104 protein-coding genes and 1 pseudogene (2 of these 105 running past the window's edge) are annotated in these 113034 nt (G+C 67.9%); 49 read left to right on the top strand and 56 right to left on the bottom strand.

From position 1 onward, the window contains the following. From ACH49X_RS21160 to ACH49X_RS21150, 3 genes are all read right to left on the bottom strand, one after another. On the bottom strand, positions 1–31 hold the start of the coding sequence (locus tag ACH49X_RS21160) for an acyl-CoA dehydrogenase family protein (protein ID WP_195081218.1). The gene continues 1118 nt to the left of window position 1, outside the view; the window shows 31 of its 1149 coding nt (coding positions 1–31); it begins with the start codon at positions 29–31; its stop codon lies off the left edge, out of view. A gap of 176 nt (positions 32–207) precedes the next feature. Beyond that, complete coding sequence (locus ACH49X_RS21155) at positions 208–825, bottom strand: haloacid dehalogenase-like hydrolase (protein ID WP_357206105.1); 618 nt, start codon at positions 823–825, stop codon at positions 208–210. Positions 826–1016: 191 nt separating this feature from the next. After that, positions 1017–1967 (bottom strand): Lrp/AsnC family transcriptional regulator, encoded by a 951-nt coding sequence (locus ACH49X_RS21150; RefSeq protein ID WP_357206102.1) that lies wholly within the window; start codon positions 1965–1967, stop codon positions 1017–1019. Between the two features lie 85 nt (positions 1968–2052). Between ACH49X_RS21150 and ACH49X_RS21145 the strand changes: the two genes are divergently transcribed. After that, positions 2053–2928 (top strand): VOC family protein, encoded by an 876-nt coding sequence (locus ACH49X_RS21145; protein ID WP_195081221.1) that lies wholly within the window; start codon positions 2053–2055, stop codon positions 2926–2928. Between the two features lies 1 nt (position 2929). Here the strand turns inward: ACH49X_RS21145 and ACH49X_RS21140 are convergent, their stop codons facing one another. Both ACH49X_RS21140 and ACH49X_RS21135 read right to left on the bottom strand, forming a co-directional pair. Further along, positions 2930–4348, bottom strand: coding sequence for an APC family permease (locus ACH49X_RS21140; RefSeq protein ID WP_195081222.1), 1419 nt, complete (start codon positions 4346–4348; stop codon positions 2930–2932). Between the two features lie 98 nt (positions 4349–4446). Beyond that, on the bottom strand, positions 4447–5592 hold the full coding sequence (locus tag ACH49X_RS21135; RefSeq protein ID WP_195081223.1) for an LLM class flavin-dependent oxidoreductase: 1146 nt from the start codon (positions 5590–5592) through the stop codon (positions 4447–4449). 328 nt (positions 5593–5920) lie between these two features. Between ACH49X_RS21135 and ACH49X_RS21130 the strand changes: the two genes are divergently transcribed. Further along, positions 5921–7426, top strand: coding sequence for an NAD(P)/FAD-dependent oxidoreductase (locus tag ACH49X_RS21130; RefSeq protein ID WP_195081224.1), 1506 nt, complete (start codon positions 5921–5923; stop codon positions 7424–7426). A gap of 231 nt (positions 7427–7657) precedes the next feature. Beyond that, positions 7658–8620, top strand: coding sequence for an ABC transporter substrate-binding protein (locus ACH49X_RS21125; protein ID WP_323124266.1), 963 nt, complete (start codon positions 7658–7660; stop codon positions 8618–8620). Here ACH49X_RS21125 and ACH49X_RS21120 read toward each other — a convergent pair. Together ACH49X_RS21120 and ACH49X_RS21115 are read right to left on the bottom strand one after the other, a co-directional pair. Further along, on the bottom strand, positions 8584–8949 hold the full coding sequence (locus tag ACH49X_RS21120) for a bifunctional 2-polyprenyl-6-hydroxyphenol methylase/3-demethylubiquinol 3-O-methyltransferase UbiG (RefSeq protein WP_195081226.1): 366 nt from the start codon (positions 8947–8949) through the stop codon (positions 8584–8586). The two genes, ACH49X_RS21125 and ACH49X_RS21120, sit on opposite strands and share 37 nt — an antisense overlap. A gap of 32 nt (positions 8950–8981) precedes the next feature. Then, complete coding sequence (locus ACH49X_RS21115; protein WP_195081227.1) at positions 8982–9638, bottom strand: hypothetical protein; 657 nt, start codon at positions 9636–9638, stop codon at positions 8982–8984. A gap of 18 nt (positions 9639–9656) precedes the next feature. Here ACH49X_RS21115 and ACH49X_RS21110 point away from each other — a divergent pair, with 18 nt between their 5' ends. Further along, positions 9657–9905, top strand: coding sequence for a hypothetical protein (locus ACH49X_RS21110; RefSeq protein ID WP_195081228.1), 249 nt, complete (start codon positions 9657–9659; stop codon positions 9903–9905). A 21-nt stretch (positions 9906–9926) separates the two neighbouring features. Here ACH49X_RS21110 and ACH49X_RS21105 read toward each other — a convergent pair whose 3' ends face one another. Next, positions 9927–12725, bottom strand: a complete 2799-nt coding sequence (locus ACH49X_RS21105) for a LuxR C-terminal-related transcriptional regulator (RefSeq protein ID WP_195081229.1) — start codon at positions 12723–12725, stop codon at positions 9927–9929. A 221-nt stretch (positions 12726–12946) separates the two neighbouring features. On the opposite strand from ACH49X_RS21105, the gene ACH49X_RS21100 reads away from it, so the two are divergent. Together ACH49X_RS21100 and ACH49X_RS21095 are read left to right on the top strand one after the other, a co-directional pair. Continuing rightward, on the top strand, positions 12947–13303 hold the full coding sequence (locus ACH49X_RS21100; protein ID WP_195081230.1) for a VOC family protein: 357 nt from the start codon (positions 12947–12949) through the stop codon (positions 13301–13303). Between the two features lie 53 nt (positions 13304–13356). Next, positions 13357–13830, top strand: coding sequence for a DUF1801 domain-containing protein (locus ACH49X_RS21095; RefSeq protein ID WP_357105051.1), 474 nt, complete (start codon positions 13357–13359; stop codon positions 13828–13830). A gap of 6 nt (positions 13831–13836) precedes the next feature. Here ACH49X_RS21095 and ACH49X_RS21090 read toward each other — a convergent pair whose 3' ends face one another. The 5 genes from ACH49X_RS21090 to ACH49X_RS21070 form a co-directional block, all read right to left on the bottom strand. After that, a complete protein-coding gene (locus ACH49X_RS21090) occupies positions 13837–15096 on the bottom strand; it encodes a dihydrolipoamide acetyltransferase family protein (protein WP_195081232.1) in 1260 nt (419 codons plus the stop codon). Positions 15097–15115: 19 nt separating this feature from the next. Further along, the gene (locus ACH49X_RS21085; RefSeq protein ID WP_323124265.1) at positions 15116–16099 is read right to left on the bottom strand and encodes an alpha-ketoacid dehydrogenase subunit beta; all 984 of its coding nucleotides are present in this window, start codon (positions 16097–16099) and stop codon (positions 15116–15118) included. A 19-nt stretch (positions 16100–16118) separates the two neighbouring features. Next, the gene (gene pdhA / locus ACH49X_RS21080) at positions 16119–17261 is read right to left on the bottom strand and encodes a pyruvate dehydrogenase (acetyl-transferring) E1 component subunit alpha (protein ID WP_195081234.1); all 1143 of its coding nucleotides are present in this window, start codon (positions 17259–17261) and stop codon (positions 16119–16121) included. Between the two features lie 10 nt (positions 17262–17271). Further along, a complete protein-coding gene (lpdA, locus tag ACH49X_RS21075; protein WP_195081235.1) occupies positions 17272–18723 on the bottom strand; it encodes a dihydrolipoyl dehydrogenase in 1452 nt (483 codons plus the stop codon). Between the two features lie 148 nt (positions 18724–18871). Further along, positions 18872–20068: a CdaR family transcriptional regulator gene (locus tag ACH49X_RS21070; protein ID WP_195081236.1), complete on the bottom strand. Its 1197-nt coding sequence runs from the start codon at positions 20066–20068 to the stop codon at positions 18872–18874. 272 nt (positions 20069–20340) lie between these two features. On the opposite strand from ACH49X_RS21070, the gene ACH49X_RS21065 reads away from it, so the two are divergent. The 8 genes from ACH49X_RS21065 (at position 20341) to ACH49X_RS21030 (ending at position 26017) form a co-directional block, all read left to right on the top strand. Continuing rightward, entirely contained in the window at positions 20341–20739 is a 399-nt protein-coding gene (locus ACH49X_RS21065) for a molybdopterin-binding protein (protein ID WP_195081237.1), read from the top strand. A gap of 11 nt (positions 20740–20750) precedes the next feature. Further along, positions 20751–21530 (top strand): molybdate ABC transporter substrate-binding protein, encoded by a 780-nt coding sequence (gene modA, locus ACH49X_RS21060; RefSeq protein ID WP_195081238.1) that lies wholly within the window; start codon positions 20751–20753, stop codon positions 21528–21530. After that, positions 21530–22339: a molybdate ABC transporter permease subunit gene (gene modB / locus ACH49X_RS21055; protein WP_357105072.1), complete on the top strand. Its 810-nt coding sequence runs from the start codon at positions 21530–21532 to the stop codon at positions 22337–22339. The genes modA and modB overlap by 1 nt, the downstream gene beginning before the upstream one ends. After that, complete coding sequence (locus ACH49X_RS21050) at positions 22336–23385, top strand: ABC transporter ATP-binding protein (RefSeq protein ID WP_195081240.1); 1050 nt, start codon at positions 22336–22338, stop codon at positions 23383–23385. Before modB ends, ACH49X_RS21050 begins: the two co-directional genes overlap by 4 nt. 69 nt (positions 23386–23454) lie before the next feature. Continuing rightward, entirely contained in the window at positions 23455–24273 is an 819-nt protein-coding gene (locus tag ACH49X_RS21045) for a class II glutamine amidotransferase (RefSeq protein ID WP_195081241.1), read from the top strand. 235 nt (positions 24274–24508) lie between these two features. Beyond that, positions 24509–25345, top strand: a complete 837-nt coding sequence (locus ACH49X_RS21040; protein WP_195081242.1) for a glutamate ABC transporter substrate-binding protein — start codon at positions 24509–24511, stop codon at positions 25343–25345. 99 nt (positions 25346–25444) lie between these two features. Continuing rightward, complete coding sequence (locus ACH49X_RS21035; RefSeq protein WP_195081424.1) at positions 25445–25663, top strand: DUF2945 domain-containing protein; 219 nt, start codon at positions 25445–25447, stop codon at positions 25661–25663. A 21-nt stretch (positions 25664–25684) separates the two neighbouring features. Then, positions 25685–26017 (top strand): DUF3140 domain-containing protein, encoded by a 333-nt coding sequence (locus tag ACH49X_RS21030; protein ID WP_195044781.1) that lies wholly within the window; start codon positions 25685–25687, stop codon positions 26015–26017. A gap of 89 nt (positions 26018–26106) precedes the next feature. On the opposite strand, the gene abc-f is transcribed toward ACH49X_RS21030, so the two are convergent. Then, positions 26107–27747, bottom strand: a complete 1641-nt coding sequence (abc-f, locus tag ACH49X_RS21025; protein ID WP_357206094.1) for a ribosomal protection-like ABC-F family protein — start codon at positions 27745–27747, stop codon at positions 26107–26109. A 217-nt stretch (positions 27748–27964) separates the two neighbouring features. Further along, complete coding sequence (locus ACH49X_RS21020) at positions 27965–28582, bottom strand: TetR/AcrR family transcriptional regulator (protein WP_195081244.1); 618 nt, start codon at positions 28580–28582, stop codon at positions 27965–27967. A gap of 138 nt (positions 28583–28720) precedes the next feature. Here ACH49X_RS21020 and ACH49X_RS21015 point away from each other — a divergent pair, with 138 nt between their 5' ends. Next, the gene (locus tag ACH49X_RS21015; protein ID WP_357206091.1) at positions 28721–29713 is read left to right on the top strand and encodes a Rieske 2Fe-2S domain-containing protein; all 993 of its coding nucleotides are present in this window, start codon (positions 28721–28723) and stop codon (positions 29711–29713) included. After that, positions 29710–30795, top strand: coding sequence for a dihydrodipicolinate reductase (locus tag ACH49X_RS21010; RefSeq protein ID WP_357206089.1), 1086 nt, complete (start codon positions 29710–29712; stop codon positions 30793–30795). The genes ACH49X_RS21015 and ACH49X_RS21010 overlap by 4 nt, the downstream gene beginning before the upstream one ends. A 33-nt stretch (positions 30796–30828) precedes the next feature. Here ACH49X_RS21010 and ACH49X_RS21005 read toward each other — a convergent pair whose 3' ends face one another. Next, positions 30829–31608 carry an enoyl-CoA hydratase-related protein gene (locus ACH49X_RS21005; RefSeq protein ID WP_357206086.1) on the bottom strand — a complete coding sequence of 260 codons (780 nt, stop codon included), beginning with the start codon at positions 31606–31608 and terminating at the stop codon, positions 30829–30831. A 213-nt stretch (positions 31609–31821) separates the two neighbouring features. On the opposite strand from ACH49X_RS21005, the gene ACH49X_RS21000 reads away from it, so the two are divergent. Continuing rightward, positions 31822–33387, top strand: a complete 1566-nt coding sequence (locus ACH49X_RS21000; protein ID WP_357206083.1) for an esterase-like activity of phytase family protein — start codon at positions 31822–31824, stop codon at positions 33385–33387. Positions 33388–33403: 16 nt separating this feature from the next. On the opposite strand, the gene ACH49X_RS20995 is transcribed toward ACH49X_RS21000, so the two are convergent. The 3 genes from ACH49X_RS20995 to ACH49X_RS20985 all read right to left on the bottom strand — a co-directional run bounded on the left by ACH49X_RS20995 (position 33404) and on the right by ACH49X_RS20985 (position 36123). Further along, the gene (locus tag ACH49X_RS20995) at positions 33404–34549 is read right to left on the bottom strand and encodes a DUF6596 domain-containing protein (protein ID WP_357206081.1); all 1146 of its coding nucleotides are present in this window, start codon (positions 34547–34549) and stop codon (positions 33404–33406) included. Next, positions 34546–34950 (bottom strand): YciI family protein, encoded by a 405-nt coding sequence (locus ACH49X_RS20990; RefSeq protein ID WP_195081249.1) that lies wholly within the window; start codon positions 34948–34950, stop codon positions 34546–34548. The genes ACH49X_RS20995 and ACH49X_RS20990 overlap by 4 nt, the downstream gene beginning before the upstream one ends. Before the next feature lie 174 nt (positions 34951–35124). Next, positions 35125–36123: a nitronate monooxygenase family protein gene (locus ACH49X_RS20985; RefSeq protein ID WP_357206077.1), complete on the bottom strand. Its 999-nt coding sequence runs from the start codon at positions 36121–36123 to the stop codon at positions 35125–35127. A gap of 242 nt (positions 36124–36365) precedes the next feature. Here ACH49X_RS20985 and ACH49X_RS20980 point away from each other — a divergent pair, with 242 nt between their 5' ends. Further along, positions 36366–36926, top strand: a complete 561-nt coding sequence (locus ACH49X_RS20980) for a helix-turn-helix transcriptional regulator (RefSeq protein ID WP_357206074.1) — start codon at positions 36366–36368, stop codon at positions 36924–36926. Between the two features lie 72 nt (positions 36927–36998). On the opposite strand, the gene ACH49X_RS20975 is transcribed toward ACH49X_RS20980, so the two are convergent. Further along, positions 36999–37340, bottom strand: coding sequence for a DUF3140 domain-containing protein (locus ACH49X_RS20975; protein ID WP_195081252.1), 342 nt, complete (start codon positions 37338–37340; stop codon positions 36999–37001). Between the two features lie 135 nt (positions 37341–37475). On the opposite strand from ACH49X_RS20975, the gene ACH49X_RS20970 reads away from it, so the two are divergent. Together ACH49X_RS20970 and ACH49X_RS20965 are read left to right on the top strand one after the other, a co-directional pair. Continuing rightward, positions 37476–38564: a Vms1/Ankzf1 family peptidyl-tRNA hydrolase gene (locus ACH49X_RS20970; protein ID WP_195081253.1), complete on the top strand. Its 1089-nt coding sequence runs from the start codon at positions 37476–37478 to the stop codon at positions 38562–38564. A gap of 462 nt (positions 38565–39026) precedes the next feature. After that, entirely contained in the window at positions 39027–40292 is a 1266-nt protein-coding gene (locus tag ACH49X_RS20965) for a lipase family protein (RefSeq protein WP_397070559.1), read from the top strand. Positions 40293–40343: 51 nt separating this feature from the next. Here ACH49X_RS20965 and ACH49X_RS20960 read toward each other — a convergent pair whose 3' ends face one another. Together ACH49X_RS20960 and ACH49X_RS20955 are read right to left on the bottom strand one after the other, a co-directional pair. Next, complete coding sequence (locus ACH49X_RS20960; protein ID WP_357206071.1) at positions 40344–40871, bottom strand: protein kinase; 528 nt, start codon at positions 40869–40871, stop codon at positions 40344–40346. Between the two features lie 131 nt (positions 40872–41002). Then, positions 41003–41449: a CBS domain-containing protein gene (locus tag ACH49X_RS20955; RefSeq protein ID WP_195081255.1), complete on the bottom strand. Its 447-nt coding sequence runs from the start codon at positions 41447–41449 to the stop codon at positions 41003–41005. 306 nt (positions 41450–41755) lie between these two features. Here ACH49X_RS20955 and ACH49X_RS20950 point away from each other — a divergent pair, with 306 nt between their 5' ends. The 5 genes from ACH49X_RS20950 (at position 41756) to ACH49X_RS20930 (ending at position 47945) form a co-directional block, all read left to right on the top strand. Next, a complete protein-coding gene (locus ACH49X_RS20950) occupies positions 41756–42061 on the top strand; it encodes a hypothetical protein (protein WP_195081256.1) in 306 nt (101 codons plus the stop codon). Positions 42062–42391: 330 nt separating this feature from the next. Further along, positions 42392–43795, top strand: a complete 1404-nt coding sequence (locus ACH49X_RS20945; RefSeq protein ID WP_397070555.1) for a hypothetical protein — start codon at positions 42392–42394, stop codon at positions 43793–43795. Between the two features lie 56 nt (positions 43796–43851). Next, the gene (locus tag ACH49X_RS20940) at positions 43852–45093 is read left to right on the top strand and encodes a MoxR family ATPase (protein WP_195081258.1); all 1242 of its coding nucleotides are present in this window, start codon (positions 43852–43854) and stop codon (positions 45091–45093) included. Continuing rightward, a complete protein-coding gene (locus ACH49X_RS20935; protein ID WP_357206068.1) occupies positions 45090–46328 on the top strand; it encodes a VWA-like domain-containing protein in 1239 nt (412 codons plus the stop codon). Before ACH49X_RS20940 ends, ACH49X_RS20935 begins: the two co-directional genes overlap by 4 nt. A 132-nt stretch (positions 46329–46460) precedes the next feature. Continuing rightward, entirely contained in the window at positions 46461–47945 is a 1485-nt protein-coding gene (locus ACH49X_RS20930) for a glyceraldehyde-3-phosphate dehydrogenase (protein ID WP_195081260.1), read from the top strand. Between the two features lie 36 nt (positions 47946–47981). On the opposite strand, the gene ACH49X_RS20925 is transcribed toward ACH49X_RS20930, so the two are convergent. Then, positions 47982–48326 carry a hypothetical protein gene (locus ACH49X_RS20925; RefSeq protein WP_195081261.1) on the bottom strand — a complete coding sequence of 115 codons (345 nt, stop codon included), beginning with the start codon at positions 48324–48326 and terminating at the stop codon, positions 47982–47984. Positions 48327–48391: 65 nt separating this feature from the next. Next, positions 48392–48658, bottom strand: coding sequence for a hypothetical protein (locus ACH49X_RS20920; protein WP_195081262.1), 267 nt, complete (start codon positions 48656–48658; stop codon positions 48392–48394). A gap of 66 nt (positions 48659–48724) precedes the next feature. On the opposite strand from ACH49X_RS20920, the gene ACH49X_RS20915 reads away from it, so the two are divergent. The 4 genes from ACH49X_RS20915 to ACH49X_RS20900 all read left to right on the top strand — a co-directional run bounded on the left by ACH49X_RS20915 (position 48725) and on the right by ACH49X_RS20900 (position 51903). Beyond that, entirely contained in the window at positions 48725–48850 is a 126-nt protein-coding gene (locus tag ACH49X_RS20915; protein WP_357206065.1) for an Rv1535 domain-containing protein, read from the top strand. Between the two features lie 376 nt (positions 48851–49226). After that, on the top strand, positions 49227–49868 hold the full coding sequence (locus ACH49X_RS20910; protein ID WP_357206062.1) for a hypothetical protein: 642 nt from the start codon (positions 49227–49229) through the stop codon (positions 49866–49868). Positions 49869–50071: 203 nt separating this feature from the next. Then, entirely contained in the window at positions 50072–50488 is a 417-nt protein-coding gene (locus tag ACH49X_RS20905; protein WP_357206059.1) for a VOC family protein, read from the top strand. A gap of 314 nt (positions 50489–50802) precedes the next feature. Continuing rightward, positions 50803–51903 carry a glutamate--cysteine ligase gene (locus tag ACH49X_RS20900; RefSeq protein ID WP_357206056.1) on the top strand — a complete coding sequence of 367 codons (1101 nt, stop codon included), beginning with the start codon at positions 50803–50805 and terminating at the stop codon, positions 51901–51903. Positions 51904–51954: 51 nt separating this feature from the next. Here ACH49X_RS20900 and ACH49X_RS20895 read toward each other — a convergent pair whose 3' ends face one another. Then, entirely contained in the window at positions 51955–52785 is an 831-nt protein-coding gene (locus ACH49X_RS20895) for an LLM class F420-dependent oxidoreductase (protein ID WP_195081266.1), read from the bottom strand. Between the two features lie 156 nt (positions 52786–52941). Here ACH49X_RS20895 and ACH49X_RS20890 point away from each other — a divergent pair, with 156 nt between their 5' ends. Beyond that, complete coding sequence (locus tag ACH49X_RS20890) at positions 52942–53787, top strand: helix-turn-helix transcriptional regulator (RefSeq protein WP_195081267.1); 846 nt, start codon at positions 52942–52944, stop codon at positions 53785–53787. Positions 53788–53864: 77 nt separating this feature from the next. Further along, a complete protein-coding gene (locus ACH49X_RS20885) occupies positions 53865–54629 on the top strand; it encodes a glucose 1-dehydrogenase (protein WP_195081268.1) in 765 nt (254 codons plus the stop codon). Between the two features lie 28 nt (positions 54630–54657). On the opposite strand, the gene sigJ is transcribed toward ACH49X_RS20885, so the two are convergent. Continuing rightward, on the bottom strand, positions 54658–55542 hold the full coding sequence (gene sigJ, locus ACH49X_RS20880; RefSeq protein WP_357105113.1) for an RNA polymerase sigma factor SigJ: 885 nt from the start codon (positions 55540–55542) through the stop codon (positions 54658–54660). 134 nt (positions 55543–55676) lie between these two features. On the opposite strand from sigJ, the gene ACH49X_RS20875 reads away from it, so the two are divergent. Beyond that, positions 55677–56261, top strand: coding sequence for an NAD(P)H-dependent oxidoreductase (locus ACH49X_RS20875; protein WP_357105116.1), 585 nt, complete (start codon positions 55677–55679; stop codon positions 56259–56261). Between the two features lie 10 nt (positions 56262–56271). Beyond that, positions 56272–56730 (top strand): nuclear transport factor 2 family protein, encoded by a 459-nt coding sequence (locus tag ACH49X_RS20870; protein WP_195081271.1) that lies wholly within the window; start codon positions 56272–56274, stop codon positions 56728–56730. Positions 56731–56809: 79 nt separating this feature from the next. On the opposite strand, the gene ACH49X_RS20865 is transcribed toward ACH49X_RS20870, so the two are convergent. Next, entirely contained in the window at positions 56810–57172 is a 363-nt protein-coding gene (locus tag ACH49X_RS20865; RefSeq protein ID WP_195081272.1) for an OmpA family protein, read from the bottom strand. A 100-nt stretch (positions 57173–57272) separates the two neighbouring features. On the opposite strand from ACH49X_RS20865, the gene ACH49X_RS20860 reads away from it, so the two are divergent. After that, a complete protein-coding gene (locus ACH49X_RS20860) occupies positions 57273–57437 on the top strand; it encodes a hypothetical protein (RefSeq protein WP_195081273.1) in 165 nt (54 codons plus the stop codon). Positions 57438–57639: 202 nt separating this feature from the next. Further along, positions 57640–58518, top strand: a complete 879-nt coding sequence (locus ACH49X_RS20855) for a hypothetical protein (protein ID WP_195081274.1) — start codon at positions 57640–57642, stop codon at positions 58516–58518. 45 nt (positions 58519–58563) lie between these two features. Here the strand turns inward: ACH49X_RS20855 and ACH49X_RS20850 are convergent, their stop codons facing one another. From ACH49X_RS20850 to ACH49X_RS20840, 3 genes are read right to left on the bottom strand one after another with little or no spacing between them, the layout of a single operon-like run. Beyond that, the gene (locus ACH49X_RS20850) at positions 58564–60213 is read right to left on the bottom strand and encodes an MFS transporter (RefSeq protein WP_195081275.1); all 1650 of its coding nucleotides are present in this window, start codon (positions 60211–60213) and stop codon (positions 58564–58566) included. Between the two features lie 2 nt (positions 60214–60215). Then, positions 60216–61655: a DUF2252 domain-containing protein gene (locus ACH49X_RS20845; protein WP_195081276.1), complete on the bottom strand. Its 1440-nt coding sequence runs from the start codon at positions 61653–61655 to the stop codon at positions 60216–60218. Positions 61656–61704: 49 nt separating this feature from the next. Continuing rightward, positions 61705–62241, bottom strand: coding sequence for a hypothetical protein (locus ACH49X_RS20840; protein WP_195081277.1), 537 nt, complete (start codon positions 62239–62241; stop codon positions 61705–61707). Between the two features lie 332 nt (positions 62242–62573). Here ACH49X_RS20840 and ACH49X_RS20835 point away from each other — a divergent pair, with 332 nt between their 5' ends. Together ACH49X_RS20835 and ACH49X_RS20830 are read left to right on the top strand one after the other, a co-directional pair. Then, a complete protein-coding gene (locus ACH49X_RS20835; RefSeq protein WP_195081278.1) occupies positions 62574–64418 on the top strand; it encodes a glycoside hydrolase family 15 protein in 1845 nt (614 codons plus the stop codon). A 13-nt stretch (positions 64419–64431) separates the two neighbouring features. Continuing rightward, on the top strand, positions 64432–65808 hold the full coding sequence (locus tag ACH49X_RS20830) for an MFS transporter (protein WP_195081279.1): 1377 nt from the start codon (positions 64432–64434) through the stop codon (positions 65806–65808). 9 nt (positions 65809–65817) lie between these two features. Here ACH49X_RS20830 and ACH49X_RS20825 read toward each other — a convergent pair whose 3' ends face one another. Both ACH49X_RS20825 and ACH49X_RS20820 read right to left on the bottom strand, forming a co-directional pair. After that, on the bottom strand, positions 65818–66108 hold the full coding sequence (locus tag ACH49X_RS20825) for an SHOCT domain-containing protein (RefSeq protein WP_195081280.1): 291 nt from the start codon (positions 66106–66108) through the stop codon (positions 65818–65820). Between the two features lie 42 nt (positions 66109–66150). Further along, positions 66151–66603 (bottom strand): DUF6325 family protein, encoded by a 453-nt coding sequence (locus tag ACH49X_RS20820; RefSeq protein ID WP_195081427.1) that lies wholly within the window; start codon positions 66601–66603, stop codon positions 66151–66153. 551 nt (positions 66604–67154) lie between these two features. Between ACH49X_RS20820 and ACH49X_RS20815 the strand changes: the two genes are divergently transcribed. Then, positions 67155–68549, top strand: a complete 1395-nt coding sequence (locus ACH49X_RS20815; protein WP_195081281.1) for a hypothetical protein — start codon at positions 67155–67157, stop codon at positions 68547–68549. 105 nt (positions 68550–68654) lie between these two features. Here ACH49X_RS20815 and ACH49X_RS20810 read toward each other — a convergent pair whose 3' ends face one another. The 5 genes from ACH49X_RS20810 to ACH49X_RS20790 form a co-directional block, all read right to left on the bottom strand. After that, positions 68655–69059 (bottom strand): hypothetical protein, encoded by a 405-nt coding sequence (locus ACH49X_RS20810; protein WP_195081282.1) that lies wholly within the window; start codon positions 69057–69059, stop codon positions 68655–68657. Positions 69060–69113: 54 nt separating this feature from the next. Beyond that, positions 69114–70130, bottom strand: a complete 1017-nt coding sequence (locus tag ACH49X_RS20805) for a hypothetical protein (RefSeq protein ID WP_195081283.1) — start codon at positions 70128–70130, stop codon at positions 69114–69116. Further along, positions 70127–71455 (bottom strand): Dyp-type peroxidase, encoded by a 1329-nt coding sequence (locus ACH49X_RS20800; protein ID WP_195081284.1) that lies wholly within the window; start codon positions 71453–71455, stop codon positions 70127–70129. Before ACH49X_RS20800 ends, ACH49X_RS20805 begins: the two co-directional genes overlap by 4 nt. A 16-nt stretch (positions 71456–71471) precedes the next feature. After that, on the bottom strand, positions 71472–72032 hold the full coding sequence (locus ACH49X_RS20795) for a hypothetical protein (RefSeq protein WP_195081285.1): 561 nt from the start codon (positions 72030–72032) through the stop codon (positions 71472–71474). A 388-nt stretch (positions 72033–72420) separates the two neighbouring features. Further along, a complete protein-coding gene (locus ACH49X_RS20790; protein ID WP_195081286.1) occupies positions 72421–73047 on the bottom strand; it encodes an HD domain-containing protein in 627 nt (208 codons plus the stop codon). A gap of 157 nt (positions 73048–73204) precedes the next feature. On the opposite strand from ACH49X_RS20790, the gene ACH49X_RS20785 reads away from it, so the two are divergent. Then, positions 73205–74125, top strand: a complete 921-nt coding sequence (locus ACH49X_RS20785; protein ID WP_357206052.1) for an NADP-dependent oxidoreductase — start codon at positions 73205–73207, stop codon at positions 74123–74125. Between the two features lie 76 nt (positions 74126–74201). On the opposite strand, the gene ACH49X_RS20780 is transcribed toward ACH49X_RS20785, so the two are convergent. The 4 genes from ACH49X_RS20780 to ACH49X_RS20765 all read right to left on the bottom strand — a co-directional run bounded on the left by ACH49X_RS20780 (position 74202) and on the right by ACH49X_RS20765 (position 78259). After that, on the bottom strand, positions 74202–75257 hold the full coding sequence (locus ACH49X_RS20780; RefSeq protein WP_195081288.1) for a hydrolase: 1056 nt from the start codon (positions 75255–75257) through the stop codon (positions 74202–74204). A gap of 263 nt (positions 75258–75520) precedes the next feature. Further along, positions 75521–76324: an LLM class flavin-dependent oxidoreductase gene (locus ACH49X_RS20775; protein ID WP_195081289.1), complete on the bottom strand. Its 804-nt coding sequence runs from the start codon at positions 76322–76324 to the stop codon at positions 75521–75523. A 412-nt stretch (positions 76325–76736) separates the two neighbouring features. Then, a complete protein-coding gene (locus ACH49X_RS20770; RefSeq protein ID WP_195081290.1) occupies positions 76737–77468 on the bottom strand; it encodes a dienelactone hydrolase family protein in 732 nt (243 codons plus the stop codon). A 239-nt stretch (positions 77469–77707) separates the two neighbouring features. After that, positions 77708–78259 (bottom strand): dihydrofolate reductase family protein, encoded by a 552-nt coding sequence (locus ACH49X_RS20765; RefSeq protein ID WP_195081291.1) that lies wholly within the window; start codon positions 78257–78259, stop codon positions 77708–77710. Positions 78260–78460: 201 nt separating this feature from the next. Between ACH49X_RS20765 and ACH49X_RS20760 the strand changes: the two are divergent. Next, positions 78461–78698 (top strand): annotated as a pseudogene (locus tag ACH49X_RS20760) (carboxyl transferase domain-containing protein); the annotation flags it as partial. Positions 78699–78785: 87 nt separating this feature from the next. On the opposite strand, the gene ACH49X_RS20755 reads toward ACH49X_RS20760, so the two are convergent. Beyond that, entirely contained in the window at positions 78786–79850 is a 1065-nt protein-coding gene (locus ACH49X_RS20755) for a universal stress protein (protein WP_357206050.1), read from the bottom strand. Positions 79851–80152: 302 nt separating this feature from the next. On the opposite strand from ACH49X_RS20755, the gene ACH49X_RS20750 reads away from it, so the two are divergent. Next, entirely contained in the window at positions 80153–81100 is a 948-nt protein-coding gene (locus ACH49X_RS20750) for an Acg family FMN-binding oxidoreductase (protein WP_323124261.1), read from the top strand. A gap of 58 nt (positions 81101–81158) precedes the next feature. After that, complete coding sequence (locus ACH49X_RS20745) at positions 81159–82058, top strand: universal stress protein (RefSeq protein ID WP_357206047.1); 900 nt, start codon at positions 81159–81161, stop codon at positions 82056–82058. Here ACH49X_RS20745 and ppsA read toward each other — a convergent pair. From ppsA to ACH49X_RS20720, 5 genes are all read right to left on the bottom strand, one after another. After that, positions 82049–84373, bottom strand: a complete 2325-nt coding sequence (gene ppsA, locus ACH49X_RS20740) for a phosphoenolpyruvate synthase (protein WP_195081295.1) — start codon at positions 84371–84373, stop codon at positions 82049–82051. The genes ACH49X_RS20745 and ppsA overlap by 10 nt on opposite strands. 134 nt (positions 84374–84507) lie before the next feature. Then, positions 84508–85062, bottom strand: coding sequence for a flavodoxin domain-containing protein (locus tag ACH49X_RS20735; RefSeq protein WP_195081296.1), 555 nt, complete (start codon positions 85060–85062; stop codon positions 84508–84510). A 68-nt stretch (positions 85063–85130) separates the two neighbouring features. Next, positions 85131–87851 carry a cation-transporting P-type ATPase gene (locus tag ACH49X_RS20730; protein WP_195081297.1) on the bottom strand — a complete coding sequence of 907 codons (2721 nt, stop codon included), beginning with the start codon at positions 87849–87851 and terminating at the stop codon, positions 85131–85133. A 69-nt stretch (positions 87852–87920) separates the two neighbouring features. Continuing rightward, positions 87921–89405: a wax ester/triacylglycerol synthase domain-containing protein gene (locus ACH49X_RS20725; RefSeq protein ID WP_397070537.1), complete on the bottom strand. Its 1485-nt coding sequence runs from the start codon at positions 89403–89405 to the stop codon at positions 87921–87923. Between the two features lie 142 nt (positions 89406–89547). Continuing rightward, entirely contained in the window at positions 89548–91068 is a 1521-nt protein-coding gene (locus tag ACH49X_RS20720) for an AAA family ATPase (RefSeq protein WP_195081298.1), read from the bottom strand. Between the two features lie 303 nt (positions 91069–91371). On the opposite strand from ACH49X_RS20720, the gene ACH49X_RS20715 reads away from it, so the two are divergent. The 4 genes from ACH49X_RS20715 to ACH49X_RS20700 all read left to right on the top strand — a co-directional run bounded on the left by ACH49X_RS20715 (position 91372) and on the right by ACH49X_RS20700 (position 97426). Further along, a complete protein-coding gene (locus tag ACH49X_RS20715; protein ID WP_323124260.1) occupies positions 91372–93735 on the top strand; it encodes a heavy metal translocating P-type ATPase in 2364 nt (787 codons plus the stop codon). 162 nt (positions 93736–93897) lie between these two features. Continuing rightward, positions 93898–94899 (top strand): 1-phosphofructokinase family hexose kinase, encoded by a 1002-nt coding sequence (locus tag ACH49X_RS20710; protein WP_195081299.1) that lies wholly within the window; start codon positions 93898–93900, stop codon positions 94897–94899. Beyond that, the gene (locus ACH49X_RS20705) at positions 94896–95810 is read left to right on the top strand and encodes an ATP-binding cassette domain-containing protein (RefSeq protein ID WP_195081300.1); all 915 of its coding nucleotides are present in this window, start codon (positions 94896–94898) and stop codon (positions 95808–95810) included. The genes ACH49X_RS20710 and ACH49X_RS20705 overlap by 4 nt, the downstream gene beginning before the upstream one ends. Further along, entirely contained in the window at positions 95807–97426 is a 1620-nt protein-coding gene (locus ACH49X_RS20700; RefSeq protein ID WP_323124259.1) for an ABC transporter permease, read from the top strand. The genes ACH49X_RS20705 and ACH49X_RS20700 overlap by 4 nt, the downstream gene beginning before the upstream one ends. Before the next feature lie 178 nt (positions 97427–97604). Here the strand turns inward: ACH49X_RS20700 and ACH49X_RS20695 are convergent, their stop codons facing one another. Continuing rightward, positions 97605–98594 (bottom strand): Acg family FMN-binding oxidoreductase, encoded by a 990-nt coding sequence (locus tag ACH49X_RS20695; RefSeq protein WP_357105159.1) that lies wholly within the window; start codon positions 98592–98594, stop codon positions 97605–97607. An 88-nt stretch (positions 98595–98682) separates the two neighbouring features. Between ACH49X_RS20695 and otsB the strand changes: the two genes are divergently transcribed. After that, positions 98683–102720 (top strand): trehalose-phosphatase, encoded by a 4038-nt coding sequence (gene otsB, locus ACH49X_RS20690; protein ID WP_397070532.1) that lies wholly within the window; start codon positions 98683–98685, stop codon positions 102718–102720. 46 nt (positions 102721–102766) lie between these two features. On the opposite strand, the gene ACH49X_RS20685 is transcribed toward otsB, so the two are convergent. After that, complete coding sequence (locus ACH49X_RS20685) at positions 102767–103291, bottom strand: flavodoxin domain-containing protein (protein WP_195081303.1); 525 nt, start codon at positions 103289–103291, stop codon at positions 102767–102769. Positions 103292–103682: 391 nt separating this feature from the next. Between ACH49X_RS20685 and ACH49X_RS20680 the strand changes: the two genes are divergently transcribed. After that, positions 103683–104585, top strand: a complete 903-nt coding sequence (locus ACH49X_RS20680) for a universal stress protein (RefSeq protein ID WP_195081304.1) — start codon at positions 103683–103685, stop codon at positions 104583–104585. A 59-nt stretch (positions 104586–104644) separates the two neighbouring features. Here ACH49X_RS20680 and ACH49X_RS20675 read toward each other — a convergent pair whose 3' ends face one another. From ACH49X_RS20675 to ACH49X_RS20650, 6 genes are read right to left on the bottom strand one after another with little or no spacing between them, the layout of a single operon-like run. Beyond that, entirely contained in the window at positions 104645–105127 is a 483-nt protein-coding gene (locus ACH49X_RS20675; RefSeq protein WP_195081305.1) for a hydrogenase maturation protease, read from the bottom strand. Further along, positions 105124–106413, bottom strand: coding sequence for a Ni/Fe hydrogenase subunit alpha (locus ACH49X_RS20670; protein ID WP_195081306.1), 1290 nt, complete (start codon positions 106411–106413; stop codon positions 105124–105126). The genes ACH49X_RS20675 and ACH49X_RS20670 overlap by 4 nt, the downstream gene beginning before the upstream one ends. Next, complete coding sequence (locus ACH49X_RS20665) at positions 106400–107173, bottom strand: oxidoreductase (protein WP_357105167.1); 774 nt, start codon at positions 107171–107173, stop codon at positions 106400–106402. Before ACH49X_RS20665 ends, ACH49X_RS20670 begins: the two co-directional genes overlap by 14 nt. Beyond that, the gene (locus ACH49X_RS20660; RefSeq protein ID WP_195081308.1) at positions 107170–108024 is read right to left on the bottom strand and encodes an FAD/NAD(P)-binding protein; all 855 of its coding nucleotides are present in this window, start codon (positions 108022–108024) and stop codon (positions 107170–107172) included. Before ACH49X_RS20660 ends, ACH49X_RS20665 begins: the two co-directional genes overlap by 4 nt. Next, complete coding sequence (locus ACH49X_RS20655) at positions 108021–108530, bottom strand: Crp/Fnr family transcriptional regulator (RefSeq protein WP_195081309.1); 510 nt, start codon at positions 108528–108530, stop codon at positions 108021–108023. Before ACH49X_RS20655 ends, ACH49X_RS20660 begins: the two co-directional genes overlap by 4 nt. After that, a complete protein-coding gene (locus ACH49X_RS20650) occupies positions 108517–109644 on the bottom strand; it encodes a 4Fe-4S dicluster domain-containing protein (RefSeq protein ID WP_195081310.1) in 1128 nt (375 codons plus the stop codon). Before ACH49X_RS20650 ends, ACH49X_RS20655 begins: the two co-directional genes overlap by 14 nt. A 206-nt stretch (positions 109645–109850) precedes the next feature. On the opposite strand from ACH49X_RS20650, the gene ACH49X_RS20645 reads away from it, so the two are divergent. Further along, on the top strand, positions 109851–111689 hold the full coding sequence (locus tag ACH49X_RS20645) for a long-chain fatty acid--CoA ligase (protein WP_195081311.1): 1839 nt from the start codon (positions 109851–109853) through the stop codon (positions 111687–111689). Here ACH49X_RS20645 and ACH49X_RS20640 read toward each other — a convergent pair. Further along, on the bottom strand, positions 111680–113034 hold the 3' portion of the coding sequence (locus tag ACH49X_RS20640) for a SulP family inorganic anion transporter (RefSeq protein WP_357206040.1). Its footprint extends 289 nt past the window's final position; the window shows 1355 of its 1644 coding nt (coding positions 290–1644); its start codon lies off the right edge, out of view; it ends in the stop codon at positions 111680–111682. The genes ACH49X_RS20645 and ACH49X_RS20640 overlap by 10 nt on opposite strands.

The raw sequence follows: 113034 nt of genomic DNA, 5'->3' as shown, positions 1-113034 counted from the left end.
CCGTCTGCTCGCCGGACAGTTCGAGGTTCATGCGCAGTAGGCTAGCGACCGGTAAACTAACGGTGCAAGTTTTTGGCACGAAGCGGCGATCCACCGCGGCACCACTGAGGTGGACTTGTCGGTGCGCCGGGCGAGGTTGTTTCGAGAAAGGGAGTTCGGCACCGGCCGGGGGCGGTCCCGACAAGCCGACGTCGCGACCGGAGCGGCCTAAGCGGTGACCGCGCCGAACTCTGTCGCCAGCCAGGCGGGGAATTCGGTGAGATCGGCCAGCACCACGTCCGCGCCCGCCGCGCGCAGTTCGTCCGTCGTGCACGGCCCGGTGCTGACGCCGACCGCGAAGACGTCCGCGGCGCGTGCGCCGTTCATGTCGCCGACGTGATCGCCGACGAACAAACTCGCGCCCTGTTCGCGCAGCGTCGCCGCCTTGCCCGCCGACCACAGGTCACCCGCGAGATGGTCGACGCGCCAACCGAGTTCGGCGATGTGCAGCTGCGCGAGCGGGGCGTGCTTGCCGGTGACCACGAGCACTCGGCCGTTGCGGGCCTCGACGGCCGCCAGCGCGGCCTGTGCGCCCGGCATCGGGGGGATGCTCGAGACAATCGTCGGATACAGCGCGCGATAGCGAGTCACCAGCGCCGGAACGAGATCCTCCGGCGCGCCCGCCTCGACGAGCAGGGTGGCCAGCGGCGGGCCGAGCCGATCGGCGAAGGTCGTCCCGCACAGCGGCAGATCGAATTCGACGCCGAGCAGGTCGATGGCGCGCGCGACGCCCGGCCGCGAGTCGATCAGCGTCATGTCCAAGTCGAAGCCCACGGTCCAGGTCACCTGACCGACCCTAACCGCCCGTGCCGCGGCGTGCCGGTGCGGCTGTTGTGATTCACAACTCCGCCGCGCGAGTGGCGGGATCGTCCGAACTGTGGGTGTGGCCGTCGTGATCCACGTGGAACCGCCGATGCACTCGGTGCCGGGTAAGAGACTGTGCCGCTGGCAAATTCAGCAGCGAATGCAAGCCGGCGTCAGGTGTATCGCGGCGGCGCGGCGCGCTTGGCGTATCCGCTGACCGGGCTGATCTCCATCCGGTCGATCCCGCTCAGCGCCCCGATCCGCTCCGTCGTGTAGCGGAACAGGTCGTCGGCATCACGACAGACGACGCACACCAGCAGATTGTGCGGTCCGGTGATGACGCCGACGAACGCCGCCTCCGGATCGGCCGCCAGCGTGGTCGCGACGGCGAGCAGGTGGGCGGGGGAAACCATGAGCCACAGCAGGCTCTGCACGGTGAACCCGAACAGCGCGGGATCGATCTCGACGTCGAAACCGAGCACCCGGGCGTGGCGCAGTTCCTCCACTCGCCGCCGCACGGCGGATTCCGACCGACCGACGGCTCGCGCCAGCCGTGGATACGCTGCCCGTCCATCGGCGGCAAGCGCGAGAAGCAGCCGCCGATCCAGTTCGCTCGGCGCCACGGTCGCGGCCGGACCGGTGTGGGGTGTGCCGAGCGCCGCGCTCTGTTCGGCGGACAGCGCCGACATCCGTCCCCGCCAGCGTCGTCGCATGACGTGCCGCAGCACACGCTGGGCGTCCACCGCGCCGACGGCCGGATGGCGGGCCAGTTCGGGCAGGGGAGCGTCGCCGGGCACGCGGAACAGGCACGTCAGCTCGGTGCCGCCGCCGATGACGGTCACCCAGGCGGTATCGGCGCGGCGCGCCAGCGCGCGGGCCATGGCCGCGGTGGCATCCGGTCGGACGCGAAGACGGACCAGCCACTCGCTGTGGCCCACCCGGCCGGTGTCGGCGACCCCGGTCACCCGCAAACCGCCCGTGTCCAGCAGCCGCCGGTAGCGGCGGGCCAGCGTGCGCTCCGAGACGTCCAGCACCGGGGCGAGCCTGCTGAACGGCGCACGGCCGTCGAGCTGCAACGCGTGCAGCAGGCCTCGGTCGACGCCGTCCAAAGTGACCGAATCCACCACGTCAGCGTAGGTCAGTGCCGGAATCCGGCGAATCGTCCGTGCTGACGGGCGGCGCGGCGGGTGCCGCACGAGCATCGTCGGCATGCAGAAACCGATCGACGCCATCCACCACACCGGAATCCTGACCCGCGATCTGGACGGCTTGGAACGCCGCTACCTCGACCTCGGATTCACGCTGAGTCCCCGCTCGCGGCATCTGCTGAGCGCGCGACCCGGTGAACCGCCGACGCCGGGATGCACGGCCAACCGGTGCGCGCTGTTCGGCGGCTCCTACCTCGAGCTGCTCGGCATAGTGGACGAGTCCGCACCGGACCCCTGGCATACCAAGGCGATGGCCGACGAATACGAAGGTTTTCGTCTGCTCAACCTCGAGACCGGTGACGCCGAGTCGGCGCGGCGGCAACTCCTGGCCGCGGGCCTGCGCGCCACCGGTGTGCTCGACCTGGAGCGCGACGTCGAGACCGAGGACGGCGTGCGCACGGTCCGCGCGCGGGCGGTGCACGTGGACCCGAGTTCGACACCGGAGGCGCTGCTCGGCGTCGCCCAGCATCTCACCCGCGGCTACGTGCACCAGCCGCGCTACCTGTCGCACCCGAACGGCGCCGTTGCCATCGCCGCCGTGCTGATCGTCGTGGCCGATGCCGACTTCGACGCGGTCGTCGAACGCTACTCCCGCATTCTCGACGTCGCCGCCGTGCACAAGGCACCGCTGACCGTGCTGGAGATGGGCTCGGGCCGGCTGGAACTGGTGCGCGCGTCGCAGGTCGCCGCTGTGTTGCCGGGCGAACCGGCACCCGCACCGTCGTACCTGGCCGCCATGACCATCGCCGTGCGCGATCTCGCCGTCGCCCGCGAGGTCATCCGGAACGCGAATGTGCCGGTTCGTGAGACGGACGAGGGTTTCCACGTCTCCGCGCGCGACGCCTACGGCGCCGGACTGTTCTTCGTCGCGGGGTGAGTCAGGGGCCGGTCGGCGGAGCGCTGGGCGCGGTCTCGGCGAGGGTGGAGCGCTTGCGTCCGTATCCGAGGTAGACCGCGATGCCGACCAGGACCCACACACCGAATCGCACCCAGGTCAGGGCATCCAGCGTGGTCGCGAGCAGCACGCAGCCGATCAGCGCCAGCAGCGGAACCACGGGCACCAGCGGGGTGCGGAACGGGCGTTCGCGCTCGGGTTCGACCCTGCGCAGCACCAGCACGCCCACGCACACCACTGCGAACGCCGACAGCGCGCCGATGTTCACCAGTTCGACCACGATGTCGATCGGCAGCAGGCCCGCGATCGCCGCGCCGAGCGCTCCCAGCAGCAGCGTCAGGCGCACCGGGGTCGACCGTTTGCCCGTGGTCGCGAGGGAGTAGGGCAGCAGCCGGTCGCGGCACATCGCGAACATCAACCGCACCTGCGCGTACACGATCAGCAGCAGGCCCTTCGTCAGCGCGATGATCGAGGCGATCACGATGACGTCGCCGATCCAGCCGATGCGCACCGCCCCGAACGCGGTGGCGATCGGCGCGCTGTTGTTCAGTGTGGCGAACGGCACCATGCCGGTGAGCACGGCGCTGACCAGCGCGTAGAGCACGGTGGCGATGAGCACCGTGCCGATGATGGCGAACGGCACGTCGCGGCGCGGGTTGCGGGCCTCCTCCGCCGAGGCGGCGACCACGTCGAAACCGAGGAAGGCGAAGAACGCGATGGCGGCGCCGCCGATGATCCCGCCGACCCCGAACGGCGCGAACGGTGTCCAGTTGTCCACGCTCACGTGCGGGGCGCCGACGGCGATCACCAGCACCAGAACGCCGATGGTCACCGCGACCAGCGCCTTGGTGATGCGCGCGGTGAACGACACCTCCCCGACCAGCACCGCGACGACGGCGGCGACGATCAGCAAGGCGGGCAGGTTCACCACGCCGCCTTCGGCGGGTCCCGCGACGAGGGCATGCGGGATGGTGATGCCCAAGAGCGAGTCGAGTGCGGACACAGTGGTCGCGGACCAGCCGATCGCCACCGCGGCGCCGGCGATGACGAATTCCAGCAGCAGGTTCCAGCCCACCAGGAACGCCGGCGCTTCGCCGAGGGTCGCGTAGGTGTAGGTGTAGGCGCTGCCGGAGACCGGGACCATCGCCGCGAGTTCGCTGTAGCACAACGCCACCAGCACGCACACCGTTCCGGCCAGGGCGAACGACAGCACGATGGAGGGCCCGGCCTTCTCCGCGGCCGCAACACCGGTGATGACGAAGATTCCCGCGCCGACGATGGTGCCGACGCCCATGGCGGTGAGATCGAGCCTGCCGAGTCTGCGCGCCAGCGTGGGCGCGCCCGCCTCGGTCGCGGTGTCGGGCAGGCGGCGGCGCCAGCGCCGGGCTGAAGCGGTGGTCATGACTCCCTCGGAATGGTCCATCGGTCGCGGCCGGTGTGCCGGACCGATAGACCATTCTCGCCGCGTCGCAGCGCGTGGGAATAACTGGGGTGTTGCTCTCAGCTGCTGGATGACGTCGCGAAGGGCGTCGAGGCGGCCACGCGGGTGGTGCGGTTGGGATGGCGCCACAGGCCCTTGCGCTCCAGGATCGGCAGCACGCCCTCGCCGAACCAGTACGCCTCTTCCAGGTGCGGATAGCCGGAGAGGATGAAGTGGGTGATGCCGAGGCGCGCGTATTCGGCCAGCCGTTCGGCGACTTCGGCGTGCGAGCCGACCAGCGCGGTGCCCGCGCCGCCGCGGACCAGGCCCACGCCCGCCCAGAGGTTCGGCGCGATCTCCAGCCGATCGGTGCTGCCGCCGTGTAGTTCCAGCATGCGCCGCTGGCCTTCGGATTCGCTGCGCGCCAGATTGGCCTGCACCCGTTCGATGTCGGCGGGATCGATGCCGGCCAGCAGGCGGTCGGCCTCGGCCCAGGCCTGCTCGGAGGTGTCGCGGCTGATCACGTGAACGCGCAGGCCGTAGTCGAGGACGCGGCCGTGGTCCACCGCCAGACGCCGGATCCATTCCAGCTTCCTGCTCACCGCCAGCAGCGGCTCGCCCCAGGTCAGGTAGGTGTCGCTGTAGCGGGCCGCGACCGGGCCCGCCGGTTCGGAGGAACCGCCGAAGAACACCGGCGGCACCGGGTCCGGCCGGTTGCTCAGCAGAGCCCGATCGACCCGGATGTGTTCGCCCTCGAAGGTCACCGGCTCGGTGGAGTTCCACAGTTCGCGCACCACGTGCAGGAATTCGCCGGTGCGTGCGTAGCGCTGGGTCTTGTCCAGGAAGTCGCCGTAGGCCTGCTGCTCGTGCGGCTCGCCCCCGGTCACCACGTTGAGCAGCAACCTGCCCTTGGAGTGCCGCTGGAAAGTGGCCGCCATCTGCGCGGCGAGCGTCGGGCTGATCAGGCCGGGACGGAAGGCCACCAGGAACTTCAGCGTCTCGGTGGTCTCCACCATCATCGCGGTGGTCAGCCACGCGTCCTCGCACCACGCGCCGGTGGGGGTGAGTACGGCCTCGAAACCGTTGTCCTCGGCGGCGGCGCCGATCTGGTTCAGGTACCGCAGGCTGGCCGGTCGGTCGCCGGACATGAAGGTGCCGTGCCCGCCCGCGATCAGGCCGCGGGAATCGCCGTAGGTGGGGAGAAACCAGTGGAACGACAGACTCATACGAGCCAACTCCCTTCCGGGGACCGCGCCCGAGCCACCGTGGTGACCAGCGCGCACGCGAAGCCACCCGAACCGGCGCCGTAGCCATCACGGGCCCGCGGCGCCTCGGGTAGCGGGACAGATCGGGCGGTGCGCCTTGTGGGCGCGCCGCAGTGATCCATGCTGGGCGCTGGACCGGCCGAGGTCACGATTTGGAACCAGGCCGGTTTTTATTCCGGTGCCGATCCGTGTCACCATTCGGACTAGACGTAACCACGAATAACACGTAATCTGGCCTCAGCACGCACCCTCAGGTGTGCGAGGCGGACCGGACGAAACGAGTACCTCAATGACGCGGCATGTCGACGTAGTGATCATCGGCGCTGGGCTGTCCGGAATCGGCATGGCCTGCCATCTCACCAAAGAGCGGACCGGACGCAGTTACGCGATCCTGGAACGCAGAAGCGCCATCGGCGGCACCTGGGACCTGTTCCGTTACCCCGGCATCCGCTCCGATTCCGACATGTACACCTTCGGTTACGGCTTCCGGCCGTGGAACGGCACCAAGGTCCTCGCCGACGGCCCGCACATCCGCCAGTACATCGAGGAGACGGCGGCCGAGTACGGCGTCACCGAGCACATCCGCTTCGGCCGGAAGGTCACCACGGCCCGCTGGTCCAGCGAAAAGGCCACCTGGACGGTGGAGGCGCTCGACGAGCGGACCGGCGAGACCGAGATCTACACCAGCGACTTCCTCGTCGGCTGCACCGGCTACTACGACTACGACAACGGCTACCGGCCCGAGTTCCCCGGTGAGGAGGACTTCGGGGGCCAGATCGTGCACCCTCAGCACTGGCCCGAAGACCTCGACTACTCCGGCAAGCGTGTGGTGGTGATCGGCTCCGGCGCCACCGCGATCACGTTGATCCCGGCCATGAGCGACGCGGCGGCGCACGTCACCATGCTGCAACGCTCGCCGACCTACATCACCGCGCTGCCCGCCGACGACCCGGTGGCGGTGGGGATGAAAGCCGCCAAGGTGCCCGAGAAGCTCGCCTACCGAATCGGCCGGGCGCGCAACATCGCTCTGCAGCGCGCGAGCTTCCAACTGTCGCGCACCAACCCGGAGGCGGCCAAGAAACTGCTGCTGGCCGCCGTGCGAATGCAGGTCGGCCCCGGCATCGACATGCGGCATTTCACGCCGAACTACAACCCGTGGGACCAGCGGCTGTGCGTGGTGCCCAACGGTGACCTGTTCAAAGTGCTGCGCAGCGGCAAAGCCTCGATCGTCACCGACCGCATCGAGACCTTCACCCAGAACGGCATCCGCCTGGTCTCGGGTGAGGAACTGCCCGCCGACCTGGTCATCAGCGCCACCGGTCTGAGTGTGCAGATGCTCGGCGGCATGACACTGGAGATCGACGGCGAACCGGTGGTCACCCGCGAGCGAGTGGTCTACAAGGGCGCCATGCTCGACGGCGTGCCGAACGCGATGATGGTGCTCGGCTACACCAACGCGTCTTGGACGCTGAAAGCCGACCTGGCGGCCGAATACTTCTGCCGGGTGCTCAACCACATGAAGAGGAACGGTTTCACCCGGGTCGAGGCAGTCGCCACCGACCGCGACCGGGGCGCCGACTCGGTGATGGGCGGGGCGCTGACCTCCGGCTATATCCAGCGCGGTGACGCGGTGATGCCGCGCCAGGGCACCAACGGCCCGTGGCAGGTGATCAACAACTACTTCCGCGACCGCAAGCTGCTGCGCAAGGGCGCGCTCGAAGACGGGGTGCTGACCTTCAGCCGTGCCGAGAAGTCCGCCGTCACACGGCCGCTGGAAGGCACGCGCAGCGCCTGAGCGCCGCTGTGCGCCGCACCGCGGCGGGCACGACGAGGTGCCCGCCGCGGTTTCCCGGTCGGCGTCCTTTTGGAATCTCCCCGAAGACAACTATGGACATGAAATAGCGAATGCTCAACGATCGCTGCACTGCGACGCGATGGCGCGTCGGCGGATGTATCGAGGGAGAGTATGAGCGTGATAGCGCGCGGCAGATTTCTGATAGGCGCGATAGTCGCCACAACTGTGGCAATGCTTTCGACCGCGTGCGGTGGTGGTGAAGTCCGCACTTCCGGCGGCGTGCCGGTCTTGCGGTATCAAGGCTGGGCTTCGCAAGTCGTCATTCCCGAGCTCGCGGAGGATCTCGGCTTCTTCGACGGCAAAGTGAAGCTCGAATGGCAGGGCAATACCATCAGCGGCCCGCAGGACATCCAATCGGCGGCGACCGGGCAGGTCGACTTCGGTGGCGCGTTCGGGGGCGCGGTCGCCAAACTGGCGCAGGGCGGCGCGCCGATCACCGCGGTGGTGAATTACTACGGCTCCGATGAGAAGACGTTCACCGGATTCTATGTGCCCGACAACAGTCCGATCAGGACTCCGAAAGATCTGCTGGACAAGAAGATCGGCGTGAATACGCTGGGTGGTCAGTCCGAGGCGGATATCCACACCGCGCTGAAGAAGGCCGGATTCACCGAACAGCAGATCAAGTCGGTGCAGCTGGTCGTGCTGCCCCCGCCGAACACCGAGGACGCCGTGCGGCGCGGCCAGGTCGACGTCGCAGCGCTGAGCGGACAGTTCCAGCAGCGTGCGATCGCCAACGGCGGCCTGCGTCCGGTATTCACCGACTACGAAGAATTCGGCCCGTTCAACGGCGGCCAGTATGTATTCCGCAACGACTTCATCGCCAAGAATCCCGACAGTGTCCGGGCATTCGTCGACGGGGTCGCCAAGGCCATCGAGTGGCAGAAGACCACCCCTCGTGACCAGGTCGTCGCGAAGTTCACCGAAATCATCCAGAAGCGGAAGCGTTCGGGCGAGGACGCTGCGTCGGTGAAGTACTGGCTTTCGGTCGGGGTTCCCGCCGTCAACGGCGCGATCGTCGACGCCGACTTCCTGCGCTGGGAGGATTGGCTGCGCGATACCGGCGCGATCACCGGTTCGTTCGAGCCGTCGAAGTTCTACACCAACAAGTACAACTCGCAGGCTCCGAAGTAACCCGGCACCGCCGTCGCGGCGACGGCGAGGTCGAAGGCCGCCGTCGGCAACGGCACCACCTCCGCTCCCGCGACGCGCGCATCGGCATCCGGGCACCGCAGGCGCAGGCGCTCGGCCGGCGAGCGGCCGGGTTCCACGGCCGTGACCGAGGCTCCTGCCCGCAGCATCGGTTCGGTCGCCAGTCCGGTTCCTGCGCCGAGTTCCAGCACCCGCACGCCCCGACGCAGCAATCCGCGCTCGGTCGACCGCGACCACAGCGCGTCCGGGTAAGGCGGTCCGGCGCGGTCGTAGATCTCGGCGTGCGTTTCGAAGTGCAGCGGGTCGGCCATTGGAGCCAGCCTGGTGCGGTCCGATCCCGTGCTCAGGAATCCGCGGGATCCGGTGTGCGGACGGCGATTTCGCCACTCAGCGCGTAGTCGCCGGACAGTCGCAGCCCGTCTCCGCTCCAGAAGCGGCCCGGGTCGTACCAGTCGGGGCTGCGGTGCTGCGGCAACAGTCCCATCGCCTGGTAGGTCGCGGCGACGATTTCGGCGCAGTACGCGTTCTCCAGCTCACGGGTGGTCGATCGATTCGCCTTCCGGCGGGGGAGTCGGGCACGCCCACGCAGCCAGCGCCGTGCCAAGCCCGCGGTGGAGGGAAACGGAGTGCCGTCGAGCCGTGCGATGGCGCGCAGCGCGCCGTCCTCCATCTCCCGGGTCGCGGGCGGGTTCAACTGGCGCAACCACGCCTGCTGACCGTAGCGGTGCGCCCACACCAGCACGGCATCGCGCAGGTTGTGCAACTGGGCGCCGCGGTGCGCGGTGCCCGACCACATATCGGGCAGGGAGCGTCCCAGCTCCGCGTGCCAGATCAGCGCGGGCAGGTCATCGATCACGACGGACATGCCGACATGGTTCACCGGACTGTTCGTCGTCATGCGGATCACCCGGTCGGCCGTGGAATGGCCACGGAAAAGCCAGATGTCACCCGTCCTGGTGATCTCGACCGCCCGGTCGAGATCGATGCCCGTCCCCGTCATGGTCGTAGCCTATGCGGTATGAGGTGGTGGAAGGCAGTGGGATTGGCGGGTGTGGCCGGTGTGGTTGCGACCGGTGTCGTGGTGGTGCGCGCCGAGCGCCGCCGCCGTGCCTACACCCCCGACCAGGTACGCGAACAACTGCATGCCCGATTCGCCGAGGCGGCATCGGCGGTCGACGAAACCGGCGATGCGCGGCCGCAACCTGTGCCGGGTCTCGGCGAGCGTGTCCGGCGATTGTTCCTTCGCTGGTCACGACGGGAGAAGTAAGCGAGGCCCGTGCCCGGCGGTTCACCAGCTGATCGGGGCCATCGGTGTGAGGCCGAGTTCGGCGAGGGCGGCCGCGCCGCGGGCAGCGTGCTCGCCACCGGCCAGCACGGCGGTCCGCGCGGACTGGTAACGGCATCCGGCGGCGTCGAACGCGGCCGCCGTGGCGAGCAGCCGCGTTCGGTCACCGGCGTGCAGTGCCGCGGCTCGTTCCACGATGGCGCCCGCGATGGGGTTGCCGGCGACGATGGTCCTGGCCTCGGCTACGCGGTCGCCCGCATCGGGCGCCCCGGCGAGCACGGCGGCTTCGGCCCGCAACGCCACGTACCAGTGCAGCCAGATCCACGTGACCCATCTCCACACCTCGCCCGGATCGGAGGACATCCGATCCAGCGCCTCGCGCACCTGCCCGTGGTGGATCATGGCGAGTGCGTCGAAGACCGCGCCGTAGCCGTGCGTATGCCCCGGCGGCGTGCCGAGCCTGGTTATGACAGCGTCCCATTCGGCCCGAGCGTCGTGGTCGCCGCGTAAGTCGTGGATCATCGCCACACCCGCGACCGCCGGGCCGAGAAGCGACTGGACGGGGCTGCCGGCCCGATGCCACGACTCGAGGAACCGGATGCTGTTGGCGCGTATCTCCTCGACATTGCCAGCCAGCGCGTCGGTCACCAGCAGCCAGCTCGTCGCACGATGCCCGACCTCGGCGAGCAGCGGATGGTCAGCGAGTCGCTGCGCCCAACGCCGAGCGCCCCGCAGATCACCCGCGCCGAGTTCGGCTTCGGCGGCCTCGCCGAGCGCGTCGATCAGTTCATGGGCGCCGTCCGGAGAATGCGGGGTGGACCTCAGCAGCGCCATGCGGCCGCGCGCGACGGCGGCCGCGGCGAAAGTGTCACCGGCCAAGCTGTGCGCGCCCGCGAGCGTGTCGAGCGCCGCGGATCGGGCCAGCGGGTCACCTGTGCGTTCGGCGAGTTCGACCGCGCGTTGAGCGCACGCGATGGTCTCCGGTACGACGTTGCCGGATGACGACTGGGCGGTGAGCGCATCGGTGAGCGCTCGTCCGGCGTCGGCCAGCGCCACGGCGGCCTGGGCGGCCGGATCATCATCGGCGAGCCGCCGTGCCTCGGTGATGAGCGTGCTCGCCTCCTCCGGCGACAGAGGACGGACGAACTTGCTCGCGAACCGGTACGCGTTGGCGGCGGCGGTCGCCAGATCGCGGGCGGCGCAGGCGGAGTCGCCGGACTCCAGCGCGGCGTCGGCGGCCGCGCGGGTCAGGCGGTGCATATCGTCCCCTCGCATCTGGCATCCGGCCGCCGCGGCGGCGTGGCGCAGCATCGAAGCGGCGGCGGCCGAGTCCTCCGCGAGTGCGGCCGCCTGTTCGTAGCGCATCTGGGATTCGCCGATCAGATTGCGGGTGAAGCACAATTGCGCCAGGTGCTGCGCCGAGCGGAAGGCTTCCACGCGCTGGGCGGGCTGGTCGGCCGCCCATGCCAGCGCGGCGCGGAGATCATCGGCCATCGCGTCGAACCGTGCCCGCCAATCCGCTCCCACCACCGACAGTTCGGCGGCCTCGGCCAGGCACCAGCGCAGGTGCCCGGCCCGGATGTCGGCCAGCTCCCCGGCCTGCGCCAACTGCTCCATGCCGTACTGACGGATGGTTTCCAGGGCCCGGTAACCGGTCCCGCCCGGACGGGGCGTCACCGCCAGCAGACTCTGCTCGGCGAGCCGGGCCAATCCGTCCGCGACGACGGCTTTCTCCGACGCCGCGACCTGCGCCGCCGCCTCGACGGTGAACGAACCCATGAACACCGACACCCGGCGCAGGAGTACTCGATCCTCCGGCTCCAGCAGGGCGTGACTCCAGTCCAGCGCCGCGCGCACCGATCGGTGCCGGTCCTCGGCGCGCGGGCCCCCGGCCAGCATGCGCAGCTGATCGGAGAGCCCGGCTTCGAGACCATCCAACCCGAGCGTGGTCCAGCGGGCGGCGGCCAGCTCGATCGCCAGCGCCACGCCGTCGAGTCGCGCGCAGAAGGCGGCGACCTGGTCGCGAAGCGCGTGATTCGGCGGCCAGCCGCCGGCCGCGGCGCGGTCCATGAACAACGCGACCGCGTCGGAGTCGCCGTCGCCCGCCAACGACATCGGAGCGACCGTGTAGACCCGTTCGAACGGCACCATCAGCCGGGCCCGGCTGGTCGCCAGCACCGTCAATCGCGGGCACGTCGCGAGCAGCCGCTCGATGAACGGGGCCACCCCGTCCCGCACGTGCTCGCAGTTGTCCAGCACCAGCAGGACGTGCCGGTCGGCCAGCGCGGCGGGCACCGACTCGTCCATGCCGCGGCCGGGCTGTTCGCCGAGGCCGAGGGCGAGGGCGACCGTACCGGCGACCACGCGGGTATCCGCGGCCGCGACCGGTACCAGGTCGACGAACCAGACCCCGTCGGAGTATTCGGCGGCCATGTCCGCGGCGACGGCCAGCGCGAGCCGGGTCTTGCCGACTCCGCCGGGGCCGACCGCGGTCACCTGCCGGTGCGCGCGGATCATCTCGGTCAGCTCGGCGCGCTCCCGGCCACGGCCGATGAAGGAGGTCAGCGGCGTCGGCAGCACCGGCGCCGGGTGCGGCCGGTCGGCGGGAGCGGAATCGGACGCGCGCTGGGCCAGCGCGCGGCGATCGGGCACGTCCAGCTTGCGCAGCAGCGAGGAGACATGGCTTTCCACGGTGCGCACGGAGATGAACAGTCGCGCCCCGATTTCCGCGTTGCTGAGATGGTCCCCTACCAGCGCCAGCACCTCGGCTTCCCGAGCCGAGATCTCCACTGTCGCCGCCATGGCGGCAATTCTGCCCTATCGCGTCATCTTCGAACTCTGCGGTCTGTTTCCGTGGTGGTGGGTGCCGCGGCCGTGGGCGGTCCGTGCGCGATCAGTGGACGGTTCCGTGGTCACCACGGATGTGGGTTGCCTGTGCCGGGAGAGAAGCTGTGAACACGTCCGGTTCGCCCGACAGAACGGGCACCACGAGGACGACCAGACCGACGAATTCAGGAGTGATCATGACCAGCTCTTCCACCCAGGGCATCAAGACCGTGCTGCATCCGGTGTCCGATCTGGCGGCGGCCAAGGCGCTGTTCACCGCCCTGCTCGGCACCGAGCCGCAGACCGACTCGCCCTACTACGTCGGTTTCGAGGCCGAGGGGCAGCACATCGGGCTGGTGCCGAACGGCGGACCGCAGGGCATGACCGCGCCGGTGGCGTACTGGCACGTGCCGGACATCGAGGCGAAGCTGGCGGAACTGACCGCCGCGGGCGCCACCGTGGCCGAGTCGGCGCACGACGTCGGCGGCGGCCGCCTGGTGGCCACCGTCACCGACACCGACGGCCACGTCCTCGGGTTGATCCAGGACCGATGAGCAGCGTGACCAGCATCCAATCCACCCCCTCCGAAACGAAAGAGACCAGACTCATGACTACGCGGAAGTCCGCCACCCGCACCGGCGCCGAGACGAAGACCGCGGTGAAGTTCACCGACGAGGAACGCGCCGCGATGAAAGAGCACGCCCAGGAGCTGAAGACGGCCGCGCGCCGGGGTTCGCGCGCGACGAAGGCGGACGGGGAGCAGGACGTGCTCGCCAAGATCGCCGGGATGGCCGAATCCGATCGCGTCATGGCCGAGCGGTTGCACGCCGTCGTCCGAGCCAGCGCTCCGGAACTGTCGCCCAAGCTGTGGTACGGCATGCCCGCCTACGCCAAGGACGGCAAGGTCGTGTGCTTCTTCCAAAGCGCGGAGAAGTTCAAGTCGCGGTACGCGACCTTCGGTTTCAACGACCTCGCCGACCTCGACGACGGCGCCATGTGGCCGACGTACTTCGCGCTCACGAAGGTGACTGCCGTCGAGGAGGCGAGGATCGGTGAACTGGTGCGCAAGGCGGTGGGCTGAGCGCCCTCAGGTCACGATCCGAAGCGGATGTTCCAGCAGGTCTTTCAGCTCTTGCAGGAACCGCGCGGCCACGGCTCCGTCGATGGCGCGGTGGTCGGCGGACATGGTGACCCGCAGTATCTTGCGGGTCACCACCTGGCCGTCGTCCAGCCGCAGCTCGTCGGTGGCCGCGCCGACGGCGAGGATGGCGGCCTCCGGCGGATTGATGACGGCGGTGAAGTGCTCGATGCCGAACATGCCCAGGTTGGAGATGGTGAAAGTGCCGCCGCTCATCTCGTCGCTGCGCAGTTTGCGCTCGCGGGCGCGTTCGGCTTTGTCGCGACTGTCTGCGGCGATCTCCGACACGCTCTTGCGATCGGCGTCGCGCAGCACGGGGACGAGAAGGCCTGCCGGTGTCGCGACCGCCATGCCGAGATGGATTCCGCGGTGGCGCAACAGTTTGTCACCCGCGAAGGAGACATTGACCGAAGGGTTGCTCCGCAGCGTCACCGCGACGGCCTTCAACAGCAGGTCGTTCACGCTGACCTTCCCGCCTGCCTGCGCGAGCGTGGCGTTGACCTGTGCGCGGAAGCCGAACAGTTCGGTCACATCGATCGCGGTGGTGAGATAGATGTGCGGCGCCTGCTGTTTGCTCTCGGTGAGCCGCGTGGCCGAGACCCGCTGAATGGTGGTCAGCGGAAGTTCCTCGTAGTCGCCTGGGGCCGGAGCCGGGGGCTCGGGCGAGGCGGCGGCTTCCCCCGGCTGTTCGAGTTCGCCTGTGCGTTGGGCGGATTCGACATCCTGCCGGATGACTCGTCCACCCGGGCCGGTGCCTGTGACGGTGGTGATGTCCACGCCGAGTTCATCGGCGATCTTGCGCGCCAGCGGCGACGCCTTCTTTCGCTCCGCCGTTGCCGGAGCGTCGGCGGTGGATTCGGGCACCACGCGGTTCGAGGCCGGCCCGGAGCCCTTCTCCGCAGCAGCTTGCTCGCCGGAGGCGGTCGCGGCCGGCGCGGGTGCGCTACCACCGGAGCCGCTCGCGGTGGTGCCGCTGCCGTCGCCGATGAGGCCGATCGGCGTGCCGATCGGCACCCGCGCGCCCTCCGCGGCGAGGATCTGCTCGAGGACGCCGCTGTCGTAGGCCTCGAGCTCCATCAGGGCTTTGTCTGTTTCGATTTCGGCGAGGATTTCGCCTCGCTCGACCGGATCGCCCACCTGCTTGAGCCAGGAGACGACGACGCCTTCCTCCATGGTGTCGGAGAGGCGGGGCATGGTGATTTCGGGCATGGATGCGTCCTCTGGTGTCTCAGCGTCGCTTGCCGACCGCCGCGAGGGTTTCCAGCGCGGCGGTGTACAGCGAGTCGGCCGACGGCAGGGCGAGCCGTTCGAGCGGCTTGGCGTAGGGGAGTGGCACCTCGGCCATGGCCACCCGGCGCACCGGGGCGTCCAGGTAGTCGAAGGCGCCGTCGGAGATGGAGGCCGCGACCTCGGCGCCGATGCCGTAGGTGAGCCAGTCGTCCTCGCCGATCACGGCGCAGCCGGTCTTGCGGACGGACGCGACGAGGGTGGCGCGGTCGAGCGGACGAAGGCTGCGCAGGTCGATGACCTCGGCCGAGAATCCGTCGGCGGCGAGTCGTTCGGCGACCTCGGTGCAGATCGTGGCCATGCGGGAGTAGCCGATGAGCGTGATGTCGGAGCCGGTTCTGGTGACCGCGGCCTTGCCGATCTCGGCGCTCGGAAGGTTTTCCGGCACTTCGCCTTTGGTGTTGTACAGCGACAGGTTCTCCAGGAACAGCACCGGATCGTCATCCTCGATGGCGGCTTTCAGCAGCGCCCGCGCGTCGGCCGGAGTGCTCGGCGCGACCACCTTCAAGCCCGGCACGAACGCGTAGTACAACTCCACGTTCTGCGAATGCGTCGCCCCCAGTTGCTGCCCGCCGCCGCCCGGAGTGCGGATGACCATGGGCACGCTGGTCTGCCCGCCGAACATGCCGTAGATCTTCGCGGCGTGATTGACGATCTGGTCCAGCGCCAGCAGCGAGAAGTTGATCGTCATGATCTCGACGACCGGGCGCAGTCCGAGCATGGCGGCGCCGATGGCCGCGCCGACGAAACCCTCCTCGGCGATCGGAGTGTCGCGCACCCGCTTCTCGCCGAATTCGGCCAGCAGTCCCGCGGTGATCTTGTAGGAGCCTTCGAAGACGCCGATCTCCTCCCCGATGAGGAAGACGTCGTCGTCGCGCCGCATCTCCTCCCGGAGGGTCTCGCGCAGCGCTTCGCGATAGGTCATGACAGCCACGGTGATGTCCTTAGGTGGTGAACAGCGGGTCGGCGGGCAGGCGGCGCGAATCGCCCGCCACGGGTGTCGCGTAGTTGTAGTCGAACAGGCTCGACGGCTCCGGATGGGGACTCGCGTCGGCGAATTCGACCGCCGCGGCGACCGCGGCCGTCACGTCCGCTTCGAGTTCGGCCACGGACCGATCGTCCAGCACACCGGCGGCGAGCAGTGCGTCGCGCCAGCGCACGATGGGATCGTTGCTCCTGGCGATCGCGACGGCGTCTTCGGTGCGGTATTTCGCCGGGTCGACCACGGAGTGGCCTTTGAGGCGGTGACTGACCGCTTCCAGCAGCGCGGGCTTCTTCTCGCGCCGGGCCGTTTCGATCAGCTCACCGGCCACATCGCGGACGGCGAGCACATCGGTGCCGTCGACACGCTCCCCGCGCATGCGATAGGCGGCGGCGCGCTTCCACAGATCCGGTTCGGCGCAGGAGCGTTCGACCGTGGTGCCCATCCCGGTCTGGTTGTTGATCACCAGGAACACCACCGGCAGATCCCACAGCGCCGCGATGTTCAGCGCCTCGTGGAACGCGCCGATGTTGGTCGTGCCCTCACCCATCTGGCACACCACCACGTCGTCCTCGCCGCGGTAGTCGATGGCCAGCGCCGCGCCGACGGCCAGCGGAACCTGGCCGCCGACAATGGCGTAACCGCCCAGCATGCGGGTCGCGGTGTCGTACATGTGCATGGAACCGCCCCAGCCCTTGGACGTTCCGGTGGCGCGGCCGTACAGCTCCGCCATGACCCGGCCGGGCTCGATGCCCTTGGCCAGCGCGTAACCGTGCTCGCGGTAGTTGGTGAACAGATAGTCGGTCGGGCGCATGGCCGCGCCGAGCCCGACCACGGTGGCTTCCTCACCCAGGTTGAGATGGCAGTAGCCGCCGATCTTCGCCTGCTGGTAGCTCTGCGCGGTGCGCTCCTCGAATCGGCGTACGAACAGCATGTCGCGGAACAGCCCGCGCAGGCTGTCCGAATCCTCCGCGGCGATGCGCGCGTCCACCGGAGCGGCGTCGTTCCGCGTCCGCGCGGGTACGGCGTGGTCGCCGGCGACCGGGGCGGAGGCGCGTGCGGCCGTCTTGCGGCTCGGTTTACGGGATGCGGTGCTGGTGGTCACGGCAGGCTCCTCAACGCTTCCGGGGCGGGATGTGCACGGGCAGGCCGAGTCCGGCCATGGCCGCCTCCATGCCGATCTCGCCGAGGGTGGGGTGGGCGTGGATGGTGTCGGCGAGTTCGTCGAGGGTCGCCTCCAGGGAGATGGCCAACGCGCCTTCGGTGATCAGGTCGCTGGCCGACGGGCCGATGATGTGCACCCCGAGCACTTCGCGATGACGCTGTCCGGCGACGATCTTCACGAAGCCCTCGGTTTCGCCGAAGGTCTTGGCCCGGCCCAGCGCCGCGAACGGGAACCGCGCGGTGACGACGTCGTGGCCCGCGGCGCGTGCCTTCGCCTCGGTGAGCCCGACGCTGGCGATCTCCGGGTGGGTGAAGGTGGCGGCCGGGATCGCGGAGTAGTCCAGGTGCGCCGAGTGACCGGCGATCACGTCCGCGGCGGTGAGTCCCTGATGGGAGGCGACGTGCGCGAGCAGGGCGCGCCCGGTGACATCACCGATGGCGTAGACGTGTTCTACGCCGGTGCGCAGCTGCTGGTCGACGGGGATGAAGCCGCGGGGGTCGGTGTCGATGCCCACGCGGTCCAAGCCCAGGTCGGCGGTGTTGGGACGGCGTCCGACGCCGACCAGCACCACGTCCGCGTCGAGGTCACCGGCGTGTTCGCCAGCGACGGTGACCCGCAGCGCGTCGGTCCGCGCGATGGCCTCGACGGTGCAGCCGGTGAGCACGGTGATGCCGCGCTTGGTGAACGACCGTTGCAGGGCGGCGCCGACGTCGGCGTCCTCCAGCGGCACCAGGGTGTCCTGTAGTTCGACGATGGTCACCCGGCTGCCGAAACTCGCGAACAGGCTGGCCCATTCCGCGCCGACCGCGCTGCCGCCGATGACGACCAGGCGTTCGGGCACCTCGGTCAGCCCGAACGCGCCGTCGGAGGTGATGACGCCCGGCAGGTCCGCGCCCGGAATCGCCAGCCGCGCCGGCACCGATCCGGTCGCGATGATCACATCGCTCGCGGTGATGGTCCGGGTGGCGGTGGCTGTGGGAGCGGCGGCGTAGCGGGGGCCGCCGGGGAAGATCGGCGACTGTCCCGCCTCGAAGACCTCGACGCTGGTCGGTCCGGTGAAACGGGCGTGTCCCTCGATCACCGTCACACCGTTCGCGGCGAGCAGGCTCGCCACACCGTCGGTGAGTTGCTTGACGATGCCGTCCTTGCGCTCACGCACCGCGGCGAAGTCATAGCGCACGTTGTCGGCGTAGACGCCGAAATCGGCTGCGGCCGCGACGGTCTGGAAGATCTCGGCGGACCGCAGCATCGCCTTGGTCGGAATGCAGCCCCAATTGAGGCACACGCCGCCGGGGCGCTCCTTCTCCACCAAGCCGACGCGCAAGCCGCGCTGGGCCGCGCGGATGGCGGCGACGTACCCGCCGGGGCCGCCGCCGACCACCAGTAGATCGAAATCCGGCACTCGTGGTGCTCCTCGTCCTCGATGATTCGATCCGCCTCCGGTTGTGGGGCGGATCATCGCTATCGAGTGTTGCCGTGGCGGAGTGCACAAACAATCACCACGAAGCCCAGTAGTGCACTCGCCCAATTGGGCGCAGCGCCCAACCTGCTCAGGCTCTCTCCGGTATCCGGACGAGGTCGAGGGCGGTCAGGGCCAGCGACAGTTCCACATAGCTGCGCTGGCCTTCGAGCGGACGCCCGAGCAGGGTCGAGACCCGGTGCAGGCGGTTGATGACGGTATTGCGGTGACAGTGCAACCGGCTCGCGGCGTGGGCCGCCGAGCAGTCGTGCGCCAACCATGCCGCGAGCGTGTCCAGCAACGTCACGCGCTCGGCGGCGGGCAGGGCGAGCACCGGACCGAGGGTGTGCGCGACGAGCATGTCGGTCAAATCGGTCGAACGCATCAGCAGCGCGTGTCGGAAGCGCTCGTGCAGCGGCACGAGCCCCGTCGCGTCGTCGGGCAAGGTCTGCAGGGTGAGCAGCGCCCAGCCGTGCGCGGTGCCGATCCGCGCCAAGCCGCCGACCGCGGGTGAGGCGCCCGCTCGGCCGCGCACGTGCGGTTCGATCCGGCGCAACACCGCGGCGACGTCGTGGCGCTCGACCGCTATCAACCCCACCGTCGAGTCGACGCGATCGTGCCACACCGATCGAATGCCGACCGCGGCCAAAGCGGCCTCCGTGCCGGTGTGCATCGCCTCGCCCGCGCCGCAGGCGACGACGACGAGATAGTCACTACCGGCAGGAAGGTTCAGCTCCCGGGCGGCGCGCGCGGCGAAGGTGGTGTCGTTCGCCCGGCCCGCGAGCAGGTCCTCGATCAGGGCGTGCCGACGGCGCTCGTCGCTGCGCAACTGCTCCAGTTCGGTATTGCGGTATGAGGTCACCAGCGCCGTGGACAGCCCATCGATCACGGCCCACAACGCGGTGCCCGCCGCGCGGATCTCGCCGGGAGCGAGGTCGTCCGCCTGGTCGAGCAGGGCTTCCCACACGATCCGTCCGCCGAGCCGGAAGGTGCGCAGCATGGCCTCCAGCGGCACACCCTGTTCGGCGCGGCGGCGGCCGATCGACGCGGCGACGTCGTCGTCGAGCGCGGTCGTCGGAGCGCCCAGCAGGTCGAGGATCCGGGTCACGTATCGGCGGCAGCCATCGACCAGATCCGCGCGGGCGACCCGCGAGTAGTCGGTCCATTCGGGGTTGTCGGTGAAGATCTCCGCGATCAGCCGATCGGTCAGGGCCGGGATCTCCGCGCGGCAGGCGGCCACCAGCGCCCGCGTGCAGGCGTCCGGAGTCGCCTTCTTCGATGTCGGCATGTCGCTCGGGGTCCTTCTGGTCGGCCGTTGCGCCACGACTTCGCGAGCGGTGGCGTACCACGACGGTATAGCCAGCGGAATGCCGCACCGGCGGCGACGCTCGGTCGGCCATCTACACGGCGGACGCCGTCGCACCGCGAAGCCGTACATCGACCACGCCGTCCGGTTATGACGGCGACCCCGTGCCGAGGCGAGGGTCGGGCGCCGGAGTAGTCGACCTCGCGGAGTGGATCGATTATCTATACCGCGTATGCGGCAATAAACTGTCACTCGTGTCGAATCTACGGATCAGTGAAGCAGCCGCGTTGCTGGGTGTCAGCGACGACACGGTGCGTCGATGGATCGACCAACGCCGTCTGACCGCGATTCAGCTGGACAACGGCCGCAAGGGCGTCAGCGGCCGTGAGCTCGCCGAGTTCCTGCGGGCCAACGCCGAGGCGCCGGAGCCCGGTGTGACGGTCGCGGCGTCGGCCCGCAACCGGATGCGCGGAATCGTGACCCGGGTGGTGAAGGACACCGTGATGGCGCAGGTGGAGATGCAGGCCGGACCGTTCCGGCTGGTGTCGCTGCTGAGCCGGGAATCGGTGGACGAGCTCGGTTTGGAGGTCGGCAGCGTCGCTGTCGCGTCGGTGAAGTCCACGCACGTCGTCGTGGAAATACCGGAAAGTTGACGAGGTCGAGGATGATTCGCAATCTGGGTGTCGCCACCACGGCCGTGCTGGCTGTCGTGAGCGCGACCGGCTGTGGTTCGGACGACGCGACCGAACACACCGGCGCGGGGCACGTCTCGGGCAGGGTGACCGTGTTCGCCGCCGCGTCGCTGACCGAGACATTCACCGAACTCGGCAAACAGTTCGAGGCCGCGCACCCGGGCGTCGAGGTGATCTACAGCTTCGGCGCGAGTTCCGCGCTCGCCGAGCAGATCAATCAGGGCGCACCGGCCGACGTGTTCGCCTCCGCCGCGCCGAAGAACATGCAGCAGGTCCGGGACAAGGGTGAGGTCACCGCCGCGCCGGTCACCTTCGCGCGTAACCGGCTCGAGATCGCGGTGCCGAAGGGCAATCCGGGCCACATCACCGGCCTGGCCGATTTCGGCAGGACCGAGCCGAAGCTCGCACTGTGCGCGGAGCAGGTGCCCTGCGGCGCGGCAGCGCAGACGGTGTTGGAGACCGCGGGCATCACACCGCGACCCGATACCCGCGAGCAGGACGTGAAAGCGGTGCTGACCAAGGTCACGCTCGGTGAAGTCGACGCGGCGCTGGTCTACCGCACCGACGTCGAGGCCGCGGGCGGCAAGGTCGATGGCATCGACTTCCCCGAGTCCGGCAAGGCGGTCAACGACTACCCGATCGCGCCGCTGGCGCACGCGCCGAACGCGGCGGCCGCCGCGGCGTTCGTCGACTTCGTGACATCGGAGCAGGCCAGGCCGGTCTTCGCCGCGGCGGGATTCGACACCCCGTGATGGCGCCTTCGCGGCGGCGTGCGGTGCTGGGGCGGCGGCCGGTCGCGCTGATGCTGCCCGCGGCCTGCGGCCTGGCATTCCTGGTCGTACCGCTCATCGGGCTGCTGGCGCGCGCGCCGTGGTCGGCCATGCCGGCTCGGTTGTTCAGCGTCGAAGTCGGCCAGGCGCTGCGGCTCTCGCTGTGGTGTGCGAGCGCGGCCACGGTGATCTGCGTGGTCTTGGGCATCCCGCTGGCCTGGGTGCTCGCGCGCGCCGAACTGCCAGGGCGCGGGCTGATCCGGGCCTTGGTCACGGTGCCGCTGGTGTTGCCGCCCGTGGTGGGCGGTGTCGCACTGCTGCTGGTGCTGGGACGGCGCGGCCTGCTCGGGCGGTATCTCTACGAATGGTTCGGCGTCTCCCTGCCGTTCACCACCGCCGGGGTGATCGTGGCCGAAGCCTTCGTGGCCATGCCTTTCCTGGTGATCTCCGTCGAAGGAGCCCTGCGGGCGGCCGATCCGCGTTTCGAGGAGGCGGCCGCCACGCTCGGCGCCACTCGCTGGTACGCCTTTCGCCGGGTCACGCTGCCGTCGGTGCTGCCGGGAGTGGTCGCGGGCGCGGTGCTGTGCTGGGCCCGCGCGCTCGGTGAGTTCGGCGCCACCATCACCTTCGCCGGCAACTTCCCCGGCCGCACCACCACCATGCCGCTGGCGGTCTATCTCGCGCTGGAGACCGATCCGGACGCGGCGATCGTGCTCAGCCTCGTGCTGCTGGCCGTCTCGGTCGCCGTCCTCGTGGCGTTGCGCGAACGATGGATCAAGGGGGCGGTATGAGCTTGGCGGCCGACCTGCGGATCGTTCGCGGGCAATTCGCGCTCGAGCTACCCCTTGTCGCCGCGCCGGGCGAAGTGATCGCTCTGCTCGGGCCGAACGGGGCGGGCAAGACCACCGCTCTGCGAGCATTGGCGGGGCTGATCGCGCTCACCGGCGGGCACATCCGGCTGGACGGAACCACGTGGGATGCGCCGCCGGCGGCGTTCGTGCCCGCCGAACGCCGCCGGGTGGGCGTCGTGTTCCAGGACTATCTGTTGTTCGGGCACCTGTCGGCGCTGGAGAACGTGGCCTTCGGGCTGCGCGCCCGCGGCTGCGGGCGCACCGCCGCGCGGGCGCGGGCCGACGAATGGCTCGAACGGGTCGGACTGGCCGATTACGCGCATCGCAAACCCCGGGCGCTGTCGGGCGGGCAGGCGCAACGGGTGGCCCTGGCCCGCGCGCTGGCCACCGAACCACAGCTGCTGCTGCTCGACGAGCCGCTCGCGGCGCTGGACGCGGGCACCAAGCTCCAAGTGCGCTCGGACCTCGCCCACCACCTGCGCGACTACCCCGGCCACACCGTCCTGGTCACCCACGACCCCCTCGACGCGATGGTCCTCGCCGACCGGCTGGTCATCCTCGAGGACGGCGCGATCGTCCAGCAAGGACCGCCCGCGCAGGTCGCCGCACGCCCGCGCTCCGACTACGTGGCCACTCTGATGGGCCTCAATCTCTACCGTGGCACCGCGCGCGGTACGACTGTCGACCTGGACGGCGGCGGCGTCATCACCATCGCCGAACCCGCGCACGGACGGGTGCATGTGGCCTTCAGCCCGAACGCGGTGGGCCTGCATCCCGAACAACCCGTCGGCAGCCCCCGCAACAGCTGGCCGGTCACGATCACCGGCATCGAGCAACACGCGCACGTCACCCGGATCCGTCTGGACGGGGTCCCACCCGTGCTCGCCGACATCACCCCGGCCACCGTCGCCGAGTTGCGCCTGCGTCCGGGTCAGCGGCTGTGGGCCGCGGTGAAGGCGACGGAAACCCGTTCGTACCCGGCGTGACGCACCGGCTGCGGCGATGCGGTAGCTGAATACCGCCCGGTCTGCTTCAATCGAGGGATGTGCAGGTGGATGGCTTATTCGGGTGAGCCGATCTGGGCCGAGGACCTCTTGTTCCGGCCGGTGCATTCGTTGATCGACCAGAGCTTGCACTCTCAGCTCGGTGCGACGACCACGAACGGTGACGGCTTCGGGATCGGCTGGTATGGCGCGGGCCCGCGTCCGGCGGTGTTCAAGAGCGTCGAACCGGCCTGGAACGACCGTAACCTGCGGGAGATCGCGGCGGAGGTGCAGACGTCGCTGTTCTTCGCGCACGTGCGGGCGTCGACCGGCAGCGAGGTGCAGCGCAGCAACTGTCATCCGTTCCGGCACGGGCACTGGTTGTGGATGCACAACGGAGCGCTGCGCGGGTTCCGGCAGTGCAAGCGCGATTTGGCGACGGCGGTCGATCCCTTGTTGTTCGCCGACATCGAGGGCTCCACGGATTCGGAGTTGTTCTTCTTCCTGGCCCTGACCTTCGGGCTCGTCGACGATCCGTTCGGCGCGGTCGCCCGTGCGGTCGGCTTCATCGAGGACGTCGGCCGCGCACACGAGGTCGAGGCTCCGGTGCAGATGACCGTCGCGACCACCGACGGCGAGTCCATGTGGTTCTTCCGGTACTCCACCGAACGGCGGTCGCGATCGCTGTTCTATTCCAACGATGTGGCGAAAGTGCGTGCCTTGCACCCGGAAGTGCAAGCGCTCCGCACGCTGGGGGCGGACGCCCGATTCGTGGTCTCCGAGCCGCTGCGCGATCTGCCCGGAGCGTGGAACGAAGTCGAGGAATCGTCGGCTGGTGTGGTGCGTCTCGGCCACGATGAAACGCGCCCCTTCGCACCGATCGCCCCCTGAGCGGTTCGCTCCTCGCCCCGATCGCCCCGTCAGCCCTTCGCGGCCGCTGCCTGCGCACCCGCGTGAGCTCACGGGCCCGCGCGACCGATAGGCCGGCGGCCATTCGGCTCTCCTACGGGCGGAACACCCTTTCCACTGGCGGGAGGACGGTGGAGCCGGGCGCTCGGAGTTTCCGGGAAAGATGACGTGTCGTCGGTGCCAGCCTGACAGCTCGCCGTGAAAGGAGCCGAATTCGATGAGCATCAACCGTACACTTCGCCTCGGTATCGGAGCGATCGCCGTCGCCTTGGTCGCCACCGCCTGCGGTGGTGGCAGTGAAGCCGCGACCACAGCCGATCATGTGCGGGACGGCAAGCTGACCATCGGCATCAAATTCGATCAGCCGGGCCTCGGGTTTCGCGAAGCGGACGGCTCCTACCAAGGGTATGACGTCGAGATCGCCAAGTATGTGGCGAGCAAGCTCGGTGTACGGCCCGACGGCATCACCTTCAAGGAAGCGCCGACCGCTCAGCGGGAGAAGATGATCATGGACGGCGAGGTGGACTTCGTCGTCGCCACCTACTCGATCACCGACGAGCGCAAGCAGAAAGTGGATTTCGCCGGACCGTACTTCGTGGCCGGGCAGGCGCTGCTGGTGAAGAACGAGACCACCGATATCACCGGTGTCGAGTCGCTGAACGGCAACAAGAAGCTCTGCTCGGTCAAGGGCTCCACGCCGGCGCAATACGTCAAGGACCATCACGCCAAAGACGTTCAGCTGGTGGAACTCGACAACTACTCGCAGTGCATCGAAGCGTTGCGGCGCGGTTCGGTCGACGTGGTGACCACCGACGACATCATCCTGGCCGGTTTCGCGGGGCAGGCGTCCGGCGAACTGAAGCTGGTCGGCAACACGTTCACCACCGAGAAGTACGGCATCGGCCTGAAGAAGGGCGATCAGGAGACCCGCACCAAGCTCAATGACGCGATCGAGCAGATGATCGCCGACGGTTCCTGGCAGAAGGCGTTCGAGCAAACGATCGGACCGCTGCGCGACTCGACGTTGACGCCGCCTGCTGTCGAACGGTACTGATCCGGGCCAGCACTAGACGGGCTATCCAGCTATCAGTTTCCCCGGCCGTAACCCGGGTACAACAACCTCGTTGAATACGTGGATGTTAAGGGATACGGCATGGGTAAGCAATCTTTCCGCAAAGGTGACGAAGTCGAATGGAACAGCCACGGCAGTACCGCTGAGGGCACGGTCGAAGAAGTGATCACGTCCGATACCGAGGCGGCCGGACGGACCGTACGGGCCTCCGAAGAGCAGCCGCAGTATCGAGTCCGCAGCGCGAAAAGCGGTCGTGATGCGGTGCACAAGCCCGGCGCGCTGCGTCCGAACGACGATTGACATGGAATTCGGAGCCGCACCATGACGACGACGGACGACGAAGATACGCGCACGCAATTCGACCAGATCGTCAACATGACGCCGGCGGAGCTGCGCCGGTGGCTCGACACCGACGAATCGAAGTCGGTGGGGCAGAAACCGGAAGGCGGTGGCGAGTCGACCGGGCACGCCAGCGGTCGGCGCATCGTGGACATCCTCGAGAAAAAGGAACCGTCCGGCGACGATTACGCGCACATGCGCAAAGTGATCGGATATGCGCATCGCCATCTCGAGCAGCGACCTTCGGGGGACATCGAGAACAGTAGATGGCGTTATTCGCTGATGAACTGGGGCCATGATCCGATGAAAAGCTGACGCGGCAAAATCCTCGCCGCGTCCGCCGCTTCGCCGGGGGAGAGTTCGCAGCCGCCTGCGCCGACAGGCGGCTGCTCCCCCTACCCCGTTCAGACGACCGGCCCTGGTGCGCCGACCTCGTGCAGCCTGCCTTCGGACAGGCGCAGCCAGCGCCGCACCCCGACCTCGGCGAGGAAGCGTTCGTCGTGGCTGACCACCACGAAGGCGCCGCGGTAGGCGTTCAGCGCGCTCTCGAGCTGGCCGACGCTGATCAAGTCGAGGTTGTTGGTCGGTTCGTCGAGCAGCAACAGTTGCGGCGCCGGTTCGGCGAACAGGACGCACGCCAGGGTGGCGCGCAATCGTTCGCCACCGGAGAGCACCCCGACCGGCAGATCGACTCGTGAGCCGCGAAACAGGAACCGCGCCAGGAGATTCCTGCGCCGCGACTCGGGCATGTTCTTCGCGAACACGGCCAGGTTCTCCGCGACGGTGCGGTCGGGGTCGAGCAGGTCCAGCCGCTGCGACAGATATGCGACGCGGCCCTCGGCGCGGGTGATCTGCCCGCGCTGCGCGGCCAGATCACCGTGGATGACGCGCAGCAGAGTCGATTTCCCCACGCCGTTCGGCCCGGTCACCGCGATCCTTTCGGGGCCGCGGATGATCAGATCGACGCCGGTGAGAATGGGCTGCTTCTCGTACTCGTACTCGAAGTCGATGCGCTCGCCGACGAAAACCATACGCCCAGAGGGGACTTCGGTGTCGGGCAATTCCACCACTATTCGCTGCTCCTCGCGCAGCGCGCGTTCGGCCTGGTCGAGCCGATTCTTCGCCGCTCCCACGCGCGCCAGGTGCGTCTCGTTCGCTTTCCCGGCCGACTCCTGGGCGTTGCGTTTCATGGTTCCCGCGAAGATCTTCGGCAATCCGGCGTTGCCCAGGTTGCGCGTGGCGTTGCTCGCGCGACGCGCGGCCCGCTCCCGCGCCTGCTGCAACTCCCTCTTCTCGCGCTCGAGCTCCTGCTCGGCGTTGCGGATGTTCTTCTCGGCGACCTCGCGCTCGGCGCGCACAGCGGCTTCGTACTCGGTGAAATTGCCACCGTGGAATCGGATCTCGCCGCGATCGAGTTCGGCGATGCGGTCCATGCGGTCGAGCAGCGCGCGATCATGGCTGACCAGCAGCAGGCAGCCGTTCCAGTCAGCGAGCAGATCGTAGAGCCGGTGGCGGGCCTCCGAGTCGAGGTTGTTGGTCGGTTCGTCGAGTAACAGCACCTCCGGCCGTCGCAACAGTTGCGCTGCGAGCCCCAGTGAGACGACCTGCCCACCGCTGAGCGTGTGCAGACGTCGGTCGGGGGACAGGTGGCCGAGGCCGAGGCGTGCCAACTGGGCGCGGGTGCGCTCCTTGATGTCCCAGTCGGAACCGATGGTGGCGAAATGTTCCTCGCTGGTATCGCCGGACTCCACGGCGTCGAGCGCGGCGAGGATCGGCGCGATCCCCAGGACTTCGGCAACGGTCAGATCGCCGGTCAACGGGAGATGCTGGGGGAGGTAGCCGAGGGCTCCCCGGACCGAAACGCCCCCACCCCTGGGCCGAAGATCACCGGCGATGAGACGGAGCAAGGTGCTCTTCCCGGCGCCGTTCGGGGCCACCAGCCCGGTCCGTCCGCCGGGCACGCCGAAGGACAGTCCATCGAAGACCGGAGTGTCATCCGGCCAGGAGAACGACAGGTCGGAACAAATGATGTACGCAGCGGACATGGCTACCTCGAAGTCGGGTGGATGCGCGGGATCGATACCGCGCGAGGAAGGATGGTGAAAAACGACGACATGGCCACGACGGCGGCGCTTCGAGCGCGCTACCGGTGGCCGTCAGACTCGGGACCTATCCCGAGATGTCGAGTTCACCTGCCATGTTCGACTTCCTCGTTCCGATCGCTGTCCGTCGACCATAGCAGCCGTGTGGCCGACCGGGCGGTCAGGCTTCGAGGTAGGCGACGATTCCGCCGATCAGCGCGTCGAGCGCGTCGTCGAGATTGCCGTAGGTGCCAAGGGTGCGTTCGGAGGTGATGCCGCGCATGGCCGCAGGGATGAGCGCGGCCACCTGCCGCACCTTGACCGGGTCGAGTTCGAGGTCGGCGAAAGCTTTCTCGCACGCGGTGTCCCAGTGCGGTTTCCAGGACGCCAGTTCGGCGGCGGTCAGCGGGTAGTCGCGTTCGAGTTCGGCGTGCTCGCGGGGGAGCGCGGCGCGCAGCGTTTCGATGGCAAGCGATTCGGGCTTGCGCAGCCCTACGGCCATCGCCATGATCATGGCGGTCACCCGTTCGCGCAGCGTCCCGTCCGGTTTGATCCCGGCGGGCAGGTCGCCGCGTTTGTCGGCGGTGTGGCGCAGGACCGCGGCCCACAGACCGTCGATGTCGCCGAACTGGTACTTGACCACGCTCCAGGTCGCGCCGATGTCGCGAGCGATCCGGTTACCGGACACCGCGGCGGGGTCGCCCGTGGCCAGCGATGCGATCGCCGCCTCGAGCATGCTTTCCCGGGAACGAACCCCGCGTTTGTTGGCGCGTCGCCCGCTTACCGCCGCTTCCGTCACGAGAACCGAGTCTATCGGGCCCTGATCAGGGCCTTCCAGTTTCGTAGAAGCCTCTTGAATTCTTTCGCAGAGGGTTCTACGCTCAAGGCGCCGCGGGAAGGCTCAGGAGCCGAGCCCTCGGGAGCTTGGAGGATCGAGATGGCAAAACCACCGCTGTCGATGCAGCCGACGGGTTGGTTCCAAGTGGCCTGGTGCGGCGAGATCGAGGTCGGCGCGGTGCACAAGATGAAGTACTTCGGGCGCGAGATGGTCGCCTGGCGTTCGTCATCCGGCCGGGTGGCGGTCTTCGACGCCTATTGCGAGCACCTCGGCGCTCACCTCGGCTACGGCGGTCATGTGGTGGGCGAGCATCTGGTGTGCCCGTTCCACGGCTGGGAGTGGAACGGGGAAGGGCGCAACGTCTGCATCCCGTACGAGAGCCATCCGAACAAGGGCCGCCGGATTCGCAGCTATCCGGTGGTGGAGCGGAACGAAGCGGTGTGGATATGGCACGACATCGATGGACGGGACCCCTATTTCGAAATCCCGGACGTGTTCGAGGCCTTCGGTGACGGCAAGACCGCCGCCGACTACTACCCGCCGGTGCCCGCGGCCACGCTCTACCGGCCCGGTCTGCAACTGCATCCCCAGTACGTCATGGAGAACGGCGTCGATTTCGCGCATTTCAAGTTCGTGCACAAGACACCGTTCATCCCGGAATTCACCCGTCACGACTTCTCCGGCCCCGTGTCGTATGTCGACTTCACCATCGCTTTCGACGAGAACGTGGCTGCAGACCAGGTCAACAGCGGGGTCGAATCGATCAACGCGGGACTGGGCTGCTCGATCACCAAGAGCTGGGGCATGGTCGACAACCGCACGATGCCCGCGGTGACGCCCGTGGACGAATACACCTCCGACGTCCGCTTCACCGTGTGGATCGGACGAAAGGCCGGGGACGACGGCCCCGAGATCACCCGGTACGGAAAAACGATGGCAGGCTTCGTCATCCAGCAGTTCGAGGCCGACGTCGATATCTGGGCGCACCAGCGCTATTCGGATCCGCCCGCGTTGTCGCGCAAGGAATTCGCCGGGTTCAAGGCGTTGCGTGAGTGGGCGTCGCAGTTCTATCCCGAAAGGCCCATGTCATGAGCACCTCCGACAAGATCCGGGTATTCCAGGTCGCGACCGGCAACCTCGGTACCGAGATGATCGGCCGGATCCGCAACCACCCCGATCTCGAACTCGTGGGACTGCACTGCTATTCGCCGGACAAGATCGGCCGCGACGCGGGCGAGATCGTCGGCATCGGACCGATCGGGGTGATCGCCACGGGCTCGGTCGAGCAGATCATCGCCGCGAAACCGGACGTGCTCACCTTTCACGGGGTATTTCCGGACGAGGACCTCTACGAGAAGGTTCTCGAGGCGGGAATCGACGTCGTGACCACCGCGGACTGGATCACCGGATTCCACCGCGACACCAACCATCCCCATCCTTCCGGCCGTGAGGTCAGCGCGGTCATCCAAGCCGCCTGCGAGCGCGGTGGCTCGACCTTCTACGGCACCGGCATGAATCCCGGCCTGTGCCAGATACTCGGCATCGTGCACAGCGCCGACGTCGCCGACATCGAGAACATCACCGTCACGGAATCGGTCGATGTCTCCTGCCATCATTCCGTCGACACGTGGAAAGCCGTCGGCTACGGCCGCCAGGTCGATGACCCGACCGTCCCGGACTCGCTCTACAAGTACACCGCGGTGTTCGCCGACTCGGTCTATCTCATGGCCGACGCCTTCGACCTCGAACTCGACGAGGTGCGCTTCGGTTACGAACTCGGCGCGTGCACGAACGATGTCGACCTGGGTTGGTACTTCCTGCCCGAGGGTTCGCTCGGCGCCAGCTACATCAAGTACCAAGGATTGGTCGACGGCGTACCGCGCGTGGAAAGCCACCTCGAATGGCAGATGACGCCGCACACCGATCCGGCTTGGAAAATCAAGGGCTGCTACATCACTCAGATCACCGGTGATCCGAACATCTACAGCAAACACATGATCATTCCGCGCGCGGGCACCGATCTGTCCGACCCCGAGAGCTTCGCCTCGATCGGCATGACCGTCACCGGCCTGCCCGCCCTCAATGCGATCAGATCCGTCGTCGCCGCCCGACCCGGCATCATCACCAGCGCGGATCTGCCCCTGCGCGGGTTCGCCGGACGTTTCAAGCGCTGAACGGCCCGCCTCTGACGGGGCCGGGGAACGGCGCTAATCCCGCCATACAGGTGGACGCTTCGCCAGGAAGGCCGCCATCCCTTCGCGGGCGGCGGGAAGTTGAGCGGCGGCGGCCATGACTTCGAGAGCGAGGGTGTAGGCATCCGCTTCGGGACGGTCGAGTTGGCGGTAGAGAGTGCGTTTGCCCAGCGCTTTGCTGGCCCGGCTGCCCCTGGTCGCGCGGGCCAGCAACTCGTCGACGGCGGTGTCCAGTTCGGCGTCCGGCACCGCTCGGTTGATCAGGCCCCACTGTTCGGCGGTGCGGGCATCGATCGGGTCGCCGGTGAGGGCGAGTTCCATCAGCCGTTTGCGGCCGACGGCGCGGGCCACCGGCACCGCGGGCGTGTGGCAGAACCAGCCGCCTTTGCCGCCGGGGAGCGCGAAACCGGCCGATTCGGCGGCGACGGCCAGATCGCACGAGGCCACCAACTGGCAGCCCGCGGCCGTGGCCAGGCCTTGCACCCGGGCGATCACCACCTGCGGCACCGACTGGATGGCCGACATGAGTTCGGTGCACAGCACGAGCAGTTCCCGGACGCCGAGCAGGTCGCGAGCGGCGACGTCGGCGAAGTCGTGCCCCGCGGAGAACACCGGGCCGTTCGCTCCGAGCACTATCCCCGTGGCGTCGGTCTCGCCTGCGGCCCGGAACGCGGCGAGCAACTCGCCCAGATGTTCGCCCGACAGCGCGTTGCGCTGCCGCGGCCGGTTCATGGTGATGCGCACCGTGTCGCCGTCGCGCGCGACCAGCACATGCCGATACTCCAAGGCGGTCATATCTCCACCGTAGGTCTCCACGGGCGACGACACGACACTTCGAAGCGCCGAGCGCCCTACTCCGGTGACGGCTCAGCGCATGCTCCGGTGTCGCGATATCCACGCTCGTCAGCGTTGGTAACACCGCAGAATGATCGGATGATTGTGGGGAACGACGGCTCACGTTCAGCTCGACGCCACCTGGTGGCCGGGCTCGGACGGTACGCATCGCTGGTGAGAACACACCGCAGTACCCGAAGCGCACTCGTCATGGCCGCCGTGTGCGCGACCGCCGCGCTGCCGGCTTGCTCGCCGTCGAGCCCGGCGGATTTCACCGCCGCCAAGGATCAACCCTTGGTGATCTCGCTGGATGATCTACTGGCCGCGACCGGGGGCAGCGCCGCGGTGGCGGTCGCCGATCCACGGCACGGCACGATCAGCCGCCGCGCCGATGGCGCGGTGGTGTACACACCGGCGGCCGGATACACCGGGTCCGACAGCATCACGGTGACCACCACCGACGCCGTGAAGCTGTTCACCACCGACATCCCGCCGCTCGGTGACTTCGGCGGAGTGAGCGTGCAAGGCAGCGGCTACGGATCGGCGTTCACGCCGGTGCCGGGATCGGCCGACGAGTTCTACGGTCTCACCGACCGTGGTCCGAACATAGACGGCAAGGGCAAGAACGAGAAAATCACGCCCATACCGGCTTTCACGCCCGCCATCGCCAAATTCAAGATGGTCGGCAGCACGGCGGTGCTGGACAGAACCATTCCCCTGAAGAGTTCGACAGGCCAGCCGTTCAACGGCTTGATCGACACCTCCGCGAGCACGGGGGAGACCATGCGTGGCCTCGACGGCGCCGTCCTTCCTCCCACCGATCACGGCATCGACAGCGAGGGCCTGGCCGCGCTGGCCGACGGCACCTTCTGGGTGTCCGACGAGTACGGGCCGTTCCTCGTGCACTTCGACGCCGACGGCACCGAGCTCGAGCGGCTGGCGCCGGGGCGCGGTCTGCCCGAAGAACTTTCGCTGCGCACCCCGAACCAGGGCATGGAGGGTCTCACCATCACACCGGACGGCAGGACACTGGTCGGCATCGTGCAGAGCGCGCTGAGCGAGCCGGGTGTCGTCTCGGCGCGTGAGGTGCCCATGACCCGGATCGTCACCGTGGATCTGAAGACCAGGGACGTCAAGGAATTCGTGTATCCGCTGGATGAGCCGAAACAGAAGCTGGCGGTCTCCGAGATCACGGCGCTGACCGACACCACCTTCCTGGTCGACGAGCGCGACGGCGACAAACCGCCCAAGGCGAACAAGAAGCTGTGGACGATCGACATCGCCGGTGCCACCGATGTCGGACCGCAGGCGAAGGTACAAGGCGCGCAATATGATCCGCAGCTGGGCCTGCTGGTCGATGGCAAGCCGCTGGAACTCCTCGTCGGCGCGGTGCCGACCGCCGACGGCGTGGCCACACTGCGGAAGGCGGGCATCACCCCCGTCGCCAAGACGTCCGCCCTGGATCTCGGCGGCCTGCTGGACGGCCTGAACGCCGCGGGCGAGTTCTTCGGCCACGACAAGATCGAGGGCGTCGCCACCCGTGACGGCGGCAAGACCCTCTACATCGCCGCCGACAGCGACTTCGGCATCGAGGCCGCCACCGGCGACCGGCCGCCGTTCGGGCTCCAAGCCAAGCTCCTGGCCGACGGCGCGCAGGACTCGGGTGAGGTGCTGATGGTCGACACCACCGAGCTGCCCGCCGAGACGCTTACGAGGACCGTCACGATCAGCGTGCAGTAGGGTCCCCGCGGTGCACTCACGGCCGCAGCAGCTGGCGCACTCGCGCGGCTTCCCTGGTGAGGTGGTCGCGCTCGGGCACACTGGTGGCGACGCGAGACGCCTCGGCATACAGCTCGGCGGCGCGCTCCAGATCGCCCGCGCGTTCGTGCAGGTACGCCGTCACCGCGGCGTACCTGGGCAAGTCGGGACGCACTCCGGCCAACGCCGCCAGGCCTGCCCGCGGGCCGTCGGCCTCGCCGACCGCTACCGCGCGGTTGAGCCGCACGACCGGGCTGCCGGTGCGGCGCAGCAGCTCGTCGTACCACTCGACGATCTGTACCCAGTCCGTCTCGGCGGCGCAGCGCGCGTCCGCGTGCAGGGCGGCGATCGCGGCCTGCGCCTGGTATTCACCCAGCCGGTCGCGGGCCAGTGCGGCCTGCAGGATCTCCACGCCCTCGACGATCAGGCGCGTGTCCCACAGACCGCGGTCCTGCTCGGCGAGCGGCACCAGGCGACCGCCGGGGCCGGTGCGTGACGCGCGCCGCGCATGGTGCAGCAGCATCAGCGCCAGCAGGCCGGCGACCTCGGGTTCGTCGGTAAGAGCGACGAGCTGGCGGGCCAGGCGGATCGCCTCGGCCGCCAAGTCCACATCCCCGCCGTACCCCTCGTTGAAGACGAGGTAGAGCACGCGCAGCACCGTGCCGAGATCACCCGGCTGGTCCAGCGGCAGCCCTGCGATCCGCCGCTTGGCCCGGCTGATCCGCTGCGCCATCGTGGCCTCGGGGACCAGGTAGGCCTCGGCGATCTGGCGGGTGGTCAGCCCACCGACCGCACGCAGCGTCAACGCGACGGCCGCCGCCCGCGGCAGCGCCGGGTGCGCGCACAGGAAGAACAGCCGCAGCGTGTCGTCCGTGGCCTGCGCCGGACCGGCGGGCGGCTCGGCGTCCGCGGCGAGTTCCCGCCCCCGCCGCGCCGCCTCTGCGCGGGCGGCGTCGAGGAACTTCCGCCACGACACCGCGACCAGCCACGCCCGCGGATCGCGCGGCGGATCGTCCTGCCAGGTCTCCAACGCCCGGACCAGAGCCTCCTGCACGGCGTCCTCGGCCGACGCGAAGTCCGCGCCACGCCGGACGAGGATACCGATCACCGCGGGCACGAGCTCTCGCAGCAGCGCCTCGTTCACTCGGTCGCCAAGGGCGTCGCTGTGAGAAACGGCCGCACCTCCAGCCACTCGTGGATCGGCTTGCCGCCCGCGCCGGGGGCAGCGGACAGCTCTCCGGCCAGCTCGACCGCACGCTCCCAGGACTCGACGTCGATGATCATCCACCCGGCGATGAGGTCCTTGGTCTCGGCGAACGGGCCGTCGGTCACCGGCGGCCGCCCCTCGCCGTCGTGACGCACCCACGCACCCTCCGGCGTCAGTGCCTGCTCGCCGACGAACTCTCCCGTCTCCACCAAGCGGGCGACGAAGTCGCGCATGTACTGCACGTGCGCGTCGAACTCCTCCGGCGTCCACTTGTCCATCGGCACGTCGTTGACCGAAGCCGGGGCGCCGCGGTAGTGCTTCAGCAGCAGGTACTTCATGGTCGTCCTCCTTGTTCGTCGCGCGGCCCTCATGGCTGCTCGCATCCCTGGGACGGAGCCGGCGCCGCGTTCTCGACAACCGTTGTCGTGACGACCATCACATCATCATGGCTCGCGCTGCCCGACGGCCGTGCGCCGTCGGGCACAACGTGCCGGTTGCGTCTCTCGCCCGGATCAAGCCGGCTGCACGGCAGCGGCGGGCATGCGAGTCTTGCGGGCCAGATCCTGGCGCGCTTCGTCGTACTGCGCTTTCAAACGGGCCACCAGATCCGCGACGGTGAGTTCTTCTGTGATCGCGCCGATGCCCTGCCCGGCGCCCCAGATGTCCCGCCATACTTTGGCGCTCACATTGCCGCCGGAGCCGAAGTTCATGACCGACGGATCGGAGTGGGGGAGGTTGTCCGGGTCCAGACCGGCGGCGACGATGCTGCCGCGCAGGTAGTTGCCATGGACCCCGGTGAACAAGTTGCTGTACACGATGTCCTTGGCGCTGGAGTCGACGATCATCTGCTTGTACTCCGCCGCCGCGACCGCCTCGGCGGTCGACAGGAATGCCGAACCGACGTAGGCGAAGTCGGCGCCCGCGGCTTGGGCGGCGAGGATGGAACGGCCGTGGGCGATCGCGCCGGACAACAGCACCGGCCCGTCGAACCACGCACGGATTTCCTGAACGAGCGCGAACGGCGACTGGGTCCCGGCGTGGCCGCCGGCGCCCGCGGCCACGGCGATGATGCCGTCGGCGCCCTTCTCGACTGCCTTGCGAGCGAATTCGTTGCTGATCACGTCGTGCAGGACGATCCCGCCGTAGGAGTGGACGGCGTCGTTGATCTCCGGGCGTGCGCCCAGCGAGGTGATCACGATGGGCACGCGGTGCCGCACGATCACGTCCATGTCGTGTTCGAGGCGGTCATTGGTCCGGTGGACGATCTGATTGACGGCGAACGGCGCGACGGTCGCGTCGGGGTTGGCTGCCGCATACGAGGCGTTCTCCTCGGTGATGCGGGCCAGCCAGTCCTCCAGCAGTGCCGCCGGACGGGCGTTGAGCGCCGGGAAGGATCCGATGACCCCCGCCCGGCACTGAGCGATCACCAGCTCCGGTGCGGAGGAGATGAACATCGGTGAGGCCACGACGGGCAGCGTCAGGCGACCGGAGAGAGCGGCGGGTAGGGCCATGATGGGGTCCTTCGAGAGTTCGGAAGGGTTGTCTCGCGGCGATTCGGGCCGAATGGCGCTGCGCTACGACGAAGCTATCGACGCCACCGCCTTACTGCAATAAGTTGCATAAACATGTGTCGCCCATCACTGTGAAGGTCATCGGGTCCAGGGGCCGTGCTACGCGGCGCTGTCTTCCAGACCGCGCTGTGCCCTTCGCTCGCAGGTACGTGGAATCAGGCGGCGCTCTCTACCATGGGGCGGTGGCATTACAGTTCGCGATCCTGACCGCGTTGACCGAACGGGCCTCGACCGGCATCGAGCTCGCTCGGCGCTTCGACCGCGCGTTCGGTTACTTCTGGTCGGCCACCCACCAGCAGATCTATCGCGAATTGGATCGCCTCAGCGGCGGCGGCTTGGTCGCCGAGGTTTCGCCGCAGTCGCCAGGGCGTGGTCAGCCGAGGCGCTTCTCGATCACACCGGCGGGCACTGCCGCGCTGCACCGTTGGGTGAGTGAGGTCGACGAGCCGCCACAGCAGCGCGAGACATTGCTGATCAGGTTGCGCGCCGCGGCCGCCACCGGGGACTTCGAAGGTGTCCGCGCGGTGGTCACGCACCATCTCGACGTGCACGAAAGGACGTTGGCGACCTACCGGGAGATCGAAGAACGTGATTTCTCGGCCATCGGCGACGACGCCGATGCGATGCGGCATCTGGTTCTGAAGGCCGGCCTGGGCACCGAACGCGCCTGGGCGGACTGGTGTCGCGAGGTCATCGAGGCCCTCGACGCCATGCATACGCCCAGCGAATCGCGGTCGACCTGAGCCCGGCGACCCTCACGGTGCCGAGTCGACCGGCGGCCGAGTTCCCTGCCGGCCAGGCCCCGGCGCCGCAACTCACGACGGCTGGAGTGGATCGTGTCCCAGTGACATCAGGTGTCGGCGCCAGTCGTCTTCACCCGCGCGCGGCTCGCGCTCCGCGTCCTCGCCCCGCACCGCGGTGATCTCGTCGACGGCTCGGCGCATCACCGCGATGTCGTCGGCATTCAGGTCGGTACGGCGTTTACCGAGAACCGCCAAGATGTCCCGGCCGATCGCCGGTCCCGCGCGATCGGGTTCCGTTTCGCTGCCGATGCCTGCTCCTTCGGTGCGCAGCCAATCGCGCAACTGCCGGGACGACATATTGACCAGGCGGTGGAATTCCTCCCACAGCTCGTCGTCGACGTCGGTTTCGGCCACGGCTCTCACCTCCTTGTCGATGGTTCGACTACCCGGGCCGGACCCGGCGAAACCGCCGTGCGCAAGCAGTACCGAGCGCGTTCGCGAGCGCGGATTCGTCGACGCAGAGCCGGGTAGTCGCAGGACGTGTACGGCATGAAACTCAGAGAAATAGCGCAACGGCGAGGACCGTTCGTCTCGCTCTGCATCGACGCCTCGCACAACACCGAAGACGCCGAGAATCAGAGAGCGCTACGGTGGCGCTCGATCCGCGAGCGACTGGCCGCCCAATACGTTCCGGAGAAGACGCTGGAGCTGCTCGACGACGCGATAAGCGAGGTGCCGGGGCACGGGCGTGCCGGGCGCGTGCTGATCGCCGATTCGGACAGCCTGCTGGTCGATCATGTGCTCCCGGAGCCGCCCGCACGCGAAATCGTGCGGGTGTCGGCGCTTCCCTATCTACTGCCGCTGATCGAGCAGCAGTCCCGTGCGGTGCCGCATGTGATCGCGGTGGTCGATCGTGTCGGCTGCGACCTGTACGGCGTCGACGAGGACGAGAATCTGATCGAGATGACCGCCGAAGGCACCGCCCATCCGGTGCACAAGATCCGTCACGGCGGAGGGTGGGCGCATCTGTCGATGCGTCGCCGCGTCGAGGAGATGATCCGGCGGAACGTCGAGGAGGTCGCCACGGCGGTCCGTGATCTCGCGGATCGGGTCGGCGCGCGGATCATCGTGCTGGTCGGTGAGGTCGGCGCTCGCTCCGCGCTGGCCAGAGCGCTCGAGTCGCCGCCAACCGCTCGGGTCGTCGAGGTCGACGCAGGGGCTCGCGCCGCGGGTGTGGATACCGCCGCGCTCGAAGCGCAGGTCGAGCAGGCGGTGCTGACGCAGGCACGGCAGCAGCAGGGGCAGGTCGTCGAGCAATTGAACACCGCGCGCGGCAGGGCCGACGGCCTGGCCGTCGAGGGGCTGCCCGAGACGGTCTCGGCGCTGCTGGCGGCGAATGCCGATACCTTGCTGATCGATGCCAAGACAGTGGGGGACCGATCCGTCGAACTGGATCCGCAATTGCTTCGCGGCATCACCGCGGCGGGATGGATCGAGGACGATGCGACGTCGTCGCGCGCCTACCGCGCGGACGAAGCGCTGCCGGTGGTCACCTTGCTGCAGGGCGGCTCGATCGTGCCCGTCGAAGGTGCTGTCGTACCCCGGGAAGGGGTCGCCACCCTTTTGCGCCACCGCTAGCGCATGTCCAGCAATCGAACACAGGAGAAAGAATCATGGAACGAGGAAGTAGCAAGCACGGTCCCGTGCACGATGACGCGCTGGCCCACGACTTGGAGGGCACATTACGCGGCAATCGTTCCAGCCGGGCAGAAGAATGGCATGACCCAGAGCCCCCGGCCGACGATGACACCCTCATCAACGAACAGGTGCAGCGAACCGAACATCCATAGAGCTCAGCGGACCCGAACCATCGACGCTGCGATACTCGAGCGGTACGGTCTCGACCGGCCACCGGCAGGGCCGAGGCACCGAACTCGGAGCAGCCGTCCACTGGTGTAGCCAGAGCCTTCGACCACGGACACGGCCCGATCGGCGACGTGGTCGAAGGCGTTTCAGCTCCCCGTCCGGCGTGTCGCCGAAGGTTTGCCAGCCGTGGCGGATTTGAATGTGAAGCTGGCTGGTCGACAAACGCCGCGAACTGTGGAGGTCGAGATCGTGATCCGGCGGTTCCCCCTGCCCGGCGGCAGGCGCAGCGGTCCGGCGCTGGTCCGCAGCGCGATCGGCGGTGTGGCACTCGGGCTGCTGCTGGCGACGACGGCAACCGCGCAACCGCTGTATCCGCGGCCCGACCCGGACCCGTTTTATGCGGCTCCGGCGGATCTCGCGGCATATGAACCAGGGGAGGTGCTCGGTGTGCGGGCACTGCCGCCGCTGGCGACCTTCCCCGGATCCACTGTCACGTTGGTCAAATTCCGGTCCACCAACTCCCATGGGGCGCCGATCGCGGCGACGACGACCCTCCTCACCCCTTTCGGCAGTCGGCCCGGCGGGCCGCTGCTGTCGTATCAGCACTTCATCAATGCGCTCGGCACCGACTGCGCGATATCGCACCAGCTCTACGGCGGCGATCCGAGCCTGGCGGTGACCACGCCGATCCTGAACCTGGCACTGGCGCGGGGCTGGAGTGTCGCACTGCCGGATCACCTCGGGCCGCAGTTCGCGCTCGGGGCCGCGCGGTTGGGCGGCCGGATCGTCCTGGACGGCATCCGTGCGGTGAAGCGCCTGCCCGCACTCGCCGCGGAGAACGGACCGGCGGTGCTGGCCGGCTACTCCGGCGGTGGCCTGGCCACCGCATGGGCGGCCGCATTGCAGCCGACCTACGCACCGGAGCTGGAACTCGCGGGCGCGGCCATCGGCGGCGCCCCGATGAATCTGGTGACGATGGCCGAGGCGCTGGGCATGGACAAGCATCCTTCGTTCGGGTTGGCCATGGCCGCGGCGATCGGTCTGGAGCGGGAGTACCCGGACCGGCTTCCGATCAGTTCGTATCTCAACCCGCGTGGTCTCGCGGTCGCTCGAGACATGGCCGACAGCTGCAGCAGCGAGATCCTCACCGAGGGGGTCGACGGCAGCGCTCGGGAATACCTCACCGACACCTCGATCGTGGACAGCCGCAGCGCCCGGTCGGTGGTGGAGGAGAACAGCCTCGAACTCTACGGTGGGGTGCCGCGGACCCCGATTCTCGAATGGCATTCGCCGGACGACCGGCAGATCCCGATCGGTGCCATCGACAACACGGTCCGCCGCTGGTGTGCGGCGGGGGTGCGGATCCAGACGCACCTGGTGAGCTCGGTGGCGCTGCCGTCCGCACTCGAGCACGTGGCCCCCGCGGTACTGGGCGCGCCAGCGGTGTCGCTGTGGCTCGACGCCCGAGTTCGTGGAGAGCCCGCTCCTACCACCTGCTGAAGTGGAAAACGTTGTGTCGCAGCAATAACCGCTGGTCGTGCCGACAATCAGTCACGACCGCCGCCGGAACCGGTGGAACACGGAAAACCCGGAGCTGCGGATCGCGATGATCTCCGGAGCCGAGGAGGGATGGGTCTGCTGGTCGGCACCGGCGCGTGCGACGGCCGGCCGCCCACCGCCGGAGCCGACGCACCGCATTTCGACCAGAGCCGCCGCGACCTGGGTGATCACGGCGACCGCCGCCTCCGGCTCCATGGCGCCGTCGCGGTTGAGCAGGGTCCTCGCGTCGGCGCCGTCGATCAAGCGCATGTCGAGGTAGAGGTGGCGTTCGATTTCGCCGTAGCCGTGGATCGGGACCACATGCGGTTCGCGCAGTTGAGCGGTGTCGTGGGCTTCGCGTCGGAAGCGCTCCCGGAAGTTGGGATCGACGGCGCACCGTTCGGGCAGCAACTTGACTGCCACGATGCGGTCGGTGGCGGTGTCGTAGGCCCGCCATACCTGGCCCATGCCGCCCTCACCGATCAGTTCGTGCAACCGGTAGCGACCGAACGCATGCCGTTCACCGACCACCTCCCGCACGGATGAATCGCGTTCGCTATGGAGGATCAGAATCGTGAATAGGTCGCATATCGATGATATCGGCCCGACTTTCCTACTGCATCACCACCTTGGCCGCATAATCCCCATCCATTCCGGTGATTCCGTTCAGCTCAGACTTTCTCGGTGGCGGGCAGATGGGCCGCGCAGACCGCCTCCACGAATTCGCCGACGGTGCTGTCGGACAGATTTCGCGCCAGATCGGCCTCGGTGATGATGCCGACCAGCATGCCCTTGTCGGTGACCGGGAGCCGACGGATCCGCTGTTGCTCCATGAGCAGCAGCACGTCGTGCACGTCGGTGTCGATATCGACGGTGTGCAGTCGGTCGGCGCCCTGTGCCAATTCGCCGGCGGTGGTGGATTTCGGATTCGCGCCGATGCCGACCACCTTCACGACGATGTCGCGATCGGTGACGATGCCGACGGGACGGCATTCGCCATCGCAGATCGGCAATGCGCCGATGTCGAGTTGCCGCATCCGCTGGGCGGCTGTTTCCATGGTGTCTCGGACATTGATGTGCTGTACGTCGGGCCGCATGATCGTCCGCGCGGTCGTCATGATGCGTCTCCCTTCCACTACGGCGACGTGCTCGCTACTCCGATCATCATTCGACGGCGGCGGAGGGATCGACAGGGCAGAAGGTCATCTGCGTGCCCGGCTTCCGCCAGCATCGGCGGCCGGATATCCGGATGGTCACAGCGACCGGATTTCGCCCCGGGTCGTGGCGGCTCCGGCGTAGCGTCCTTCTCGCAGTGTGCACGTTCTCTCCTGAGCAACCACGCAGTTTCTGCTCGCTACCACCCGGGCTGTCGTCCGGGACGGTTACGAATCCAGACCGCACGGAACCAGGACAAGGAGATCGTCATGAGAGCCACACGCCTCGTTCGTCTCGGGCTTCCCCCGTTCTTCGCCGCCGCGGCGGCACTGTTGTTCTGTCCGCCGACCGCATCCGCGCAGGAGATGTGGAACTACAACTGTTCGTCCCATTCGCCGGTGTGGGAGGGCAGGGTGACCGCTATGGAGTGCACGCCGTCCAACGGCGCACCGGCGAGCGGAGAGATCACGCAGCCGTTCCTCGTGAACGGCGGCGAGGTCGTGAGCTGCTCATCCGGCTGGGCTCACCTGCCCGACGTGATGGGCAAGGAATGCGGACCCGCGCCGATGCGATAGCCGATCGGCTACGCCGACCGGTGGGCCTTGCCGAATCCGGCAAGGCCCCTTCGCTTCCTGTCTTCTTCGGGAACAACGTCATCGAGCAGGCGGCATTCCACGGCGCGCCGGCCGACAGCGTGGCCGATGTCGCCACCCGTCCGGGCCGAAAGTGATTGTGCTCGAATGGCAGTCGTGGGCCGACTTGTCGCATCCGCATCCGGATCAGCTGGAAGCGACGGGGCGGCAGCCGAATTGCGTCGGCTGGCCGGGGCCGATGCGGGGCGCTATGATCGACGCGATGACGACTCCTTCTGTTCGAAGATTGGGGGTTCCATTCGCGCAAGGTGAGTGCTGATGCTCACTCACATCGCGAATGGGGACGACTCCCGCCTTTCCTTCTGGCTGCGTGTGCGTGAATTCGCCGTGCCGCCTACCATGATCGAGACTGCTACCGCCCGCCGTCGTGTGGGGGACTGGGCGGGCGCGTGCGCCGCGGCAGGCTTCGATATCGATTTCAGTTTGCGGTCGGTGACGCGTAGTCACGGACACGCACTCGCGGCTCGAATCCGAGCCGATCTCCGGCATTTGGCTCCTGACCTGTTGCGCTGGCATATGCCGAGGGTCGCTCCCGATGGGTTGTTGCGACCGGGTCTGACCATCGCCTTGGCTCGGTACGACGCGGAGCCGGACCTGTGCGGCGGCGCACCCCCGATGCACCTTGTCGCACGGACGGCCCCGGCTTGGGCGGATGCCGGTCAGCGGATCAGCCTCGCGCTGTGGGACGGATCCGCTGCCGGGGCCGGCCTGCATCCGCATCCTCGTCCCGATCGGCGTTTCCGCCTGGATCTCCATCGTCACCTGTGGGATGCGCGCAGGGTCGATGAGCTGGGATTACGGTCCGGGGCCGCGCAACCGGCGAATGACCGTCCGGTCCTCGATCCCGAACTGCTCGCCACGGTGCCGCAGGTCAGGCGCTGCGCCGTAGACCGATGGGCGGCCGAGGCGGAGATTCTGCACCAGGCCGAGGGACGGCGCGGCGGTGCTTTCGTCGTGCGGTTCGGAGCCCGGCAACGGTTGGTTCTGTACCTGGACGCGGACGACGGCGCCGTGCCGCCCACGGTGCGGATCGCGGCGGAATACCCGCTCGGCGGCGTCTCGGCACTGCCCGTCCTGCCCGACGCGGCGACCTGGGTGCTGCCCGATCTGGAGCTGATCCGTACCGGCGCGATAGCGGCCGATCGGCTGCATCCGCTGGTCGCCCCGGCGCTGGTACCCGACTACTCGCCGAGCGACGCGCCGCGCCTGCCCGACCGGGCAGATACACCGCGCCTGGTGCGGTGCAGGGGAGAACAGCACCGGATCGGGCTGGTCGACGGGGTCTTGTCCGCGCTCGACCACGACCAGGCCGAGATCCGGCGGGAGGAACTGCTGGTCGCTCTGACCGGCACTCCGTTGCCTTGCCTGCGGGCTATCGACGAGGCGCACCGTCATCCGGATTGTCTCGCCGGTGTCCGGGAGCGGTTGGACCATGGCGACACCGCCGGTGCGCTGGCCATCGTGGGAGGACTGCTCGGTCCCGACGCGATACTGCGCGACGGTGCTCTGCGCGATGAACTCGAAACGTCCGCGCGACGGCGCATCACCTACGGCCTGTTCAAGTCCGGCCTGTCCGAACTCGGAATCGGCCGCATCCCACCGATGCGCCGCCCACGCGATCGTCGCGCGCACCCGCGCAACGCGACTTCGCACTGACCGGGCGATCCTCGCCCCACTTCCACTCGACTCCGCCAACCTCGAGGTGATCACGCATGCTTACTGCTGTCCGCACGTCCGCCGATCCGGTCCGCCCCACCCAACTCGATGTCGCCGACGAGTTACTGACTCTGCTGCGCGAGGTGACCACCGAACCGCGCCCCGACCCCCAACTGGAGGCTTTGGCGCTGGCCGTGGCCGCCGACCTACCGGTTCTGCTGTGGGGTGAACCGGGAATCGGGAAAACCGCCGCCCTGACCCAGCTCGCCGCCGATCTGGACCTTCCGCTGACCACGGTGATCGCGAGTGTGCACGAGCCATCGGACTTCTCGGGCCTGCCCATCATCGGAGACGACCCCGCGGAACACGGCGTCCCGATGGCTCCGCCGGACTGGGCCGTACGACTCGTCCGGGCCGGTCGCGGACTGCTGTTCCTGGACGAGTTGTCCACCGCACCGCCCGCGGTGCAGGCCGCCCTGCTCCGTCTGGTCCTGGAGCGGCGGATCGGCACCCTGCGACTGCCGCCCGATGTGCGCATCGTGGCCGCGGCCAACCCGCGCTCATCGGCGGCCGACGGCTGGGAGCTGAGCCCGCCGCTGGCGAACCGGTTCGTGCATCTGCAATGGACCCACGATCACGACGTCGTGGTCCGCGGCCTCGGCGGGACCTGGCCGCACGCGACGCTGCCACGGCTGGCTGCCGAAAAGCTCGGCGAGGCCGTGGCTTTCGCACGCCGTGCGGTGTGCGGGCTGCTCGCGGCCCGTCCCGCTCTCGTGCATCAGCTGCCCAGCACCGAAACGCGCCGGGGCGGTGCGTGGCCGTCGCCTCGAAGCTGGGAGATGACACTGCGGCTGATCGCCTTCGCCACCGCGGCCGATTCCTCCCGTGACGTGCTTTCCCTGCTGGTCCGGGGCGCTGTGGGCGACGGGCCCGGTTTCGAACTGCTGGCGGCCCTCGACCGGATGGACCTCCCCGACCCGGAGGCACTGCTCGCCGATCCGGCGGGCGCTGTCTTGCCCGAGCGTGGGGATCTGCGCCAGGCCGTGCTCGACGGCGTGGTGGCGGCAGTCCGCAAACGCCCGGAGAAGTCCCGCTGGGATGCGGCATGGGCGCTTCTGGTCAAGGCGTCGGAAACCGGAGCCCCCGATCTGATCGTCGTTCCGGCAACCACTCTCGCCACGCTGCGCCGGGATGAGTGGGACGTGCCCGCTGCGATCGAGCGACTCGCCGCAGTGGCATCGGTGTCCCAGGAAGCGGATCGGGCAGCGGGCCGTGTCGCCGCGAAGGCGGGCCGATGACCGCGAACGCGCCCGGTGCGCTGGACCGCGACAAACTCTTCGCCGCCCGCTTGCAGGCCGCCAGGGTCCGGCCCTATCTTGCGACCGCTTTGTTCGCCCTGCACGTCGTGGAGTCGCGCCGAGTACCGACCATGGGCGTCGACCGGCACTGGCGATGCTACGTTTCGCCCGCGTTCGTCGACCGTATTTCGGTGGAGGACCTGGCTTCGGTGTGGGTGCACGAGGTGTCGCATCTGCTGCGCGACCACCATGGCCGCAGCGACCGATTCGCCCGGCGACACGACCTGACCCGCCCGGCGGAACGACTGCGGATGAACATCGCAGCCGACTGCGAGATCAACGACGACGCGTTCGGCGACGGTCTGGCCAGGCCGGGCGACGCTGTCACACCGGCGTCGTTGGGGTTGCCCGAAGGGGAGCTCATGGAGGACTACCTGCGCATGTTCCGTCTCGGACCGCATACGGACGGCATAGCCTGGCTCGACTGCGGCAGCGGCGCGGACGGATCGGAACGCGAGTGGGAGCTGGGACCGGACGGTGCGGACGGCCTCAGCGAACAGGAACGAGACGCCGTCCGGTTCAGGGTGGCGCAAGGCATCATCGGCCGTCCGGGAAACGCGTCCGAAGGCTGGCGGCGCTGGGCGGAAGAGGCCTTCCACCCACCGCAACCATGGCGGGATCTGCTGGGAGCGGTTATCCGTTCAGCGGTCGGTGGCGCCGGAGCGGGGGAGGACTACACCTATGGCCGGCCGGCACGGCGCTCGGCTGGGGTACCGGGCGTGGTGCTGCCGAGTCTGCGGCGAACACCGCCTCGGGTCTCGGTGCTCATCGACACCTCGGGGTCGGTCAGCGACACCGAGCTGGGCAGCGCGCTGCTCGAAGTGGCCGCCATCGCCCGTGCCGTGGGCGGGCGCCGCGACCTGGTCACCGTGCTGTCGTGCGACGCGGCGGCGAGGATCGTCCATCCGCTGTGCCGTGCCGAGCGCATACCGCTGGTCGGCGGCGGTGGTACCGACCTGCGCACCGGCATTGCCACGGCAGTGCGGACCCATCCCCACCCCGACGTCCTCGTGGTCTTGACCGACGGCCAGACGCCATGGCCGTCCAGACGGCCACCGTGCCGGACGGTGGTGGGCCTGTTCCGTCGGCAGCACGCCGGTTCCTGGCGTGAACACGATCCCGACTACATTCCGGAGGCGCCGCCCGGCTGGGCCCGATTGGTCGATATCGGGTAGGCGCCCGCCGCTGGGAGCGCGCGATCGGCGACTCCACCTGGCGACCTCACCGCCAGGGATCCGGCCTCGGTGATATCGCGGCCCTCATTAGCATCAATGCACGACTAAATCGAGGAATCCGAGGAACCCACGTTGAGCACCGAACAACTTGACCGCTGGAACGCCCAGGAAGCCGCCGCCGAGGCGATGATTCCCATCATCGGCACGTTGTATCGGCGAAAGGGCGTGACGATCCTGCTGCACAGCCGGTCGCTGGTGAACAAGTCGGTGATCAGCATCCTGCGCACGCACCGGTTCGCGAGGCAGATCGCAGGCGAAGAGTTGTCGGTGGACGAGACCCTTCCGTTCCTGCAAGTGCTCGGTGAACTCGACCTGGGGCCGTGCAAGATCGACCTCGGCCAGTTGGTCATGACCTATCGTGCCGACGATCACGGACTTTCGATCCGCGAGTTCACCGAAGCGGTGCTGGCCGAGGTGACCAACGGCAACAAGGCTCAGTCACCCGGACCGAGGGATGTCGTGCTCTATGGCTTCGGGCGCATCGGTCGCCTCGTCGCTCGCCTGCTCATCGAGAAGGCCGGATCCGGCAACGGGCTCAACCTGCGTGCCGTGGTGGTGCGCAAAGGAGGCGACGACGATCTGAGCAAGCGTGCGTCGTTGCTGCGCAGGGATTCGGTCCACGGCCACTTCAACGGCACGATCAAGGTCGACACCGGCAATGACACGATCACCGCGAACGGGAACACGATCAAATTCATCTACAGCGATGATCCGACGACCATCGATTACACCGCCTACGGCATAACGAACGCGATCCTGATCGACAACACCGGCAGGTGGCGCGATCGCGACGGGCTGTCGCAGCATCTGCGCCCTGGCATCGCGAAGGTCGTGCTCACCGCGCCAGGCAAGGGCGATATCCCGAACATCGTGCACGGCGTCAACCATCGCAGCCTGGATCTTTCCCAGCGGATCTTCTCGTGTGCCTCCTGCACGACCAACGCGATCGTCCCGCCGCTCAAGGCGATGGACGACGAGTACGGCATCATCCGCGGGCATGTGGAGACGGTGCACTCGTTCACCAACGACCAGAACCTCCTGGACAACTTCCACAAGGCGGATCGTCGCGGTCGTTCCGCGCCGTTCAATCTCGTGCTCACCGAAACGGGCGCCGCGTCCGCGGTCGCGAAGGCCATGCCGGATTTCAAGGCCAAGATCACCGGCAACTCGATTCGCGTTCCCACCCCGGACGTGTCCGTCGCGATCCTGAACCTGCAGCTGCGGCGGGAGACGACCAAGAGCGAAGTGCTCGCCTACCTGCGCGGGGTTTCGCTGGCCGGGCCGTTGAGCCGCAACCTCGACTACACCGCCGCCACCGACGTGGTTTCCAGCGACTTCATCGGATCGCGCGCCGCGTCGATCATCGATGCCAATGCCACGATCGTCGAGGGTGACACCGCGATTCTCTATGTCTGGTACGACAACGAGTTCGGCTACTCGTGCCAGGTGGTGCGGACCGTGCAGTACATCTCGGGCATCGAGTATCCGACCTACCCTCAGGTCGGCGCACGGCTGGACGGCGCCGCCGACGACCACGTGCTGACCGCGACCACCTGACGCGCGGACCTTCCACCTGCTCGCGTTCCGGCGCCGTTACGCGGGCAGGTGGCCGTAGCCGACGATGTTGATGAAGTAGTGGCCGGGAATCAACTGGTTCATCGCGTGCCACTGTCCCGCCGGATCGCGCTGGTAGTAGCTCACCGGCAGCGAACCGACGTCATAACAGACGATGTCGGCGGTGCCGAACGGGCTCCAATAGGTGCTCGCACCTGCGCGAGCGGGTTCGAGCGGCGTCGTGAACAGGTGACCGCACGGGGTGATGCTCGGTTCGTAGATCGAAGGTGCGGCGGCGGCGGTCGGCGCGAGGCCGGCCACACAGACACCGCTCAATCCCGCGCACACCGCCGCGGCCAATGCACCAGGGACAAGCCGCCCCATATCGGTTCTCCTCACATGTCCGATCGACAGCAGTGAGCACACGATAGCGGCCGAAGCGGTGGGTTCTAGACCTCTTCGAGAGCCTCACCGATCTGGTGCGCGACGCGATTGTGCTGATCCTGCGCCAGCCAGTGACCGGCCGCGAGGACCACCGCGACGGGCCATTCGATGATCTCCGCGGCAGCCAGCGCGCCGAGTGCGCCGTAGTACGCCAACTGCTCGGGCCGCGGGATACGGATCCGGCCGACGACCGGCAGGTCCATCGCGAAACCCTGCGCAGCCAGCACCTGATCGACGGCATTCCGGTGGCCGGTGGATGATTTTTCGGCCATTTGTTGCCTCCCGGTAATGGTCTGTTCGAGAAGTCGACGCCTGGCATCCGCACGGTGTCCTATGTGATGACGACTGATCGACGTGGCGGCTCCGATCCGCTGACCGGCGCACTGACACAGGTGCTGGCCGTGCCATTGCGGGAGCTGTACGCGATGCTGTGGCGCTTACGGGTCATCGAAATCGTCGACTGATCATTCGTTGTCGGCCGTCCGCGGCAGCGCCCATCGACAGCCCCGGCTACCGTCGCGTCGGCCGTGCGGGCGCTGATGTCCTACCTGGTGAAATCGTCATAGTCGCTCCGTCGCGTTCATCCTTCGGATACCCGGGAGCCAGCCAAAGTTTACCTCTGGGCAGGAGCCGAGGCGCGAGGACAGCTCCACATTCCCGACTTGCCCCGACGATGGTGTGCGACTGCCTTCGCGCACTCGCCCCCGCGCGGCAGGCGCCCGAGAGTCCGATGTCGCCGCCGGGCGCATTTCCGCCCGCCCACGACCTTGGCGTGACATTTTCGCGACCATTTCGTAATGTGTCGGTGACCTATCCCCGACAGTAATCGGTATCGACATCATGTCTGGCCAACACCGCAAACGAGCCGCAGGCCGAAAGTTCACCGTTTTGGCTGCGTGTGGCGTCGTGGCGGCCTTGGCCGTCGTGCTGTGCGCGGCGATGGGAACTGCCCCGGAGGCTCGGCATGCCGCCGTCGATTCGCCTTCGTCCGCGGTCGAAACCGATCCGGCGCCGACTACCGTGCCGTCGACGGCACAGCAAGCGCCGGCAGTGGCCGCGGCCGGGCAATCATTCCCGTCGGCCAAGGCTGCCCAGCAGCATCCGCCCCCGCCGCCGCCCCCCGTCCCGTGTTCGACGGAACTCGCCGGCGCACGGCCGCACGTGGCGCAGGTGGGCAACCTGCTCAAGAAGACATTCGCCGTCGCCGATGTCGGCGGCGCCGTCGGCCGTGGCGACGGCGATCACGGCGCGGGCTTGGCGCTCGATTTCATGACGCCCGATCCGGCGCGCGGCGACGCGATCGCCGAATTCGTACTCGCCAATCAGCAGCGTTTCGGGGTGACCTACGTGATCTGGCGGCAGCGCTACAACGACGGCAGCGGTTGGTCCTACCTGGAAGACCGCGGAAGCCCGACCGCCAATCACTACGACCATGTGCATGTGTCGTTCGATCAAGCCGCCCACGGTGAGGTCACCTGCTGATCCGAGATCGTCGCGGACCGAACGGAGATCCGGGTCCATCGGTTCGAATCGGCCCGCCTCCTCGCGGCGATGATGTCGCGGCGGGCGCGCCGGTGCCGAGCACGTGGACCGGCCCGAGCGCTGAAACGCTCCCAGCCGTCGCCTCGCCACCGGGCGGTCGGGTCGTCCGAGCGGCGTCCTGTGATCGTGACAGGATCTCGACCATGCCGATTTCGACCAGTTCGTTCGACCATGTCCGCCTGACAGTGACCGACATCGACAGATCCCGCGCGTTCTACGACGCCGTGTTCGGATGGCCGATCGCTTGGGAGTGTCCCGCGGACGCGGACGAAGCCACCCGCGCGCGATTCGGGTTCCTCTTCGGCGGAGTGATCTGCCAGATGGGTGACGCGCTGCTCGGACTCCGCCCGGTCGCCAGCGATCAGTTCGACGAAGATCGAGTGGGGCTCGACCACCTCGCCTTCGCCCTCGCCACTCGGGAGGATCTCGATGCGGCGGCTGCCGTGCTCGATGAACTCGGCATCGCGCACGCGGGGGTGAAAGACCTCGGTCCGATGTACATTCTGGAATTCCGCGATCCGGACAACATCGCGCTGGAATTGGTCGTACGCAAGCAGTAATCGTCCCCTTTCGTCGCGCAGGCGCGGCACCGTGGCCTGCCTCGCCGAAGACACCGGAACTGTTTGGGCTCGTATGCCGGGGGTACAGCCCGAACACCTTCTGTTCGCGCCGTCGATGCGCAGGTCGGACACTGCTCGCCGGAGCCGGAAGTTCGCCCCGTGGACCGTGTCGGCGCGCGAGCTGGTGAATGCGGGCTCGACATCGAGTCCGAAGGGGTTGTGGTGAAGGAGGACCGGTGTGGACGTGAGAATGCTTGGGGCAGCGGATGAATGCCCGATCGATGACCGAGAGTCGAAGGGCGTGACGCACAGCCATGGATAGCGTACCGACTGTCGGTGTCGAAGAGGAATTCCTGCTGACCGATCCCGAAACCGGCGCTCCCGCACCGAACAACATCCGGGTCGCCGAAGCGGCGAAGAAGGCGGATGTCGACCTGCAACTGGAGCTGACCAGCTGTCAGGTGGAAACCAGCAGCGCGGTGCACACCGATATCGGAGACCTGCTCACGGAATTACGCACAGTGCGCAGGACCGTCGCCGAATGCGCGGCCGACAACGACACTCGACTGCTCGCTGTCGCCGTGCCACCGACCGTTCCCGAGGGCTTCCCGGTCACCGATACGCCTCGATATGGGCGGATAGGGGAAACCTTCGGCATGATCGCTCATGAGCAAGGATTGTGCGGATGCCACGTGCACGTCGGAGTGCCCGACCGCGACACCGCGATTTTGGTCGGCAATTACGTGCGTCCGTGGTTGCCGGTGTTCCTGGCATTGACCGCCAATTCCGCGATCTACCGTGGCAGCGAGACCGGCTACGCGAGTTGGCGCAGCATTCTTTGGCGGCGCTGGCCGAGCGCGGGACCACCGCCGTACTTTCCTTCCGTCGACGACTACGACGCGATCGTCGCCATGATGCTCGCCAGCGGCAGCATATTGGACAACAAGATGGTGTACTGGGACATCCGGCCCTCGGAATCGTTTCCCACCGTGGAGATCCGGGTCAGCGACGTGCCTGCCACCGCGGAGGAAGCCGCGCTGCTCGCCGCTTTGATCCGGGCCACCGTTGCCACGGGTCTGCGCTCGATCGAGCGGGGTGAGCCAGCGCCACCCGTCCCTGCCGAAGTGCTCCGCGCCGCCTATTGGAACGCCGCGCAGTCGGGCTTGGACGGCGACGGGCTCGATCCGGTCGAAGGGCGCGTGGTCCCGCACCGGGCCCTGTTGGACAAACTCGTCGATCACAACGAGCAGGCCCTGCGCGACTTCGGCGACCATACCTTCGTCACCGAGACGATCGCGGCGCTGGACGAGCGTGGAAACGGCGCCCGACGCCAGCTCCGTGCGATGCGCGCCCGCCGCGAAATCGGTGATGTCATCGCCGAACTGGCGCGCGCCACCCTCGAGGGATGCGCCTGAACCTCGTCGACTCCTGACGGTGCGGCCGACCGGCCGCACCGTCATGGCGATTCACTCGGCTGCGGTGAGCAGCGGCGCGAGCTGGCGCAGCGAGCCGAGATAGTCCGCACCCAATGCCTGCAGCGCGACGTGGTCGGCGCCCGCGTTCAGATGCTCGACCAGTTGCCCGGTGACCTCCACGGGCGTGCCGTGCACCGCGAGCACGTCGATGAGCCGGTCACTGCCCGGTTTGGCCACATCGTCCTCGGAGAAGCCGAGACGCCGCAGATTCGACACGTAATTGCGCAGGCCGAGGTACATGTCCACCATCTGCCTGCCGACTTCGCGCGCCCGCTGCGGATCGTCGTCGAGCACGAGCTTCTGCTCCGCGACCAGCAGCGCGGAGCCGAGGATCCGGCGCGCCCGGGCGGTGTGCTCCGGTGGGGCCAGATACGGCAGCGCGCCCGCGGTGCGCTCCCGGGAGAGTTCGAGCACCTTGGGCCCGAGGGCGGCCAGCGCCATCCGCTGTTTCGGCACCCCGGCCGCGTCGAGCTCGTCGAGGTATTCCACCAGCGCGTCGTACGGTTTCCGGTACGGCTTGTTGGCCTCCGGATGCCCGACGCCGACACCGAGCAGGAAGCGGCCGGGGAAGCGCTGTTCGATCCGGTGGAACGATTCGGCGACCGTCTTCGCCGGCGCCGTCCAGATGTTCACGATGCTGGTGGCGACGATCAGCGTCTCCGTCGCCTCGAGCAGCGACTCGACCACCGGCAGATCAGCGGGCGGCGAACCGCCGAGCCACAGCGCGCTGTAGCCGAGTCCCTCGAGTTCGGCGGCCTCCGCGGGGGTGAATCCCCGGTAGCCGCGCCATACTCCGTACCGTCCGAGACCGTCGATCGCCATAAACGTCTGAACCTCCCGTTCGTTTGGTCATGACGGTATCCCGCTGCGCGCCCCGCCTCGCACAGGCGCGGATGCGGGCGAGGATTTCGTCAGGGAAACGATAACGGTGCGGTGCACCGGCGCCTACGACCCGCGGTGCCCTTGTTACCGTGGCTCATGACCAGCGAAGCCGTGCCGCGCCGCCGCGAGTTGCTACGTGACTTCTTGCGCGCCAGGCGAGCGAGGGTGCGGCCGGAGGATGCCGGTATTCCGGCGACGGGCCGTCGGCGCACGCCTGGATTGCGACGGGAAGAGGTCGCCGTGCTGGCCGGGGTCGGAGTGTCCTGGTACACCTGGCTCGAGCAGGGGCGCGACATCACCGTCTCCGACGAGGTGCTCGACGCGATCGCCCGGGTCCTGATGCTGAGCGAACCGGAACGCATTCATCTGTACCTGTTGGCGGGACTCAATCCGCCTCCTCTGGACTGCGCCCCGGTCACAGCCGTCACGCCGGAAGTGCGGCAATTGGTCGACGCTTGGGACGGGCGGCCCGCGGTGCTGCGCGACCGCTACTGGAATGTGCTGACGTACAACGACGCCGCGCGGGTGGTGTTCGGCTACGGCGAGGGGGAACACAATTGCCTGCTGACCTATTTCACCAATCCGCGCTATCGAGCCATGGACGAACTGTGGGCGGCGAACGCACCCGCCGTCGTTGCCGCCTACCGGGCGAGCGCGGCCATTTGTCCCGGTGACGCCGATTTCCGCAGGGTGGTCGACAAGCTCCGTACGGTGAGCCCGGAATTCGCCGAACTCTGGCAGCGGCAGGAAGTCGGAGTTCCCGCGCAGGCGGTGAACGCGCTGCGTCATCCCGACCTGGGTGACTTGTTCTTCGACGCGACGACGCTGACGGTCGCGGACCATCCCGCGTGGCAACTGGTGCTGTACAACCCGCGGCCGGGCACCGACACCGGCGAGCGCCTGGAACGGCTGCACCGTCACCGCGTCACCTCGCCCGCCTGACGGTCGCAAGGTGGTGGTCCCACACCCACCATAAACGCGCACTGTTCGCCCCGGGGCCGTGTCGGCACGCTGAACCCATGACGCACGACAGCTCCCGATACAACGGCAAGATCGCACTCATCACCGGCGGCACCAGCGGCATGGGCTCGGCCACCGCGCACCGGCTCATCGCCGAAGGAGCGCAGGTGATCGTCACCGGGCGCGACAAGGCCCGGCTCGACGCCGCGGTCGGTGAACTCGGGGATCGGGCGCTCGGAATCGCCGGTGACGCAACCGATCTCACCGACCTCGACGCCTTGGTGACGACCATCCGCGACCGGTTCGGCCGATTGGACGTGGTGTTCGCGAACGCGGGCATCGGCGCGTTCCAGACCATCGAGGAGGTCACCGAAGCCGAGTTCTATCGTGTTCTCGACGCCAACCTCAAGGCCGCGTTCTTCACCGTCCAGAAGACGCTGCCCCTCCTGCCGGACGGTGCGGCGATCGTCATCAACGCGTCCTTCGCCTCGTATCGCGGCGCACCGGCCGCCGCGCTCTATACCGCGAGCAAAGCCGCGGTGCAGAGCCTGGCCCGAACCTTCGCCGCCGAACTCACCACCCGGCGCATCCGCGTCAACTCCGTGAGCCCCGGGTACATCGACACCCCGGCCTTCCGAGCCGAAGCGTCGGCCGGGATCGAGTCCGCGATCGCGACCACGGTTGCCGCAGGCCGGGTCGGAACCCCGCAGGAGGTAGCGGCGGCGGTCGCCTTCCTCGCGTCGGACGAAGCGTCCTACATCAACGGGCAGGACATCCTCGTCGACGGCGGACTGATCTCGGTCGTTCCGGCAGCGATGCTGTAGCCGAGCTCGTACCTCGCCGTCCGCCGTTTCAGCCCACGGTCCATGCCTGCAGTTTCTCCGGATTCCGGATCGCCCAGATGTGCGTGATCCTGCCGTCGGCGATGTCGAAGGCGTAGACCGAGACGATGGCGTCGTCGAGCAGTGCGACCAGGCCGGGCTGGCCGTTCACCGTGCGCTCCAGCAGGGTCACCGCGGGGCCCCTGGCAGCGATTTCCATCCAGACGTGGGCGATCTGCTCGGCGCCGTCGATCGGGTCGAGGAAGGCCGGTGCCAGGCCGCCGCTGTCGGCTCTCGCGGTCGCTTGCGGATCGAGCAGGCCGATCAGAGCCCCGATATCCCGGGCCTCCCAAGCGCGTTTGAAATCCCGGACCACCTCGCTTCGTTCGGTGTTCGACGGGTTCCGCGAGGTATCGATGCGGCGGCGGGCGCTGGAGGCGAGCTGGCGGCAAGCCGCGGGCGTGCGCCCGACGATCTCGGCGATCTCGGCGAAGGAGTAACGGAAGACGTCGTGCAGAACGAACGCCACCCGCTCGGCCGGGGTCATGGACTCCAGCACGACGAGAAACGCCATGCTGATCGACTCGTCGAGGGTGACCCGGTCGGCGGGATCGGCGGGACCGTCGAGCCACTCGGACCGGCCCGGCACCGGCTCCGGAATCCATTCGCCCACATAACTTTCCCGCCTGGCCCGGGCCGAGCCGAGCAGATCGAGGCAGATCCGGCTGGCCACTGTCGTCAACCAGGCGCCGGGCGCCGCCACCTCCCGCCGCTGCCGCTCGGACTGCGCGTACCAGCGCGCATAGGTCTCCTGCACCACGTCCTCGGCCTCGGCCAGGGAGCCGAGCAGCCGGTAGGCGAGATTGATCAGCTGGCGTCGTTCACTGATCACCGCAGGCAGGTGCGGGTCGGTCATGCTCGGCTCCTTCGGTCTGTGGGTCACTTACGGAATCGACGAATCCGCTACCTGATTTGTGAGGCGGCCTGACATTCCGGACGGCTGTGTCGTCGGTAGGTCGTGACACTGTCAGCAGACCAGGAGTTCGGACAATGACCAGAATCGGCATCATCCTCGGCAGTACCCGGCCCAACCGCAACGGCTCGCAGGTCGCCCGGTGGGTCCTGGAGGCGGCGTCGCAGCGCGACGACGCCGAGTTCGAATTGATCGATCTGCGCGACCACCCGCTACCGCATCTGGACGAGCCGGTGGCGCCGATGTTCGGTCCGTCGGTCAACGCGCATACCCGCGCCTGGGCCGAACGGATCGCCCCGTTCGACGGCTTCGTGGTGGTGACCCCGGAGTACAACGGCGGAGTCCCCGGCGTGTTGAAGAACGCCCTCGACCACCTGTTCGCGGAGTGGGGTGACAAGGCGGTCGGATTCGTCTCCTACGGCGTCAACGGCGGCGCCCGCGCGGTGGTGCAGTTGCGGACGGTCTGCAGCACGCTGGGCATGGCCGTCGTCGGCTATCAGGTCGCGATCTCGGTGCTCACCGATTTCGAGAACCACACCACCTTCACACCGCGTGAACACCATGCCGCCGCCCTGGACAAAACGCTGGATCAGATCATCTCCTGGAGCGCTGCGCTCGCACCGCTTCGCGCGGACGCCGAAACCACTCTCGCCCATTCCTGAGGAGGCGATCATGACCGGGAACAATGACATCCAGTCACGCGCTGAGCTGGATGAAGTCGAGTTGCGCCGAACAATCGACAAGGCGGTCGAAGGCCTGCGGGTCAAGGACCTCGATGCCCTGAAGCGGCTGTACACGCCCGATGTCGTGTCCTTCGATGTCGAGCCGCCGCTCCAGCATGTCGGGATAGCGGCGAAACTGGAGAATTGGGCGAAAGTGTTCCAGTTCTTCGAGAAGGTGACCTATGAGGTTCGCGACCTGACGTTCACCGTGGGCGGGGATGTGGCCTTCGGGCACGCCTTCGCTCGTCTCAGCGGCACGCTGAAGAACGGAGCGGAAACGAGCGGTATGTGGGTCCGGGTGACCTACGGAATGCGGAAGATCGACGACGCCTGGCTGATCGCTCACGACCAAGTCTCGGTGCCGCTGGACATCTCCAGCGGCAAAGGCGTGGTCGACCTCGAGCCCTGACGGGTTCGGCTGCGCACACGGGTGGTTGTGGAACGGTTTCGGCCACGACCACCCGTTTCCGGGGTCGTAGCTCCACGTCCTATTCGGCGACCACCGTGATCTGCGCCTGGTCGACCTGAACATCCGGCGCCGTCGGGTTGGCCTCGGCTCGAACAGCGACGCGCGCCCGATCGATCCCTTCGGCCTCGAGTTCGGCCGCGATATTGTCGCCCCGGGCCTTCGCCAGAGATCTGGCGGCCACGATGTCGGCGTCGCGGGCGTATGTCGTGATTTGTATTTTCGTCTCGTTCCCTTTCAGCGGGATCGCGACCGCTTTGATGGTGGCGACATCACCGGGGCCGAGATCGGAGCTGCCGCTGTCGAAGGTGATCGGCACGGCGGCGATTGCCGCGTTGATCACGTCCTGGATCTTCTGCTGTGCGGTATTCAGGGCCGAGCCCACGACAGAGGACGCCGTCGCCCCCAAGGTCCGCGAACCGTGCGTCCGCTGATCCGTCGGTGTCGCCGGATTCGATCCGTCGTCCGACCCGCACCCTGCGGTGATGATCGAAACCACCGCGGCCATCGCGATTCCACTGACGCTTTTTTTGGATCTCATCGGCCTACTCCTGTATGCGCTGGAGAATTCCGTTCGCGTCCTTCGACGCCTGGACATCGGCGCTTCCGCAGGGCCGGACTCCGGTCCGGCCGGGCACGTCGATCGGTGACGCCTCGCACAGTGATCCTGGCACAGGTGGGGCATTCGCAACGTGGTTTCGGTGTCCCGGCCGAAATGAAGTCGGTTCGGCCACTGGAATCGATCAAGTAGACGTGGTCGCGGGGAACTGGGCGTAGCGTTCGATTCGTCTCCACCGAGACGAGTTCGCACGACAATTCCTGACGGAACGAGCAAAAAGGACAGTGAGCGCGGTGCGGTCCGTGAAGTTGTCGGTGGCATTGGCTCGCGAAGTATCTCTCGCGCGCACCCAGGTCGCGACCGGCTGGCTGCGCGGAACGCCATTTGGACGGACGCTGCGCCGTGTGATGGACGGTCTCGCCGAAATCCAGCTCGTGGACCGGTCGCTGGCCCTGGCCGCGCAGATCTTCACCTCGGTCTTGCCGGTGATGATCGCCGCATCCGTCTTCAGTGGCTGGCATGCGCCTGCGGAGACGATCAACGACCAGTTCGGCTTCGACTCCGCAGCGGTGTCCGCCGACGGCGGATCGCTTACCGCCAACCCGGCGATAGCGGCGTTCGGTGCGGTGGGCCTGCTGATGGTCCTGCTCGGCGGCACGTCGTTCGCACGGGCTCTCGCGCGCATGTACGAGGCGGTCTGGAAAGTGCCCGCCATCGGTCCGCGAGAGGCTTGGCGATGGCTGGCCGCGCTGCTCGCTGTCGCTCTCGCCGCCGGGCTGGTGGGGCAGATCCGCGACCTCACGCAGATCCGCTACGCAGGCAGGCTGCTCGCACTACTCGGTGAGGTGGTCATCTGGATGTTCGTGTGGATGCTCGCTCCCTTCCTTCTGACGAAGGGAGCGCTGACGGGCCGTCTGTTGTGGGTCTCCGGGGCGCTCACCGCGATCGGATTGACAGCGGTGCACGCGGCAGGCCGGGTCCTCTTGCCTCGGATCACGACGAACGCCCGAGAGCATTTCGGTCCACTGGGACTGGCCTTCACGTCGGTGAGTTGGCTTTTCGTCCTGTCGGTGGTGATCGTGGGCGCGGCCGCGATCGTCAAGGCGCTGGCTCTGGACGAAACCGCGATCGGTCACTATCTGCGCGGGCAAGCCGACGACGACCGGGAATGACGCACCGGCCGCGGCATGCGACGCCAGGCCGCCGATGTGGGTCTGTCAGCGCTCCGCGCCGGACTCGGCTTTTCCTGACGGGCGTCCATCCTCTCCGCCGCGCGGAGCGGCCGGTCGGCGAGGCAACAGACCGGTACCGAACAATGCCGCGACCGCCAGCACAGCGGTCACGGCGAATGCCACTTGCAGCGCCTCGAGACGGGCGTCTGAGTTGACCGCCAAAATGGCGTCCGCGGTGGCGTCGTCGACACCGGAGCTGTCGAGCGCGCCCGCCAGCTGGCTGTCGGACAGGAACGGCACCCCGGCGGCGAGTTCCGTGGTTGCTTGCTCTCGCACGGACGCCGGAACCGCCGGGTTGTTCTCGATGCCGGCGACGACGGTCGAGGTGAGCGCGGCGATCAGGATCGAACCGATCAGCGCGGTGCCCAGCGACGCACCGAGGGTGCTGGCGGTGTTCTGTAGTCCGCCGACCTCGGAGCTGCGCGAATCAGGCACCGCCGATACGGTGACGGCGCCCAACTGGGAGGCCAACGCGCCCAGCCCCAGACCCATCAACAGCATCGGGATCGACACCACGCCCGCATTCGCGCCCGGGTCCATCCCGGCGGCGAGGATCAGAACGCCGACGATCATCGCGCCCAGACCCAGCCGAACGACCCGGCGGGGGTCGGCCCGCGGTCGGAACCGGGGGATGCCCGCCGCGGCCAGGACAAGCGCGATCGACAACGGAAGGATGCGTACCCCGGTCTCGAGCGCGTTGAGTTCGAGCACCACCGACAGGAACAGCGGCACCGAGAAGAACACCCCGGCTTGAACCGCGAACTGCGCGAAGAACATGCCCGACCCGCCGACGAGTTGCCGATTCCGCAACAGTCCCGGATCCACCAGCGGGTCGCGGCCCCGATCCACCAGATACGTCTGTCTCCGCAGGAACAGGTACAGCGTGAGCAGGCCACCGATCAGCAGCCAGATGACCGGCGACAGACCGAGCACGGCGGGTCCGCCGGCCTTGGCCCGCACCCAGCCCCATTCGCTCGACCGCAACACCCCGTAGACGACTGTGCCGAGGCCGATCACCGACAGCAGCGACCCGATGACATCCAGCCGGACACGCTCGGCGGGAGCGTCCTCGATCCGGCGCAGCACCAGCAGGATCAACACGACGATGACCACTTCGCCGAAGAAGACATACCGCCACGACGCGAACGTGGTCACGGCGCCACCGAGCAGTGGGCCGACGGCGACTGCCATCGCTCCCGCCGCCGCCACCAGGCCGTAGGCCGCGGACCGGCGTTCGGGTGCGAAATTCCCAGCGACGAGAGCGACGATCGCGGGCATGATCAGGGCGGCTCCGATTCCCTCCAGCAGAGACCACCCCAGCAGCAGAATCGGCAGGTTCGGGGCGAGCCCGGTGATGAACGAGCCTGCACCGTAGACGACGAGGCCGAATCCGAACGTCCGGCGGCGGCCGAGGATGGCGCCCACCTTGCCGCCTGTGATCATCAGCGCGGCCATCACCAGCGTGTACAGGGTGATGGCGGTCTGGATGCCGGTGATCGTGGTACCGAGATCCTGGGCGACCGTGGCCATGGAAACATTCATCACGGAGCTGTCGAGCGTCATCAAGAACTGCCCCGACGCCAACACGACCAGCACGAGCGAACTCGATCGGGCGGCCGATGCTCTGCCGTTCATCCTCACACCTCCCGCCACGCGGTGATCGTGCCGTTCCCGATCGCCTCGCGCAGCGCGGCGTGATCGCGTGCGTTCCGGTCGGCGTAACTTTCGGCGAACACGGCCATCGCGTCCGCGAAGTCGTCGTCCGCGTCGAGGTAACCGGCGATCGAGAACCGGTCGCCGGAGCGGGCGTGGGCGTAGGCCAGCACGCACGCGCACAGTCGGCCGTAGCGAGTCATCAGTTCGGGGGACATGGTCTGGATGTCGGCGGATCCTTTGCCGTCCCGCAGTTGACGAACGTAGAAGTCCCGCACCACTCCGTCTTCGCCCGCGCCTTGCTGCCAGCCGAGGAAGATGTCGCTGGCGGCTTGCAGCAGCCGCTGCCCTGCCACGACACGTTCGCCCTGGTTGGTGAACGACGGTCCGTCGAGATGCTGCGCGAGGACCGACGGCTGGGCCTCCTTGGCCTGCAGGAACAGCGGGTCGTTGCCCGGCCCGCGAAGGAGGATGATCCATGCCCGGGTGCCCACGCTGCCCACCCCGACCACCTTGCGCGCCGCCTGCACGTACTCGAATCGGTCGAACAGGGCGCGCCGGTCGGACTGTAGCGTGTCGCGGTACTGATCGAGCCGTTGGATCAGCGCACGGTTCAACTGCTCGGCGTCGGCGCCGGTGAAGATCTCCTCGACCGGAACGATCAGCGGCGGCGTACTCGTGATCCGGGGCTGCCCTTCCACGATGGTGGTCAGCTTGGACAGGGCCTGGACGCTGTCTCGGCCCCAGGACTTGTCGATCGTCTTCTTTATGCGTTTCCTCGTCGGTGGATCGAGGACTTCGCGTAATTCGTCGAATCGGGTCACGGCGTCGATATGGGAGTACCAGACCGCGAGTTCTCCGCGGGCTGACTGGCGAATCATGACTTCGCGGTACTCGGCGGCGCAGGCACGGAGATACTTTCTGCGTTGTCTGCCGCTGTGGTTGTTGTCGCGCCCGGCGACCGCGAGGCTGGTGACCAGTCGTTTGACGTCCCATTCGAACGGGCCGGGATAGGTCTCGTCGAAGTCGTCGAGGTCGAAGGCGAGATTGCGTTCCGGCGTCGCGAACAGTCCGAAGTTGCTCAGATGGGCGTCGCCGCAGAGTTGAGTGATCAAACCCGTAGTGGGGGCATGTGCGAGATCCGCGGCCATGACCACGGCCGCACCGCGATAGAACGCGAAAGGAGCTGTGCCCATTCGCCCGTACCGCACCGGGACGAGTTCGGGGATTCGTGTCGCGGCCTGTGTTTCGAGCAGCCCGAGCGGATCCCGATCGATGCTGGGCTCGAATTCGGCCAGCAGGCCGGACGGCGCCCGGCGCTGTACGGATCTGCCGTATTCGGCACGCTCGGCGCTGGTCGATCGGTCGGCCGCGTCGGTGTGCTCGTCGGACTCCGCGACAGCGGGATCGTTTCGCTCTGTCATGACTTCGGCCCATTCTTGCGAGTCTCGCGCGAATAAGAGGGTGTGCGGATCAGTGGGTCAGGATGACCTTCACCGCCACGACGGCGGTGGCGGCGCAGACCAAGAGCACCGAGCCGATCAGCGTCGAACGGTGCGGCCGCTCGCCGTGCAGTCGGCCTATGACGAAGACGATCCCGCCGATTCGCACCAGTATGGCCGACTCCGCGAGCAGCTGCGCGGTGCGTGGTTCGATCCATCCGATCGCCGCGGCCGCGAGGATCACACACGGCAGCACTGCCGAGCTGAGAATGGGCAAGGAGTCGCGCAGGTCCGCCCATCGTTCCTGGGGAGACAGCGCATGGCTCTGGCGCACCGATCGACCGACGCCTTCGGCGAAGGAATGCGCGATGAAGGTGGAGAGGGCGATCCCGAGGACGACCAGGATGCCGACATCCTCGGCGGACGGTGTGACCGGGATCAAGGCCGCGAGGATCAGGACGTTCCCGTAGATGTACGCGCTGATCCTGCTGGCCGCGTTCCCGCGGTCGAGTGGAACGCTGCGGGAGAACAAGGGTCCGTGCAAGAGTTCGTGTCTGTTGCCTTCCATCAGCCCTCACAGGGTTCAGCGGCCACACCGGTGTCTTATCGAAGGGACCGAGTTCGTTGGATGGTTGCTGATCCAGTTGATTGTCGCGCGACGCTCACCACGCTCGGATTCGAATCCTGGTCGAGACGGCTTTTCTGTGTCGATGGAGACCATCATTCGATTCGCCGCAGATTCGCTTGCGAACCGATCTACTTTCGTCGGTCCGCACGCATTCGGCGGTGGCGCGGCGCACACTGTGAGAGACAGTGGCTCCCGGAGAGGGAGGTGCGCACGCTGGGCGAGCCACTCTGGGCCGTTCGGTCATGCCCGATTCCCGGTACGAAGGAGTGGATGTGAACGCCTACCCACCGATCGCCGAGCACGGCATCGTCGGCGATCTGCAGACTGCGGCCCTGGTCTCCTCCGCGGGCACGATCGACTGGTGGTGCACGCCGCGGTTCGATTCGCCGAGCGTCTTCGCGTCGCTGCTCGACAGTGAGCGGGGCGGACATTGCGGGCTGGCCGCCGATGTCGGGACCGAGGAAATGGCGATCCGCCAGTTGTACCTGCCGGACACGGCGATCCTGGTCACTCGGTTCATGGCTCCCGAAGGGGTCGGTGAGGTCGCCGATTTCATGGTGCCGATCCTCGATTCCGCACCCACCGACCGGCATCGGTTGGTGCGGGTGGCACGGGTGGTGCGTGGTAGCTTGCCGCTCACGCTGACCTGCCGCCCGCGATTCGACTACGGGCGCGCCGCGCACACCCTCGAACGACTCGGCGATCGGGCTGCGGTCTTCCACGGCCCGGGCACGGACTTGCATCTGCAGGCCACCGACCCGGTACTGCTGCAAGCCGAGGACGGCGACATCACGGCTCGTTTCACGCTTTCCGAGGGGGAGACCGCCGTGCTGGTGTTGACGAGCATGGCGAGCGACGGTACGGCTCCGCCGCATCCATCGCGGGAGGACATCTCCACCGCCTTCGGGCAGTGCCGGGATTTCTGGCAGTCGTGGCTGCGTTCGTCCACCTACCGGGGCCGGTGGCGGGATATGGTGAATCGATCGGCGATCACCTTGAAGCTGCTCACCTATCACCCCACCGGCGCGCCGATCGCCGCGGCCACGATGGGTCTGCCCGAGCAGATCGGCGGCGAGCGCAACTGGGACTACCGCTACACCTGGGTCCGCGATGCCTCCTTGTCGGTCCGGGCGTTGATCGATCTCGGCTTCACCGAAGAGGCGTTGGCGTTCCGGCGCTGGCTGCGCGATCGCCTCGAGGCCGACGACACGGCATCCGGCGAGCCGCTGCAGATCATGTACCGGATCGACGGCGACCCCCGCCTCGAAGAGGAGGTGCTCGACCATCTGGAGGGCTATCGCCGGTCCGCGCCGGTGCGGGTCGGGAACGGGGCGGCCGACCAGATCCAGCTCGATATCTACGGTGAGGCCGCCGATGCCCTGGCCCAGTCCTCGGACATCGGTGGGATCTGGGGTTGGCGGTCGTTCGCGAACCTCATGGACTGGCTGACCGAGCACTGGGACCGGCCCGACGAGGGAATCTGGGAAACGCGCGGCGGGCAGCAGGAATTCACCTACAGCCGCCTGATGACGTGGGTGGCGTTCGATCGAGGTATCCGTATGGCCACCGACTACTCGCGGCCGGCCGATGTGGCCCGGTGGTCGCAGGCGCGGGACGCGGTGTTCGCCCAGATCGTCGAACGCGGCTGGAGCGCGAAGCGGCAGGCGTTCGTACAGCATTACGCCACCGATGTGCTGGATGCGTCACTGCTGCTGATGCCGCGAATGGGATTTCTTTCGCCGCGGGATCCGGTATGGCTGAGCACTCTCGACGCGATGGACGACGAACTGGTCAGAGACAGCCTGGTCTACCGCTACGACCCGGAAGCATCTCCGGACGGTCTGCGTGGTGTCGAAGGCACCTTCAATCTCTGCAGCTTCCTGTACGTAGAAGCACTCGCCCGTGCCGGACGGGTGGGTCAAGCCCGGTATGCCTTCGACAAGATGCTCACCTACGCCAACCACGTGGGTCTTTTCGCCGAGGAGATCGGTCCTTCCGGCGAGCAGCTGGGCAATTTTCCGCAAGCGTTCACCCACCTGGCACTTGTCGCGGCCGCCATGGCCCTGGATGAACAACTCGACCGCGCCGAAGCCCGGCCCGCGACGACATCCGGATAGGCCGAACACGCGGATGCCCGGTCCCGGTGCGGCCAGCCCTCCCCGCGGTGCGCTCGTTCCGCTGGCGCTCGCGCAATTCATCTGCAGCTTCGCCGGTTCGAACATGAACGTGATGATCAACGACATCAGCGCCGACTTGAACACCACCGCGCAGGGCGTGCAGATCGTCATCACGATCTTCCTGCTCGTCATGGCGGCGCTGATGATTCCGGGCGGCAAGCTCACCGACCGCTACGGCCGCAAACGCTGTTTCGAACTGGGCCTGACGATCTACGGTGTCGGCGCCGTGATGAGTGCGCTCGCTCCCGGGCTGGGTGTGCTGATTCTCGGCAACTCGATTCTGGAGGGCCTCGGCACCGCGATGCTGATCCCGCCCGTCTATATCCTCACCACCCTGTTGTTCACCGAAACCACCTCGCGGGCGCGGGCCTTCGGCGCGATCATGGCGCTGGGTGGGATCGGTGCGGCGGCCGGCCCCTTGCTCGGCGGAGTCATCACCTCAGCGTTCGGCTGGCGGGCGGCGTTCGCGTTCCAAGCGTTGGTGGTCGCGTTGATCGTGCTGCTCGGCCGGCGCATCGCCGACCCGTTGCCGCCGGATCCGACCCGGGTCTTCGATATCGGTGGCGCGGTTCTGTCGGCGGCCGGTCTGGTCCTGCTCGTGACCGGCATCCTGGCGGCCGACGACAACGGCTGGGTCATGCTGCTCCTGCTCTTGCTCGGCGTGGTGGCGCTGGGGTGCTTCTTTCTCCACATCCGTGCCCGGGAGCGATCCGGACGCGAACCCCTCATCTCGACCGGCCTGTTCCACAACCGCACCTCCAACCTGGGTTTGATCACCGAACACATCCAGTGGCTGCTGCTGATGGGAACATCATTCGTCGTGGCGGCCTACCTGCAGGTCGTCCGGGGATACAACGCGATTCAGACCGGTGTGATCTTCACGGCGGCCACCCTGGGGTTGCTGGTGTCGTCCTTGGCCGCCGCACGGCTGGCGCGGCGGCGCGCGCAGCGCACCCTCATCATGGCGGGATTTCTCGTGACCATCGCCGGCATCGGCGTCCTGCTCGCGCTGGCCGGGACGCTGGTGCATCCGTGGGCGTTCGCGCCCGGCCTGCTGCTGATCGGCCTCGGACTCGGTGTCATGCTGACCCCGGCGGTCAATGTCGTCCAGTCCAGTTTCGGCGAGGACCAGCAGGGCGAGATCTCCGGGCTGTCGCGCAGCGTGTCCAATCTCGGCTCCTCGCTCGGCACCGCCATCGCGGGAACCATCCTCGTAGCCGGGCTCACGAGCCACGCCTACGCCGCTGCGATGATCGTCTTGGCCGCGATCGGAGCGGCAGGATTCGTCGCCGGGGCGTTGCTGCCCCGGCACGCTTCCGCTGCCGTGTAAGAAGTTTCCTCAGGACTGGAGGATTCTGGCCTTCTCGGCTTCGAATTCGGCATCCGTGAGCACACCCTGCGCTTTGAGTTCGGCGAGTTCCTTCAAAGCGGTGATCCGGTCCATCGGCACACCCTCGCCGGATCGCGGCGCCTGCGCCGGTTGTGGTGGCGCCGACTGCACGTCAGCGGCGTACTGGGCATCCTGCACGGCCCAGCGTTGTCCCTGTCGGCGGGAGACGCGATTGGAGACGGCGGTGGCGGTGCCGGCGACCATGGCGGTGCGGGCTACGCCACGCAGCAGTCCGGGCATGACACTCTCCTTACTGTCGGGCCGGTGACGATGATCGTGCCATCATCGGTTCCCCGCTTCGGCGACTTCGAGGGACGACAGGATGCTCTCCACCGGGATACGTCCGGTGGCCACCAGTTCGGCGCCGTTGCGGCGCAGCGCGGACGCGAAGGGCGCCGCCCACCTGTTCTCGTAGACGAGGATCGCGGCGGAGCATCCCGGCTCGAGCGCCTTGCCCGCCTCCTTGCGGTCGGCGTCGTCGAGCAAGCCCGAACCCGCCTCCGCGAAGAGGGTGATATCGACGTCCCCTTCGAGACCGAGGTCGGCTATGTCGACTCCGAAAAGTGCGCCGTCGGCGTCCTTGCGGACGAACGCCAAGTCCAACACCCGGATGATGCCCCGATCGACGAGGTCGCGCAGCAACGGCAGGGCCGACCCGTCCGGAGGCCGGTCGGCAGGGAATTCGATCACGAGATAATCGATGGGACCTAACGCATCGATATCGGTTCCGGTCACAATAGCCCTCTTCCTGTCACGAGAAAGGGAGCCGAATCGATCCGGCTCTCTTACCGAACCGGCATGAATTGCTTCGCATATCAATTGCTTGCCGTTGGAGAAGAACCTCGGACTCATCGGCTGAGTGGTGCTAATGTCGGTCCCAGCGTACGCCCCTGATCGTCACCGGGTCGCTGTTTCTTTACTGGAGGCGGACGCCTGACGGGATCCGCCCCGGCGTGAATCAGCGCATCCTCTTATTCGAATATCTTGCCTCGAAAGTTTTAAACCGCCGCACCATCCGCTGTCGCCGACTCCGGCCGTCCTCGGCACCGTGGTCGTGGAGCCATCGGACCCTGGAACGTTCAGCTCACCATGCCCTCGGCGGATCGCTCCGCCGAGACCGGGCGGCGCCGCCCTCGCCCGAGACGGGGCGGCGCCGCCAACCCGCCCCGCGACGACGGTTGCCGCGGTGGACGCAACCGACGAAGAGCAGGTGCGCAGGCACCGAGACCGTCGGCTCGGTGACGCAGGCGAACTGCCCGTGTCCGTTCTCGGAGTAAGGGGTACCGATGGCTTCGGATGCGCGAGAGGACGCACCCGGCGGCAAGTTGACCGCCGACGAACGCGCGGAGCTCGAGCGGCTGCGTGCCGAGGTGGCGACACTGCGGGTGAAAGGGCGCGGCGGCGTGCGCCGGTCGCCGCGGCATGGGTGGCGCTGGACTGCGGTGACGATCTTGACGGTGCTGGTCGCTGTTCTGGCGATGACCACGGTGGTGTCGCGGTTCGTGCGCGGAGAGGTCCTCGACACCGATCGATATCTGAGCACAGTGGCGCCGCTGGCCTCGGATCCGGTACTGCAGACCGAGGTCTCCGATACGATCACCGAGGAGATCTTCGCCCGCGTTGACATCGAGGGTCTCACCGCACAGGCGCTCGCCGCCATCACCGACGCCGCCCCTGCGACAGCGGACCGGCCACGGGTGGACCGCGCGGTCGAGGGGCTCGCGCCGGTGATCACGCAGCAGGCCCGCGAGTTCGTCCACGACACCGCGCTGTCCTTCGTGCGCAGCGACCAATTCGAAGACCTGTGGCTACAAGCCAACCGCGCCGCGCACACCGCCTTGGTGGCGGTGGCCACCGGGCACGTCGGCCCCGAGTCGGTGACGGTGGACGAGAACGGCACGGTCGCCATCTCCCTGCGCACGGTGATCGAGAACGTCAAAGCCAGGCTGCTCGCCCGCGGCTTTACCTTCGCCGAGAAGATCCCCGCGGTCGACAAGCAATTCGTGTTGTTCCGATCCCCGGAACTGGTCCGAGCGCAGCGGGCGGTCGACAATCTCGACAAAGCCTCTGCCGTGCTGCCGTGGGTGACGATCGCGGCCGCCGTGGCCGCGATCGCCGCGGCTCCTCCCGGTCGTCGCAAGCTCGCCTCGGCGTTCGTCGGGCTCGCGCTGGCGGCAGGAATGTTGATCCTCGCCATCGCCTTGGCCGTGGCCCGCGCACTGTATCTGGACGAGATCCCGGCCGACGTCCTGTCGCCGCAGGCAGCCACCGCGATCATCGACACGGTCCTCGTGCCGCTGCGGACGGCGCTGCGCGGCATCGCCGTGCTCGGCCTGGCGATCGCATTGGGCGCATACCTGGGCGGAAACTCGGCCTCGGCCGGCGCGGTGCGCCGCGGATTCGGTCGAGGCATGGACGCGGTGCAGCGGCTGCGGCGATCTCGTCCGCCGAACCGGGTGGAGAAGTGGGCTTTCCGAGCCCGCTCGGCGCTGCGTTGGACGATCCTCGGCGTTGCCGCGCTCTTGCTGGTGTTCTGGCGCTACCCCACCGGGCTCGTAGTGGTGTGGATCATCCTCGGCGCACTGCTGGCGTTACTCGCGTTGGAACTGCTGATTCGTCCCGCCCGCGTCCGGCAACAGGGAGAGCCCGGAACGGACGACGATGCCGCAGCCCGAGTGTGAGCCGACGGACAACCGGCGCGGCCAGAGGCGTCGTGTTCCTCCGCGGAAAGGAGACGGGATGCGGGCGCCGACCGTGGCCGGCTGAAGTGCTCGATCCCATCCAGGTCAGATCCGGCCGGGCCGCCAGGTCGTCACCGCCCAGATCACTACGACGTCCAAGGCGATCACGACGGTCGACCACCACGGGTAGTACGGCAGCCAGAGGAAGTTGGCCAGGATCGACAACGCGGCGAGAAACACCGCTATCACCCTCGCCCACATGGCTCCCGCGATCAGCCCGACTGCGGCGATCACGATCAAGATCCCGAGAACGAGATGGATCCAGCCCCAGCCGGCGGCACTGAACTCATAGGTGTAATTGGGCCCGGACACGAGAATGTCGTCCTTGTCGAGTGCGGAAATGCCCTGGAAGATCGACAGGACGCCGGCCGCGAGCAGAAGAACCGCTGCGCCGATCGACGTCGTGGCGGCGACTGCCTGCTTGACGGAATGCTCATCGGTTGCTGACATTGCCGTTCACCTCTTCTGATCGGTTCTGTGGGCGGTGCGGGGTTTGATGCGGTGTCACTTCATGAGTGCGACATTGCGCCAGAAGTTGACGAGGCTCTCGGTCCCTCCGAACAACGTGGTGAAATTGGTCGAGTCGACGATCACGATGTCGCCGGCGCGTCGTTCGGTGGGCGGCAGCCAGATCAGGGCGTTGAACTCGGTATTGCCCTCGGCGGTGAACGGATGGGGTCGTTCGCGGTCGACGGGCTGGCGGGCGAGCAGCCGCACGGACTCGCTGGCAGGTGCGGTCAGGTGATAGTGCGGGAGGTGGGGATGGAAGTTCAACGTGGTGACGTCGTCGAGCAGATGCAGGGCATCGAGGTCGCGGAATGTGGTCAGCGGGGCAATGGATTTCGTGTCCTCGACGACGGCGGGACGCAGTCCGTACATGTTGTGCACCGGAACGTCGAAGGCTTTCATGAGTGAGCGGGTGTAGGCGCTGAAGCGTTGCTGCCGTGGCACCAGTGGGTCGCGGTGGTGCTCGTGCTCGACGCGGCGTTGCCGGAGGTCGTCGGTGCAGCCGACGTCGTGGTGGGGTGCCAGCAGCAGGCAGGTGTCTTCGCGTTGCAGCCACTCGTCGATGGCCGCGATCTCGGCCGGGGAGGCTGCTGCCTGGCCGGCCACGTGGTCGAGGCCGAAGATCATCAAAGTGTCGGTGTCGCTCAAAACGCGTTCGTCGATGGGCAGTTCGAACCCGGCCTGATCGATGCGCTGGTAGACCGCGACGGGATGGCCGGTGGCCTCCGCGGCGACCTGCTGAAAGGTAAGCGTGGAACGGTGGAACAGCTCCAGCGTTCCCGCGATGCCTTGCAGGAAGTGGGCGGTGTCGTATTCGGGTGTCTCGTAGGCCGGCCAGGTGGCTTGGCGCACTTCGGTCATGGTGGAGAAACGATTGTCCAGCCCGGCGGGGTCGCGCTGGGCTTCCCAGGGATAGCTCCAGGTCCAGTAGATACTCAATCGGCGTCTGCCGGACGTGTGGGGGCGCGGCAGCTGCCACTGGTTGTAGGTGCGCGCCGGAGAGATGGTGCTCATGGTGCTACCTCGCCGTCGGTACAGAGGTAACGCAGTGCGCGGAGACCGGGCAGGAAGAAGTACGCGCCGCCTCGGAGAGTGGTGAACGCCGGTAATCCCTTGATGGTTCTGCGAATCGGACGTTGCGGAATCTTGTATTCCAGAGTGCCGTCTTGATTGCCGATGATCGGGTCGCGCTCGTTGCCGAGTTCGTGGAACGTTTTGTCGTTGATCCACACGTTCTGGGCGAACTCGAATTGGCGCACCAAGCTCGCGCACAGGACGAAGGCCGCGATGCCACGTTCGGCGCCGTCCTCGGGAACGTCTTCCGGCAGGTGCGGTCCGTAGGTGGCGCCCCGGCGGATCAGACGCCGACGTTGCATGTTCACCGCGGTATCGCGGGGATTGAGCCTGCGGATATGCGAACCCAGGGGTGCCGCGTACCCGTAGGGGTCCATCTCTTTGTAGTTGAAATCGTTGTTGCGCTGCATGTCGGCCCCGAGTTCGGGGTCGTCCTTCTCGGGTGCGAGCACCAACGGGGCGCCGCTTCGCCAGCGACCCATCAGTTTCGCGGCCAGCAACTCCTGCTCATCCGGGGTGTCGCTGTGCTCGGCGAGGAAATCGCGAAAGCGCCCGACATGTTCCTGCAGGCGCCGGTAGGCCATGTAGCTGCCGTTGCGCGACAACCGCTGCGGTTGCGGCAATCCGACGGGAGGGCCTGCCTCGTCGGGATATCCCAAGAGGAACTCGCCGGCTCTGATCGGAGCGCCCGTGCCCGGCGTCGGCTGTTCACCGGAGCCTTCGATCACCGGCTGCGACAACCGGTCGCGGTAGCCGAAATGGTCGTGCGCGTACTCCAACGGCGGAACGGCCGCCACATCCAGCGACGAGAGCACCGTCACTCCCGCACAGCGGGTGAGGAGTTCGTCGTGCGCTCGAATACAGCGAGCGCGTTCGGCGTCGTCGTGGGCGAACAGGATGGCGATCGCATGTAGCTGGTCACCGGCCAATCCACCGACCCAGTGGTCGGGGTGGTCGAGCCCGACGTCACCGAGGATGTCCGCCCGGGCTGCCATGCCCTGCCGGAACTCCTCGGGAAACGTCGCCAGCGATGGTTCGGGCACACCGAGTGCGCGCAGCCCGGTCCAGGTGAACGCGAGTGTCACCCATCGGCGGTCGGTGCTCGCACCCCGCTGCGCGTCTGCCGCCGAGGCGACCTGATCGACCATGGCCGACAACCACGCCCGCGCACCGTCGCCACCGGCGAACGACAAGAACTCGTAGCGACCGGTCAGCGCGGGGACGCGGGTCAGCACGATGTGCTGGATATCGTCGACTTCGAGCATCGAGGACCTCGTGGTGCTACTGCATTTGGTCGAGCATGTCGGAGAACGCCGCCTTCATCCGCAGTGCCTTCTTGATCTCTTCCCCGGTCACATACGGGTACTCGCCGTACTCCAGGAAGCTCGGGCATTGATGCTCACGGAAGAATTCGACGACGGCGTCGATATCGGTCCTCCAGTCCTCGGGGAAGCCTTCGAGGTTGACGAATACTGTTGTGATACCTGTCGACGAGAACAGAGCGACAGCGTCCTCGACGTACTTGTCGAAGTCGGTGTCGAAGATCCCCTGATACTGGAAGTACAGCCCGTCACCGATGTCGAACAGCAACCACCGCAGGTAGTGCAGCCGCAGCGGCGCCAGCACCGTGGGGTCTTCCTCGACCGCGGCCTCGAGCTGTTTACCGTACTCCCGGATCGCCGCCTCACGGCCGGGTTTGACCTTCGCGATGATCGAGAATCCGTAATTGGCGGGTGTACGGGGAAATATCGGTCCGTACCGGCCATTTTCCAGCTCGAAGTATCCTTCTTTCGGAATGGCCACCGCCGCCGGCTCGGACCAATCCCGATCACCTGTCGTCATGTCGCCTCCGTCTCCAGCAGGATGGCTCCAGTGGCACTGTCAAGACTCCGAGATGGCGGGCTTCTTCATCAGAATCGCAGTCGACGCGAGGCGCAACGAAGTTCCGCGCGGAGCGTACCGCCGCCAGCGGCGACCGCCGCGGATCTGGCATATATACCGACCGCCTCGCGGCGGTGCCTACGCGGTCAGTTTAGCAGGCACGGCACTCCGCCATGCCGTGTTACTCCGTACGTGGAAAGTCGAACTGCCGGGGTTGCTTCACCTATTGGATGTTCGATATTCCGTCGTTGCGTACAGTGCGCGTTCCGTGCTCGGAATGGTGACAATCCACTTCTACGGCGTCGACGACGAGTCATTCTCGAAACGACTGAGATACGCGGACGTTGCCCTACCGTTCATCGTGCGTATGCCCGGAATCGGCGTCCAAAGGATTCGCGGCCATCCTCATGGCGAGGCCCGATTGAACGGCACGCGCGGCGGAGCTGCCGGTCTTCCGGTCGGCCTGGACCTGGAAGCGGGCGAGGAACTCGTCGGCGAACCCGAGCCGGGGGTACCGCCGGAGTACTTCGGCACGGAAGGCGGGGCTGAAATCGTCGATGTTCTGTCCCACGACGTCCAACGCCGCCGCCCGCGACAGCATGTGGCCTTCCGGGTCGTCGGCCACGTCCACGTCGGGCCCCATATGCCTGGCGATGACTTCGCCGAGGTGTTCGCGGCGCTCGCTCGGCCAACCGGCCCCGGCGGCGAACACCCGGGCGACATGGCCGCCTGCCTCCTCGAAGGAGACCGTGTGGCTGTCGAACTCCGGCGCCAAGCCGATGTCGTGGAGCATCGCAGCCGTGAACAGCAGCTCGGAGTCGTACCGGATGCCCTGCTGTCTGCCGTAGGCAGCCGCCCAGACATAGACGCGGTGCGAGTGGTTCAGCAAGGCGGCGCAGTGGTAAGCGGAGGCCACCTCCAAGGCGGCCGATGAGGTGGCCGTCTCGGGAATCACGAGGTCGTCCAGATCGCTCATGCTTCGACAGTACGGCGTGGAGGCCCTGGTCCGTTGCGACGGCACGGGCGTGGACATTCATTGCCGACCCAGAGAGTCCCGCCAGTGGCCCGCCGCCGGCGGACCGGAGTGCGTACCGTCGAAACCGATCAGTCCTACGACTCCCGGAAGGATCGCCATGCGAGCCATCACAGTCCGCGACCGCGAAGCCGGCGTCGCCGGATTGACCCTGACCGATCTGCCCCACCCTCACGCCGCCGAGAACGATGTCATCGTGCGAGTCCACGCGGCCGGCTTCACCCGCGGCGAGCTGGACTGGCCGGGCACGTGGACCGACCGCGCCGGCCGCGACCGCACCCCCAGCGTCCCCGGTCACGAACTCTCAGGCGTCGTCGCCGAGCTCGGCTACGGAACCACTGGTCTCACGGTAGGGCAGCGCGTCTTCGGCGTGACCGACTGGGCCCGCGACGGTGCGCTCGCGGAGTGCACCGCCGTGGAGGCCCGCAACCTGGCCCCGCTCCCGGCCGACGTCGACCACGTCGCCGCGGCCGCTCTACCGATCTCCGGCTTGACGGCTTGGCAGGCCCTGTTCGACCACGCTCACCTGAAAGCAGGCCAAACGGTCCTCATCCACGGAGTCGGCGGCGCAGTCGGCTCCGTCGCCGCACAACTGGCCCATGAGGCAGGAGCCCGCATCATCGGCACCGGCCGAGCCTCCGACGAGGGCACGGCCCGCGATCTGGGTGTCCACGAGTTCATCGACCTGGACGGCGGAGCCTTGGAGGACGCCGGCGCGGTCGACGTGGTACTCGACGTGATCGGCGGTGACATCCGCGACCGGTCCACCGCGCTCCTACGCCCTGGCGGCACCCTCGTCACCATCGCCGGTCCACCCACCATCCACCCCCAGGACGGCCGAGCCATCTTCTTCGTCGTGGAACCCAACCGCGACCAACTCGCCCAACTGGCCACCCGCCTCCACCAGGGCAGGCTCGTCCCTCTCGTCACCACAGTCCGCTCCCTGACCGAGGCCCCCAAAGCCTTCAGCCCCGATGGCCGCACTCGAGGCAGAACAATCATCAAAGTGGTCACCGACTGAGGTTCGCCGATCGCTGCGCGGCACCGATGGCATCCGCGTCCGCGTCGACAGCTCCTGGTTCGCTGGGACGCGGCCGCTACAGGTGGGGGAGGACTTCGGGTTGGGCCAGGGCGGTGATCGCGTCGACGACGCTGACGTTGTTCTGGCCGAAGACTGCGTCGAAGAAGGTCCGCAGATAGATCCGTTGCAAGTCGATCGACCGCTGGGAGTCGATCTTGCCGACTGCTTTCGTCGTTGTTTCTGCCGAGAGCAGCCCGGCAGCGGTCAGTTGCGGCAGGATCGTCTGCTGGTCGCAGAACGACATGTGCTCGGTGCCCGACACCTGAAGGGGCAGCTTCACGCCGGTGTTGTTGCGCCAGTACGGCTCCCAGCCCGGATGGCCGTACCAGGGAGAGGCGCCACCGGCGAGCATGAGCAGGGGCTTGTCGGTCCCTTCCGCGGCGACCGATCCCAGGATCGGTCCATCCAAATTGATGCCGGCGCGGATTCTGGGTTCGTCGGCTAAAGCCTGCACCGTGGTCGAGCCACCGAGCGAATGCCCGAACATCCCTACCTTTGTCATGTCCATGCGCTCGGCCAATCCGGTAGGCAGGGGCCCACCGGCCCGCGATCCCTGTCCGGTGGCGGCCGCCGAGAGTTCATCGAGCACGAAGCGGGTGTCAGCCACCCGCGTCGGAAGCAGGACATCCCGCAGAACCTCTAGCGGCGAATCCAGCGGGACAACTGTATGTTCGACCCGCCCGTCGGGGAAATGGACGGAGAACGCCTCGTGCGTATGGTTGATCGCGACCACGACATACCCGTGGCTGGCCAGGTCCTCGGCCTGGGCGGTACTCCAGCCAGTGGCATCGCCCATTCCAGGGGAGTTCAACAGGATCGGGAACCTGCCGGCTCCTTCGCGTGCCGGTCGATCCGGGTAGCTGTGACTCGCGCCCAGCGACCAGCGTTGTCGTGGGACGCCGAGTTCGGCGAGGTAGTCGGCTTGTTCCTCCCGCCCGCCAGGTGACATCCAGGCCGCCGTCGCGGAAGTACCCGAGTCCTGTGCCGGATACCAGATCTGAACCAGGACCTCCCGGCGGCCTTCGTCCCACGGGTCGGACCGGCCGGGGTCGGTGAGATGAAGCTCGGCCACGCCGACAGGGTTGCCGCCGGTAGGTGCAGGCACAGACACGACCACAGCGTCGGCTGAGACCAAACCAGGGGCGGCCCCGCCCGGCGCCGCTGGGACCATGGCGGCCGCCCACGCCACCGTCGTGATGATCGCGAATCGTCGTAAACGTCTGCGTGCCATCACATCCCCCGGCTTCGGTCACCATTGGATCGCCACCCTACAGAACACACTCGATACGGCCGCGACTGCGGTGTGGTCGATCTCGGGAGTCATTCCTCGCCCGACTAACGCCCGGCGAGTTCGGCGACGAGCGGAGCGAACTTCTCGGCGGAGTCGGCGCCGAAGACGAAATAGGAGAAGCCGATCTCCTCCCGTCGCCGCTGGATTTCCTCGGCGGCGGCCGCCGGGTCCGCCGGAAGCACGGCCAGCGAGTCCGGTGGAAGGGCGGCAGGATCGGTGTCGGGAGGCGCCATGAACGGCGCGACCGTGTCGCCGATGATCGGCACGTGCAGGGCGAGTTCGAGGTCTGCGAGCGCGCGGACGTCGTGTGCCAGCCGTGTGACTTCGGCCCGGGACTCATCCGGCATCAGTGCGAAGGTGACGGTGTCCGCGACCTCGGCTGCCAATGCACGGGCTTTCGGACCGCGTACGGCCATCACGACGGGCGTGTGACAGTCGGGGCCGTCGAGGTCTCGCAGCGCCATGATGGTCTCACGCACTTGGGCCAGCCGCTCGTTCGGCGGGACGGCTGGCAGTCCTCTCTCCCGGAGTTCGTTTTCGATCCCTGGTCTGCCGGTGCCGATGCCCAGCTCGAAGCGGCCGCCGGTGAGCTCGGACAGCGAGTGGGCCTCCCACGCCGTCATCCAGGCCGGGCGTAGCGGGGAGGCGTAAACCCAGGTGCCCACGCGCAGGTCGGTAAGGGCCGCGGCGGTGGCCAGCGCGGGGCCGGGTGCCGGTTGCCATTGCGGGACGTCGGGCATCAACAGTGTCGAGTAGCCGCTGTCGGCGATGCGACGCACGCGGGCCGGCCACGTCGGCAGGTCGGTTCTGAACGGGGCAACGACCCCGAATCGAAACGGTCTCGTCATGCTTGGATTCCTCTCCGTTTCTGCGCGATCACCTGCAGGCCCCCATGGGAGGCCATGAGATCATTCGGCCCATCCAAAGACATCGACGACGAATCCACCCGGAGTTCATCGGTGCGGTCGAGATCGAGGCGCACACTGCTGCGAACACCATGAATCGTTGTCCGCGGTACTCGTCTCCCGGTCACGTCGTCGACCGTTGAACATACGACCCCATCGGCTGGACCGTCCCGACGCCGATACCTGTGCAGCGCGCCCCGACCGGCCGGTACCGCTGATGACCGGTACTGGCGCGGTCGGGGCCGGCTGTGCATCTGTCGGCCACCGCCATCGAGAAGAGCCGGGGACCTGCCCTAGATGAGCGGCGCCAGGCCGACAGCTCCTATCGTCTGCTGGGCGGCCTGACGGTCCGGTCTCACCTCAGGTGCCGGGCGAAGAACCGGTTTGCGTTGTCCCCCTCGAACTGCGGGACGCCGGTGTGCCCGCCCATATTGGCGTGCAGCGTCTTCTCCTTCGAGCCGAAGGCGTCGAACAGGTCAAGGGCCATCTGCCGGTCGTTTCCTTCGTCGTCCCACTGCAGCAGGACGTGCAGCGGAATGGTGATCTGCCGGGCTTCCTCGAACATGCTGCGGGGCACGAAACTGCCGGCGAACAGGACGGCGGCCGAGATTCGCGGCTCGACCACCGCCAGCCGGATGCCGATGGAGATCACCCCTCCCGAATACCCGACCGGGCCGCCGATCTCGGGCAGCGAAAGGAGGGCGTCCAGGGCGGCCCGCCATTCCGGAACCGCCTTTTCGACCAGTGGGAGGACGAGCCGGTCGACGATCTCGTCGTCGACCGGTCCGCCCGCCTCCACCGCCCTACGCAGGTCGGCGCGAGCCTGCTCGGCGGCGGCCGACCGGGGCCGGTCACCGCTGCCGGGGAGCTCGATGGTGGCCGCGGCGAAGCCCTCCGCCGCGGAGTGCCTGGCACGGGCCACCAGTCGGGGATACATCTGACGCAGTCCGCCGGGGTGGCCGATCAGGATCAGCGGCGCCGGTGCGGATGCGGATCCGGGCGTCCACAGGATGCCCGGAATCTCGCCGAGGGTGAACTCGCGTTCGAGGACGCCGTCATCGAAGCGCTGTTCGGAAGTGAAGTGCATGGTCGTGCCTTTCGGGAGTGCTCTCGAGCGGCGCTCCCGGACGACCTATCGCCCGACCGTGACCCCAGAGGGGAGCACCCATGTGAATACTGTGTTCACGGGTACCACCTCCTCGTTCTCTGGCACGGCTTCCGGAAGGCTAGCAGCGTCTCGGCGGCCCGCCAACGGATTTTGCGGAGCCCGTGGGCCCACCGAGCCGACTCGCTTGCACAGCGAGAGCTGCTGCGGTCGAACGAACCTCACTCGGCGAGGTAGCGCAGCATCACCGCGGTGTCGAAGTGCCTCGTCTCGACCAATCGGAGCCGGATGCGCGTGTCCAGCGACGGGAACATCGGTGTGCCGCCGCCGAGCGCCACGGGCAAGACGAACAGCTGGTACTCGTCGATCAGCCCGTGTGGCATCAGCGAGGCCGCCAGGCTCGCGCCACCGACCTCCATGACGCCATCGCCTCCAGCCTTGAGCCTGCGGACTTCCTCGACCGCGTTCTCGCTGACCAGCGTGCTGTTCCAGTGGACATCGGTGAGCGTGCGGGAGAAGACGACCTTCGGCTTGTCCATCCAGAGCCTGCCGAACTCGCGCTCGATGCGCGGCGCGTCCTCGGGCACGTGCGGCCAGTACTCGGCCATCAGCTCGTACAGGCGACGGCCGTGCAGCGAGATCTCGATCTCGCGGTAGCGGTCGTTGTGGAACTGGTGCAGTTCCTCGTCCGGGTCGGTCCAGTCGATGCTGCCGTCCCGGTCGTTGATGTAGCCGTCCAGGGACACGCCGAAGCCGTAGATCAGTTTCCTCATGACCGGGTAGACCTCCTACGCGCTCGGAACTCATCGGTCCGGCGTGGAGCACTACGTCGCCTCCGGCGAGTAAGACGCCCTGGACTACGTCAAGGACCTGCTGTCCTACCTGCCCAGCAACAACCGGGCCGAGGCCCCGCGGTTCCCGGCCACCGACCCGATCGACGGCGCGATCGAGGACTCGCTCACCGAAGAAGACCTCGCAAGCAGCTGCAGCAGGCCGCCGAAGACGGCGCGGACGTCGATGCGCTGCGGCTCGCGCTCCAGAACGAGTACGAGGACACGCTCGTGAACCCGTACGTCGCCGCCGAGCGCGGCTACGTGGACGCGGGTCATTCCGCCCTCGCACACCCGCGACCAGATCGTCTCCGCCCTGCGACTGCTCGAGCGCAAGATGGTCGCCATGCCCCCGAAGAAGCACGGCGACATTCCGCTCTGACACCCGGATCGCCCACGAGTTGCCGACCAGGGTGTTCCTGGGACCGATGGGCTGGCCGCAGAGTGGCTCGCCCCGGCTCCGTCTTCGTCAACTCGCCGATCTGGCGATGATCACGGGAACGTCGGCCGCGTGCAGGACGGCTTGACCGACGGAGCCGAGCGTCATCCCGGGGAAACCACCGCGACCGTGGCTGCCGACGACGATCAGCTGAGCTTTCTCGCCGACCATGAGAAGCCGCTCTGCGGGTCGGTCCACGGTCACGATGCGGTGCACCGGGACCTCCGGATACTTTTCACCGAATCCGGCGATACTCCGCGAGAGCAGTTCTTCACCCTCCTCCTGCCTCTGTTCGGATGATCCGAAGTGCAGGAAATCCGACCAAGTGTGCACCGCGACGAGTTCGGCACCGCGGAAAGCGGCCTCGTCGAAAGCGATCTCGACGGCGTGCGCGCTGCTGCGTGAGCCGTCGACGCCGACCACCACCGGCCCGTCGGGCGGCGCGATTGTTTCCGGAATCACCGCGACTGGGCATGCGGCGTGCCGCGCCAGTGCGGTGCTCACCGAGCCCAGGAGCCTGCGGTTGACGGTGCCGAGCCCGTGGGTGCCGAGCACGAGCAGTCGCGCGGTCTTCGACCGATCGCGCAGCAGCGGGATCGGAGGCGCGTCCACCAGTTCGGTGGTGATCTCGAGTTCGGCGATCGACGCGGATTCGGACACGGCGGTCGCGCGGGCGGTTTCGAGCGCTTCCAGCCCGCCTCGCCGATAACCGTCGAAGTCGAACTGTTCCAGCTCGAAGCCCGATCCGAATACACCGAGAACGCCGATCGCGTAGACGAGGTGCAGCGGTACGTTGTGCCGGGCAGCGTCGACAGCTGCCCAGCGTAGCGCCGCAAGCGCGACAGGCGAGCCGTCGACGCCGACGAGGACGGGAGGATTGCTGCTGGTAGACATCTGTTCGCCCTTTCCTGCCTCGGCCGGCGCATCCCGGCATCGATGCGACACCAGGGTCGTCCCGATGTCGTCGAGCGGTCTAGGGTCCGATGGCCCCGCGGGAACGTCCGATGACCTTCGTCGAGAGTGTGCTCCGACCGGGCCGTCACCGGCCGAATCTCGGGTTCGCCGAGGGCCGGTTCCGGCCGTTCCCCAGGACACACGATGCCGATACACCGCCGGGCCGATCGTGGTCAGAGGACCTGATATTCGATGACCTTCGGCCCGTCACCTGTGCTGCTGGTTCGCGCGATGCTGAATCACAGCCGACAAAAACGGACAGCACGGCCGAACGGTGATCGACCCTCATGGTTGCCCGCAGCGCTGGACGAATCCGCTGCCGCGAACCAGCCTGCTCGGCGGTGGCGCACCGCCGAGCAGGTTCCGGGCCTGCCGGACGGCTCCCGATGAGAGGGCGAGCGATGCCGCGAACACACCCAGACCCCGAGACACTCCGATCCGCGTTGGCGCTGGCGTCTCGGGCGCCATCGGTGCACAACACCCAGCCGTGGCTGTGGAGGGTCGGACACGAGTCGGTGCATCTGTACGCCGACGACAGCCGGAGACTGCCGCACACCGATCCCGACGGACGCGATCTGCTGCTCAGTTGTGGTGCGGCCTTGCATCATTTCCGAGTCGCCGCTCGTGCGGAGGGTTGGGAGACGATGATCCATCGGCTACCGAATCCGGCCGCGCCCGAACACCTCGCGTCGATCGAGTTCCGTCGCACCACTTGCGGTCCCGAGGACGTCGAGTTGGCCCGCGCCATCAGCAGGCGCGGCACGGATCGCCGCCGCTTCAGCTCGTGGGAGGTACCGGCGGCGCATATCGCGGCCATGATCGACGCCGGACTGGCCACCGGGGTACTCGTGCACGATGTCGACGCCGAACCGGCGCGGACCCAGTTGCTGCGCGCGTTCGAACAAGCGGCCTGGCAACACGCCCGTGACGTCTCCTATGGCGCCGAGTTGGCGCAGTGGAGCGGCAGGCACGCGGCGCCGCAAGGGGTGCCCGCGCGCAACGCGGTGTTGACCGAAGCCGATCCCACGGTGCGTCCCTTCTCGAACCCGGGATTGCCACAGGCTGTGGTGCGCGACATCGATGCCGCCGATCGGATGCTGCTGCTGAGCACCACCAGTGACGACCGATTGTCCCAGCTGCGCGCCGGGGAGGCCGCGAGCGCGGTGCTTTTGACCGCCACGGCACTCGGCCTTGCGACCTGTCCGCTGAGCGAGCCGATGGAGTTGGCCGACACGAGGAGACGCATTCGCGCCGAGGTTCTGGACGACGCCGGATATCCGCAGATCATCATCCGTGCCGGTTACGCGGTCACCAGCGCCGACCCGGTTCCGCCCACGCCACGCCGCCCGCTCGCCGAGGTGGTGCAGCCGCTGGGTTCGCCGGAGACATGATCGGAGGAACCGATCGCCACGGATGCGGCACGTCCGACCTGGGACCGAGGAGAACGCGATGACGGAGCACTCGACGGAAACCGCCGGTCCGATCGACCCGCCGCTCGTGGTGGCTGTCGACGGTTCGGCCACCTCATACCACGCGGCGGCGTGGGCGGCGGCCGACGCCGCCCTGCATCGCGCCCGGCTGCACATCGTCACCTCCGTCCCTGTGCGGCCGGGATACGGTCCGGGGGCCACGCTCACCGAAGCCGATGTGGAGTGGCTGCGCAAGGACGGCGAAAGGGTGCTCACGGAAGCCGCTCGCGTAGCCAGGACGACCGCGGCGGGCGAGGCGCTGACGATCAGCACCGAGTTGACCGTCGCACCGATCATCCCCGACTTGATCGACCGGTCCCGGAGCGCGCGGATGCTGGTCGTCGGCAGCCGCGGCCTCGGTGCGTTCCGGCGTGAGTTGCTCGGGTCGGTGAGTACGGCGATGACCCGGCACGCGCACTGTCCGGTCGCGGTCGTGCGCTCGACGTCGGCGACCGATGCCTTTTCCTCGGGCAAACCCGTTCTGGTGGGGGTGGACGGGACCACCAACAGCGTGCCCGCCGTCGAACTCGCCTTCGATGAGGCATCGCGACGCAAGGTCGGTCTGATCGCGCTGCACGCGTGGAGCGATTCGAGTGGCATCGACCTCGTGCCAGGGTGGGACGCTGTGCGGGAACGCGAGGACGCGTTGCTGGCGGAGAATCTCGCCGGATGCGGCGAACGGTACCCGGATGTCGCCGTGCGACGTGTCCTGGTCCGTGACCGGCCGGTTAGGTCCCTGCTCGATCAATCGGACGAGGCTCAGCTGCTCGCGGTGGGTAGCCATGGCCGCGGTGGGTTCACCGGTATGCTGCTCGGTTCCACCAGCGCGGCGTTGCTGCATTCGGTGGAGTGCCCGATCATCGTCGTGCGTCAGCGGTGACGGGGGTTGTGAGGACGAGCCTCCCGCGTGGCGAGCGCCCGTTCGAGCAGAACTCGCCGCTCGGCGGAGGCGATCGCCCGACGAGCCGCGGGAACGGCATCCGGCGTCACCGATATCGAGGTGATGCCCATTCGTACCAGGTGTTCGGCGAATTCGGGGCGTGTCGAGGGGGCCTGCCCGCACAGCGAGGCCGTGATCTTCAGCCGCCGCGCCGTTTGGACGATCTTGCCGATAGCGTCGAGCACGGCGGGGTCGGATTCGTCGAACAACTCGGCGCATGTGCTGGAGTCACGGTCGACGCCGAGCATCAACTGCGTGAGGTCGTTGCTGCCGATGGAGACGCCGTCGATGCCCAGACCGACGTATTCGGGCAGCCAGTGCACCACCGAGGGGACTTCCGCCATCACCCAGCGGTGCAATCCGCGTTGGTGGCCCAGCGGACTGCCGTCGATGAGGTCGAGGCAGGCCGCCAGTTCCCATCGGGTGCGCACGAACGGGATCATCAGGTGCAGATTCGGCGTCTTCTCGCGGACAAGAGCGAGCGCGGTGAGTTCGAGCGCGAACACCTCCGGTTCGCGGATGTAGCGATAACAGCCGCGGTACCCGATCATCGGATTGCGCTCGTCCGGTTCGTAGACTGCTCCACCGGCGAGATCACGGAATTCGTTGCTGCGTAGATCGGTCGCCCGGTAGATCACCGGCCGGGGGGCGAACGCCATAGCGATCCGGTGCAAGGGCTCCGACAGACGTTCGACGAAAAGTTCCTTCTCACCCCTAGCTATCAGATCCCGGGGATGACGTCCGTCGAGCGCCTGCGTGATCAGCGTTTCCGCGCGCAGCAATCCGACGCCGTCGACGTCGGTGGCCGCGACGCGTTCGGCGGCATCCGGTAGCGCGAGATTGACGTAGATGCGGGTCGCGGTCGGTTCCGTCGCGGCGGTCGGCGCCGACGGGCGAGGTTCGGTCTGTGCCGGCTGCGAGCGCCCCGCCCGGATCTGGCCCGCGGAGCCGTCGACGGTCACGACGGCGCCCTCGGTCAGCGTTGTGGTCGCCGTGCGGGTGCCGACCACGCATGGCACGCCCAGTTCGCGTGCCACGATCGCGGCGTGGCATGTCATTCCGCCGCTGTCGGTGACCAGGGCGGATGCTCGCGAGATGGTGGGCAGCCAGTCGGGGTTGGTCATGGTCGCGACGAGGACCTCGCCGGCGCGCAGTGTCGAGCCCTCCGACGGCGACCGCAGGATGCGTACGGCGCCGCTGGCTCGCCCCGGTGCGGCGGCGAGGCCGCGCAGTAGAACCTCAGCCGTGGCCGCCGCACGCGCCTCGGGCTTTCCCTCGGGTCGCGCGGCCAGCGTGGTGATGGGCCGGGCCTGCACCAGCCACAGGCGCTCGTCGTCGAAGGCCCATTCGACATCCTGCGGGCGGCCCCCGTGCAACTGCTGTACCTGTAGAGCCGTTCGGGTCACCGACATGGCTTCGTCCTCGCTGAGCACTTGGCCCGCCGCTTGGTCGTCGCTCAGCCGGATCCGCTGGTCGCCGTCGGGTCCGGGCACGATGGCGTATTCCTGGTGGCCCGCGCGAGCGGCGATCAGAGTGGGCCCCTTGGCGTCGAGCATGTAGGTGTCGGGCTCGGTGGCGCCGGAGACCACCACCTCGCCTTGCCCGCGCGCCGCCTCGATCACCACGCGATCGCGGCGGCCGGTCGCCGGGTCCGCGGTGAACGCCACGCCCGACCTGCGCGCGGCGACCATGCGCTGCACCACCACCGCGATATCCGGACGCTCGTGCATCTCACGGCGGGCGCGATAGGTGAGTACGCGCGGGGTGAACAGGGATGCCCAGCAGTCGACGACCGCCTCCATGAGCCGGTCGTCACCGTGGATATTGGTGCGCGACAGGTTCATTCCCGCGAAGGAGGCGGTCGCACTGTCCTCGCCGACCGCGGACGAGCGCACCGCGACCGGAACGGATTCGCCGAGCCGGTGGTAGGCGGCCAGCACGGCGTCGCGCACGGCTGCCGCCATCGGGGTCTGGTGCACGAGCTTGCGCATCCGGGCGCACAGGTCGTCGAGTTCCGCGTCGTCGGAGCGAGCGCTCTGCGCGGCGGCTCGCAGCGCCTCGTCGTGCAAGGCGTCGAGTTCGGCGCCGTGCGGTCCGTGGATGATCACCTGCTCGTAACACGATTTGAGGATCACGTACCCCGGCGGCACCGGCAGATGTGCCGCCACCAGCTCACCGAGATTCGCGCCTTTGCCTCCTGCGCGGTCGGCGTCCGCCAGCCGCAGATCGGCGAGGTCGGCCACATAGTCGCCCATAACGGCTCCGATCAATCGGAATATCAACGTGCGTGCGTGGGTCCGGCGACGTGATGCGCGTCCACCACGGCCGCGCAAGCCGGATCACCAGGTGCCATCCGGCTCGGTGGGGGCCGAGTCGCCGGACGCGTTCGTCATGGGGTGATGGTGGTGGAACGGGCCGACGGCAGCCGCAGACTGCGGGCGATGGTGTCGGTCCACGAGCGGACCGCTGCCCAGTCACGCAGATCACCGTAGCGGCCTTTGCCGAGCAGTCGGTAGAGCATGCGGGTCCGTAGGGAGATGCCGTCGCTGTCGTACCGTCCGGCGAACGCGCGGTAGTCGTGCGCCTTGACCGAATCGCGCAGTGCGGCGATCTTCTTCGGGACCAATCGCCCGAGGCGGCTGCCGATCGGGCCGCGCAGTGCCGGGGCGAGGCCGACGCTGAACAGCCACACGTCCTTTTCCACCAACTCGTCCTGGTGGGCGTGCACGTAGTCGGCGACGGAAGGGAGGAGTTTCATGTTGTGCACCGCGCTGCCGAGCACGAGGGTGTCGAAGTTGGACAGCTCGGGCGCGTGGTCGATATCGGCGAGTTCGACGATGGCGTCGCGGCCCGACAGCTCGGTGCCGATGAATTCGGCGATATCGCGGGTCGATCCCTGTTCGGTCGCGTAGACGACAGCGACGTGATGTTTGTCCTGGTCCATGCCGAGAATCTTCCTCGCCGGCGCGGTCTCCGATGAGAGGACTCGTGCCCGCGCCCGGGGGACCATCGTCACCGCCGGTGGCGGCGCAGCAGCCAGCGGCGTAGTTCGTCGGCGCCCCACACGATGAACGGGTAGGGCAGTGTGAAAGCGAGCATGGCAGGGGTCAGGGCGGCCGTGCCGAGCAGGCTCTGCAGCACGGGGACGTAGATGATCGTCGCGGCGAGGGCGAGTTCGAAGGCGATGCCCCACAGCAGCAGGCGATTGGACAGGACGCCGATCGAGCGGAGCGAGGCGCGGTCGGTCCGCGCGGCGAACGCGGTGCCGATCTGACCCGCGACCATGCCGAAGAAGGTCATCGTGGTCGCCTGCTGGTAGGTGTGGTGCAGTGGCGTTCCCGGGCCGGTGGGATCTCCGAGGTGCCAGCCACCCCGCAGCAGCACGAAGAAGAAGCCCCCCATGGCCAGCACCGCCGCGATCACTCCGAGGAACAGCCAGGCGCGCAGCAGCATCGGTGTGCGGATCACCGATTCGCTGCGCTTGCGGGGCGGCCGGCGCATCAGGCCGGGTTCGGCCGCTTCTCGTCCGAGCGCCAGTGCCGGAAGTGTCTCGGTGCCGATGTCGAAGGCCAGCAGTTGCATCACGGTCAGCGGCAGCGGGATCGCGCCACCGGAGAGCGCGAACACCAGCAGTGGTGTCACCTCGGGTGTGGTGTGGGCGAAGATGTAGCAGATGAACTTGCGAATGTTGTCGTAGACCCGCCGACCGGCCTGGATGGCGGCGGTGATGGTGGCGAAGTTGTCGTCGGTGAGCACCATCGTGGCGGCCTCGCGGGCCACGTCGGTACCGGAGCGGCCCATCGCCACCCCGATGTCCGCGCGGCGTAGTGCCGGCGCGTCGTTGACGCCGTCGCCGGTCATGGCGACGACGTGGCCTGCGGCGCGCAGCGCGTCGGCGATGCGCAGTTTGGCCTCGGGTGAGGACCGCGCGAAGACGAGTTCCGCCGGTCCCGCCAGCAACCGGTCGAGGTCGTCCTCGCTCATCCGGTCGAGTTCGGCACCGGTGATCACTGTCGGCGGTCCGCGGGTGATACCGATCTGTCCGGCGACCGCCGCCGCGGTCAATCCGTGGTCGCCGGTGATGACGATGATCCGGATGCCCGCAGTGTGGCACTGCCCTACCGCGTCGGCGACCTCGGGCCGGGGTGGGTCCTCCATCGCAACCAGGCCGAGCAGGACCAGGTCCCGCTCGGCTTGGTCCCGGTCTTGCGGCGCAGCGGGAGCGGCGACATCGCGGTCGGCGACGGCCAGCATCCGCAGCCCCTGCTCGGCGCGGGAATCGACGCGCTCGGCGAGTTGCGCGCGGCGTTGCTCGCTCAGTGATCGGATGCGGCCGTCGGAACCGAGTTCCGCGGTGCACAGCGGCAGCAGCGACTCCGGGGCTCCTTTGACGTGCACGCGCAGCCGACCGGTCTCGTCCGCGTCGACGGTCGACATCCTTTTGCGTATCGGGTCGAAATGGAACAGCCGCTGCCGGGAGCGCTCTCGTAGTTCGATGAGGACCTGCTCGCCCAGTGCTGACGCCGCGGCCAGCAGTGCAAGTTCGGTGGGATCACCGACGAGGGATCCGGTTTCGGTGCGACGCGCATTGTTGCAGGCGACCATCGCTTCGGTCACCCGGGCCAAGGTGGGGTCGCGCTTTCCGGAGGTGGCCTCAGGGGTGTGGGACCCGGTCGCGGTATCGATCACGACGACGCGCATGCGGTTCTCGGTGAGGGTGCCGGTCTTGTCGGTGCAGATCACGTCGGTGGAGCCGAGGGTTTCCACAGCGCTGAGGCGCTTGACCACCGCCCCGCGGCGGGCCAGGTCGCGCACGCCGATCGCCAACGCGAGGGTGATCACCGGTAGCAGACCCTCCGGGACGTTACCCACCAAGAGCCCCACGGCGAAGACCACGGAATTGACCGGGGACAGTCCGGCGCCGAGCATCGCGACCGGAATGAACGCCGCGGCGAGCAGCACGGAGATCAGCGCGATCAACCAGGCCACGCGGCGCACCTGAAGTTCCAGAGGGCTCTCGTCGCGTTCGACGCGTTCGGACAACGCCGCGATGCGTCCGAGTTCGGTGTGCATGCCCGTGGCGAAGACGATCGCGCGAGCTTCACCCTCGGTGCACGAGGTGCCGCTGAAGACCAGTTCACGGGCCTGCGCCAGCGGAACTCCGGCGTCGACGGCGTCGGCGCTGCGGTAGGCCGGCACCGATTCCCCGGTCAGCTCGGACAGATCCAGCTCGATGCCGCCGTCGAGCAGCCGTGCGTCCGCACAGATCCGGTCACCTTCCGCGATGACCAGGACATCGCCGGGTACGACACCGATCGCCCCCACCTCGGCGACCTGCCCGTCCCGCACGACCTTCGCTCGCGGCGGCAGAAAGGCGGCCAGCGCCTCCACCGCCTGCTCGGCGTGCCGCTCCTGCGCGAACGCGAAGCCCGCGTTGATCATGATGACGACCACGATCGCGATCGCGACCGGGACGATGCCGACCGCCGCCGCGAGCACGGCCGCCGCCCACAGCAACAGCGCCAGCGGGTGGGTGAACTGGCGTGCCAGCTCACGCAGCGGGCTTCGGCGGCCGCGTCGCCGCAGGATGTTGGGCCCATAATGGATCAGTCGCCGTTCGGCCTCGCGCGTGGTTAGGCCGCGGCGGCTGCCACGCAGATCGCGAAGCAGCAGATCGATCCGCTCGGTGGGATCGATCCGCAGACCGGTCTCCGCTTCGACCAGGCCGGTCACCGCGACGCCGCCACGTATTTCATCGAAGCCACCTCTCGAGCGTGCGCTTCGCGGTGGTCACCGGACCCACTAGACACCGGTCGTTCGGGGTGTGTACGACGACCGGGCTACGCCCGCGGCTTCCGATGCGTGCTCGCTGCCGAGTCGGAGCACGGTGGCGAAGCCTTCGGCGAGACACTCGGTCAGCGTTTCGGTGTCGGGGACGGCCGCGGTGTCGGCGTTGACTCCGATGTTGCAGGTTCCCGCGTGCGAGGTCAGCGTCACGTTGACGGCGGTCCCGATGGTGGGGCCGAAGGAGTACATGCGATCGATGCGCGCCCCGGCGATGTAGAGCGGCACCGGGGAGCCGGGGACGTTGGAGGCGACGAAGTCCACGTGTTTGAGCATCTCGGTGAGCACCCTCGCGGGCAGTCGGTTCAGCGTGGCCGCGACGACACCGGACAACGGAATCGCCGGTTCCCGCCGCCAACCCGAAACCGCGGAGTCGACGGCACGCATGAGGTCAGCGGTCGCGGCGATGCCGGCCGGCAAGGCGAAACGAGCGAGGGTGATGCGGTTGCCGCCGAGCGGCTCGCCGGGGGTGCGCAGACTGATCGGCATCGTGACCCGCAGCTGGTCGAGCGTAGCCCCGTGCCTGGCGTGATATGTGCGCAATCCAATCATCACGGCGGTCAGGAAGGCGTCGTTCAAGGTGCAGCCCGCGGCACGCGCCGCGCCGCGCAGTCCTTCGAGGGGCACGTCGAGCACCGAGACCCGCCGACCGAGACCCCGCCTGGTCATCACAGGTGACAGCGTCGTGGTGATCGGCCGCGCCAAGCGGACGAGCGAACCAGCCAGAGCGGCGCCGTCGCGCACCGCCCGGACCGGATCGCGCAGCACTCGCCGTACCGTCGGCGGTGTCGAACGAACGCCGCTCACAACGAGTTCCGAGCCGACGGCGAAGTTCCACGCCATGATGTCGCGCAGCGTGTTCGGGTAGTCGGCCTTCGGCTCCGGCGGATGACCATGGTCGGTGCCCATACGATCGAAGTCGAGCAGAGCCGTGGCGATCTGGATGCCGCCGATGCCATCGGTGAGACTATGGTGCACCGTCAGCACCAAGGCGCATCGCGTGCCGTCCAAACCGCAGAGCACCGTCGCGCGCCACAGCGGGCGGGCCTGGTCGAACCCGGTCATGGCCTCGGTTCGCGCGAATTCGAGCACCGCGCTCATGTCCGCCGGTTCCGGTAACACGGATCGTCGCACGTGCCAGGACAGATCGAAATCCAGGTCGAGCGCCCACCGTGGCGGGGCGAGGCCGAGCGGCGCGGCGACGAGCAGGTGTCGCAGCCTGGGGACGATCCGGGTGCCGAGGTCGATCGTCCGCAGCAGGCGGTCTTGATTCGGCTCGGTGTCGAGCACCAGCACCGAGACGATCGTCGAGCGCAGGACCGGATCGCGCTCCATGTTCCAGGAGAACAGATCCGACTGTGACATGTGGGTGTGCTGGGGCGAGAGCCGCGCGGCGAAGATGCTGCGCATTGTCGCCGGACCAGCGGACTCCGCGGTATCCATAACACTCAGTCTGCTGGATACGGTTCGGTCGGCGGACGGTGACGAAGACCCTTATGTGAAGGTCCTTTGTCCTCCGCCGGCGCGCAGCTGGGCCGCCACGGGGTTCACCATCCGGCAAGCAGGCGCCTGCTGCTGAATTCGCTCACCTACGGCTGACAGCGACCGGGGCCGGATATGGCGCGCCGCGCCAGGCGTTGAGCGCCAAGGCGACCGAGTGCTCGATCGCTCGGGTGGTGTCGAGCTCGATGGCCTCGGGCCACGGCGTTGCCTCAGCCGCTAGGGCATCCGCTATAGCGGGAGTCGCGTCCGAGTCACCTCGGGGCCTGGCGTGGAGTCGTTCGGCGGCGATGGCGCGTGGACAGGCGCACCGCAGCGATACCAGATCGCTGCGTGTCTCGTCGGCCACAGCGGCGGCGCGGGTGCGCTGGTCGGCGTCGGTCCAGCTGGCGTCGAGGACGACCGAGACGCCGTGCTCGAGCAGGTCTCTGGCCCGCGCCAGCATACGCGTGTACACCACTTCCTTCGCCGTGCGTCGATAGGCACCCGCGCCGAATGCACCCGCGGCGCCCTCGATGGCTCCCGTGGCGCGCAGACCGGCGCGGACGCTGTCGCTGGAGATCGCGACGGCGCCGGTCGCCGCTGACAAACGGGCCGCCACGGTGGACTTCCCGGTGCCGGGCAGGCCGCCGACCAGCGCGAGACGCACGGCACCCTGTTCCAGGTGCTCCACGGCGAGTGCGAGATGCCGCCCGGCGCGTGCCGCGGCTTCCGGATCGCCTTGCTCGGCGCGGATGCTGTCGGTCTTCGCTCGGACCGTCGCCCGGTAGGCGATGTAATGATGCCGAAGCGATGGCGGAGGCGAATCGCCCGCCGCGCGCAGGTATTCGTTCAAGAACAAGGTGGATTCTTCCGTATGCCCGAGGAATTCCAGGTCCATCGCGAGGAACGCGGCGTCGTCGAGGCCGTCGAGGCAGCGCAACTCGTCGTCGAAATCGAGGCAGTCGAGGATGCGGAAGCCGTCGGGCAGGACGAAGATGTCTTCCGCGAGCAGATCGCCGTGGCCGTCGACGACGCGGCCCTCGGCGATGCGCTGCGCCAGCAAGGGGGTGCGGCCGTCGATGAAGCGCATCGCCAAGTGCTCGGTGCAGGGGAGGAGTGCTGGATCGCTCGCCGCTGGAGGGCGTTCGCGCAGGGGCCGCAACAGCGTGTCCCAGCGTCGTCGCAGCCGCGCCGGTGTGCCCGCGCGGTCGATGTCCGCGCCGCGCCGCGCCGCCGCGTGGAAACGCGCGACAGTCTCCGCCAGCGCGGACAGACCGGGTGCCGGCCGGGCGGAGTCGGTGAGCATGGTGGACAAGCGCAGTGCGTCCGGCATCCGGCGCATCACGATGACGGGTTCCGGGGCGCCGCCTTCGGGGTCGGTCAGGTGGGCCAAGCCGAGATAGACGTCGGGTGCCAGGCGCTGATTCAACTCGACCTCGCGAACGCAGGCTCGCTCGCGCTTCTCGGGCGTGCCGAAATCGAGGAAGTCCGTGACGACCGGCTTCTTGGCCTTGTAGGCGCGGTCTCCGCACAGCACCACAAGCCCGGTATGCGTCTCGCGCAGCTGCGCGAAGGATTCGTGGGTGGCGTGGAGGGCGGTGCGCAGGGCCGAGGCATCGAGCATGACGACTCCCTCTGGTAGACGAGTTGATCTACAGGGTGGCCGGGGCCGGCCTGCGCTGCCTAGGGTCCAATGGCCTGCCCCGCCCTGGCATACCGTGCCGTGCGATGTCGTCTGTGAGCGCCGGGCGCGAAGGTCGTTCGTCCGATCAGGCCGGGACCATCTCCCCTACGATCGTCGACCCGTGGACCTGCCGTGATCCGCCGCAGGGGGACAGACTGGAGTCACATTGCCCGAGCCGGAGCGGCGCCTTCCGTAGCTCACGGCGGCCGGGCGTAGCACCGGCACGAGATGATCGGAGAGTTCATGCCGCGTCTGCCTGACCACGCGGATGCACCGGCCGCCGCTGCGACGCCCGACGGCGAATCGCGTGCCGCGCGTCGCCGGATGGTCGGTGCGCTCGTGTTGGTCTGCGTGATAGCTGTGCTGGTCACCGCAGGCCTCGCGATATATCTGTCGAGCGCGCAGGTCGCTGAACTGATGTGGCTGGTGGCCACGGTGGCCGCGCTCGTTCCCGCGACCGCATGGGTGCTGTCGGATCTCCTGAAACGGCGCTACGGCGCGGACCTGCTCGCCTTGGTGGCGTTGGTCGGCGCGGTGGTCGTCGGTGAGTACTTCGCCGGTGCTCTGATCGCGCTCATGGTGGCCACGGGGCAGGTGCTGGAGGCGTACGCGGGCCGCCGCGCCGGACGCGACCTGTCCGCCTTGTTGCGCCGAGCCCCGGCCCAGGCGCATCGCCGTCGCCGCGACGGCATCGAGACCATCGCCGCGACAGCGATTTCGCCCGGGGATCTCGTGGTGGTACTGCCCGGTGAGACGGTGCCGGTCGACGGCGTCCTCAGCACCGCGGGAGTCTTCGACGAATCGGCGCTGACGGGGGAGTCGGTACCCGTGGTCCGACGGGCGAATACCGAGGTGCGCAGCGGTGTGGTCAACGCGGGCACAGCCGTGGACATCCGAGCCGCTGCGACGGTCGAGGCCAGCACCTATGCCGGCATCGTGACACTGGCGCGACAGGCCGCCGCTGCGGCAGCTCCTACCGTGCGGCTCGCCGATCGCGTCGCGGTGTGGTTTCTACCGCTGGCTCTCGCGGTCGCGGGCGCCGCCTGGCTGTTCACGGGGGATCCGGTACGGGCGGTCGCGGTGGTCGTCACGGCGACCCCTTGTCCGCTGCTGCTGGCGGTGCCGGTCGCGATCACGGCCGGGATGTCGCGGACAGCGCGGGCCGGTGTGGTGGTGAAAGACGGTGCGGCGTTGGAGACTCTGGGGCAGGCGCGATGCCTGGCGATGGACAAGACCGGCACCGTGACCGTCGGACGGCCGGAGGTGCTCGACATCGTCACCGCGCCCGGCGTCCGCGCCGAGCAGGTGCTACGCCAGGCAGCGGCGGTGGAAGAGTTCTCGCCGCATGTGCTCGCGCGTGCGGTGGTCGCCGCGGCGGCGGAACGCGGTATAGAGCGGGCGGTCGCGCAAGGGGTGTCGGAAGAACCGGGGCAGGGGGCGAGCGGGACGGTCGAGGGCCGCGAGGTGCGGGTCGGCCGGCTTCCGGCGCAGGCGCAGCCGGCGCCGTGGGCACTGGCGGCGATGCGGCGGGCGCGGCTGGATCTGGCCGCCGTGGTGTGGGTGTGCGTCGATCAACAGCCGATGGCCGCGCTGATGGTGCGCGACCGCATTCGCGTCGACGCGGAGCGAACGATGCGCAGACTGCGCTCGGCGGGTCTTCGACGACTGCTCATGCTCACCGGCGACCGAGTGGACAACGCGGCCGAGGTCGCTCACCTGCTCGGTCTCACCGAAGTCGTCGCGGACGCCGACCCCGCCGACAAGATCGCGGCCATCGGGGCCGAACGCCACAACGGTGTGACGGTGATGGTCGGCGACGGAGTGAACGACGCGCCCGCGCTGGCGGCCGCCGACGTCGGCGTCGCCCTCGGCTCGCGCGGGTCGACGGCGGCGGTGCAGGCCGCCGACGCGGTGATCGTGGACGACCGCATCGACCGGCTCGCCGACGCGGTGGAGATCGCTCAGCGATCACATCGTTTGGCGGTACAGAGCGCGACGGCCGGGATGGCGATGTCACTGGCGGCGATGATCGCCGCGGCGTTCGGACTGCTGATGCCCGCGGCAGGCGCGCTCTTGCAGGAGGGCATCGATGTCGCGGTGATCCTGAACGCGTTACGCGCTCTGCGGGTACATCGCGGTCGGCCGACCGCGGCGATCGAGCCGTTGGTCACCCGTTTCGCGCGTGAGCACGGCAGACTGCGGGCCGCACGCGCGTCCGTGCGGCAGGCCGCCGACGCACTGTCGAGCGGTCCAGGGCCGACCGCCGACGCCGCGGTCCGCCGCGCGTTCGAACTCCTGGTGGACGACATACTGCCGCATGAGCACGCCGAGGAATCGGAACTGTATCCAGCGTTGACCGGCTATCTGCGCGATCCGGAGGCGATGGTGACCATGAGTAGGGAGCACACCGAGATCGAACGCCTCATCCGGCGCATCGGCCGTCATCTCGACGACGCGCCACAAGGAATCCGCGCGGACCAGATCGATGATCTGCGTGCCACGCTCTATGGATTGGACGCCGTACTCACCCTGCATTTCGCGCAGGAAGACGAAGCTCTGTTCACTCTGGCGCCCTCGGTCGACAATCCGGTGCCGAGTTCGGCCTGATGACCTAGGTCCCAGCGTCCGAAGGGCGGTCGACTCTGCTCCGGTCGTCGATGAGTGCGCAGAGTATTCGGTACCGGGCCGCGACGAGTAACCCGACGGCAGGCGTCCGGGACGGGATCGAATCGTCGGGAATGGGAATGGGGCGGCAGCGAGGAGGCTTCGGTGAGCCGGATCGTGACATTGACGATGAACCCAGCGATCGATCTCGCGACACGGGTGGACAAGGTGGTACCGACGGACAAGATGCGTTGCGCGACACCGCGTTACGACCCGGGTGGCGGCGGCATCAACGTCGCGCGTACCGTGGCGGAACTCGGTGTCGAGGTGAGAGCGGTGTTCCCCACCGGCGGCCCGCACGGCCGACTGCTGGAACAGCTGGTGCGCGACACCGGAGTGCCGCCGGTACCGGTGCAGATAGCCGAATCCACCCGGGAGAGTCTCTCGGTCACCGAGACCGCCGGCGGCGAGCAGTATCGGTTCGTCTTTCCCGGCCCTCGGCTCACCGATCCGGAACAGCACCGCTGCCTGGCCGCAGTCGAACGTGCGGCGCTCGGCGCGGACTATCTCGTGGCCAGCGGCACCCTCCCGCCGGGCGCTTCCGCGGACTTCTACCAGATCCTCACCGATCTCGTCGCCGACCTCGGTGTGCGGATGGTGCTGGATACCTCAGGCAACGCGTTGCGCAGCGTGCGCCGCGGTGTCCACCTGATCAAGCCGAGCGTGCGGGAACTCGGCGACTACGCCGGGCATCCGTTGAGCGACCGCGCCGAACAGTTGGCGCAGGCCCGCAGCCTCATCACCGCCGGAATGACGGAGATGGTGCTGCTGTCCCTCGGCGCCGCGGGCGCGCTTGTGGTGACTCGGGAATCGCACGAATGGTTCGCGCCGATCCAGGCGCGGGTGCGCAGCGGTATCGGGGCCGGCGATGCGATGGTCGGGGGCGTCGTGGTGGGCCTGGCTCGGGGGTACGAGTTGTCCGAGGCGGTGCGTCTGGGCATCGCCGCCGCCACCGCGGCGCTCGCCACCACCGGTACCGGGCCCGGCCGCCACGAGCACATCGCGCAGCTGTACCGACAACAACCGCGCGACAGCGATCACGCAGCCGACGTCGACGACGTGGCCCGGCCTGGAGCTACCCAGTTGCGGGAGGGGTCGCCGCGATGACCGGGTCTGCGATATCCATCGCCGGCCTGAGGAAATCGTTCGGTCCCGCAACGGCGCTGGACGGACTGGATCTGACCGTGGGCACCGGTGAGATCCATGGCTTCCTGGGGCCGAACGGTTCGGGCAAGACGACGACGATCCGTATTCTTCTCGGCCTGCTGCGTGCGGATTCCGGGACGGTGCGGCTGCTCGGCGGTGATGCGTGGTCGGACGCGGTCGCCCTGCACGCGCGATTGGCTTACGTGCCCGGTGAAGTCCTCCTCTGGCCCGGAATCACCGGCGGCGAGGTCATCGACTTGATGGGCCGGCTGCGCGGCGGCATCGACCAGCGCCGCCGCGCCGAATTGCTGGAGCGCTTCGATCTCGATCCGCACCAGAAGGCGCGTGCCTACTCGAAGGGCAACCGGCAGAAGGTCGCGCTCGTCGCGGCGCTGGCGTCGGACGCGGAACTGCTGTTGCTCGATGAACCGACCGTTGGGCTCGATCCACTCAAAGAAGCCGAATTCCAGTGCTGTATCGCGGAATCCAAGAACGAGGGCAGGACCGTCCTGCTGTCCAGTCACATCCTGTCCGAGGTGGAGGCACTGTGCGATCGGGTGAGCATCATCCGGCGTGGGCGCACCGTGGAGAGCGGCACCCTGTCCGAGCTGCGGCATCTGACTCGCACCACGATCACCGTCGAGACCATCCGGCCTTTGACGGCTCTGGACGCGGTGACGGGCGTGCACGACCTCGTCCGCGACGGTACTCGGGCCAGGTTCGACGTCGATACCGCGCACCTCGACGCCGTGACGCGCGTACTCGCCGATCTCGGCGTGCGCAGCCTCACCAGCACGCCGCCCACACTCGAGGACATCTTCCTGCGCCACTACGGCGCCGCTTCGGCCCCTGCAGGGCAGGAGAACCGGTGAGCTCGACTTTGATTTCGCGACCGATACCGCGAGGAGAGCTTGCCGGGACAGGTACGCTGCTGCGCTTCGCGCTATGGCGCGAGCGGTTCTCGCTACCGTGCTGGCTGCTCGGCGCCGCCGCGCTGCTCGCCTTCCAGTCGGTCGGTAGTCAGCGCTTCTATGACACACCGCGGAAACTCGCGCAGCTGCGCGAGACGGTGAGCGCCAGCGCGGCTGCCGTCGCTATGGGCGGACCCACGCGATTGCTGACGACCATCGGCGGAGAGATCGTGTTCGAGATACTCGCGTATCTGGCGGTCGTGGTCGCGTTGATGAACATGTTCCTGGTCGGCAGGCATACTCGCTCGGACGAGGAGACCGGGCGAGCGGAACTGCTCCGCTCGGCGCGGGTGGGGCGCCGGGCGCCCGCCGTCGCCGCGCTGACACTGGCGGGGCTGGCCGATATCGCCGTCGTTCTGGTCCTCTTCGCCGCCGCCGTCGCAACCGGGCTTCCGGCGGGCGGCTCGCTGCTGCTGGGCGTGGTCACCGGTGGCGTGGGTGTCACGTTCGCCGCTGTCACCGCCGTCGCCGCGCAGATCTTCGAGAATCCGCGCAGCGTCTACGGGGCGGTCGGGCTGGCTGTGGCGGCCGCCTACGTGGCGCGGGCGATCGGCGATGTGGGCAGCGGAGCAGTCGCCTGGTTATCGCCGATCGGGTGGGCCCAGCGCAGCTACCCCTACGCCGGCGACCGCTGGTGGACGGTGCTGTTGTTCGCCGCCGCGTCTGTCGCGCTGACCGCTTCGGCGTTGGCTCTGCTGGACCGACGCGACTTCGGCGCCGGGCTCCTTCCCTACGGCACAGGGCGCGCGACGGCGTCTTGGGCGTTGGGCTCGCCGCTGGGTCTGGCCTGGCGATTGCAGCGCGGTTCGCTGGCCGGATGGGCCCTGGGCGTATTCGCGCTGGGGGCCGCCTACGGCTCGTTCACCGAGAGCATCGAGGACTATCTCGCCGACAACCCCGAGATCGCCGCCTACCTTCCCGGCGGTGCGGCCGACGCGGTGAATTCGTATCTGTCCCTGACGGTGTCGATCGTCGCGCTGCTCACTGCCGCGTTCGGCGTCGCCAGTGTGCTGCGCGCGCGTGGGGAGGAGATCGCGGGACGAGCCGAGTCGCTGCTGGCCGCTCCGGTCAGCCGGTATCGCTGGCTGGCGAGCCATCTCGCCATCGCTTTGGGGGGCGGCGCACTCATACTGGCCGTCGGCGGTTTCGCCGTCGGTCTGACCTATGGGTTGACGATCTCCGATTTCGGGCAGGCGCTGCGCATGTCCGGTGTGGCGCTGGTGTACCTACCAGCGGTCTGGTCGGTGATCGCGGTTGCGGTGCTGGGCGTCGGCTGGGCTCCGAGAGCGGCTGTAGCGGTGGCCTGGGCCGCCTTCGCCTACTGCGCCGTCGCCTTGCTCTTCACGGCCGCTTTCGATCTGCCCGACTGGTTCGACGACGCCTCGCCGTTCACCCATCTTCCGAAAGCCCCGCTGCTCCCCGTCACCGCCACGCCCATAGTCGTGATCCTCCTGACCGCTTCGGCCGGGCTGCTGATCGCTGTCGCCGGTTTCCGGCGCCGCGACGTCGGGTATTGACCCGGCCTCCATTCACTGCGAACACGTGATCGCTACTCGGCAACGCCGGCTGTACCCAGGGCATCGGACGAGAAACCTCGGGGTCGAATTCAAGGCGTGCGCATGGCGCACGGTGCCCAGCGACGACATTGGTCCAACGGGATGGGATGGAGCACGGCGGTGGATGAACTCGATCCGGTTATCGGGCGGGTTCGGGCATTTCCAGGATCTCACTGAGCGGTCGGCGCGCAGTCGCCGGAGCGTTCGGCTGCGATTCGGGTGCGATACCGACGCGGACCAACACCTGGGGCAGGCCGGAGTGTCCGGTCAACTCCCGGACCACGGCACGGCTGCTCGGCACTTCGGTCAGGTGGGTCAACGGGCAGGTCGCGAAGCCGGCGAGCGTGCATTCCAGTAACACGGTCGACAGCACCTCACCGCAGCGAACCAGGTCCGCGGGTGTGTCGCCGTCGGTGGAAAGCACCAGGATCCTCGAATGGTCCTCGGTGATCTCGCCGCGCCGGTCGCCGGTGGTGGTGGTCGGGAACTCACGCCCCACGCCGACTCGCTGCCGTTCCTCCTGGGAGATCAGCGCGTCGCTGGGCACACCGGCGTCGCCGATCGTGTGCCCGGTCCACCATTGCAATTCGGCGTGGTATCCGGCGTCGTAGCGGCGGAGCGCGGCGCTCATCTCCGAGGCGCGGGCGAGATCGGGGCGGCAGTCGTCACCCAGCACGTCGAGTGTGGCGTCGGAGGGATCGAAGGTCGAGCGTAGAACGGTTTCGAAGTCGGGCCATCCGACAGGCGCCTGCAACGGCAGCCGGTCGGTGTGTCGTCGCAGGATGGCGTGGGCGCGAGCACGGTCGCCGTCAGTGATGATGGGAGCCGGTTGGAAGGTGATGTTGGCCAGGTGTTGGCGGCGGTTCGGATCGGGGAAGCGGGCAACGTGAACGCGCCAGCCCGCCGCGGCCATCGCCGCGCGCAGATGATCCAGAGCGATTCCACAGCTGATCAGCATTTGCCTGCCGGAGGTGTCCGTCGCCGGAAGCATGCGTTCGGGTACCGCGAACAGACGCAAGGTTCGGCCGTCGAATGTCCAGTGCCAGGGTTGGCTGTTGTGCAGCGACGGCGCCCGCCCGGCCAGCGATACGGCCTTCTCGATGGTTTCCCCGGACGGTGGCACGTTCATACCGCCACGGTAGGGATCGAGAGGTGGCGTCCGGAGGAGTCGTAGGTCCCGAATCTCGTCGCAGGTGGTCCCCGGTCGGTCGAGTGCCATGGGACCTCGGCCCCTAGACGGGAGGGTTCGGTGCGTCCAGGCTGGATGCGTGGGAAAAGGTGCCACGGCGGACCCGCCGATCGACGCACGCAGGCACGACGCGGTGATCTTCGATATGGACGGGGTGGTCACCGATAGCGCATCGATGCACGCCGCGGCTTGGACGGAATTGTTCGATTCCTTCCTGAACCAACGCCCCGCGGGCGCCGGACAGGACCGCTCACCGTTCACCGAGGACGACTATCTACGCTTCGTGGACGGCAAACCGCGTTATCGGGGTGTCGCCGATTTCCTCGCCGCACGTGGAATCGCACTGCCCTGGGGAAGACCCTCCGATCCGGAAACGGCTGAGACGGTATGCGGGCTGGGCAACCGGAAAGATCACCTTTTTCTGGCGCAAGTCGCGCGGGAGGGAGTACGGGTATTCGAATCGACCGTCACACTGGTGCGGCGCCTCGGCGACGCGGGCATTCGTACCGGGGTGTTCTCCGCCAGTCGTAACTGCGCCGAAGTGCTCACGGCAGCCGGCGTCGCCGACTTGTTCACCGTGCGAGTGGACGGCATCGATGCCGAGAAGCTGGGCCTGCCGGGGAAGCCCGATCCGTCGATGCTGCTCGAGGCAGCCAGGCGGCTCGGTGCCGAACCGGACCGGACGGTGGTCGTCGAGGACGCCGAGGCGGGGGTGGCAGCCGGCCGCAGTGGAGGTTTCGCACTGGTTGTCGGCCTCGACCGGCACGCGGGCGTCGATCGTCTCCTGGCGCATGGGGCGGACTTCGTCGTCGCCGACCTGGCGCAGGTGCGGTTGCGTGGCGGCTTCCGGCGGATATCGGAAATCCCCGACGCCATGGCGTACTGGTCGCGCATCGTGGATCTGCTGGGTGGCGAGAAGCCGGCCGTCCTACTGGACTTCGATGGCACGGTGGCCGAGATCGTCACCGATCCCGCCGCCGCCGAACCCGTCGACGGCGTGGCCGCGGCGCTGACGACGCTTGCCACGCAGTGCCCGGTCGCGGTCATCAGCGGCCGTGATCTGGACGACCTGCGCGACCGCGTCGGTGTCGACGGCATCTGGTATGCCGGTAGCCACGGTTTCGAACTGATGGCCCCCGACGGTACCCGGCATGTCCACGACGCCATGCCGGGAGCGGAGCGGGCCCTCGCCGAAGCCGCGGGTGAACTACGCCGGAGATCGGCCGACATCACGGGAGCGCTGGTCGAGCACAAGCGCTTCGCGGTCGCGGTTCATCACCGCAATGTGGCGACCGAGAACGTCGGGCGGGTGATCGCCGCGGTACACGAGGCCGGGCACGCGGCGGGCCTGCGTGTGACGCACGGCCGTCGGGTCACCGAATTGCGACCGGATGTGGACTGGGACAAGGGCAGCGCGTTGCGGTGGATCCTCGATCGTCTCACCGTCCCGGTGTTGCCGATCTATCTCGGCGACGACCTGACCGACGAGGACGCCTTCGATGCCGTCGAAGCCGACGGCATCGCCATCGTGGTGCGCGCCGAAGAGACCGGCGACCGGCACACCGCTGCCCGCTACTCGGTCGGCGGACCACAACAGGTGCGCGCTTTTCTCGAGCGGCTGGCGGAATTGTCGCGGGCCGAACCGGATGCCGTCGTGCCGGAGTCGTGGACGCTCACCTTCGACGGGTACGACGCGACCGAGGAGAAGTTGCGCGAGGCGCTGTGCACGCTCGGAAACGGCTACTTCGCCACCCGTGGGGTTGCGCCGGAAACCGTCGCGGGGGCGGTCCACTATCCGGGTACTTATGTCGCCGGGGTGTACAACCGGCTCTCCGACGAGATCGCCGGGCACGTCATCGACAACGAGAGTCTGGTGAATCTGCCGAACTGGCTTCCGGTGACCTTTCAGATCGATGGCGGCGACTGGTTCGACCTCGATACCGCCGAATTGGTGTCATACCGCCAGGAACTGGATCTGCGCCGCGCCGAACTGGTACGCCGGTTCCGCTTTCGCGACGTCTCGGGGCGGATCACCGTGGTATCGCAACGCCGCTTCGTCGCCATGCACTGCCCGCATCTGGGGGCCTTGGAAGTGACGATCACCCCCGAGAATTGGTCGGGCACCGTTCGAATCCGCTCGGCGATCGAAGGAAGGGTACGCAATCATCTGGTGCAGCGTTACAGCGCCCTCTCCGGCACGCACCTGACCGTCGAGGACGCGGTAGCCCTGTCCGGCGATTCGGTGCTGCTCGCGGTGCGGACCAACTCATCCGCCATACCGGTGGCGATCGCGACGCGCAGCACGCTGCGACGCGGCGGGGAACCGGCCTGCGTTGCGAGGGAACTGATCGATCGAGACGGATCAATCGGTCACGAGTACACCGTCGACATCGCAGCCGGCGAGCCGGTGACGGTGGAGAAGATCGTGGCGGTGTTCACCGGCCGCGACAACGCGGCCGCGGGTCCCGAGGAAGAAGCTGCCCGGACGATCACCGGCGCAGGCGGTTACGCGGATCTGTTCGAGGGCCATGTCGTGGCGTGGGAGCACTTGTGGGCGCGGCTGCGCATCGATCTGGACGGTGCGCGAGACGCGACGCGGACCGTGCGTCTGCACTTGCTGCATCTGGCGCAGACGCTGTCGCCGAACACGACGGACATGGATGTGGGTGTGCCCGCGCGCGGCTTGCACGGCGAGGCGTATCGCGGGCACGTGTTCTGGGACGAGCTGTTCGTCTTCCCGGTGTTGAATCCGCGCTTCCCCGGTTTGACCCGCTCCCTGTTGCGCTACCGCTATCGCCGCCTGCCCGAGGCCCGGCGGGCAGCCGCGGAAGCGGGGCTGGTAGGTGCGATGTTTCCGTGGCAGTCCGGCAGCGACGGCCGCGAGGAGAGCCAGCGGCTGCACTTGAATCCGCTGTCCGGCGCGTGGAATCCGGATCCGAGCCGCCGCGCCCACCACATCGGTATCGCGATCGCCTACAACGTCTGGCAGTACTACCAAGCCACCGCAGACGGTGAGTTCCTCGTCGAGTGCGGCGCGGAGCTACTGGTGGAGATCGCCCGTTTCTGGTCCAGCCTGGCCGCCTACGACGCCGGGCGCGACCGCTACACCATCCGCGGCGTGATCGGCCCCGACGAGTTTCATTCCGGCTATCCGGACGCGCCCGAGGCCGGTATCGACAACAACGCCTACACCAACGTGATGGCGGCTTGGGTGATCCTGCGCGCGATCGACGCGCTCGCCCTGCTGGCTCCGCGCGAGCGGTCGGAGTTGCTGGAGAAGTTGTCGGTGCAGCCGTCGGAAGCGGAGCACTGGCCGGTCGTGGCTCGGCGGATGTATGTGCCGTTCCATGACGGAGTGATCAGCCAGTTCGAGGGATACGAGCGACTGGCCGAGCTGGATTGGGACCACTACCGGCGGCGCTACGGGAACATCCAGCGGCTGGACCGGATACTCGACGCCGAGGGCGACGACGTCAACCGCTACCGGGCCGCCAAACAGGCGGATGTGCTGATGCTTTTCTACTTGCTGTCCGCCGACGAACTCCGAGAACTGCTGGCCCATCTCGGATACGACCTGCCCGGCGAGATGATCCCGCGGACCATCGACTACTACCTGTCGCGCACGTCGCACGGCTCGACACTCAGCGCGCTGGTGCACGCGTGGGTGCTGGCGCGGGCCAACCGGGATCGCGCCGTGGAGTTCTTCGATCAGGTGCTCGGCTCCGACGTCGCCGATATCCAGGGCGGCACCACCGCGGAGGGAATTCACCTCGCGGCGATGGCGGGCAGCGTCGACTTGCTGCAACGGTGCTTCACCGGCATGGAGCTGCGCCGCGACCGGCTGGTGTTCTGCCCTTACTGGCCGGAGTCCCTCGGCGCCCTGTGTTTCCCGGTGATCTATCGCGGTCATCGGCTGACCGTCCGGGTCAGCGGTGAAGGCGTCGAGATCAGCTCCGATCCCGGCCCGTCACCGCCTATCGAGATCACTTGCCGGGATCAGACCACACGCCTGACGCCAGGGGAGACGGTCCGGCTGATGGACTCGGTACCCGGACTCGCGGGGTGAATAGTCGGGATGGTCACCGCGAACACTGAATCGCATCGACACACCGTCAGGTGTGGTGCATCCTTCGGTCGAGTTCGGTGTGGGCGATTCGGGCCGCCCACACCCGAGCGCGGTCCAGCTCGCCCGGTATGAGCGGGCCGGTCGTATCGGCGACGAGGAAATCCACCGGCTGATCGGCGAGCGAATAGCCCAAGCGGGACAGTCGTTTCCCGATACCGCGTGCGGCCGAGCCCGCCAGCCAGGGCGGTTCGGCGATTTTCGTGCCGAAAGCCAGCGCGCGGTGGCCGGCCGATACCGGCAGTGCGGCCGCGAGCCATTCCCGGACACCGATGGCGGTCGCGACCGGAGCATTGGTGAGCTTGGCGGCGTCGCGGCGGGTCTGCGGGCGGCTGAGCCCGAACGCGTGAGTAGGGCCGCCGACCACGAGCAGGTTCACCGTCGCGCACACTTCCGCCGCCGCCACCACGTTCACGACTTCCACTTCGACATGCTCACGCAGTCCCTGGGCGATGGCTTCCGCGATCGCGGCGGTGTTCCCGAACATCGATTCGTAGACTATTCGCGCGCGCATGACGATGTTCTCCTCTGCGCTCTACCGGGTGAGGTCTCCGACGGTAGGGCGGCGGAGAGAGACGGCAACAGAGGCGAATCGACCATTCCCGTGGGACTTTCGCCATGGCGGGCCGGGCGGTGGTCTTCCTGGCTCACCTCGAGTACCGGCCAGCGCCGTGTTCGCGCACGCTGCCGATCGAGGTGGCGGCTTCGCGCGGCGGTCGAGGCGGGGTCTGATGTCCCGTCCGACGCATGACCTTTGTCTCTGTCGACGATCCGCCCGAAGCGCGATCCTCGAAGCTGATGGCGCCGGTCGTCGGAAGAGGTGGGCGGCGATATCGGAACGAATCTCCCGCCCGCCACCCGGCCACCGCGTAAGGCAGTGAACCCGGCCCTGAAAGGAACTCGGCATGTCCACTGAAGAGTCCTCGCGCCTCGCCCCACCGAACTCGTCGATCCTGGCGGCGGTGGACGGCTCGGCCAGTTCGTATCAAGCGGTGGCCTGGGCGGCCGCCGAAGCGGCTTTGCACCGTTGCCCGCTGCGCATCATCACGTCCATGGCCATACCGACCGGTTTCGGGCCGGGTATCTCGCTGGGAGAGGCGGACCTGGAGTGGATGCGCAGGGACGGCGAACGCATCCTCGCCGAGGCCGCGCGGGTCGCGCGCACAGCCGCGCCCGGGGATGAGCCCGCGATCACCACCGAGGTGAGCTTCGAACTGGTCATTCCGCTGCTCATCGAGCGCTCCGCGCAGGCACGGATGCTGGTGGTCGGTAGCCGCGGGCTCGGCGCGTTCCAGCGCGGACTGCTCGGTTCGGTGAGTACCGCGACCACTCATCACGCGCTGTGCCCGGTCGCGGTGATCCATGGAATGTCGGCGATCGACCCGGTATCGGCCCGTCAACCCGTGCTCGTCGGCGTCGACGGCACCGATAACAGCGTGCCCGCCGTCGAACTCGCCTTCGAGGAGGCATCGCGGCGGAAAGTGGAGCTGGTGGCGCTGCACGCATGGAGCGACACCAGCGGTCCCGACGTGCCGATCCGAGCATGGGACGAAGCCCGCGAATCGGCGGAGGCGGTGCTGGCGGAGAGCCTCGCCGGCTGGAGCGAACGCTACCCCGATGTTCCCGTGCGGCGTATCGTCACCGCGGATCGCCCGGCGCGATCCCTGCTGGACACGTCGGCGACCGCGCAATTGGTGGTAGTGGGCACGCACGGGCGAGGCGGCTTCGCGAGCACGGTACTGGGGTCGACCAGCAATGCGCTGCTGCACTCGATCGACGTGCCGATGATCGTGGTCCGTTCGAGATGACGACCGGACCGAGCATCGCCGAATCGAGGTCGGTCCGGCGCCCAGCACACTGATCCGAGTTACCGGTGCGGGTGATTCGCCGGCGCGGCTCTGCGCAGTTCCGCGCGGACGGCTTCGACCGCGTGTGGAACGGCGGCGGCGACCGGCTCCGACAAGCCGATCCCAAGGTCCAGGCATGCCGCGTCCACCGCGATGACGACGATCCGGCCGGGCACGCGGCCGATCGCGCGACTCAACGGTAACGCGTCCTGGATCCCCAGCGTGTGAGAGGACGCGACGGTGCGGGTGTGCCGGAGCAGATCGATACCACCGCGACGTACCCGGCCGGGAGCCGACGGCTCACAGCGCACAGCGTCGATCACCACGGCGAGGTCCATACCGGCCCAGAGATCGGCGACGCTCATGGGTTCACCGTCCGACAGGGTTACCAGAACTCCTGGAATGTCCAATCTTTCGATCTGGAGTGCGACGGCCGAACCGACTCCGTCGTCACTGCGGTAGGCGTTGCCCACGCCGATGACCACGGCCCAATGCTCGGTCATCGGCGCACCACGTCGATGTCCAGGAAATGCGCCGAGCAGGAGATACACGGATCGTAGTTGCGGATCTCGCGCTCGCATACCGCTGCGAGCGCGGCATCGTCGAGATCGAGATTGTCCGCGACCGCGCGCCGCAGGTCGTCCTCCATGACGGCTTGGTTCTGGGACGTCGGTGGGATGATCGTGGCCGCGCGCACGATGCCGCGATCGTCGATCTCGTAGCGGTGGTAGAGCAGTCCACGGGGGGCTTCGCTCACCCCGTGGCCGGTTCCGGCGCGGGGCGCTACGGGCACCGCCGCACGGGAGGGGCGTTCGTAGGCGGCGATGAGACTCAGCGCCTCCTCGATGGCGTAGACGACCTCGACCACGCGAACCAGGATGCTGCGGAACGGATTACGGCATTCGGTGCCGAGGCCGATCTCGGCCGCGACCTGGCGGGCGCTCGGGGACAGCTGGTGGTAGTTGAGCGTGTACCGGGCCAGTGGTCCGGTGAGATAGGGTTCGCCGTCGAGCATGGCGTGCAAGGCCGTGGAGTGCGGTACCTGGTGCTCGTGCACGTGCACGGGAACTTCCGCCGCGGAGAGCCGGAGCCCGGTGCTGGTGTGCACAGTCCCGGTGTCGATGGCGTATCGGTCCGGTACCGTGGCGGCGAGAAAGGCGGAATCTAGTTCAAGCTCGGGAAACTCGAAGGCAGCCGCTCGACGTCCCGTTCGCTCCGCGCAGTCGCGCGCGTTGCGGAGTAACTCGATCACGGGACCGAAATCGGCTGGTTCCGGGACCGAGTAGAAGCCGCCGAGCCGGACGTTGACCGGATGGATGGCCCGGCCACCGAGGAGTTCCAGCAGCGCGTTGCCCGCCTTCTTCGTCGCCAGTCCTTGTTCGACGAGTTCGCGGTGGTCGGTGGCGAGCGCGATGGCGTCCGGGTAGCCGAGGAAGTCCGGAGTGTGCAGTAGGTGAATGTGCAGGGCGTGGCTGGAGATCCATTCGCCGCAATACAGAAGTCTGCGCAGGTCGGCCAGTGGGCGGTCCAGCTCGACGCCGCAAAGCTGTTCGAGCGCGTTGCATGCGCTGGTCTGGTAGGCGACCGGGCAGATCCCGCAGATGCGGGAGGTGATGTCCGGGGGCTCGGTGTAGGCGCGTCCGCGCAGAAATGCTTCGAAGAATCGCGGTGGCTCATAGATGTTCAGCTCGGCGCTTTCCACCTGCCCGTCCGCGATGACGACGCGCAGCGCGCCTTCTCCTTCGACTCGAGCCAGCGAGCCGACCTTCAGCTGCCTACGCTGAATCATCGCCGTCCCTGTTCGCGAACTCCGGAGCGGCTGCGGCGTAAGTGGCGAAAACGCGGTCGATGTCGGCGGGTTCCATGCCGTTGACGCGCAGTATGGGAAGTAGCGCGTGGATATTGGGTTTCGCCATCGGACCGAAACAACCGAAACACCCGCGGTGATAGGCCGGGCACAGGGCGCCGCATCCCGCCTGCGTGACCGGGCCGAGGCAGGGAATTCCCTCGGCGACCATCACACAGGTGGTGCCGCGGCGTTTGCACTCGGTGCACACGCTGGTGTTCGGGATGTCGGGTGCGCGGCCGGCCAGGAACGCGCACAGGGTGTCGAGAAGCTGACGCCGGTCGATCGGGCAGCCACGGAGCTCGAAGTCCACCGGTACGTGCGCGGAGATCGGGGTGGAGGCGCCCAAGGTGGCGATGTACTCCGGGCTGGCGTACACCACCGAGGTGAACTCGGTGACGTCAGCGAAATTGCGCAGCGCCTGGATCCCGCCATGAGTAGCGCATGCCCCGATCGCCACCAGAATCCTGGACTGCTCGCGGATCTCCACGATGCGGCGGCGCTGTTCCTCGGTCGTGATCGAGCCCTCGACCAGCGACACATCGTAAGGGCCTGGCTCCATGGTGCTGGAAGCTTCCACGAAATGGATGATGCGCACCCGGCCCGCCAGGGCGAGCAGTTCGTCCTCGCAGTCGAGCAGGGTGAGCTGGCACCCATCACAGGAAGTGAACTTCCACACCGCGAGGGTCGGTGTCTCGGTCATAGTTCACCCACCGCCAGGAGTGGCTCGGCGGTCGCGTAGTCGACCACGGGTCCGTCCCGGCACAACAGCAGCGGGCCGAGTTGGCAGTGACCGCATCGCGCGACACCGCACTGCATGTTGCGCTCCAAGGACACTTGGATGTCGGCGGCGGAGATCCCTCTGCGCAGGAGAGTCTGCGCACAGAAGCGCATCATCGTCTCCGGGCCGCAGAGGAGGGCCGTGGTGTTGCCGGGGTCCACGGTCAGGCGGGCCAGGGGCTCGGTGACGAAGCCGACGCGGCCTCGCCAGCCCGGCGCGGGGCGATCGACGGTCTGCTCGAGTTCGACCGAACCCGCCGTCGGCCACCGTCGCTGGTCGTCACGGAACAACATGTCCGCCGGGGTGCGGGCTCCGCTGATCAGCACGATCCGCCGGTAGTCCGACCGGGCGGCGAGCGCGGTGAGCACCGCTGATCGCAGCGGCGCGAGCCCGACGCCGCCGCCCACGATGACCAGATCTCCTCCGATCGCTGACGCCAGGTCCCACCCGGTGCCGAACGGACCGCGGACGCCGATCCGGCCGCCGATCTCGGTGTCGTGCAACGCCGCGCTGACCGCTCCGACCGCGCGGATTGTGTGTTCGAGGATGCCGTCGTCGGCGGCGGGATTCCCGCTGATCGAGATCGCGATCTCGCCCACACCGAAGCTGTAGAGCATCATGAACTGCCCCGCCCCGAAACGTCGCGCGGCATCCCGCACCGGCTCCAGGCGCAGTGTCACGGTGTCCGGGGTCTGTATGACACGGTCTATCACGCGGTAAGGCAGCATCGTGTCGCCGTACGGCACCGTGCGGGTCTGCGTGTCGACGCTCATCGGGCGCCTCGTCCGGCCGTGCCGCGCGCTGCGGCGGCGGCGCACGTTTCGGTAGGGTTGCGGTAGAGGTCGAGCAGCCGCGCCCGGGTAGCCTGTAGTCGTTCCAGCAGCGCCTCGAAGAGCATCATGGCCAGCGCGCGGCCGAATCGCGGGTCCTGATCGGCCAGTTCGGACAATATTCGCGCGTCAAATTCGACGGCCTCGACCGGTTCGGCGGTCACCGCGCCGAAATGCCACCGATACGGTGGTACGAGCCAGGACCAGCCGAGCAGATCGCCGCCGCCGAGTGTCTGGAGGACAACGGCTCCGCGCCCCGGCACCTGGGCGTCCAGCAGTATTCGGCCGTGTCCGATCAGCCAGCATCGGTCGGCCTGCCCGCCTTCGGTGATCATCCGGTGGCCGACGGGGAAGGCCACGTCACGCCCGGCGCGGGCCAGTGTGCGCAGCTCGTTCTCGCTCAGCGCCGCCAACTGCCCGAACCCGGACAATTCCTCACCGGTCGGCATGGTCGGTTTCCTCGGCCAGTTCGGCCAGCCGGGCCACCTCGGCGGTCAGATCGATCTCGGCGGGACACCAGGCGATGCACCGTCCGCAGCCGACGCACCCCGAACTGCCGAACTGGTCGTGCCAGGTGCTGAGCTTGTGGGTGATCCACTGCCGGTAGCGGCTCTCGCCGGATTGCCGCACGCTGCCGCCGTGCAGGTAGGAGAAGTCCAGTTCGAAGCACGACGACCAGTGCTCCCAGCGTTCGGCGTGGTCTCCGGTGAGATCGGTGACGTCCTCGGTGGTGGTGCAGAAACAGGTGGGACACACCATGGTGCAGTTCCCGCAAGTGAAGCAGCGACTCGCGACATCCTGCCAGTGCGGGGACTCCCGCGAGTCGCGCAGCAGAGCGCGGATGTCGACCTCGGGCATCGTCCGGCCCATCCGGTCGGCCGCCGCGGACACCTCCGCACGGGCGTCGGTGACCTCCGTGGCGTCGGCACTGCGTGCGGTGATCTCGGCGAGGATTTCGGCTCCGTCCGCACTGCCCACGTCGACGAGGAACCGGTGGCCATCGACATCGATTCGCTCGGTGAGAGCCAGATCGTATCCGGCCGAGACCCCAGGGCCCGTACCCATCGACGCGCAGAAACACACCCCACCGGGTTCTGTGCAGTTCACCGCGACGATGAAGAGATCTTTCCTGCGGTCGACGAACGAAGCATCGGAGTACGTCCCGCCGCCGAGCACGCGCCCGAGGATCGCGATCGAGGTGAGGTCGCACCCGCGGACGCCCAGGAACGCGGACCGGACCGGTGCGTCCGCCACGGGTTCCGGCTCGAGGTCCGGCCCCAACTGGGCTATCTTGCGACGCGGCGGATGCAGGAACTGTTTCCAGGAGCCGGGTCCGGCCGAATGGGCGAAGACCGCCACGTCGTCGCGGCGACGCAGCCGATACCGTCCGGGCGCGGTTTCCACACCCCACCCGGCGGGGAGTCGCCCGCCGCAGTCCAGTTCGTCCAGGACGATCGCGCCACCGCGCACCTGTGGCCCGATCACGCGGTATCCCCGCTCCCGCAGCACGTCCACCAGACGATCCAGACCGGCACGATCGATCACCATGGGGTCGTCAGGCATTGTCGAGACCTCTGTTCGGTCGGATAGAGACGTCCGTTTTCGAGTCTCGTGAGCTGGACGGTGCACCGCGAGGGACGAAGGTCCCGAATCGCGATTGCCGACGGCATCGGACCCGGCGTCGCCGCGCCCGGCCGGGTGCTGCGCGATCAGAGGTTCGGGAGGCAGTCTCGGCTCTGGGTCCCGGAAAGAGTTTGTAAAATGAGGCGATGAAGTTCCTCTGGAATGCCGAGGAACCTCCCGATCTCAGCAAGATCGAGCACCGGGCAACCTCGGTTGCGCAGCTCCTGGTCGACCGCATCGCGGAGACTCCCGCCACGGAGGCATTCCGATTCCTTTCCGATGGTCGCTGGGCGAGCGTGTCCTGGAAACAGTTCGGTGAGCGCGTCGACATCATCGCCGCCGGGCTGATCGCGCTCGGAATTCGAGCCGAGGACCGGGTCGCCCTCATATCGTCCACGCGATACGAATGGGTGCTCGCCGACTTCGCCGTGATGTGCGCTGGTGCGGCCACCACCACCGTGTACCCCACCACCAACGCCCCTGGCGTCGCGTTCATCGTGGCCAACTCGGGCAGCCGTGTCGTCCTCGCCGAGGATCGGTCGCAGGTCGGCAAACTGATCGAGCACCGTGCCGAGTTGCCCGACGTGCGACAGGTGGTGATCTTCGACGGCGAAGGCGACGGAAACTGGGTGATCACGCTCGATGAGCTCGAGCAGCGCGGACGCGGACTGCTCGCCGCGTCCCCCGGCGCGGTGGTCGATCGCATCCGCGGCATCCGGCCCGAGCACCTGGGCAGCATCATGTACACCTCCGGGACGACCGGCACTCCGAAAGGGGTTCGGCTGCCGCATTCCGCATGGACGTACAGCGCCGCGGCGATCGATGCCGTGAACGTTCTCCGCCCGGACGACCTGAACTTCTTATGGCTGCCGCTGTCCCACGCGTTCGGCAAGGTGATGCTGGCGCTCGCGCCGCTGATCGGCTTTCCCACGGCGATCGACGGCCGGGTGGACAAGATCGTGGAGAACCTGGCGGTATTGCACCCCACCATCGTGGCGGCCGCCCCGCGCATCTTCGAGAAGGCGCATGCCAGGATCGAGAGCGCAATGGCCGAAGAAGGCGGGATCAAGAAGAAGGTCTTCGATTGGGCGGTCGGCGTCGGTCTGGAGGTTTCGCGGGCGAGGCAGGCCGGCAAAGATCCGTCGTTGCCGGTCTTGTGGCGGTACAGAGTCGCCGACAAGCTGGTGCTCTCGAAAATCCGCGCACGCTTCGGTGGTCGGCTGCGGTATTTCGTTTCGGCGGCCGCCCCCTTGGACCGTGATGTCGCGCAGTGGTTCGACGCGATCGGCCTCGTCGTTCTCGAAGGGTACGGTTTGACCGAGACCGCCGCCGCCTCGTTCATCAATCGCCCGGGTGCATACCGGTTCGGAACCGTGGGCAAGCCGTTTCCCGGCACCGAGGCCGAGATCGCCGAGGACGGCGAGATCCTGCTGCGCAGTCCCGGTGTGATGAGTGGTTATCACGACCGCCCCGAAGCCACCGCCGAGGCTTTGGACGCGGACGGCTGGTTCCACACCGGCGACATCGGCGAGATCGACGCAGACGGATTCCTGCACATCACCGACCGCAAGAAAGACTTGTTCAAGACCTCACAGGGCAAGTACGTCGCGCCGTCCGCGATCGCCGCCACGTTCAAAGGCATATGTCCGTACGCGGCGGAATTCATCGTCTACGGAGAGACGCGGCCCTATTGTGTCGCATTGGTCGGCCTCGACGCCCAGAGCATCACCGAATGGGCCGGTAAGCACGGTCTAGCGGGCAAACCGCTCCCCGACATCGCGCGGGACGAAAGAACCCACGAGGTGATCGCCGGCTACGTCGATCGCCTGAACACCCAACTCGATCGCTGGGAACAGATCAAGAGATTCGACATCATCGACCACGAACTGTCCGTCGAGGCCGGTGATCTCACGCCGAGTATGAAACTGCGCCGCAAGATCGTCGTCGAGAACCTCGCCGACAGCATCGACGCCCTCTATCGATGAAGTGCGGGTCCCCGGGCGTGGTGGATGGCGTCGGGGGTGTGGGCGAAGATGTGCGCGTCCCCACCGGTGGGCAGGGCGCCGATCGCGGCTAGGCGGCGTCGGTGATCCTGGCGCAGGCCGGACATCAGGACGGTGATGTGGCGGTGCTCGAGTTTGCCGATGGCATCCTTCAGCACGAGCGCCCCGGTGGTGTCCAGGGCGGTGATTCCGGACATGCGCAGGATGACCACGCGCACATCCGATACGTCGGCCAGTTCGAGCAGGAACCGGTGGGCCGCGGCGAAGAACAGGGGCCCCTCGATGCGGTAGGCGACGATGTGATCGTGCAGCAGGCCGGTCTCCTCTGCCGAGTGCCCGGTCTCGTCGGCCGGATTCGTCAGCGGAACCTGCTGCAACCGAGCTTCTTTGGCGACCGACCGCAAGGCGAGCACGGTGGCGATACCGACGCCGACCGCGACCGCAGTCACCAGGTCCAAGGCGACGGTGACGCCGAAGGTGATCGCCATGATGATCGCATCCCCGCGTGAGGCGCGGGCGATCGCGGCCAGCGACGCGGTCTCCACCATCCGCACGGTCGTCGCCAGCAACACGCCCGCCAAAGCTGCCAATGGGATCTCCGCCACCAGGGGTGCGGCGAGGTAGATGATCGCGGCCAGCACGACGGCGTGGGTCAGCGCGGCCAGGCGGGTGCGCGCGCCGGAACGGACGTTGACCGCGGTGCGAGCGATCGCGCCGGTGGCGGGCACGCCGCCGAACAGGGGAGCGGCGATGTTCGCCATACCCTGGCCGAGCAGTTCGCGGTCGGGGTCGTGGCGAGTGCCAACGGCCATCGCGTCGGCGGCGGTCGCCGACAACAGGGACTCGAGCGCGGCCAGTGCCGCCACTGCCAGTGCCGGTGCGATCAGCGACCCGAGTTGGTCGAGGCGTACGAATCCTGTTGTCGGTGCGGGCAATCCAGAGGGAATGGTTCCGATGGGAGTCAGGTCCAGATCGAACGCCCGCGCTGCGAGGGTCGCGGCGGCCACCGCGATCAACGCGAACGGCAGTTTCGGGAAATACCGGCCACCGGCCAGGACCACCGCGGCCACCGCCAGTGTGGTCGCAGGCGTCAAGGGGTGCGGGTGCGCGATGTATTGCCCTGCCGCGTCGAATGCCGACTGCCACACCTTCTCGCCCTCGGCGTGCGCGACATGCAGTGCGGACGGAACCTGTTGCAGCGCGATGACGACCGCGATGCCCGCGGTGAAACCTTCGATCACCGGGGCGGGCATGTAGCGCACAGCCCGCCCGACCCCCGCGAAGGCCAGTACCACCAGCGCCAACCCGGCCAGCAGCCCCACGGCCA

Source organism: Nocardia sp. NPDC019323 (assembly GCF_044389845.1).
In the GTDB taxonomy this organism is placed as follows: Bacteria; Actinomycetota; Actinomycetes; order Mycobacteriales; family Mycobacteriaceae; genus Nocardia; species Nocardia implantans.
This window is presented reverse-complemented; position numbering and strand designations above follow the sequence as displayed.

Bases quoted from the DNA above. Each gene is read 5' to 3' on its own strand.
- ACH49X_RS21145 (WP_195081221.1), top strand. From the start codon at position 2,053: ATGCAGAAACCGATCGACGCCATCCACCACACCGGAATCCTGACCCGC.
- ACH49X_RS21140 (WP_195081222.1), bottom strand. From the start codon at position 4,348: ATGACCACCGCTTCAGCCCGGCGCTGGCGCCGCCGCCTGCCCGACACC.
- ACH49X_RS21135 (WP_195081223.1), bottom strand. From the start codon at position 5,592: ATGAGTCTGTCGTTCCACTGGTTTCTCCCCACCTACGGCGATTCCCGC.
- ACH49X_RS21130 (WP_195081224.1), top strand. From the start codon at position 5,921: ATGACGCGGCATGTCGACGTAGTGATCATCGGCGCTGGGCTGTCCGGA.
- ACH49X_RS21125 (WP_323124266.1), top strand. From the start codon at position 7,658: ATGCTTTCGACCGCGTGCGGTGGTGGTGAAGTCCGCACTTCCGGCGGC.
- ACH49X_RS21120 (WP_195081226.1), bottom strand. From the start codon at position 8,949: ATGGCCGACCCGCTGCACTTCGAAACGCACGCCGAGATCTACGACCGC.
- ACH49X_RS21115 (WP_195081227.1), bottom strand. From the start codon at position 9,638: ATGACGGGGACGGGCATCGATCTCGACCGGGCGGTCGAGATCACCAGG.
- ACH49X_RS21110 (WP_195081228.1), top strand. From the start codon at position 9,657: ATGAGGTGGTGGAAGGCAGTGGGATTGGCGGGTGTGGCCGGTGTGGTT.
- ACH49X_RS21105 (WP_195081229.1), bottom strand. From the start codon at position 12,725: ATGGCGGCGACAGTGGAGATCTCGGCTCGGGAAGCCGAGGTGCTGGCG.
- ACH49X_RS21100 (WP_195081230.1), top strand. From the start codon at position 12,947: ATGACCAGCTCTTCCACCCAGGGCATCAAGACCGTGCTGCATCCGGTG.
- ACH49X_RS21095 (WP_357105051.1), top strand. From the start codon at position 13,357: ATGACTACGCGGAAGTCCGCCACCCGCACCGGCGCCGAGACGAAGACC.
- ACH49X_RS21090 (WP_195081232.1), bottom strand. From the start codon at position 15,096: ATGCCCGAAATCACCATGCCCCGCCTCTCCGACACCATGGAGGAAGGC.
- ACH49X_RS21085 (WP_323124265.1), bottom strand. From the start codon at position 16,099: ATGACCTATCGCGAAGCGCTGCGCGAGACCCTCCGGGAGGAGATGCGG.
- ACH49X_RS21070 (WP_195081236.1), bottom strand. From the start codon at position 20,068: ATGCCGACATCGAAGAAGGCGACTCCGGACGCCTGCACGCGGGCGCTG.
- modA (WP_195081238.1), top strand. From the start codon at position 20,751: ATGATTCGCAATCTGGGTGTCGCCACCACGGCCGTGCTGGCTGTCGTG.
- modB (WP_357105072.1), top strand. From the start codon at position 21,530: ATGGCGCCTTCGCGGCGGCGTGCGGTGCTGGGGCGGCGGCCGGTCGCG.
- ACH49X_RS21050 (WP_195081240.1), top strand. From the start codon at position 22,336: ATGAGCTTGGCGGCCGACCTGCGGATCGTTCGCGGGCAATTCGCGCTC.
- ACH49X_RS21045 (WP_195081241.1), top strand. From the start codon at position 23,455: ATGGCTTATTCGGGTGAGCCGATCTGGGCCGAGGACCTCTTGTTCCGG.
- ACH49X_RS21040 (WP_195081242.1), top strand. From the start codon at position 24,509: ATGAGCATCAACCGTACACTTCGCCTCGGTATCGGAGCGATCGCCGTC.
- ACH49X_RS21035 (WP_195081424.1), top strand. From the start codon at position 25,445: ATGGGTAAGCAATCTTTCCGCAAAGGTGACGAAGTCGAATGGAACAGC.
- ACH49X_RS21030 (WP_195044781.1), top strand. From the start codon at position 25,685: ATGACGACGACGGACGACGAAGATACGCGCACGCAATTCGACCAGATC.
- abc-f (WP_357206094.1), bottom strand. From the start codon at position 27,747: ATGTCCGCTGCGTACATCATTTGTTCCGACCTGTCGTTCTCCTGGCCG.
- ACH49X_RS21015 (WP_357206091.1), top strand. From the start codon at position 28,721: ATGGCAAAACCACCGCTGTCGATGCAGCCGACGGGTTGGTTCCAAGTG.
- ACH49X_RS21010 (WP_357206089.1), top strand. From the start codon at position 29,710: ATGAGCACCTCCGACAAGATCCGGGTATTCCAGGTCGCGACCGGCAAC.
- ACH49X_RS21005 (WP_357206086.1), bottom strand. From the start codon at position 31,608: ATGACCGCCTTGGAGTATCGGCATGTGCTGGTCGCGCGCGACGGCGAC.
- ACH49X_RS20990 (WP_195081249.1), bottom strand. From the start codon at position 34,950: ATGAAGTACCTGCTGCTGAAGCACTACCGCGGCGCCCCGGCTTCGGTC.
- ACH49X_RS20985 (WP_357206077.1), bottom strand. From the start codon at position 36,123: ATGGCCCTACCCGCCGCTCTCTCCGGTCGCCTGACGCTGCCCGTCGTG.
- ACH49X_RS20970 (WP_195081253.1), top strand. From the start codon at position 37,476: ATGAAACTCAGAGAAATAGCGCAACGGCGAGGACCGTTCGTCTCGCTC.
- ACH49X_RS20955 (WP_195081255.1), bottom strand. From the start codon at position 41,449: ATGACGACCGCGCGGACGATCATGCGGCCCGACGTACAGCACATCAAT.
- ACH49X_RS20950 (WP_195081256.1), top strand. From the start codon at position 41,756: ATGAGAGCCACACGCCTCGTTCGTCTCGGGCTTCCCCCGTTCTTCGCC.
- ACH49X_RS20940 (WP_195081258.1), top strand. From the start codon at position 43,852: ATGCTTACTGCTGTCCGCACGTCCGCCGATCCGGTCCGCCCCACCCAA.
- ACH49X_RS20935 (WP_357206068.1), top strand. From the start codon at position 45,090: ATGACCGCGAACGCGCCCGGTGCGCTGGACCGCGACAAACTCTTCGCC.
- ACH49X_RS20925 (WP_195081261.1), bottom strand. From the start codon at position 48,326: ATGGGGCGGCTTGTCCCTGGTGCATTGGCCGCGGCGGTGTGCGCGGGA.
- ACH49X_RS20920 (WP_195081262.1), bottom strand. From the start codon at position 48,658: ATGGCCGAAAAATCATCCACCGGCCACCGGAATGCCGTCGATCAGGTG.
- ACH49X_RS20915 (WP_357206065.1), top strand. From the start codon at position 48,725: ATGACGACTGATCGACGTGGCGGCTCCGATCCGCTGACCGGCGCACTG.
- ACH49X_RS20910 (WP_357206062.1), top strand. From the start codon at position 49,227: ATGTCTGGCCAACACCGCAAACGAGCCGCAGGCCGAAAGTTCACCGTT.
- ACH49X_RS20905 (WP_357206059.1), top strand. From the start codon at position 50,072: ATGCCGATTTCGACCAGTTCGTTCGACCATGTCCGCCTGACAGTGACC.
- ACH49X_RS20900 (WP_357206056.1), top strand. From the start codon at position 50,803: ATGGATAGCGTACCGACTGTCGGTGTCGAAGAGGAATTCCTGCTGACC.
- ACH49X_RS20895 (WP_195081266.1), bottom strand. From the start codon at position 52,785: ATGGCGATCGACGGTCTCGGACGGTACGGAGTATGGCGCGGCTACCGG.
- ACH49X_RS20890 (WP_195081267.1), top strand. From the start codon at position 52,942: ATGACCAGCGAAGCCGTGCCGCGCCGCCGCGAGTTGCTACGTGACTTC.
- ACH49X_RS20885 (WP_195081268.1), top strand. From the start codon at position 53,865: ATGACGCACGACAGCTCCCGATACAACGGCAAGATCGCACTCATCACC.
- sigJ (WP_357105113.1), bottom strand. From the start codon at position 55,542: ATGACCGACCCGCACCTGCCTGCGGTGATCAGTGAACGACGCCAGCTG.
- ACH49X_RS20875 (WP_357105116.1), top strand. From the start codon at position 55,677: ATGACCAGAATCGGCATCATCCTCGGCAGTACCCGGCCCAACCGCAAC.
- ACH49X_RS20870 (WP_195081271.1), top strand. From the start codon at position 56,272: ATGACCGGGAACAATGACATCCAGTCACGCGCTGAGCTGGATGAAGTC.
- ACH49X_RS20860 (WP_195081273.1), top strand. From the start codon at position 57,273: ATGATCGAAACCACCGCGGCCATCGCGATTCCACTGACGCTTTTTTTG.
- ACH49X_RS20850 (WP_195081275.1), bottom strand. From the start codon at position 60,213: ATGAACGGCAGAGCATCGGCCGCCCGATCGAGTTCGCTCGTGCTGGTC.
- ACH49X_RS20845 (WP_195081276.1), bottom strand. From the start codon at position 61,655: ATGACAGAGCGAAACGATCCCGCTGTCGCGGAGTCCGACGAGCACACC.
- ACH49X_RS20840 (WP_195081277.1), bottom strand. From the start codon at position 62,241: ATGGAAGGCAACAGACACGAACTCTTGCACGGACCCTTGTTCTCCCGC.
- ACH49X_RS20830 (WP_195081279.1), top strand. From the start codon at position 64,432: ATGCCCGGTCCCGGTGCGGCCAGCCCTCCCCGCGGTGCGCTCGTTCCG.
- ACH49X_RS20825 (WP_195081280.1), bottom strand. From the start codon at position 66,108: ATGCCCGGACTGCTGCGTGGCGTAGCCCGCACCGCCATGGTCGCCGGC.
- ACH49X_RS20815 (WP_195081281.1), top strand. From the start codon at position 67,155: ATGGCTTCGGATGCGCGAGAGGACGCACCCGGCGGCAAGTTGACCGCC.
- ACH49X_RS20810 (WP_195081282.1), bottom strand. From the start codon at position 69,059: ATGTCAGCAACCGATGAGCATTCCGTCAAGCAGGCAGTCGCCGCCACG.
- ACH49X_RS20805 (WP_195081283.1), bottom strand. From the start codon at position 70,130: ATGAGCACCATCTCTCCGGCGCGCACCTACAACCAGTGGCAGCTGCCG.
- ACH49X_RS20800 (WP_195081284.1), bottom strand. From the start codon at position 71,455: ATGCTCGAAGTCGACGATATCCAGCACATCGTGCTGACCCGCGTCCCC.
- ACH49X_RS20795 (WP_195081285.1), bottom strand. From the start codon at position 72,032: ATGACGACAGGTGATCGGGATTGGTCCGAGCCGGCGGCGGTGGCCATT.
- ACH49X_RS20790 (WP_195081286.1), bottom strand. From the start codon at position 73,047: ATGAGCGATCTGGACGACCTCGTGATTCCCGAGACGGCCACCTCATCG.
- ACH49X_RS20785 (WP_357206052.1), top strand. From the start codon at position 73,205: ATGCGAGCCATCACAGTCCGCGACCGCGAAGCCGGCGTCGCCGGATTG.
- ACH49X_RS20775 (WP_195081289.1), bottom strand. From the start codon at position 76,324: ATGACGAGACCGTTTCGATTCGGGGTCGTTGCCCCGTTCAGAACCGAC.
- ACH49X_RS20770 (WP_195081290.1), bottom strand. From the start codon at position 77,468: ATGCACTTCACTTCCGAACAGCGCTTCGATGACGGCGTCCTCGAACGC.
- ACH49X_RS20765 (WP_195081291.1), bottom strand. From the start codon at position 78,259: ATGAGGAAACTGATCTACGGCTTCGGCGTGTCCCTGGACGGCTACATC.
- ACH49X_RS20745 (WP_357206047.1), top strand. From the start codon at position 81,159: ATGACGGAGCACTCGACGGAAACCGCCGGTCCGATCGACCCGCCGCTC.
- ppsA (WP_195081295.1), bottom strand. From the start codon at position 84,373: ATGGGCGACTATGTGGCCGACCTCGCCGATCTGCGGCTGGCGGACGCC.
- ACH49X_RS20735 (WP_195081296.1), bottom strand. From the start codon at position 85,062: ATGGACCAGGACAAACATCACGTCGCTGTCGTCTACGCGACCGAACAG.
- ACH49X_RS20725 (WP_397070537.1), bottom strand. From the start codon at position 89,405: ATGGATACCGCGGAGTCCGCTGGTCCGGCGACAATGCGCAGCATCTTC.
- ACH49X_RS20720 (WP_195081298.1), bottom strand. From the start codon at position 91,068: ATGCTCGATGCCTCGGCCCTGCGCACCGCCCTCCACGCCACCCACGAA.
- ACH49X_RS20715 (WP_323124260.1), top strand. From the start codon at position 91,372: ATGCCGCGTCTGCCTGACCACGCGGATGCACCGGCCGCCGCTGCGACG.
- ACH49X_RS20705 (WP_195081300.1), top strand. From the start codon at position 94,896: ATGACCGGGTCTGCGATATCCATCGCCGGCCTGAGGAAATCGTTCGGT.
- ACH49X_RS20695 (WP_357105159.1), bottom strand. From the start codon at position 98,594: ATGAACGTGCCACCGTCCGGGGAAACCATCGAGAAGGCCGTATCGCTG.
- otsB (WP_397070532.1), top strand. From the start codon at position 98,683: ATGGGACCTCGGCCCCTAGACGGGAGGGTTCGGTGCGTCCAGGCTGGA.
- ACH49X_RS20685 (WP_195081303.1), bottom strand. From the start codon at position 103,291: ATGCGCGCGCGAATAGTCTACGAATCGATGTTCGGGAACACCGCCGCG.
- ACH49X_RS20680 (WP_195081304.1), top strand. From the start codon at position 103,683: ATGTCCACTGAAGAGTCCTCGCGCCTCGCCCCACCGAACTCGTCGATC.
- ACH49X_RS20675 (WP_195081305.1), bottom strand. From the start codon at position 105,127: ATGACCGAGCATTGGGCCGTGGTCATCGGCGTGGGCAACGCCTACCGC.
- ACH49X_RS20670 (WP_195081306.1), bottom strand. From the start codon at position 106,413: ATGATTCAGCGTAGGCAGCTGAAGGTCGGCTCGCTGGCTCGAGTCGAA.
- ACH49X_RS20665 (WP_357105167.1), bottom strand. From the start codon at position 107,173: ATGACCGAGACACCGACCCTCGCGGTGTGGAAGTTCACTTCCTGTGAT.
- ACH49X_RS20660 (WP_195081308.1), bottom strand. From the start codon at position 108,024: ATGAGCGTCGACACGCAGACCCGCACGGTGCCGTACGGCGACACGATG.
- ACH49X_RS20655 (WP_195081309.1), bottom strand. From the start codon at position 108,530: ATGCCGACCGGTGAGGAATTGTCCGGGTTCGGGCAGTTGGCGGCGCTG.
- ACH49X_RS20650 (WP_195081310.1), bottom strand. From the start codon at position 109,644: ATGCCTGACGACCCCATGGTGATCGATCGTGCCGGTCTGGATCGTCTG.
- ACH49X_RS20645 (WP_195081311.1), top strand. From the start codon at position 109,851: ATGAAGTTCCTCTGGAATGCCGAGGAACCTCCCGATCTCAGCAAGATC.